This window comes from Corynebacterium capitovis DSM 44611 (assembly GCF_030440535.1).
Classification (GTDB): domain Bacteria; phylum Actinomycetota; class Actinomycetes; order Mycobacteriales; family Mycobacteriaceae; genus Corynebacterium; species Corynebacterium capitovis.
In genome coordinates this window covers 57,672-170,428 of the sequence record NZ_CP047117.1, presented here as the reverse complement: position 1 = coordinate 170,428, position 112,757 = coordinate 57,672, and the positions used below count along the sequence as shown (strand labels likewise).

Here is a 112,757-nt window from a genome sequence, read left to right as displayed (position 1 = left end):
TCGACGTCACCCTTGATGCCGAAGGTCTTCGCTTCGTGGTTAAACAGGTGCGCGACCTCGGCGTTTTTCAAAAGTGACTTAGAGGGAATGCAGCCCACGTTCAGGCACACGCCACCCCAGTACTTTTTCTCAACAACCGCGACCTTCTTCCCAAGCTGCGCGGCACGGATCGCGGCGACGTAGCCACCGGGGCCCGCACCGAGGACAACAACGTCATAGTGTTCGTTACTCACGCCCACTAGGATACGTGGGTACGCGGCATCGGGGGCGGCGAGTACCTGGCTAGAACAGATGCAGCGCCAGAGAGAGTTTGGACAAGCCCGAGGAGCCGAGGTGGATCAAGGGGCCGAGCGCGTTGTTGATCTGCAGCTGGATGTACTCGATGGGGTTCACAGGTATCCCTTTCGTCGCGGTAATTGTCTTGAGGCCCGATTATTGTCGCACAATCTCGCACGTTGTGGCATACGCTACCTGTACGCTCGGTAGTGCTCTCGCGAGCCGTCGGCTACATTGACACGCAGCTGAATTTCTCCATTGAAAAGGATGTACTCCGCCCATGAAGATCGCACGTACGGTGATGGCCGTCGCTGCCTCCCTGTCCCTGGCTCTGGGTCTCGCCCCCGCCGCTTCCGCGGAAACCACGGTGAAGGCGTGGGACGTCACCACGGACGTTCCGCTGACCGTCTCGGGGGGCAAGGCGCAGGCGTGGACGAAGCAGGTCGACCACGTGTCCCTGCACGCCTACAAGGTCCACTCCCCGTCGATGGGTCGCGACATCCCGGTGGCCGTCATCCCCGCCACCAGCGCGGCGGGCGAGCGCGTCACCGAGGCGCCGACGTTCTACCTGCTCAACGGCGCGGGCAGTGCCGAGCAGGACGCCGACTGGATCTCGCGCTTTGACGCGGTTAATTACTTCAAGGGCAAGGGCGTAAACGTCGTCATCCCGCAGGAGGGCGCGTTTTCCTACTACACGAACTGGGTAGACACGACCGTGCAGGCGCCCTACTTCAAGGGCCCCCAGTTGTGGGAAAACTTCCTTCTCGACGAGCTCCCCACCGCCATCGAGCCCTACCTGGAAGCAAACGACAAACGCGCGATCGCCGGCTTCTCGATGTCCGCTACGTCCTCGCTCGTGCTGCCCACCTTGAAGCCCGGTTTCTACGCCGCGGCCGGATCCTTCTCCGGCTGCGCCGCGACGTCCTCGCCGCACGGTTACAACTTTGGGCGGATCACGATTAACCGCGCCTCGGAATCGGGAGACTACACATCCGTCACACCGGAGATGATGTGGGGCCCGATGGGCAGCGAGAACAACGTCAAGCACGACGCGCTCCTCAACGCCGCCAATCTGCGCGACACCGCGCTCTACATCTCCGCTGGCACGGGCCTCGCGTCGAAGGATGATTTGACGTCGACCCTCGCAGCTCAGGGCCTAGCCGCTCCCGTTGCCTCTATCGGAGCGGCCCAGTTGCAGGTCGAAGGCGGCGTCATCGAGGCAGCCGTGAACAAGTGCACCCACGACCTCCAAGCTAAGCTCGACAGCCTGGGCATCAACGCCAAATACGAGTTCCGCAACACCGGCACACACTCCTGGCCCGTCTGGCGCCAGGATATCGACGAGGCCTGGACCTCCACTATCGCTCCGGCGCTCGGCGTCGCTTAGTCAACGCCCACTTCTCGACGTCGTACCGGCTCCCCCGGTGCGACGTTTTTTGCTGTCTACGGGTTCGAAAATACTTTCGCTGTGGCGTTGACAAGCGAGCATATGTTCGATAATGTGGGGGCTGGACCTGAATAAGAGACATTCTCGGGGGAGATTCTCGTGACGCAACCTGGCCCTACTTACTTCACCATCGAACGCAACGACACACCCGCATCGAGAGGTGCCTACCAGCGCCGCGCAGGGGAATGCGCAATGTTTATCGGCTACGCCACCGGCGACGGGGACGTCGAGGATTTCGACCTGGAAGTCGCCGCCCTCGCCCAGGAAACCGACTTGGCCAAAACAGAAATCGAACACGCGATCTGTGCCTATATGCGCCTCGCACAGCTGCCTGCCCTCCGGGAATTGCAGGAACGGACCTGCCTTATCAACATCAAACGGCTCTCGATCATCGATCACATTTTGTGCACGCTGCATCCGGAGACCCCCAAGGAAACGTGGCAGGCCATCGACTCGTTTCTGGTGGGCATGTTCACCCCTCGCAAAGCCGACCAACCCTTCCCCTCATCGAGGTCCGTCGCGCTGCGCTTGCGCAAGCTCGTGGGGAAGATCGATGAGACCATTAATTTCGATCCGAAGCGACGGAAGGAGCGTGCCGAGCAGGCACGCGAAACGTCGATAAGCTTCGTGCCCGGCTATACCAACGATGTGAAAAACGCCGCAATCATCATTTCAGGCGCTACAAGCACGATCGCTGGCTACGAAGCGACCCTGCGCGCGGTGGCACGGGAAGGGCATCTGACACTGGCCGAGGCTTTGGACGCGGTGTTCCACGGGGGAGCCCAGCCCGCGTCACGCCCCGTCACCTACGCCTTTACACCGAAGGGGCGGGACACGGCGTACTACCCCGGTCACGGCTGGGATGCCAACGGCGAGGTACCGGAGCCGACCGTCGACCTCGACGACATTGCCGCGGAGGTCGTCGAGGGTTACGCACCCACCGAGCACATGCGCAACTACGTGCGTGCGCGCGACGGCGTCTGCATTTTCCCCGGCTGCGACCGCGCTGCCGAGGAGTGCCAGCTCGACCACCGGGTTCCCTACGACGCGGGCGGACCCACGACCCCCGGCAACCTGTTCTGTCTTTGCGCCCACCACCACAACGTCAAGACGGACCGGCGAGCCTTCTACATCCCTGACCCGTCTAGCGGCGAAATCGTCTGGCTGTTCGAGGACGGCACGTGGGCCACCACCGAACCGGAAGGCATCCTCGTCGAGGAAACTACGCCCACGGTTCCCAGGTGGAAAGCAAGCGCGGCAGATATCCAACGTCGCCGTGGCTCGGCGGCCCGCTTCTACGCGCGGTGCCACGCTCTGCTCGATGAGCACGACAATGGCGCGTCCCTCCGCCACACGCTGCAGCAAATCCAGACCCTCGAGCAGGAGTACGGAATGACGTTTCCCTTTAAACCCGACGCGAAGGCCCCTGTAGACTCACCCCAGTGAAAACCCAGCGCCTGCGCTCCACCCCGGTACCCGGTACCCGCGACACGTACACGGGCATCGAATTCAACCTGGGGTTCCACGTGACTCACTACCACCTAGAGATGGACTACAAGGTGGGCCCCAACCGGTTGGACGGAACCGCGACGCTGACGCTGACCAACTGGCGCGACCTCGATCACATGACACTGGATGTGGATGAACGACTGACGGTCAGACGTATGTCGGCGTCGTCGGGAATTCAGGTTCGGCGTTACCGCCAGTCGGAGGGCAAGCTGCGGATCTCATTCGCAAACACGGTGCCCGTCGACACGGAATTCACGCTGTCTATCCGGTATTCGGGCAGCCCCGCACCGCGCCGGACTCAGTGGGGCGCGCTGGGTTGGGAGGAGCTGACGAACGGAGCGCTCGTGGCAAACCAGCCCAATGGCGCGCCCACGTGGTTCCCCTGCGACGACACCCCCGATGAGAAAGCCACGTACTCCTTCGACGTGCGCGCGGACCAGGGTTTTTCCGCCGTGACGAACTTCACCGCGAAGCCGATGGCAACCTACCTCGCGTGCGTCCAGGTAGGCCGGTACTCGCGGCACTCGCTGGGGCGGAACACCTATGCCTGGCTTCCGCCACGCACTCAGGTGGGCGACCTTGCCAAGCAGCAGGCAATGTTGGATTTCTTTGAGGAGCTCTTCGGCCCCTACCCGTTTGAACGCTACGAGGTCGTGGTGACGGAAGACCCTCTGGAGATCCCGCTGGAGGCTCAAGGGATGTCGATCTTTGGCGTCAATCACCTCGCCGGGTATGAGCGCCTCATTGCCCACGAGCTGGCTCACCAGTGGTTTGGTAATTCGCTCGGCGTCGCGCAGTGGAACGACATCTGGCTGAACGAGGGTTTCGCCTGCTACGCGGAGTGGCTGTGGGCCGAACACCTCGGCGCTCCCATCGACCGCAGCGCCCGACGACACTACAATGCGCTCACCCCGCAGAACTTCTGCCTCGGTAATCCCGGCCCGCGCAACATGTTTGACGACCGCGTGTACAAGCGGGGCGCGCTCACGCTTCATGCTTTACGACGTCACATCGGTGACCAGGGGTTCTTCAGGGGCGTTCGGGAGTACGTCGCCAAGAATGCGCATGGCGTCGTGGAACCCTTCGATTTGGCTAACGCGCTGCGCCCCTACGGTGCCGACGTCGACGGCGTGATGGACGCCTGGCTAAACCACTCGGACCTTCCGGAGTTCCCGTGAAAGCGCTGTCACTCTCAACCGTCTTCGCTGCTCTATCTGGCTTCGTCGTCCTCTGGGTCGCGCAGTGGGCACTGGGTGCGGAGACCGATTACCGCTACTTCGCCGCTTTCTGGGGTTTGTTCTTCGCCGCCACGGGTCTTATCGACGGCATGACGCACGAAACCACCCGCGCCGTTTCGGGAGCGGTGAAGACGGGTGTCAGGGGATCCGGCAACCCGTGGGGGCTGGCCGCGGGGGCAGCGGTCGCCGCGCTCGTAGCGGGTGGCGTGCTTGCCGCGGCTGTCGTCCCGCGGCTCGTGCCCACGGCCCCCGTTACGGCCGGTGCTCTATGTGCCGTAGGCCTGGTGAGCTACGTTTTCCAGGCCATCCTCTCGGGTGTTTTGAGTGGCACCCAGCGGTGGAACCGCTACGCCGCGCTCCTCGCCCTCGATGCGGGGCTGCGCCTGGCCCTTGCCCTCGTCGCGTGGTGGCGCGGGTGGGGCCTGCCGGCATTCCTCGTCATCACGGTGATCGGCGCCCTCAGCTGGCTCGTGGTGGTGCGCCGCGAATACGTGCGCACCGCACTCGACGTGGACACGGGCGAGCTGCTGCGGCGCGTCCTTTCCGCAATGGTTGCCTCGGGGGGCTCGGCAATCTTGATCATGGGCTTTCCTACCGCCGCGAGCGCCGCGTTTCCCGCAGACGAGGGCGTGGCCGTCTCGGCCATCATTAACGCCGTCATCTTGACGCGCGCCCCCGTCCTCGTGCCCCTGCAGAGGTTCCAGTCGGCGCTGGTGGTCCGCTTCGTGGAAAACCGGCACAGGATCTACTCCGCTCTGCGCGGCCCGATAGCGCTTGTAATGGTGCTCGGCACGGTGGGATTCGTGGCAGCGTGGGCACTCGGCCCCTGGATCCTCCGCCTCGCGTTCAAGCCGGAGATGTTCGTCCCGGGCCTCACTTTGGGCGTACTGACGTTCGCGTCCGCGTTCATGGGCTCGCTGATGATTACGGGTGTGGCCCTCCTCGCGCTGAAGCGCCACGGTTGGTACGTCGCTGGGTGGGTCGCGGCGACCCTGGTCACCCTTGTTTTGTTGTTTGTCGTGCCGCTCCCCGTGTCGTCAACTGCGTGTGTGGCGCTCATCGTCGGGCCCCTAACCGGCTCCGTGGTCCACGTCCTCGGTCTGAGGCGAGCCGTATAGTTGCGTGATATGCGCACCATGCTGGTCACCGGCGGAGCCGGGTTCATCGGATCCAATTTCGTCCGCCTCGCCGCCCAGCGCGGCACCGCAAGGATTGTGGTGTTAGATGCCCTCACCTATGCCGGGAACCGGGCGAACTTGGAAGGTGTTGAGCACGAGTTCGTCCAAGGCAGCGTCACGGACGCCCCGCTTGTCGACGACCTCGTCCGCCACTGCGACGTCGTCGTCCACTTCGCCGCCGAATCCCACAACGACAATTCCCTGGCCGACCCCTCCCCGTTCGTAAACACCAATGTGGTGGGAACGTTCACCCTGCTCGAGGCCGTACGGCGGCACGGGAAGCGACTTCACCACATTTCCACGGACGAAGTGTTTGGGGACTTGCCCCTCGGCGGCGACGAGGCCTTCACCGAGCAGTCGCCGTATCGGCCGTCTAGCCCCTACTCCGCCACTAAGGCGGGGTCGGACCACCTGGTGCGGGCGTGGGTCCGCAGCTTCGGGGTGAAGGCGACGGTGTCACATTGCTCCAATAATTTCGGCCCTTACCAGCACGTGGAGAAGTTCATTCCGCGGCAGATCACGAACATTTTGAGCGGGGCGCCGGCCAAGCTCTACGGTTCGGGTGCGCAGGTGCGCGACTGGATCCACGTCGATGACCACAACGATGCCGTCCTGGCAATTCTGGAGCGGGGGCGGCTCGGGGAAACCTATAACATCGGCGCTGGCCACGGCCATATCACGAACAAGGAGGTCGTCGAGATGATCTGCGAGCTTCTGGGAGGCACTTACGAACACGTCGCCGATCGGCCGGGCCACGACCAGCGGTACACGATGGATGCGACGAAGATTCGCGGGGAGTTGGGGTGGCGCCCGCAGTACACCGACATGTGGGTTGGGCTCGAGAAGACGATTACATGGTACGCCGAGCACGAGGATTGGTGGAGGGGCGCGAAGGTGGGCGTCGAGAAGCGGTATGCGGAAAGTGGGCAGTAGATGAACACGCCGATCGAAGGCCTCGAGGTACACACGCTCGCCGTGCACGCGGACAACCGCGGGTGGTTCAAGGAGAACTGGGCGGGCCAGGGTCTGCGGCCGGTGCAGAACAACGTGTCGTTTAACGCGCGGCGCGGAGCGACCCGCGGGATGCACGCCGAGCCCTGGGACAAATGGGTCTCCGTCGCTGCCGGGCGCGTTTACGGAGCGTGGGTGGACATGCGCGAGGGCTCTGAAACATACGGTGCGAAGTACGGCATCGAGATCGGGGAGGACACCGCCGTGTTCGTGCCCCGCGGGGTGGCCAACGGCTTCCAGGCCTTAGAGGACGCGACGGCCTACATCTATCTGGTCAACGAGCGGTACAGCCCCGGCGCGCGCTACGCGTACTGCTCCTACCGCGAAATCGACTGGCCGCTGGAGGTGGCGGAGCTCTCGGACGCGGATAAAAAGCACCCCGCGCTTGTCGACGCTACCCCCGTCCCGCCCCGCCGCATCCTCGTCACCGGGGCGAACGGCCAACTGGGTCGAGCGCTGCGCCCGCTGCTGCCGGATGCGGAGTTTTGCACGCGGGAAGAGTTCGACATTACGTCCCCCGGCGAGCGGGACTGGTCGCGCTACTGGGCAATCATCAACTGCGCCGCCTACAACGACGTCAACGGCGCCGAGGCGGACCGCGCGGGTGCCTGGGCGGTCAACGCGTCCGCGGTGGCGAAGCTTGCCCGCATCGCCGAGGAGCACGACCTGACCCTGGTGCATGTCTCCAGTGACTACATTTTCGACGGCTCGGTTGACGTTCATACCGAGGAAGAGACCTACTCGCCACTGTCGGCCTATGGTGCGTCCAAGGCCGCGGGGGACGCGGCGGCCCAGACGGCTAGCAGGCACTACGTCATCCGCACCTCGTGGGTCTTTGGCGAGGGCCGCAACTTCATGGAGACCATGGCGCGTCTGCACGGGCGCGGATTAAAACCGGCTGTGGTCATGGACCAGCGAGGCCGGCCCACCGCCGCCACTGACCTCGCCAAGGGCATCGCCCACCTGCTGACAACGCGCGCCGCGTACGGGGTGTACAACATCACCTCCGACGGTGACACCGCCGGGCGGGATGAGATCGCGATGGCCGTGTTCGCCGGCCTGAGCGGCAACCCCGCTGACGTGCGCCCGGTGACCACGGCTCAGTACGCCGAGCTCGTGAGCCCCGAAGCGCCGCGCCCGCCCGAGTCGACGCTGAGCCTGGACAAGATCAAGGCGGCGGGCTTCCAGCCGTCGCACTGGCGCACGGCGCTGGCGCTCTACCTGGCGGTGCGGGAGGGCTAAGAGGTGAAGGGAATCATTCTGGCGGGTGGGTCGGGTACACGGCTCTACCCCATCACTAAGGGCATCTCGAAGCAGCTCATGCCCATCTACGACAAGCCGATGATCTATTACCCGCTAAGCACCCTCATCAGCGCTGGAATTAGAGAAATCCTGATTATCACCACGCCCGAGGACGCCGCCGCTTTCCGACGCCTCCTCGGCGACGGCTCCCAGTTTGGAATCATGCTGGACTACGCGGTACAGCCCTCGCCGGACGGGCTGGCGCAGGCGTTCATTATCGGTGAGGAGTTTATCGGCAGAGACTCGGTAGCTCTCGCCCTGGGCGATAACATCTTCGACGGCTCTCAGCTCACCCGGATCCTGGGTGAGACGCGGGACGTGGACGGAGGCGCAATCTTCGCCTACGAGGTGTCCGACCCGCAGCGCTACGGCGTCGTCACCTTCGACGCGGACGGAACTGCCACCTCCATTGAGGAAAAGCCCGCGCACCCGAAGTCTACGTTCGCCGTGGTGGGATTGTACTTTTACGACGGCGCGGTCGTTGACGTCGCCAAGCGGATTGCCCCTAGCGAGCGCGGGGAATTGGAGATTACGGCCGTAAACGACGCATACCTCGCCGCGGGGAAGCTGAAGGTGCACCGGCTCTACCGCGGGGACGTGTGGCTGGATACGGGCACGATCGACTCCATGAGCGAGGCGAGCGCGTACGTGGAGGTCATGCAAAAACGCACCGGGACGATCATCGGCTCACCCGAAGTGGCGGCGTACAACCAGGGTTTCCTCTCGCGCGAGGATCTCCTAGCCCAGGGGCGCGCCCTGCTCAAGTCGGGGTATGGTCGCTACCTCATCGACGCGGCCGGAGAGTAGCCTAATGTCTACCATGAATACCACCCAGGAGTATCAGGACACCTGGCTTGTCATTCCCTGTTACAACGAAGGGCCCGTCATCCAGGAAGTCATCGCCAACGCCAGAAAGACCTTCCCCAACATCGTTGCCGTCAACGACGGCTCGAAAGACGATTCCGCCGAGGCTATCCGCGCAGGGGGAGCCCACCTTGTCAATCACCCTGTCAACCTGGGCCAGGGGGCCGCGATCCAGACGGGTGTGGAGTACGCGCGGGCTCAGCCGGGGGCGCGCTACTTTGTCACCTTCGACGCGGACGGGCAGCACCAGGTCAAAGACGTCGTTGCGATGCTGAAGCGGCTGCGCGAGGAGGCGCTGGACATCGTCGTCGGCACGCGGTTCCAGGGGCAGGAGAACTCTCAGGTCCCCTGGATCAAGCGGGTCGTGCTGAAGACCGTCGTATTTCTTTCGCCGCGCACGAGGCGCCTGGGGTTGAGTGATGCCCACAACGGCCTGCGCGTGTTCAATAAAAAGGTGGCCGACGAGATGAACATCCGCATGAACGGGATGTCCCATGCCTCCGAGATCGTCACGATGATCGACCAGAATGGCTGGCGCGTCGCCGAGGAACCGGTGGACATCCTCTACACCGAGTACTCGATGAGTAAGGGCCAGTCCCTTATCAACGGCGTGAACATTCTTGCCGACGGCATCGTGGCCAGGAGGCTCCCGTGATCCAGATACTCCTGCTCCTGGCGGCCTTCATGCTGGCCTGCTACTTCTTCGTCAACCGGCGGAAGGCTAACGCAAAAGCCTGGGTGAAGGTGGGCTTTGTTGTCCTCACGCTCGCCGCCGTGTGGGCGATCCTGCGCCCCGACGACGTGACGATCCTGGCCAACTGGCTCGGCGTAGACCGCGGCACCGACCTCATGCTCTACGTCCTCATCGTGGCCTTCTTGTTCACCACCCTGTCCACGTGGACGCGGTTTCGTGAGCAGGAGCTGCGTTACGCCCGGCTCGCGCGTGCCGTCGCCCTGCAGAACGCGGTGCCGCCCGAGGGGACTAATAACCCCGCTTGATCCACTCCTCGAGGTGAGGGGCTTCCGCGCCCACGGTCGTGTGCTCGCCGTGCCCGGTGCGCACGATCGTTTCCGCCGGCAGGTCGAGGACCCGCTTCTGCAGCGATTCGATGATCGTGTCGAAAGAAGAGTAGGAGCGACCCGTCGCACCCGGGCCGCCCTGGAACAGGGTGTCGCCCGAGAACAGCTCGCCCGCCTCTTCGGCGTAGAGGACTATCGACCCGGGGGAGTGGCCCGGTGTGTTGAGAACTTTAAGGTCGGCGCCGGCGACGTTGAAGATGTCGCCGTCTGAGATGGGCTCGAAGTCGAAGTCGGGGTTCTCGGCCCTCCACAGCATGTCGTCGCCGGGGTGGAGATAGACGGGGGCGTCGACAAGCGAGCTCAGCTTCGGCGCGGCGTCGACGTGGTCGCTGTGGCCGTGGGTGGCGATGATCCCTTTGACCGTGCGATTGCCCACCGCCTTCGCGATGGCCTCGGCGTCGTGGGCTGCGTCGATGATGAACACCTCGGAGTCATCGCCGACGATCCACACATTGTTGTCCACGTTCCACTCGCCGCCGTCGAGCTTGAACAACCCCGAGGTGACGACATTGTCGATCTGCAGCGCCATTATGCGAACTCCACCACGCTGCGCAGGACCTCGCCTCGCTTCATCTTGTCAAAGGCGGCCTCCACGTCACCGACGCCGATGCGTTCGGAGACGAATTCGCCGAGGGGGAAACGGCCCTGCAGGTGGAGGTCGACGTACGTCGGAAAGTCGCGCTCCGGCAGGCAGTCACCATACCAGGCGGGCTTGATGGAACCGCCCCGCCCGTAAACGTCAATCGCGGGAATGTCGACGTGGTCGGTCATGTTGGGCACCCCGACCATGACGAGGCGCCCCGCCAGGTCGCGGGAGTAGAAAGCCTGGCGCCAGGTGGGCTGAATACCAACCGCGTCGATGGAGACGTCGGTGCCGAATCCCCCGGTCAACCCTCGGACGGCCTCAACGACCTCATCTTCGCTCATCCCCCGGGTGCAGATCGAATGAGTGGCGCCGAAGGTTTCCTCGGCGGCGGCGCACTTCCGCTCGTCTAAGTCCAGCGCAATGATCGTGGTGGCCCCGGCGAGCCGCGCGCCCGCGACGGACGCCAAGCCCACGCCGCCGAGCCCGAAAACGGCGACGGACTCCCCCCGCGTAATGCCCGCAGTGTTTACTGCGGCGCCGAGGCCCGCCATGATTCCACAGCCCAGCAAACCGGCCACCGCCGGGTCCTCCTCCGGGTCCACCTTCGTGCACTGCTTCTCGTGCACGAGCGTCTTCTCAGCAAACGAACCGATCCCGAGCGCAGCGGTCAGCGCGGTGCCGTCCTCCAACGTCATGGGCTGCGAGGCGTTGTGGGTGTTGAAGCAGTTCTTCACGTCGCCCTTGCGACACGCACGGCACTCCCCGCATACGGCGCGCCAGTTCAGGACAACGAAGTCACCCGGCTGGACGTGCGTGACGGCGTCCCCGACACGCTCCACAGTGCCGGCGGTCTCGTGGCCGAGGAGGAAAGGGAACTCGTCTGCAATATCTCCGTCGCGGTACGCGAGATCCGTGTGGCACACCCCCGTCGCCTGGACGCGAACGATGACGTCGTTCGGTCCGGGCTCCGGAATCCTGATATCGACCAGTTCGACCGGGGAACCCTTAGCTCGCGCAATTACACCCTTAACGATGTCGCTCATGGACGCGAGTATATCGCTTAGGACGAGGCGATCACGTTGGCCACGTGCTCATGGCCACGCTGGTTGACGTGAATGGGCAGGTTGCCGGCGCCCGCGTAGAAGTCAACCAGGCCGGCCCACATGCGCTGATCGTCGGTCGCGCACATTCCGTTGTTGGCGGTCGACGGCTTGAGGTCTAGGAACTCGGTGCCGGTGGCCTGCGCCGCGTCAACCTGCATCCACTGCGCCTGGTTCTCCCACTTCTGCACCCGAGGGAAAATCGTCCAATCGGAGGTGTTCGGCGCGATGTGGAAGAGGCACACGCGGTCCCCTGACGTGATCGTGGGGTAACCGACGAACTGAATGCGGGCGCCGGGAGCCGCGCCGCGAATCTTCGCAACCTCGTTCTTCATGTAATTGACGAAGTCCCGGCGCACGTCGGAATCGGGGCGCGCGTCGTTGTTGTAGGTGTCGTTGAAGCCGGTTGAGATGATGACGCGCCTCGTCGATCCGTTCAAGGCGCCGTCCCGAATCGCACGATCAACCTGTGTGGCTAACTGGGGACCCTGGGAAATAGTGGTGGTCCCCGTGCACGAGTAGTCTTGCGGGATCAATCCCAGTTTCGCGGCCGCCTGCTTGCCCCAGTTGGTGGGGCTCTGGGGGCACCACGTCGTGACACCCGAGGAACCGCGGGGGTCCAGCCCGAGTTTTCCGGCGAGCCACTGGGGCGCGTTCGGGTCTGCGATCACGGAGTCACCGAAGATGACCGCGTTCTGTTCCTGCGCTTCCGCATGGGGCACGACGCAGAAAGCGGTGGCCATGGCGGCGAGGGCCACGGCTGCGCGACGAAGACGGGGCAATGTCATGGAAAGATCCTTAAAAAAGAGTGTCGGTCTGTTGCAGGAGATATCCCGTTGGGGCATCTATCCGTTACGAGACGCCCCATCTTTCACTTGAGTCACTTTAACACCATCTATACCATGACGTGCAGCAACGGAACCCTTTGTTCCAACGAATCAACAAAGTGCCCCCGCGCAACCCCCGCCAGGAAGGAACCCTATGCCCACCGCGTCCCCGCTTCAGCGCGTTGCCTTTACCGCTACCTCCACGGTCAAGTTCGTCAGCGCTGCCCTCCGCGCCGGCATCCTCACCCCCGAAGGTGGACATAAGTCGATGACGGGCCTGCTCCCCGTCCTGGCACGCTACCGGTTTACCACGGCCCGCGAGGTCGAACAGGCCAACAACACGGTCCCCGAGCGAAACGCCCTTATTGACGACGACGGCGTTCTCACCTACGGCCAGCTCGCCGACCGAAGCAAGGCCGTCGCTAGGTGGTTGCTCCAGCTCAAAGCCGACCGGGGACTCGACGAGCTGCGCATCGGCATCATGGCGCGCAACGGGCGCGGAATCATCGTACCCATGACCGCCAAGGGGTATTCGGGTGGACAACTCTTCCTGCTCAACGTCGGGTCCTCCCCCGAGCAGCTGGAGGGTTGCTTCGAGGAAAACAACATCAACGTTCTCTTCATCGACGACGAGTTCGCCGAGCGCCTACCCGCCTCCTCCGACATCACCGTCGTGTGGGCGCACACCGCCGCAGACCATGGGGAGGAGCTGACGCTCGAAACGATCTCGCGCCAACCCGTCGATCACCTCCCCCGCCTACCGCTGTTCCCGAAACACGGCAACATCGTGCTCATGTCGTCGGGCACGTCCGGGGTACCCAAGGGCATCCTCCGTCCCGAGCCGATTTTCCCCTTCGTCGTCGCGGGTTACCTGGACACGGTCAAGTGGCGTATCGGGATGACGATCCAGCTCACCGCGTCGATGTTTCACACCTGGGGCTGGTCGGCCGTCAACGTCGCATTTGCCGCCCGCAACACCATCATCACCCACCGCGTCTTTGACCCGGAGAAGGTCTTCCGCGAGATCCAGGACTTCCGCTGCGACGGGTTGGTCTCCTCCCCCATCTTCTTCAAGCGCATGCTCGAGGTGCCCGACAACCGCGCGTACGACACCTCGAGCCTGACATTCATTGCCTCGGCCGGCAACGCGCTGACCCCGCTCATGGTGGAGCGCATGACCGAACGCTTCGGCCCGATCCTGGCCAACTACTACGGCTCCACCGAGCTCGCCCTCGCGGCCTGCGCGGACGCCGAGCTGCTGGTGACCAACCCCACCATCGCCGGCCGAATCCCGCCCGGAACGACGCTTAAGCTTTTCGACGACAACGGCAACGAGGTTCCACAAGGCCACGTAGGTCGCATCTTCCTCCGCAACGAGACGGCGCTTAAGGGCTACTCCAACCCAAACACGAAGATCGTTGAGATCGACGGCCTGATTGAGATGGGCGACCTCGGATTCTTCGACGAGCGTGGCTTCCTGCACGTGCTCAGCCGCAACGACGACATGATCATCGTAGGCGGGGAAAACGTCCACCCCCAGTCCGTCACCGAGGTCCTCGAGCGCATGCCCGGCATCAACGAGCTCCACTCCGGCGGCGTCGACGACGACGTGTGGTTCAAGCGCATCGCCGTATGGGTGGTGCGCGAGAACAACGAGGCCGGCCGCGCCCTCACTGCCGACGCGATCCGAGACTGGGTGCGCGAGAAATTAGCGGACCACTCGGTACCCCGAGACGTAAACTTCGTCGATAAGCTACCGCGCAACGCGACTGGAAAGGTCATCGCGCGGGATCTGCCACCGTCGACACGCAAAGATTAAGGACACCGGATGCACTTCACTCCTTCCCAACTCCGCCGCTTCATCTTCCTGTGGCCACCGTTTCTCGGCGCGGGGGTGAAGGTCAAAGAATTCGCCGACGACGGCTCGAGGGTGGTCGTTCAACACAAGCTGACCAAGCTGAACCAAAACGCCGTGGGCACGGCGTTCGGGGGGACGATCATGGCGATGACGGACCCGTTCTTCATGCTCGCGTCGATGGCCCGCCTAGGTAAAGAGTACCTGGTGTGGGACGCCGCCGGAGAGGTACAGTTCCTCAAACCCGGCAAAGGCCGCATCACCGCGACCATGGAAATTCCCGACGACGTCTACGAAACCATCAAAGAAAAGACCGCTGGTGGCTCCAAGTACCTTCACTGGTTCGACACCGATGTAGTGGACGAGTCGGGCGAGGTCGTTGCGCACGTGCGCCGGCAGGTGTACTACCGGCGCAAGGCAAAAAAGTGAGCCACCTGCGAGAATCGAACTCGCGACCTTCTCATTACGAGTGAGATGCTCTACCGACTGAGCTAAGGTGGCCGGACGCGTCGACGCGTACCGGATAGAAAGCATAACGGACGCCACCCAAAACCATAAAACCCGCTGGTTACACGACGTTGCACGCCTTTCGGATGCGGCCGATCATCCCGTTGAACGCGACTAGGGGCGCGACGTTGAAATCCAGGCTTTCACGGCAGGTCGCGATGGCGTCCTGACAAGCCACGAGGCCCTCTAGACTCACGCGCTCGGCGATCTCGGCGCTCAGCGGCGCGAAGTCAGGGTGGGTCAGCGGGATCTCCGCCCCCGAGGCCTGCACCATCGCGTCCCTGTACACCCCGGCGAGGTCCACGAGGGTCAGATCCAACACGTCGCGTTTGCGCCGGGTTCCGCGCGCCTTCTGCTCGCTCTCGAGGCTTTTTAGCGACGCCTCCCCGCCCCGCAGTGCGCGCGCCGCCCCCTTTCCCCGCGCGCCGACGCCCACGGCCTGCGACAGTTTGTCCCTCTCGCGCTGGTCGGCCTCCGCGTGGGCCTCCACCGCTTCCTTCTCCGCCGCCTTGATGAGGGAACCCACCGCCTGGAATGCCTGGTCCCCGTGGAAAATCAACTCGGCGACATTAATGGCCTGTGCCCGACGTTGCTGCACGGCGGTGTTTTTGACGAGGAGTCGGGCGCGTCCGATGTGGCGGAGGGAGGTGGCTGCGGCCAGTTCGGCGTCGTCAAGCGAGGCTCCCTCCTCCTCCGTGAGGATGCGCACGATCTCGCGCTGGGAGGGCGCGGGGATGTAGAGATGGCGGCAGCGCGATCGCAGCGTCTGGGAGAATTCTTTTGGGTCGGTGGACGGAGCGGACATGATGATGATGGTGCGCGCCGGCGGTTCCTCGACAGTTTTGAGGAAGGAGTCCGCGGCGGCAACTGTCAGGCGGTCGGCGTCGTCGACGATGATGACGCGCCAGGGCCCGACAGTGGGCATCCGGGCGGCCTGGTGCACGACCGCGCGCACAACCTCGGCCGAGATCCTCAACCCGCGGGGCACGATGTGCTCAATGTCGGTGTGGGTGTCGGCGAAGGCATCGAGGCAGCCCTTGCACCGCCCGCACCCCGGCTCGCTCGGATCTGTACACACGAGGGCCGCGGCGAACGCCAGTGCGGTCGTCGACCGGCCCGCCCCGGGGGGACCCGTAAACAGCCACGAATGGGTCATCTGCCGCGCGTCCCCCTCACCGCGCGCGGCGCGCGCCGCCTGCATGATGGTGTCGCGCACCCGGGGGATGTCGGCGAGCCTTTCGCTCACGCTCCGGTAGGTCACTTCACCTACCCTACTAGTTCTCCCGGGGAGGCAAACGTCCCGTTAAAGTGGGTGGACATGGACAGACTCTGGCGCAGCTTGAAGTGGCTGTGGGGCACATCGTGGCCTCTGTACGCCGCAACGGTCCTGGGTACCAACGTCTTTGGCGCGTTGGCCATCATGCTGTTTATCCGCTACTTCATTCCGCTGCCCGAGGTCGAGTCGCTGTCCCTGTCGGGCAACGGAACGGGCACCGGCATCATCGGGGTGGCGTACTTCGTCTTTGCCGTCGTCATCGGGATGGCGGTGACGTTCCTCCTCTTCCGCCCCGTGCTGGAGTGGCAGCGGGCCCCCGACGACCACGACCCGAACATGGTCCGCAACCTGGTCATGCGCCTGCCCGTGCTGCAGACGGCCATTGTCATCGGCGTGTGGCTCATCGGCATCGCGATGGCGGGGGTGGTGGCCTCACGGGTAAGCGGGCGGCTCACCGTGGTTGTCCTCGTGTCCACCGTGATGGCGTGCATGGTCGTGGCCATTTTGACCTACGTGCAGGCGGCGCGCCTCGTGCGCCCCATCGCGGCCAGCGCTCTCGCGCGCCGTTTTGAGGACTCGACCCTTGAGCCGCCCATCGCGACCCGGTTGCTGCTCACGTGGTTCACCACGACCGGGGTGCCGCTGGCCGGGATCCTCATCCTCGTGTGGGCACGGCGCCACGGGTACTTCTCGGATTCCCCCGACGCCGGGGATATCGTCCCCGCCGTTGCCGCCCTCTCCGTGACAGCTTTCATCACCGGCATCATGGGCACGACCTTCGCGATCATGGCGGTGGTCGACCCCATCAAGGAGTTACAGGAGGCGATCAACCGCGTGCGACGCGGAGAGTCCGACACGCAGGTCGACATTTACGACGGCTCCGAGATGGGCGTCCTCCAAGCTGGGTTCAACGAGATGATGCGGGGGCTCAATGAGCGCCAGCGAGTGCGCGACATCTTCGGCCGCTACGTCGGCATCGAGGTGGCCCAGAAGGCCCTGGAGGAAAAACCCGTTCTCGGCGGAGAAGACCGCAAGGTCGCCGTCGTGTTCGTCGACATCATCGGGTCGACGGCCTTTGCCGTCGACCACACCCCCGAGGAGGTCGTCGCCGCGCTCAACGAGTTCTTCAACATCGTCGTGGACGTGGTGCACCGGAACAAGGGCGTGATCAACAAGTTCGAGGGCGACGCCGCGCTGGCCGTCTTCGGCGCGCCGATCGCGATCCACGACGCCACGTCGCACGCACTCCAGGCGGCCCGGGAACTACGCCAAGAACTGCGTGGGCTCGAGCTTCAGGCGGGTATTGGCGTCGCATCCGGGCACGTCGTCGCCGGCCACATCGGCGGCTCCGATCGCTTCGAGTACACCGTCATCGGCGACGCCGTGAACGCCGCGGCACGCCTCACCGACCTGGCCAAGGACACCCCCGGCCAGGTACTGACCAACGCCGCTACGCTGCGCGCCGCGAACGAGGCCGAGCAGCAGCGCTGGACGCTTATGAAGTCTATCGAGCTGCGCGGGCGCAACCGGATGACGCAGCTCGCGCGCCCGGTACGCTCCACCCTGGCAGACCGCTACTAGCTCCGCCGCTTGACGGTCCGTTTCTTCGTCGCCTTCTTCTTGACGGGCGCCGTGCCCTCCTCCGCCTCGCGGGCGCGCCGCGCGGAGAGCAGCTCGTTGGCGCGCTGATCCGTCATCGTTTCGGGAGTATCACCCCGCTGGAGGGAGGCGTTTGTCACCCCGTCGGTCACGTACGGGCCGAAGCGGCCGTCCTTCACGCTCATCGGCTTGCCCGAGACGTCGTTGTCGCCGAGCGCCTTGAGCGGCGGCTTTGCTGCCGCCCGGCCGCGGCGTTTCGGCTCCGCGTAGATCCGGCGCGCCTCGTCGAGGGTGATGGAGAAGATCTGATCCTCACTGGCGAGGGACCGCGAGTCCTTCCCCTTCAGCAGGTACGGGCCGTAGCGCCCGTTCTGGGCGGTGATCACCTCGCCGTCGGACGGGTCCACTCCCACCTCGCGGGGCAGGGAGAGGAGCGCGAGCGCTTGGTCAAGAGTGACGTCGGCGGGCTCCATCGAGGAAAACAGCGACGCAGTGGCGGGTTTAAGCTGCTCCTCCACGAGCTCGGCGATACGCTTTTCCTTCTGCGCGGCGGCGGTCTTCGTCTCCCAGTTCTTGGCCCGCTTGCCTTCCGCGGCGCGCTGCTCGTCTTCCGCGGCACGCTCCTTGGCGACGACATCCTCCGCGTCGGCCTCAGCCCGCTCCCGTTCGTCGTCGCGCACCAACTCGGTGACGTAGGGGCCGTAGCGCCCCTCTCGCGCCACAATGGTGCGCCCCGTGGCCGGGTTGACTCCCAGCTCCCTGCCGGTTTGCGGCGTGGCAAAGAGCTTCTCCGCCATTTCCAGCGTGATCTCGTCCGGGGTGGCGGATTCCGGAAGGTTGGCGCGCTGGTACTCGGGTTCACCGGCGGCGTCGGTGCCGACTTGGCGCTCGATGTAGGGCCCGTAGCGCCCGACGCGGACGAGGACGGGGCGGCCCTCGTCATCGTTGAAAAGCGTGAGCGAATTGACCTGGCGGGCGTCGATGTTCTCGAGGTTGTTCTCAATGAGGTGCTTGAGCCCACCGCGGCGTGCGACGGCCTCCGCCATGCTGTCATCCGCGTCCGCGTCACCGAAGTAGAAACTGGTGAGCCACTGCGTCCGATCCTCGTTGCCGTGCGCGATCTCGTCGAGCTCGTCTTCCATGGAGGAGGTGAAGTCGTAGTCCACGAGCGCATCGAAGTTATTCTCCATCAGCCCGACGACCGAAAACGCAACCCACGTGGGCACGAGCGCGTTGCCACGCGCGGCCACGTAACCGCGGTCCTGGATCGTTTTGATGATGGACGCGTAGGTGGACGGCCGCCCAATGCCGAGGTCCTCCATCTTCTTCACCAGGCTTGCCTCGGTGTAGCGCGCCGGCGGGTTGGTCGAGTGGCCATCCGCCGTGACCTTGTCGGTGCGCAGTTCATCGCCCGTAGCCAGGCGAGGCAGGAGTGTTTCGCTTTCGCTGGCGTCGGAATAGGCCCGCAGCCAGCCCGGGAAGGTGATCGAGCGGCCGGTCGCGGCGAACTCGGCGTCTTCCCCGCTCGTGGCATGGGTGGCAAGGGTGACGCGCATCGACGTGCCGCGCGCGTCCTCCATCTGGCTGGCCACGGTGCGCTGCCAAATGAGCTCGTAGAGCTTGAACTCTTCCGCGTCGAGGGAGCTCGCGAGCTGGCCGGGCGTGGCGAAGCGCTCGCCAGCGGGGCGGATCGCCTCGTGCGCCTCCTGGGAGTTTTTCACCTTGCGGTCATAGACGCGCGGGGATGCGGTGACGAAGTTGGCCCCGTAGAGCTCGGTGGCGGCGGCGCGGGCGGCGTCGAGACCCTGTTTGGACAGCGACGTCGAGTCCGTACGCATGTAGGTGATGTGGCCGTTTTCGTACAACCGCTGGGCGATGCGCATAGTGCGCGCCGAGGTGAAGTGGAGCTTACGGCCCGCTTCCTGCTGCAACGTCGAGGTCATGAACGGCGGGTGGGGGCGTCGAGAATAGGGCTTTTCCTCTACCCCGGTCACGCGCATCGGGGTTGCTTTCAGCCCGTCGGCAAGGGCCTCGGCGGTGGCTTGGTCCACGACGTAGGTGTTCGTGGACTTCACCCGGCCACGGTCGTCGAAGTCGCGCCCCTGGGCCACGCGCCGGCCGTCGACGGCGACGAGCCGGGCATCGAAAGAGTCGTCCTTGGACGCTTTGAACACGGTCGCGGTGAGGTCCCAGTACGCGGCGGGGATGAAGGCCATGCGCTCGCGTTCGCGCTCGACGATCACGCGGGTGGCCACCGATTGCACGCGGCCCGCAGACAGGCGCGGCATGACTTTCTTCCACAGCACGGGGGAAACCTCGTAACCGTAGAGGCGATCGAGGATGCGCCGGGTCTCTTGGGCATCCACGAGATCCATATCCAGCTCGCGGGTGTTGTGGGCCGCTTCGCGGATGGCGGACTCGGTGATTTCGTTGAACACCATGCGCTCAACCGGCACCGTGGGCTTGAGCGTTTCTAGCAGGTGCCAGGCGATGGCTTCGCCCTCGCGGTCCGGGTCTGTGGCCAACAGGAGACGGTCGGATTGCTTCAGCTTCGACTTGAGGTCCGCGACCTTCTTCTTCTTATCGGGGCTGACAACGTAAATCGGCTCGAACCCGTCCTCAGGGTTGACGCCTAGCTTGGCCCACTGCTCTTTCTTGTACTTCGCGGGGATATCGGCGGCGCGGCCCGGCAGGTCCCTGATGTGGCCTACCGACGCCTCGACAAGATAGTCATTGCCCAGAAACTTCTGGATCTTCTTCGCCTTCGTCGCCGACTCGACGATGACGAGGGTCTTGCCGTTGTCCGCCACGCTGGGTGACACCTCTCTCCTCAGGACGCGCTACCAATAGTTCCACCTCGGATACCAAAAACTCCCCTATTTGTACCATGCCCCCTTTCCCCTTCCCCCGTCGTTACACTTTGTGTGGTCGCCCGCACCCCGCGGGGCCGTGCGGAAGGAGACCTTCGACGTGATCAATTCGCTGATCCACTTCTTCGAACAGCTTATGCAGATGCCGCTGTTCTATCCGCTGGTCGGCGTGATTATCGTGTGCGACGCTCTCGCACCCATCGTTCCTTCGGAATCGGTGCTGAACCTGGCGGGGGCCTTCTCGGCCGCCAAGGGCGTGCCCGACCCGTGGGGGGTGATTGCCGCCGCGGTGATCGGGGCGATCATCGGCGACAACCTCTGTTTCCACTTCGGGCACCGCCTGATTAAGGTCGTCGACCGCCTCGATCCCGATTCCCGCGCAGGTGCATCCATCTCCTGGGTGCGCCGCAACATGAGCCGAGGCGCCGGCGCGACGATCATCGTCGCGCGCTTCCTCCCCTGGGCGCGCTGGGTAGCCACGATCGTGCTGGCCTCGGCTGGGTACAGCTGGGCCGCCTTTTTTATCTACGACACCATCGGCGTCGTGGTATGGGCGTGCCTCTCCGTGGGGGTGGGCTACCTCGGCGGGACGCTCTTTGCTAATTACCCCTTGCTGGCGATGGTGGTGGGCGTCGTGCTCGGTTCGCTCGTCGGGCTGCTCATCCAGCGGCTGCAGGCGAAACTCTTCGACTGGAACGATGTTAGGCGCGGGGTCTCATCCCTCTAGACAGAAAAAATCCCCCTCCGGGGAGGGGGATTGATGCTGAAGGGCAGCTTAGAGAGCGCGCACCTTCTGAGCCTGCGGGCCCTTGGCACCCTCGCCGATCTCGAACTCGACCTGCTGGTTCTCCTCGAGGGTGCGGAAACCGCTGCCCTGGATCTCGGAGTAGTGAACGAAGACGTCAGCGGAGCCGTCGTCCGGGGCGATGAAGCCGAAGCCCTTTTCGGCGTTGAACCACTTGATTGTTCCGGTTGCCATGTGAAGTACCTTTCGATTGAAACTGGCAATGAACGGTCTGTCGATCACCAGGACCCGAAAGGACCTGGTGCCCGCGTAACAAAAACCCACGAGCACCCTCAAAGGCGCGCACAAATTCTGCGACCGAAGGCTATTGTGCCATGGAATACCCAGCCGCGCCAGTGGGTGGCATAATTTCCCGAATCTATTGGCCATTCCGGGGGTGATTCTTGTGTCCAGCTCGTATGGCGGTGAGCTCCTTTCCGAGCTGCGCGCGCGCTTTCCTGCCGCGTCGCTCACGCACGTCGAGGAAATACCGGCCCGGCCCGCGCGCTACGCCGAGTGGCCTGAGTGGGTCGACGAGGGGCTCAAAGCCTCGCTTGTCGACGCCAACCTCACCCGCCCCTACATCCACCAAGCGCTGACCGCGGACCTCGCCTGGGCGGGGCGCGATGTCGTCGTCGCCACCGGCACTGCCTCCGGCAAATCGCTCGGTTACCAGTTGCCCGTGCTCACGCGCTTGGCCCGCGACCCCCAAGCGTGCGCGATATACCTCACCCCCACCAAGGCGCTTGGATCGGACCAGCTCCACGCGGTCACGCGCCTCGCCCCTGCCGGGGTCCACGCCGCTCCCTACGACGGTGACACTCCCCCTGAGGCGCGCGGCCCGATCCGCGAGGCCAGTAGATTCATCTTCACCAATCCGGACATGCTCCACGCCGGCATCCTGCGCAATCACCAGAGGTGGGTTCGACTCCTGCGCCACCTGTGCTACATCGTGGTTGATGAGTGCCACGCCTATCGGGGTGTCTTCGGAGCCAACGTGGCGTTGGTACTGCGCCGTCTCCTCCGCCTCGCGCACGCGTACGGCGCCCACCCCGTCCTTATATTCGCCTCCGCAACGGCGGCCCACCCGGCCGCACAGGCCTCACGGTTGTGCGGGCGGCCCGTCACCCCCGTCACCGAGGATGGCTCTCCCGCCGGTTCGCGCACCATCGCGCTGTGGGAACCAGGGTTCATCGAGGGAGCCGAGGGCGACAACGGCGCTCCAGTGCGCCGCGCCGCCACGACCGAATCCGCCGACCTGATGTCCGCTCTGCTCACTCAGGGCGCTCGCACGCTTACCTTCGTGCGCTCGCGTCGTTCCGCCGAGGTCGTCGCCATGCGCGCCCACGAGGACCTGGCCGCGCAGGGTCGCGCAGACCTTGCGAGCCGAGTTGCCTCGTACCGCGCCGGGTACCTCGCCGAGGACCGCCGTGCGCTCGAGCGAGCACTTGACGACGGCACCCTCCTCGGCCTGGCCACCACCAACGCGTTAGAGCTGGGAATCGACGTGGGCGGGCTCGATGCCGTCGTGATGGCGGGGTTCCCCGGCACGGTAGCGTCGTTCCGGCAGCAAGCGGGGCGGGCGGGGCGCCGCGGCCAGGGGTCGCTTGCCGTCCTCGTGGCACGCGATGAACCGATGGACACCTATCTAGTCCACCACCCCGAGGCGCTGCTCGGCCGACCTGTGGAAAACAGCGTGTTTGACCCGCACAACCCCTACGTCCTGCGCGGCCACATCTACTGCGCCGCGGTGGAACAGCCCCTCTCCGAAGTCGACGTCGACGCCTTCGGCGCCCGCGCGGTCGTCGACGAGCTGGCGAGCGAGGGACTATTGCGGCGGCGCCCGCGTGGTTGGTTCGCTGTGCCGCAGCTCTCCGGTGACATCAGCCCCGAAAACGCGCATGCGAGCGTCAGCTTGCGAGGCGGTTCCGGCAGCGAAGTCATGATCGTAGACCAAACCGACGGGCGCTTGCTGGGCACCGTCGACACCGCTCGAGCCATGAGCCAGGTGCACGGCGGCGCGGTCTACATTCACCAGGGCAACCACTTCGTGATCGATACCCTTGACCTTCATAATTACGTCGCCTTAGCCGTCCCAGCGCAGCCGGATTACACCACGCAGGCGCGATCGACCACAGAAATCAGCATTCTCGGAGAGCCGTCCCGGTTAGACAACCCCTCCCCCGGTCTCTGGGTAGCCAACGTCGACGTCGAAGTCGTTGACCACGTCACTGGGTACGTTGTCAGACTCGCCGATGGCACGGTGTCAGAGCACATTCCGCTCGACCTGCCCCAGCAGCGCCTTGTCACCCGCGCGGTTGCCTACAGCCTCGACCCGCTCGTCCTCGATGCCGCCGGGGTGTCACCCGCCGAGGTGCCGGGCGCGCTGCACGCGGCCGAGCACGCAGCCATCGGCCTCCTCCCCCTGCTGGCCACCTGCGATCGGTGGGACATTGGCGGGGTGTCGACGGCGCTCCACCACGACACCATGCTGCCCACGGTGTTCGTCTATGACGGCCATCCGGGCGGTGCGGGTTTCGCCGACGAGGGTTTCGCCCGCTTCGCCGAATGGATCGCGGCGACCTTCGACGCAGTGCGCTCCTGCCCCTGCCAGTCGGGGTGCCCCTCCTGCGTCCAGTCGCCGAAGTGTGGAAACGGCAACCAGCCACTGGATAAGCAAGCCGCGTTGACGTTGCTGGGCGCGCTGGTCACCATGACCGGCTAGAGCGGACCCGCCCGCGACGTCGACGCCGACGCGCGCACCGTAGCCGTGACCTCGACATCCGTGCCCACCATGCGGCAATCGCGAACGGTCGCGCCATTGGCTTCTGCCGTGCGGCGGGCCGCGGAGCACGCGTCTGCGCCAACGTAGTGCGCTGTTGCAGCGGCCACAGCGGCGAGATCCGTGGCGACACGCGCCCGGTGCGAATCGGCCACCTTCGCCCCAAGACCCGCCACGACAAGGAGCAGGCCGAAGACCGCCGCAATGATCCCCGCCGACGTGACGGTCGCGTAACCGTCGTCGCGTTCAAGCCGTTTCAATCCCGTCATCGGAACTCCACGGGGAACACTGCCGAGGCCTGCATGGACATCAGCGGACCCGGAACCTCGGCTGAAACAGTTACCATTCCAGCAGCCTCAGTAACGGTAACGCTCCCACGAGGAGGGGTGTAGTCCACGCCGATAGCGTGCGCGCGAGCCGCCGCGCCCGCCACGTCGACCGCCGCAATGTAGGCGGCCATCGTCGCGATACCGGCAACGATCGCGGCCGCCACCGTCACGAGCACGGCCAGCGACAGCGCTGCTTCGACGGTGACGGAACCCGTGTCGTCGCGAAGCATTAACCCGGCTTGTTGCTTAGGGCGTCGGTGATGACTCCCTCGATGGCCGAGACAACCCCGTTGCCGTTGACGACCATATAGAGCACCCCGGCCAAAGCCGCCGCAGCCAGGGACCCGAAGGCGTATTCGATCGTGGACATTCCCCGGTCATTGCCGAGGGTGCGAAGGCGCGCCCCAAGGAAAGTAGTCGCGCGGAGGTAGAGGTGGAACATAGTGGGGATTCCTTTCTTAACGCGGTGAACTAGTGGGTGGTGAGACTTCCTGCGAGACCCAGGACGACAGGTGCCAGACCAAGGACGAAGAACGCAGGGAGGAAGAAGGCGGTCAAGGGGATGGCGATGAGGACGCCGGCGCGCTCGGCTTTCGCCGTGGCTTCGTCACCGGCAGCGCAGCGGAGGCGGTTCGCGATGCGTTCACAACCAGCTGCGATCGCGGTGCCCGAGGAGCCCGAAAGGACGACCAGGTTAGCGAGATCCGGCCCGCCCGGAAGGTGACGCATCTCTTCCCAGGCCCGGTCCGGTTCTGCGCCCAAGGCAGCCAGCGCGGCCACGGTGCGCCACGCCTCCGTTGTGGGGCGCGGGGTCGAGTGGGACTCGGCAACCGCCGCGGCGGCGGAAGCCGCCGGCATGCCCGCGCGGAAGCAGGCTGCGAAGAGCTCGATGTCCCCGGCCATGCGGATCTGGTCCGCATGGCACCGGGCGGGGCCGTCCCGCGGTGTCTTCGTGGTGGATATGCGCTCGAACGCCGGCGCCGGGGAGACGGCGAATGCCGCGGCGAACAGCACGAACGAGAACGCCACCATCATGACGCCGCCCCCTCGATGATGTAGGCGCACGCGAGGTAACCGGCGCAAACCAAAATCGTGCCCACGAGCAGGAGGATTCCGCCCACACCCCCGCCGAAGAGAATGCGCAGGGGGTGAGCACCCATCGCGGTGCCCATCGCGATGCCTGCCAGGGGCAGGGCGGAGAGCACCACGGCCGTTGTTTTCGGTCCCGCCAACGCGGCCTCCGTCGCCGCGTGGTGGCGCAACTCGTGGTCGATCCTGTCGCGGGACCCGCGGAGCAGTTCCGCGATGGGCAGCCCGCGGGACGTTGCGAGCGCCCACAGCGCACCCACCTCCCGCAGCTCCGGGGTGTCCGCAGACGTTAGGGCGTGCTCGGGGGCGCCCCCCGATTGCGCGGCCGCAACCGCGCGACGGATCTCGCGGATGAGGCCGGGCGGGGTGTCTGTGGGGAGTCGCTCGGCGGAGGCCGCGGTGGCGTCGAAAAGCGATGAGCCGGCCTGCAGATGGGAGACGAGATGACCGAGGAAACCCGCGATGAACTCGCGGGATCGGGTTCGCTGCTTCACCTGCCGGCGGCGAGAGAGAGTGCGGATGACCGTGGCCGCCACGATGCATCCGGAGATGACCACGGTGGCGCGGTCGGCCACGATGGACGCCAGCGCGACGGCGGCCACCGCGCCACCGAGCGTGGGGATGAGTGCCCGGCGCGACCGGGGATACCGGCCCCCGAGGCGCCTGCTCGGAGGTATGGGGCTGATCAACGCGGCCCCCGCGAGCCACAGCAGCGTCATGGCGCCGCCTCCCAGGTCACGCGGATCGTGACGGGGTTGCCCTCGACGGCGCCAATCTGATGTACGACACGACGCCCGTCGGGGTGGCGCTTGACCACGATCACGAAATCCACCGCCGCCGAAAGCTGAGAATGCAGGCCAGGCCGGTCCAACCCGCCCAGGGCGGCGAGAGCTTCGAGCCGCGCCGAGACCTCTCCGATGGAGTTGGCGTGGAGCGTGCCAGCGCCCCCGTCGTGGCCTGTGTTGAGAGCTGCCAGGAGGTCCACGACCTCTGCTCCCCGGATCTCACCGACGACGATTCGGTCGGGCCGCATGCGCAATGCCTGGCGCACCAGCTCCGCGATGGATATGCGTCCCACCCCCTCCGCGTTGTTACCGCGGGTAGTCAAGTTCACGACGTGTGGATGGACGGGTGCGAGCTCAAGGGTGTCCTCGATGGCGACGATGCGCTCGTGGTGCGGGACTTCGGCCAGCATCGCCGACAGAAGCGTCGTCTTTCCCGCGCCCGTCCCTCCGACGACGAGAAACGCCTTCCGCTTCTCGACTATCTCGCGCAGCGCGCCGGCCGCCTCCGCACTCAGGGACCCGCCGGCCTCGAGCTCCGCCAGTGTCGTCGTGGTTTGACGCAGTACCCGAAGCGAGATACATGTCCCGGCCGGCGAGGTGGGAGGCAAGACGGCGTGGAACCTGAGGAGCGTGCCGTCCGCCCTGGTGAGGTGCCCGTCGCAGTACGGCTGCGCGTCGTCGAGGCGGCGCCCGCAGCCCGCCGCAAAGCGCGTGGCGAGGCGGCGGACCTCTGCCTCGGAGTTAAACGTCACGGGTGATAATTCCAAGCCCGACCCCCGGTCCACGTAGACGCGGTCGGGGCCGTTGACGCACACGTCGGTGACATCCGGCCCGCCGAGGAGGGGCTCCAGGCAGCCTGCGCCCGTGGAGTCGTCGCGCAGTCTGCGCATCACGTCGAGGAGGTCAACGTCGCTGATCACCACCGCTTCTTCTCGGACCAGCGCCGCCAGCCGCGCGGGATCGGGCGCGCCGGGCTCATCGGCAAGTCGGCGTTGCACCCGCTCGATCACCGCGTCCGTCGCGGCCGGGCTGAAATCGGTGCTCATAAGCCCACCTCGCGCAGGACTGCGTCCGCGCCGCGGGCGAGGGCTCGGGGCAGTCGCTGCGGCAGACCCGAGGTTTCCACGACCCGCGAAAGGCGCGGAATATTCCCCACTTCCGCCACCACGTGCGTGTGGGCGACGCGTTCGACCTCCTGTGCGCTCAGCGAGGACCAACCGCGGTGCCGCACCACCATTGCGCAGGTAGCGCCGGCCGCGGCGCATTCCGCCACTAGTCGGGCCGCCGCGGCGGCCCCGCGTACTTCGGCTGGGGTCAGGACCACCACTACGTCCACCCGCGGGAGAAGGTCGACGGGCGCGTCCACGACGGTAAGCCCGGCCCCGCCGACGGCGGTGATCAACCTCTCGAGCGTTGCTCCGTCCAATGCGTACGGGTCATTGACCGTGGTCCGAGCGTGGGTCAACACGGCAATCCCATCCTTCGTCGCAGGCAGGGCGCGACGCACGTCGTCCCGGTTCACGGCTCCCTCGCCGACGACGATTTCACCCCACCTCGCGCCGATCTCACCCTCTATGCCGAGGAGGAGATCCAACCCGCCGGAGTAACGGTCCGCGTCGATAAGCGTGGGCGTGTGTGCCGCTCCCGCTTGTCGGGCGAGCGCCGCCCCGAATGTCGATGTCCCAACACCGCCCGCCGCCCCGACGACCGCGATGGTGCGGCCTCTGTTTTTAACCAGCGGGCGGGTGCTGGCCAGCGCGCTGAGGGCGCGAAGCACGTCACCGGCCTGCGCGGGCAACACGAACGACCCAGAGACGTGCGGGTAGATCGCGGCGGTGGCTTCGACGTCGGCAAGATCGGCCCCGACGAGGAAAACGCCCGGCCGGGGTGGCAGGTGTGCTGTCTGGGCGGCAAAAGTGACGTCGAGAAGCACGGCGTAGGCGCGTGGGTAATCTGGCAGGAGGGAATCAGCCGGGCCCACGTCGACAATGGGGCGCCCCGTGGCGGCCGCGATATGAATGGCCTCGGGGTGAACCGACGCGTCGTCGACTGCGACGAGGAGCGGCTCTGTCAGAGTGATGGCTGAGGTCATGCCTCAACAATCCTTGGGGGCGCGGTCAGGAACAATGCAGTGGCGCACCAGGCTGGGGATAACCCGCTTCTTCGGTGACACGTCACCGCAATTGCTGTGGATAACTGGCCTCGGGCATAAGGGACGGCCCGCGCCTCGGGGGGGTGTGCGCGGGCCGTCGATAACCCGGCCTCGGGGGGGTTGGGCCGGGGCAGGCCACACTGTATATCGGGGCCATGCGAGGCTCATTATGGCACACCAGCCCCACGGGAGGCAAGACGTCACGCCGAAATGCGAACAATTTTGCTAAAACCGCAGCTCACTCCCCGTGTCGCGCCACGGGTTACACTTACACCTATGTCTTCCTCCGCCGTCGCTTTGCGCCGTACCGCGGCTTTCTTTGACCTGGACAAGACGATCATCGCCACCTCGTCCGCCTTCGCCTTCGGCCGCGAGTTCCTCAGCAACGGTTTGATCACCCGTCAGGAAGCCCTAGAGCTGTACCTGTCCAAAGCCACATACATGTTTTCTGGACACAGCGACGAGCAGATGGACTCCACCCGGGACCAGCTGACTCGAATGGTGGCCGGGTGGTCGGTCGAAGACATCGACCGGATCACCACCGAAACGATGCACAACGTCGTCACCCCCGCCATATATGCTGAGGCCAGGGAACTTATCGACGAGCACCGGTCCACCGGGCGCGACGTCATCATCATCTCCGCCTCGGCCTCCATCCTCGTGGAGCCTATCGCCCGGGAACTGGGGGTGCACACCGTCGTCGCAACGGAGCTGGAAGTCAAGGATGGAAAGCTCACGGGCGAGATCACCCGCTACCTCAAGGGCGGGGCCAAGGCCGATGCCGTCGCAGAATTCGCTCGCAGGCACGGTTACGACCTGTCTCGCAGTTACGCCTACTCCGACTCGGCCACGGACATCCCCATGCTCGAAGCAGTGGGGCACCCCGTCGCCGTCAACCCTGATCGTGCCTTGCGCAAGCACGCGATGAAGCAGGGGTGGGACGTCCGCATCTTCCGCAACCCCGAGCCGCTCATTCAAATGCCCAACGCCAAGGAAGTCGGGATCGGCGCTGGAGTAGTGGCTGGCGCAACGGCGCTCGCGGCCCTGGGTCTATGGCTGGCGCAACGACTGGGGACGAGCCAACGCGCGGCGGGCCGCACGCCCGACTAAAGCGTCAGCACAGGATTTAGTGATAAAGTCGCATTCATCGTGCCAGCGCAGCTAGGAAGGTAGTTATAGTGAGCGACAAGGGTCTATATACCGACGGGTCCACCGCAATCTCCGCCAAAGTGGATTCGATCCCGTTGCGTGACACCGACGTTACCCAACCGGGGCAGGATTCCATCGGCACCCTCATTTCCAACGCGACCGAGCAGATGTCCACCCTCGTGCGCAGCGAAATCGAGCTGGCCAAGTCCGAGGTTGTGGGTGAGGTGAAGAAGGGTGCCGTGGGAGGCGGCCTCCTCGCCGGCGCAGGCGTCGTCGCCCTGTACTCGACGTTTTTCCTGTTCCTCTTCGTCGCCGCTCTCCTCGCGCAGTGGCTGCCGTGGTGGGCCGCCTTCCTCATCGTCTTCCTCGTCATGCTGGCGGTTGCGGGAATCCTCGCTTTTATCGGCCTGAAAAAGTTCAAGAACATCCAGGCCCCGAAAAAGACGATTTCCTCCGTTAACGAACTGAAGAACCTCGTTCCGGGCCAGGCACAGAAGAACCTGGCCAAGGATGACAGCGGGCTGTACACCTCTGCCGGCGAGCTCGCCTCGACCACCCGGAAGTAAGGTCCCATCCCCCGTTTCCCGTGGCGCGGCAGGAGAGACGTCTTTCGCCCAAGGTGGCGGAGGTCCACGGAGAGTTCACCCACCGGATGCTGCACACCCGCGGGGTGCGCCTCCACGTTGCCACTGCCGGGGATCAGTCCCACCCACTGCTGCTCCTCCTCCATGGCGCGTACGGAGCCTGGTTCGATTTCAAGGACGTCCTCGGCCCCTTGGGCGCCGCAGGGTTTCACGCCGTTGCTCTGGATATGCGCGGTTACGGGCTGTCTGACAAGCCCGCGCAACGCCGGGGAGATTCCGCCCGCGTCGCGATCGGTGACCTGCGCGACGTGATCACGACGCTAGGCCACCGCCGGGTGACGCTCGTCGGCCAAGGGGTCGGCGGGGCTCTCGCCTGGCAGTTCGCGGCCGCGCACCCAGATCACATCGAGGCGCTTGTCTCGCTGTCTGCCGCCCACCCCGCCGACATGGGCTACGCCTTAGCAACGCGACCCTGGCGCCACGGCCGGAGTATCACGCGGCAGGTGGTCGCCCGTTCGCCCCTGCGCCTTCTGCAACGTTCGGACGAGGCGGTACGTCGCGACCTCCTCGCGGCCACCGAGCCCGCATTCCACGCCTCGTCCCAATTCGCCCAGACGCTGCAACTGCGCCAGCGCGCCGCGCGCATCGACCACGCCTGGCCCAACCTGAGCGCCGCGCCGCGCCTGCTGACGCAGCGGGCCGCGAACTCCGCGCACCCAGTCACCGCGCCCGTCCTCTTGCTGCAGCCCCCCGGATTCGGCGGCGCGGTGCTCGCGCGCCGCCAGTCACAGAGGGCCACCGGGGAATGCGCCGTCGCTCACATTTCTGGGACCAAGCACCTGCCGCATATGGAACGCCCCGAGCGGTTTGTGCGCGCCGTCGAGAAGTTTAACCCGGCCTCCTAGCGCGCGACGCAGCTCTGCGTATCAACGCTGCTGGTCAGCGACGCGAAATCCCCCACGCTGGCGAGCACCTGACGAGTAGTCAGCGCGTAGCCGGTGTCAGAGGAGTCAATGGATGCGCCGAAAACGACGCCAGCAACGCTTCCATCCGGGGTGAGCAAAGGGCCGCCCGAATTGCCCTGCCGTATCGTGCCGCGCACGGTGTACGCTTCCCGCTCCACCCGTCCGGAGGCGTAAATATTGGGGCCGGCAATCGTGGTCACGCCGCGAATGCGCGCGGCGGCGGCTTCAAACGGGCCCGATTGGGGGAACCCCATCACCACGGCGTCATTCCCCGTACCCAGGGTGGCGTCGGCGAAGGGAAGCGGATCCAGGCCAAGGCCTGGCGACCACAGAACGGCGATGTCGATGCCCGGGTCGTAGAACACCACGGTGGCGCGCTGGACACCCAGCACGGTATCGAGATTCACCGCGTCCGTCCCCGCGACGACGTGGGCGTTGGTAATGACGTAGTCCTGCGCGGCGACGAAGCCAGAGCCCATGAGGCGGCGATCGCACGACCCGGCATCCGCCATGACGTGAACTACGCTCGGCCGGGTCTGCTTAACTACGTCGGCGTCGATCGCGCCGGCGTCCGGAGCCGCGACCGAGGACGCGGGGGAAAACGGCGTGACCAAGGGGGGCAGCCCCGAGTCGTCGAGAAGGGCGGCGAACCGAGCGGGTAGAGCGTGCGCGCTGGCGGGGGCCGCGGCGTCTAGAGCCGCGAGGATGCGCGAGCTGCGCAACCCCTCCCCCACGGGCCCAGGAACAACCGTGGCCAGCGGGATCGAGACAAACCAAATGGCTACCGCGACCGCTGTGACCTGGAACAGGGCGCCGCACACGGAGTCAAGGACCTGCGTCGAGCGGAGCCTGGCGCGATCTCTAAGACGGATCCCGATCATCGTCCCCACGACGTTTCCCAGTCCCACGAAAACGACGACGAGGGCAAGGACGGTAAACACCCTGACCAGGTGACTCGAGCTCCACTGCTGGACGGGGATGGATGTTGACAAACCCACGACAAGGCCGGCGAGGATGCCCACGGCGGCAAGCACCGCCGTCAGCGCCCCTCGGCGCCAGCCGCTCATGAGGGCCACAAACATCGTCACGCCAAGGGCCGCATCTACGACGAGGTGTGCGTTCAACCTACATCCGCTCCTTACAACCCGCGCTGCTGGGCTGCAATGTTACCCCGCCCCCCTCATGAGAAGTGGCGTTCCCCATTACGGGACCGCTTGAGTGCCGAGCGGAGGGGCACGATGCGCCCGCTCTCCCACGGTTTCGCCCAGCTCCCGGCGCGCAGTAGGGCGTCGAGAAGGGCGCCCGTGAAACCCCACACCAGGTAGTCATTGACCCAGAAGGCGGGACCGTGCCACGCCAGCATGCCCACCTGCACGCGGTTGGCCGGCTCGATGAGGTCGGCCAGGGAGGCGAAGAAAACATCATCGGTTTCCTGCACGCTAGCCACGCGGGTTTCTCCCGGGTCCGCGGAGTAAGCGAGAACGGGGGCGACAGCTCGGCCGCTGCCCCCGGTAGTCACCGTATCGAGAGTAGCTAGAGGCGCAACCCGCGCGCGCTCCAATCCCGTTTCCTCCCAGGCCTCGCGAAGCGCCGCGTCGACGGGGCCCGCGTCGCCCGGATCGATGCGGCCACCGGGAAAGGCCATCTGGCCCGAGTGGCTGCGCATCGTCGGCGTCCGGTGGGTGAGGAGCACGCGGGCGTCACCCGGGAGGTCTTTCGCACCGGGGTCGCCGCTGAGCAGCATGAGCACGGCCGCCTCCGCAGCGGTGTCCTTCTGCGGTACCCGCCGCCCCAGCAGCCGCCGCAGCTGGTCGCTCGACGCGTCCAGCCCGCGGACCAGCGGGCTCATCCACTCGGGTGCCGAGGCCGGCAGAGCGGGCACGTCACTCATCTAAACCACCTGGCCCACGGCATCGTTCACAGCGTCTACCGAATCGAAGGTGCGCGCGAACACGGCGATCTGTTTGCCATCGCGCAGCACCACGGTCACGGGCACAACAGCCGGCAATCCGAGCGTGCCTGCAAAGGCGTTGGAATCGTCCTGGTAGCTGGGGATGTGCACCCCGAGTTGGGTCAGCAGGTCTGCGCCCCGGGACGCCGACGGATCGGCGTGGACTCCCACGACCGTGTACTCGGGATGGCGCGCGGCGAATTCGTCAACAACCGGTAGCTCGGCTCGGCACGGTTCGCACCACCACGCCCAGAGGTTCACCACCGTAATTCCCGCTTCCGCGGCGGCGTTCTCCTGCCCGCCGAGGCACGGCAATTCGACTCCCGCGACGCTACCTGCGGGGCAGTCGGGGCGCGGGGCGACGGGCACCTCGCTTGTCGACGCCCCCTCGCCCGGGTTTCCCACGCCTTTCCCGCCCTTCGCGACCAGTGCGTACAGACCGGCAGCAATGACGGCGGTGGCGAGAACCACCGCCACGATTCCCACAACGACGGACCTGTTGAGCGTGCGCATCAGCGCTCCCTTCCGAACGCAAGGATGTGGCCCCGCTCCGGGCCCGTCACGCGCTCGGCGGCAGTCGTCGGGACAATCGGCCCATCGACGCCGAAACTCGGGCAATCGAAGGCGATGGGGCACACCCCGCATGCAGGCCGGCGCGCGTGACACACCCGCCGCCCGTGAAAGATGATGCGGTGGGAAAACATGGTCCACTCTTGACGCTCGATGAGCTCCCCCACCGCGTGTTCAATCTTGACGGGGTCGGTCTCCTCAGTCAGCAGCAGGCGGCGCGCCAGCCGCTGAAAGTGGGTATCGACGGTCAACCCCGGCAGACCGAACGCGTTGCCGCGGACCACGTGGGCGGTTTTCCGCCCCACTCCGGGCAGGGTGACCAGATCCTCCAGCGCGACGGGGACCTCCCCGCCGAAGTCGGCCACGAGTTTGCGCCCCAGCCCGATGAGGTTCGCCGCTTTGGCTCGGTAGAAGCCAGTAGGGCGGATAATCGCCTCGACCTCTGCGGGCGTGGCGGAGGCGTAAGCGGAGGCCGTCGGGAAGCGGGCGAAGAGCTCGGGAGTAACCTGATTGACGCGCACGTCCGTCGTTTGGGCGGAGAGGACGGTGGCGACAAGCAGCTCTAAGGGGGTGGAAAAGTCCAGCTCCGCGTGCGCGTCGGGGAAGACGGCCGCAAGCGTTCGGTTGATGCGGCGCGCCCGCCGGATACGGCCGCGCGGCGTCTCCGTACCTCGGGCAGCCGGGTGCGCGCCCGGGCGGCGGTGCCGCTGGGGTGTGAGGCTCGCGCCCCGGTTGTCACTCATGCCTCAGAAGTCTAATCCAGCGCCGCCGGGATCCGAAAGCGCCACAAAAAGCGCGTTCTGTGACGAACCTCCTACTTTTTGCTAGACTTCCGGGTTGATTGTGGCGAGGCGCGTTTCGCGCGCTCGCCCCACCGATTTCACCCATCCGAGGAGGACCTATGGAAGGCGTACACGATACCCTTGCCCGCGCAGGCATCTTTCAGGGCGTGGACCCCGACGCGGTCTCCGCCCTTATTAATGACATGGAGACCGTTCACTTCGGGCGGGGCACAACGATTTTCGACGAGGGCGAGCCCGGCGACCGCCTGTACATCATCACCGAGGGCAAGGTGAAGCTTGCCCGCCACGCCCCGGACGGCCGCGAGAACCTCCTGTCCGTGATGGGGCCCTCCGACATGTTCGGCGAGCTGTCGATCTTCGATCCGGGCCCCCGCACCTCCTCGGCCGTGTGCGTGACCGAGGTATCGGCAGCGACGATGAACTCCGAGATGCTGAAAGAGTGGATCAGCAACCACCCGGAGATCTCCCAGCAGCTGCTGCGTGTGCTCGCTCGTCGTCTGCGCCGCACCAACGCCTCGCTCGCTGACCTCATCTTCACCGACGTGCCCGGGCGCGTCGCCAAGACGCTGCTGCAGCTGGCAAACCGCTTCGGTATCCAAGAGGGTGGCGCGCTGCGCGTCAACCACGACCTCACCCAGGAAGAGATCGCGCAGCTCGTAGGCGCCTCGCGGGAGACGGTGAACAAGGCGCTGGCCACGTTCGCCCACCGGGGATGGATCCGCCTGGAAGGCAAGTCCGTGCTGATCGTCGATACGGAGCACCTCGCACGGCGCGCCCGCTAGCGGTTCTACTACGCCTTGAGGTAGCGCAGCGCCACGCGGGTCGACTGCTCCGCCGCGCCACGCAGGACGGGATCCACGTCGTCGTAGATCTCATCGACTAAGGCGCTGACGCTGACGTCCGGGCCGAGCTTCTCCAGCGCCGCGCGGATCTGCTCCAGGCGCTGGTTGCGGCGGTCGATGTATTTGCGGGCGTAGGCCGACAGGTCGGCTCCTTCCGGGCCGTGGCCCGGCAGCAGCGGGATGTTCTTGCCCACCTCCTCCAGCATGGACAAGGTGTCCAGGTAGGCGCCGAGGTCGCCGTCCGTTTCCGAGATCATGGTGGTGTGTCGGCCAGCGATCGTATCGCCGGTGATGATGCCCTCTAGCGGGCTTTCCTCGGCCGTGCCGGTGTAGACGAAGTAAGAGACTGAGTCGCTCGTGTGACCCGGGGTGGCTACGACCTTAATCTGGGGTGTCACGCCGTCGAGGGCGATGACTTCCCCATCGCTCAGCGCCGGGGCGCCCGTGCAGTAATTGGGGTCCAAAGCCCGAATCGGCGCGCCGGTGAGCTGCCGGAAGCGACCCGCCCCATCGGCGTGGTCGTGGTGCCGGTGGGTCAGCAGGATCAGCGCCACCTTGTCCGCTTTCGTCTGCAGGACATTGAGATGCCCCTCGTCTTCCGGGCCCGGATCGACGACGATGGAGAATTCGTCATCCGGATCCCGGATCACCCAGGAGTTCGTCCCCTCCAGCGCCGCGTAGCTCGGGTTCGGCGCGAGGACGACCGCGGCGGATTGCGTCACAGGGCGCAGTTGGCTGTAAGCAGGATGCTGCATACGTGCAAGCTTAGCGCTTTACCCCGTCTTTGAGCTCCACGACAAGTTCAACCTCAACCGGGGAATCGAGCGGCAGAACCGGCACTCCGACTGCGGAACGCGCGTGGGCGCCGGCCTCGCCGAACACCTCGTCCAGCAGGTCGCTTACCCCATTAACGACGCCCGGCTGCCCCGTAAAGGACGGATCAGAAGAGACGAAACCGACGACCTTGAGCACCCGCTCTACGTTGTCGATGCCGACCAGGGAATCCACGGCAGCCAGCGCGTTTAACCCGCACTGGCGAGCGTAGGCGTAGGCGACCTCCGCCGATACGGCGGCGCCAACTTTTCCTGTGGCGGGCAAAGAACCGTCGATAAGCGGGAGCTGCCCCGATGTCCACACCTGGCGCCCGACCTGGATCGCGGGGACGTACGACGCGAGAGGGGCGACGACGGGAGGCAGCTCGATGCCGAGGTCGCGGAGTCGCTCGGACCACGTTGCCCGCATTGCTTACTCCGCCTCGCGCTTCATGTACGCCACGAGGTTGTCAGCCGTGGGCCCGGGAACGACGCTGACAAGCTCCCACCCGTCCTCCCCCCACGTGTCCAGGATCTGCTTGGTGGCGTGAGTGAGCAGCGGCACTGTGGCGTATTCCCATTTAGTCATGGACTCATCCTACCGGGGCCGGACGGGGTTAGAGGCCGTCGATGTCTGCGCCAGAGGCAAGGTGGGCGGCCCAATCCGTGACGTGGGGATTCTTCCTTAACACCGCGCGGCGCTGGCGCTCGGTCAACCCACCCCACACACCGAACTCAACCCGATTATCTAAGGCATCGGCCCGGCACTCCATCATGACCGGGCAGAGGCGGCAGATGGCAGCCGCCTTGCGCTGCTCGGCGCCACGAACGAAGAGCGCGTCGGGGTCCCCCGAGCGGCACGTCGCCATGGTGACCCATTCTCCACGGTCGCGGACACTGGTGCGGGGCCAAAGCGTTGTCGTCATCGACGGTCTCCTTAACAAGGCTGCGAAGTGAGCCGAATACCGGATCCTCAGAGAAACTCCGTCTCGTTGGGGCCAGGTCCAGCGCAAACGCGGAATCTCTCATCTGGAATGAATTGATTTGTAAGTGTATTCACAGCGCACCCCGGATGTCGAATGGGTCACACAAAAAGGGGGGAACGGGCATTCCCCCGCGCCAGTGCCGTCACATAAGGTAAGGGAGTGTCTGACGCTAGGTCCCCCTTCACCTCTGTCCTCAAGCTCGTGCTTGCTATCCCTGCAGCAGCGCTTGCGGTCGCCCTGTGCCTCGCGCCCGTCGTCGGGCTCGGGGGGGTCGCCCTCGCCCGCACGGACGAGACGATGAAGTCGAACCTGCTCGATCTCACCAGCGGAAGCGTTCCCGGCGTCACCACGATTACCGACGTCAACGGCACGCCCATGGCCTGGCTCTACTCCCAACGCCGCTACGAGGTGGCCAGCGAGGACATCTCGCAGTACGCCAAAGACGCGCTCGTGGCCACAGAGGACCGCCGCTTCTATGCCCACGACGGCGTGGACATGCAGGGTTTCGCGCGCGCCATTGTGACCAACGTGCTCGCCGGCTCGGTGGAGCAGGGTGCGTCGACGATCAACCAGCAGTACGTAAAGAACTACCTCTGGCTGATCAACGCGGAGACGGAGGACGAAGCCCGCGCAGCGACGGAGCAATCCATCCCCCGCAAGCTGCGGGAAATGCGCATGGCCTCGGACCTGAACAAGACGCTAAGCAAGGACGAGATTCTCACCCGGTACCTCAACCTCGTCTCCTTTGGCAACCACTCCTATGGCATCGAGGCAGCCGCGCTCACATACTTCGGCATCCCCGCCCGCAACCTCGGCCCGGCCCAGGCGGCCCTGCTCATCGGCCTGCTCCAGTCCGTGGAATACCTCAACCCCTACACCAACGTCGAGGACGCCACCGAGCGACGCAACACCGTCCTGACGAACATGGCCAACGAGGGCTACCTCAGCCAAGCCGAGGCCGACGCGGCCATCGCCTCCCCGCTCGGCATTTTGCCGGAGCCGCAGGGTCTTGCCGACGGCTGCATCGCCGCCGGAGACAACGGCTTCCTCTGCGACTACGCCCTGAACTACCTAGCGGAGAAGGGCTTGCCCATCGAGGAGCTGGAAAAGGGGTCCTACACCATCACCACCACTCTGGACCCCGCCATTCAGGCCAGCACGGTCCAGGCGGTGCGCTCCAACGTCAGCCCCACGACCGACGGGGTCGCCGAGGTCCTCAACGTCATCACGCCGGGAAGCGATTCCCATGACATCGCCGCCATGGCCTCTTCGCGCTACTACGGTTTGGACCTCGACAGCTCACAGACCCTGATGCCCCAGGGCTCGTCGATGGTAGGCAACGGCGCCGGTTCCGTATTCAAGATTTTCACGGCGGGTGTCGCCTTGGAGCAGGGCCTTGGCCTCGACACCATGCTGGACACCCCGACACGCGCGGTGGTTTACGGGATGGGCGCCGGCGGGGCCGCGAACTGCCCCGCGGGCGCGTACTGCGTGGAAAACGCGGGGACCTACGCGCCCCAGCTCAGCCTTCGCGACGCCCTGGCGCAATCCCCCAACACGACGTTCATCCAGCTCATTCAGAAAGTCGGCGTGACGCCGACCGTCGATATGGCGATCCGCCTCGGACTACGCTCCTACGACGACGAGGGCAGCTACGACGGCACCCGCTCCGTGCGTCAGGCCGTCGAGGAGGAGAACATGGGCTCGTTCACCCTCGGCCCGACCGCGGTCAACGCGCTAGAGCTCTCCAACGTGGCGGCGACGATCGCCTCCGGCGGCCGGTGGTGTGAGCCCAACCCGATCGTCAGCGTGAAGGACAAACTGGGGCAGGAGGTCTACATCGACCGCCCGGCGTGTGAACAGGCGGTCAGCCCAGACATCGCGGGCGCGCTGGCTCAGGGCATGTCCGAAGACGCCAAGAGTGGTACTGCCAAGGCTGCCGCGACCGCAGCCGGATGGACGACACCGGTTGCATCCAAAACAGGAACGACGGAATCCCACCAGTCCTCCGCCTTCCTCGGATTCACCCAGGGCGTGGCGGGAGCGGCCTATATCTTCAACGATGGAACGCAAACCACAGCACTGTGCACGAGCCCCGTGCGCCAATGCAGCTCCGGCACGCTCTACGGCGGCGATGAGGCAGCACGCTCCTGGTTCCAGATGGCTAACGGTGCACCGGGCGCCCGTGAGGCGGGTCTGCCCAGCTCCAACCAAGTATATAACCGCGGAACGCGCCGCGCGGCGATCGACCAGGTGGTCGGCCTGAGCAAGAGCGCGGCGCGCACGCAGCTGGAGCAGGCCGGTTTCACCGTGACCACGCGCACGGTCTCCGGCAACGGCACCCCCGCAGACACCGTCATCTCGGCAGAAGCGGCGGATTCCGGAGTCGGCCGCGGATCCCTGGTCACGCTCAACGTCTCCGACGGCTCCCCGGCGCGCACGCGGAGCACGACACCAACGACACCCTCCCCCACCCCGACACAGGCGCCGGGCCCGGACCTCGAAGAGCTTTCACGCACGCTTAACGACGCCCGGAACGCCTTCAATTCCCTCCTGAACCAGTAGCGCCCTACTGAGAGAGGTGGGCCTTAACCGCCTCGGAGAGCCGCTTGCCGTCGACTCGCCCCGCGGCCTTTGCCGTGGCCGCCTTCATCACCTGGCCCATCTGCGCCATGGAATGGGCGCCCGTCTCCGCGACCGCTTCGTCAACGAGGGCGGCCAGAGCACCGTCGTCAAGCTGCTGCGGCTGGTACGCCTCGAGGACCTCAGCTTCGGCGAGCTCGTTGTCGGCGAGGTCGTCGCGCCCGTTGATGCGGTAAATGTCCGCCGACTCGCGGCGCTTCTTAATCTCGCGGGCGACGATGCTGATGATGTCGTTGTCGTCAACCTCGTGCTTCGACCCCTCGGTCTCCGCGGCCTGAATGGCGGCGAGCAGCATACGGATCGTGCCCGTGCGCACCTTTTCCTTGGCCTTCATCGATTCCTTCAGGTCAGCGCGGATTCTCTCTTTGAGCTCACTCATGCCCCCGAGAGTACGCGACGGCACAGACACGAAAGGCGCCCAGCGGGGCTCTCCACATCGGCCCAGTAACGTGGAACGGGTGAAAACTTCGCGAGTGATCCTGTCCCTTGCCGGCTCGACCGCGGCCGTCGGCGCCCTCGCGCTCGCCGCGGGCAACCGTGAACTGCGACAGTTCCGTTTGAAGACGTACGAGCTGCCCATCTTGGAGCCCGGTACCCTGCGCGGGTCGAAGGACTTCACCATTCTCCACGTGTCGGATTTGCACATGATCCCCGGCCAGGAGACTAAAGTCGCGTGGGTCTCGGCTCTCGACGCGCTAAACCCCGACCTGGTGATCAACACCGGTGACAACCTCTCCGACCCGGCGGGGGTGCCTTGGGTGCTCGACGCGCTGGGCCCGCTGTTGGACAGACCGGGCGCCTTCGTCTTTGGTACGAACGATTACTGGGCCCCCCGGCCCGTCAACCCCGTGAAGTACCTGCTGGACCAGAAGCGGGAGCCGTCGTACATAGACCTGCCGTGGAAGGGGATGCGAGCAGCCTTTATCGAACGCGGCTGGCAGGATGCGACGCATCGCCGGCTGGAGTTTAAGGCGGGTGGGCTGAAGCTGGCGCTGGCGGGGGTGGATGACCCGCACCACGACTTAGACGACTACTCGCAGGTCGCGGGCGCTCCCAACCCTGACGCCGACCTTTCCATCGCGTTGCTCCACGCCCCCTACCGCAAGGTGCTCTCCGCCTTCGAGGCTGACGGTTACGACCTTGCCCTAGCCGGCCACACCCACGGCGGCCAGATTTGCCTGCCCGGTGAGCGTGCGATCGTGACCAACGCGGACATCGACGCTGCGCGCGCATCGGGGCTGCATCGCTTTGGGCGGATGTGGATGGAGGTCTCCAACGGGCTGGGCACCTCGAAGTACGCGCCAGTGCGCATCTTCTGCCGTCCCTCCGCCGCACTGCTGCGCATGAGTGAGCGAAAGCACTGAGACCTGCAGTTTTGGCCTCAGGGAGGGGCTGCACTAAAGTATCCCCAGTACCGGGATATGGCGCAGCTTGGTAGCGCGCTTCGTTCGGGACGAAGAGGTCGCAGGTTCAAATCCTGTTATCCCGACCACGGTCAACCGGCGTTCTTCACTCTTTCACAGAGGGGGGAGCGCCGGTTTTTCGCGCCACCCCCACAAGGACATGATTTCCAATGGAGCGCCGCTTTCTCTCCGGGCAACTGCCCGGCGGACTCGTCCGCAAAACTGCCCAGGTGTGCACGAAGCGTCGTCACCATGGGCTGTCAGGACGGGATTGTGGTTACCAAGACGGTGAGTTCCGCACACTCCCGTCGCGGGGTGTCCGGTTCGTTTTAAACGCGGGCACGAGCCCCACAGCAGCCAAGGCGGCGCTTAGCGCGATTCCCAGCCACATGGCGTGCGGCGCCCCACCGTTGCCGGCCGCCGACAACGCGGCCGTGACCCAGTGCATCGGCATCGCGCTCGACACCGCCTCGGCGATGTCGCCTGCCGCGCCCGTCGTCGCGGACTTCCATACCCAACCGACCACACCGATTTGGATGGTGACGAGCGCGGCCGCCACCCCCAAGCCAACCCGGGGCCCACACGTCGAAAATATGGCGCGCGACAGGCCCGCGGAAGCAAGGGCGCCGGCGACAAGCGCCACCGCTCCCACCGCCTGGGCGGTAGCACTCAGACCGGAGCCCACGATGACGGCGAGCACGTAACCCACCAGCGCGAAAAAGACCGCACCGCCCCCAATGACCCACCGGTTGCGCTGGGAGCCGAGGAGGAAACCGCCGCAAACGACGAGGGCGGCGAGCAGCATGGCGGCGAGCGGGGCAAGGGTCGATGTCGGGGAGGCTTCCGTTGTCGCCTCCGCCTCACCGGCCTGGGCGGCCGGCAACGCGCGCTGCACCGCGTCGATCTTCTCAGAGGTCAGGCCCGCCATCGTGTCGATCTGCGCCGCACCATCACGCAGCTGTCCGATTCCCTCGCCCGCGGCGTCGGCACCCGTATCCAGCCGGGACAACCCGCTGGCCAGGTCGGCGGCTCCCTTCGTCGCTGAGTAGATCCCGTCGTGGTAGCCGTAACCGGGAACGGCGAGCTGGTTGGCTACCTCCCGTGATCCCGACTTCAGCTGGTTCATCTGCGCCACCACGTCGGCAGGAATCTCCGCCGTGCGGGCCTGCTCACGCAAGTTGGTCAGGGTCTCGCGCGCTTGCACAATATCCGGCTCTCGGGAGTTGCCCATCTTGGCCAGCGCCGAGTCGATGCTGGCCACCACCTGGCCGCGCACCGCCTCGAACCCGACGACCTGGTCCACCACTCCCCCCACCGCGTCGGCGACCTGCGTCGCCCCGTCGGCCAGCTGGCCGGTGCCCGCCTGGATTTCCACCATCCCGTCCGCGAGTTGCTGCGCGCCGTCGTGGGCGGACCCGATGCCGTCGAGAAGTTGCTGCGACTGGTCGTCGAGTTGTGCAGAGCCGTCTTTGAGCTTGACTGTCCCCTGGGTGAGGAAGCCCGCCTGGCTGTCGGCCTCCCCCGCAGCTCGGCGGGCGGCGACGAGCTCGTCCGAGGTGGCGGTTACCGTTGGTGCCCCCTCCGCCCCGTCACTGTGCGTCCACGTGCTCGCGGGTGTCAGGGGGAGGAACGCGCCAGCAGTGCAAAGCACCACGGCTGCCGGTAAACGCCACTTCATGCCACGAAATATAACGCCGGCGACCGGCTAAGCAGACAAGGCGCACCGACGTCTGCGCTGGCGCCACTATGAGGCTGTCGGGCTGGGTTGCTACCCTTAGCCTAGCTTTTCCCAACCCAGAGAACCTGACGTCAAGCCCCGGAGCTCACATGACTCTCCCCCTCGTGCTCGTGTTGGTCGGTGCTGCAGTGGTCCTCGCGCCGCCGCTCGTGCGCGTGTTGGACAGGCGTGCCGGCTGGCCGCTCGCGCTTCTCCTCTTCGCCGCCGCGGGCGTTCTCGCCCGCCGATACCCGGAGGTCGCGGCGGGCGCGCCTTTGACGTGGAGTGTGCCCTGGGCACGGGGTATTCTCGGCCCGTCCACGAGCGTTGACCTCGCGTTGCGCGCCGACGGGCTAGGCATGTTCTTTGCGCTTCTCGCCCTCGTCATCGGTGGCGTTGTGTTCATCTACTCGGCGGCCTACCTGCCGCGGCGCGAGGGCAACACGAGCTTCTACACGCTCATGACGGCGTTTACCTTCTCCGTCCTGCTGCTCGTGCTGAGCAACGATGTCGTCGTCCTCTTCGTGTCCTGGGAGCTGGTGTCCATTGCCTCGTTCCTCCTCATCGCCCGCTCCGGGTCGGGCGGTCAGGCCGGTTCGTATCGCACTCTCATCCTCACCTTCTTCGGCGGGTTGACGCTGCTTGCGGCCCTGGCGGTCGCGGCTGTGGCCACCGGCACGACCCGTCTAGATGGGATCCTCGACTCACCGGTGTGGTCCGCCCGTCCGGGCCTGACCACCGTGGTCGCCCTCCTTGTTGCGGTCTCCGCCTTCACTAAGGCCGCGCAGTTCCCCTTCCACTTCTGGCTGCCGGAGGCGATGGCTGCGGCCACCCCAGTCTCCGCCTTCCTCCACGCGGCGGCAGTGGTCAAGGCCGGTATCTACGTGCTGCTTCGCTTCTCGACGATCTTCGCCGACGCACCCGTGTGGCACTGGCTCCTGGTCACAGTCGGGTTGTTTACGGCGGCGATGTCCGCGGTCTTCGCGATCACGAAGACGGACCTTAAACACCTCACCGCCTACTCCACGGTCTCCCACCTGGGGTGGATTGTCGCCGCGATCGGCATTGGCTCCCCTCTGGCACTCGCGGCTGCGGTGACGCACACACTGGCCCACGCGCTGTTCAAGTCCAGTCTTTTCATGCTCATCGGCGTGGTTGACCACGAGGCGGGAACGCGTGATATCCGCCGGCTAGGCAGGCTGTACGACAAAATGCCGTGGACGTTCGTGTCCGTGGTTATCTCCGCGGCGTCGATGGCGGCCGTTCCCCCGCTGTTCGGGTTCGTGTCCAAAGAGTCGATCCTCGCCGCGTTTGCAGAAACCCCGGGAACCGGTACGTTCTTGCTGGTCGTTGCGGGGTGCGCAGCATTCCTCACCTTCGTCTACTCCGCGAAGATCGTCTTCGGCGCCTTCGTGGACGGGCCACGGGACATGACAGGTGTCCACGAGGCGCCTGTCTCCCTCTGGCTCCCCGCAGCCCTGCCCGGCCTCATGTCGGCGGTGCTTCCCCTGATGCTGTCCCGCGTCGACGGGCCCATCAACGCCGCGGTCGCCTCCATCACCCAGGGGGAGGAAGCGCACCTCGCCCTCTGGCACGGCGTCACCGCACCGTTCGTCGTGTCAATGGCGGTGCTGGTGGGTGGCATCATCTTCGTGTTCAAACGCGCCGGCATCTACGAGGCGCTGAACAATCGAGCCCTGCTGCCCACCGACGGCAACGCTGCGCTTCACGGCCTAGTGGGAGCGCTGAGTTCCGCTGGACGTGGGCTCGGGGCGATGGCAAACGGCTTCAACCCCTCCCGCCACCTGCTCTGGCTCATCGCGGCCGTTGTCGCCCTAGGCGCTAGCGCGATCGCGCTGCCCGGCATCGACGGTGCCACGCCCGCCCCGCGTGTCGACGGGTTGACCAACTGGTGGGACCTCATCCCGTTTGCCATCATCTCGATGTCGGTCCTAGCGCTGGTGACCACGCGCAGCCGGTTGGCCGCGGCGGTCCTGCTCGGCACCGTGGGCGTTGGTATGACGCTCCAGATGTTCCTACTCAGCGCGCCGGACGTGGCTCTCACCCAGTTCGCCGTGGAGGCGCTCACGGTCGTGGTGATCATGATGGTGGTGCGCTACCAGCCCCGCTCTTTCCCCGAAACCCCACGCGCGCGGAAATGGGCCGCGGCCGCCCTGGCCCTCCTCGCCGGAGTCGTCGCCTTCGCCGGGGTCTACGGCCTCACCGGGCGCCGGGAGCGCTCGGATCTGGCGCTGTGGTACCTCACCGAAGGCGGTCGGCTCACGGGGGCGGACAATATCGTCGCGGTCATCATCGTTGAGTTCCGCGGTTTCGATACGCTCGGTGAGCTCTCCGTGCTTGGCATGGCCGCCGTGGTCATCCTCGCCGTCACCCGCTCGATGCCGCGCCACATGTTCGAGGCCGGTACCCGCCCCCGCCCCTTCGGCCAGTCCCAGCTGAACTCGGTGCCACTGCGCAAGGCGAGCGCGCTAGTCGTCCCGGTTCTGCTCGTTTTGTCCGTGCTGATCTTCTTCCGCGGGCACACCGCCCCCGGGGGCGGGTTTGTCGCCGCGCTGGTCATGGCCACAGCGTTTGCGTTGAACTACCTCTCGCGCGGCGCGGACAACTACGTGGTCCGGGAGCTATCCCCCTCGCGTTTGGCCGGCTGGGGGATCATCATCGCCATCAGCTCCGGGTTCCTCGGCTTCCTGGAGGGCGGGTTCATGTACGCCATCCACGGCGAAATCGCCGGCGAGCACCTAACCACCTCACTTATCTTTGACTTCGGTATTTACCTCGCGGTGCTGGGCATGATCACCCAGGCCATCAACCAGCTGGGTGGCTATCTTCGCCCGGGCACGGAGGTGGAAAACCTCACCTACCGCCGCGGGGGACCCAACCCCCTGCCCGATGTGCCCCAGCCGGAGCAGCCGGACAACACGGCCCCCGCTCACCCAGAGCCCATCAACCCTGCCGACGACCCGCAGCCCGTCGGGCGGAAAGAGTTCTAGCATGATCATGGCTTTGACCATTGCCGTCCTCGTGGCAGGCGCCGTCTACCTAGTGCTGCAACGAGGTATGGTCCGCATCATCTTCGGCATGTCCCTGTTCGGGCACGCCACGAACCTGACGCTACTGGCCACGGGCGTGGGGGCCTGGCGCGGCGAGGATTTCCCCTCGCGCACCCCCCTCTCCGACATGGCTGATCCCCTCCCCCAGGCGTTCGTTCTCACCGCCATCGTCATCGCGATGGCGACCACGACGATCCTCCTCATGCTCTCCTCCCTCGGCTGGGACGACGACACGGTGTCGCGCCCGCCCGAAACGGAACCCGACGTGCTCCGCCCCTCGGCCCTCTCCACCGCGGGTCGTTCGGCCCGCCTGAATCCCAAGAAGCTCAACGAGTTGGAGGAAACCCCGTGACCGTGGACGCGCTCCTTCCCGTCTTCGTGGCGCTGCCGCTCATCGTGTCGGCCGTGACAGCGCTCAACCCGCTCAAGCGACTTAACGACGCGTTGGGGCTGCTGATCCCGGCCATCAACCTCGCCGGCGGCGTGTGGCTCTACCTCTATACCTCCCGCCACGGCACGATCGCCCACGTCATTGGCCTCTACCAGGGCGGGGTGGGCATCTCCTTCGCCGGGGATCGCTTCTCCGCGCTCATGATCATCGCCGCAATGACGGTCGCGATCGCCGCCAACTGGTTCGCCATCGCTGCCGGAGAAACCACGGCGCGCTACTACACGCCGCTGACCCTGGTGCTCGTCACGGGTGTGAGCGGTGCGCTGCTTACGGCGGACCTATTCAACTTCTTCGTCATGATCGAGGTCATGCTGCTGCCGTCGTACGGGCTGATCGCGATGACCGGGACCCGCCATCGCCTCCTCTCGGCGCGCATGTTCGTGCTGTTTAACCTGGCGGCGTCGACCCTCCTCGTCATGGGTGTCGGGTATATCTACGCCGTCACGGGGGCGGTGAACCTCGGAGCGCTGCGGGGTGCCGCGGCCGGCAACGGCCCGGTCACCGTGGCGGCGGGGATCGTCGTCATCGCCATCGCGTCCAAAGCGGCCGTCTTCCCCGTCCATACCTGGCTGCCGCGCACGTACCCGTCAACGTCAGCCTCGGTCATGGGGTTGTTCTCGGGCCTGCACACCAAGGTCGCGGTGTACATGCTCTACCGACTTTGGGTGACCCTGTTCGACATGGATGGGCGCTGGAGCACCTTCATCATCGTCGTGATGGTGATCTCCATGATGGTGGGTGGCTTCGCGGGGCTGGCGGAGACGTCGATACGCCGCGTGCTCGCCTACCAAATGGTGGGGGGCATGCCGTTCATCCTGGTCATGCTCGCGTTTACCGACGCCTCCCCGCGCCAGGCCCTGGCGGCCGGCCTGCTCTACACGGTGCACCACATGGTCACCGTCGCCGCGTTGGTGTTGAACTCCGGGGCGGTGGAGGAAACGTACGGCACCGGTTCGCTATCCAAGTTGGCGGGCCTGGCGCGGCGCGATCCCTTAACCTCCGCGGTGTTCGCCGCGGGCGCGTTCTCCATCGTCGGCTTCCCCCCGTTTTCCGGTTTGTTCGGCAAGGTCACGCTCATGATGGCCGCTGTCGCGCCCGGTGACTGGCGGTCGTGGGTCGTGGTCACCGCCATCATCATCGCCTCCTTCGGTGCGCTCCTGTCCATGATGCGCGTGTGGAAGGACGTGTTCTGGGGTCGTCCGATGCAGAATTACCCGGCGGCGTTGAATGTGGCGCCCCGACTCCTGGCCCCTTCCGCGGTCCTCATGGCACTGTCGGTGGTGATGTTCCTGGCTGCGGGTCCGTTGTGGTCGGCCTCGTTGGCGGCCACCGATAGCTTGTTGGATGTCGACGGCTACGCGGCCGCCGTGCTCGGGGACAACCCGATTGGCGTCCCCGATGTAGCAACGTTGCAGGAAGGAGTGAAGTGATGGCGGGCAAAGGTCCGGGCACTGTTCTAGGGCGCATCGGCCACGCGGTCGGGTACGCGGGTTGGCTGGTCAAGGAGATTTTTGCTGCGGGCGTCGGCGCTACCGTCGCGGCGTTTAGCCCTGACGCGGGAATGAAGCCCATCATTATCTTCTACCCTCTGCGCATTCGCTCGGACTGGGAGCGGTTTTGGTTTTCCACGTCCATTACCGCGACCCCGGGGACGCTCTCCATCGGGTTTCGCCACGACCCAGACCACGCGGAGCGGAAAATCCTCCTCGTTCAAGCCGTCTTCGGCGCCGACCCGATCGAACAGATCGAGGGCCTACGTCAGATGGAAGAGCACCTCGCCCCCTGGGTCGCCTCGCTTCCTTTCGACGCCACAGCGGTACCGTGGCGCGCATACCGCGATCTTGGCCCCGATACCCCGCCCGAGGATCTCCCTTCCGCAGAAAGGTTGGACTAGACGTGTTCGCACTGATTATGAACACCTGCATCGTCGTGATCACTCTGAGCTTGCTCATCGGGTTGGCCGCGTTGATCCTGACCAAGGACGAGCTCTCCCGCGCGGTGATGGCCGACTTGGTGTTTTACGGCATGGTTTCCATCTACTTCATCTGGACGCTCACCCACGATTCCTCCATTGGTTACGAGGTCGCGGTGCTCGCCGGCCTCGTCTGCGGGGCGATCCCCACGATGTCGATGGCCCGCATTATTTCCCGGGGGCGGCGCTGATGACGGTCATGACACTGAGCGAGATTATCGTCGCCCTCCTCGTCGTGGCGGCCACGATCTTCACGGTAGCCACGGCCGTGCTTCAGCTTCGAGCGCCGGACGCGCTGACGCGCGCGAATCTCCTCGGGCCTCTCGTGTGTCTCGCGTTCCCCCTGCTCATCGTGGCAAAGCTCATCCGCTCTTGGGCGACCGCCGGGTTTGATGTCTCCGACTTCCTGCGCGCCCTGTTGTCCCTGGCAGGCGTGTGGATCATCGCCTCCGTAGCCAGTTTCGTTATTGGGCGCTCGATTTACGGTTTCACCGTCGTCGATAAGGTGCCGCCCGAGATGGGTGCTGAGTCATAGGGTCATAGGAAAACCCGCCGGAGCGCGTTCACGCTCTGGCGGGTCTAGGGGGGCTGGGGGGCTAGGGGGCTAGCGCACGACTAGAAGACGGAAGACTGCTCTTCCTTCTCGTCGAGGCCCGCCTCCTCGCGCTTGCGAGCGAGCTCCGCGCGCAAACGCAGCTCGAGGTCCTTATCGACGTTGCCCCAGTAGGCGAACGTGCGCTCCTCAACGTCCTTGTCCTCGATGGGCAGCATCTTGTTCGTCACGTTGTGGACGAAGCGAGCACGTGCCGCGTCGTCGAAGACCTCACGGTAGAGGGTGCCGGCCTGGCCGAAGTCGTCGTCTTCCGCGTGCTTGACGTAGGCGGCGCGGACGAGATCGGTGCCGTGCGGGTCCGGGTTGACGTAGAGGTTCTCCGCCTGCCCGTAATCCGTGTGGTTGGAGGAGGAGTCCTCCCCGTTGTCCAGGTAGCCAGCGCCCTTGGAGGTGCGGTTCGGGCTGTAGTTCGGCTCACCCTCGTTGGAGAAGAAGTAAGCCATCGGGCCGCGCTCCGCGTAGGTGTTCACCTCGTTGATCGGGCGGTTGACCGGCAGGTCCTTGTAGTTCGGCCCGATGCGGTAGCGGTGCTGGTCCGCGTAGGCGAAGGCGCGTCCCTGCAGCATACGGTCCGGGGAAAGGCCCACACCCGGAACGAGGTTGCTGGGGTCTAGGGCGAGCTGCTCGATCTGTGCGTGGTAGTTCTTCGGGTTGCGGTTGAGCACGAAGTAACCCACATCAACCAGCGGGTAGTCCTTCTGGGACCAGACCTTGGTCAGGTCGAAGGGGTTGAAGCGGTAGTTCTCCGCGTCCTCGAACGGCATGATCTGCACCTTGACGTCCCAGGCGGGGAAGTCGCCACGCTCAATCGCGTCGAAGAGGTCTTGGCGGTGGTAGTCGGCGTTCTTGCCGGCCATCTCCGTGGCTTCTTCCTCGGTGAAGGTCTCCCAGCCCTGGCGCGTCTTGAAGTGGTACTTGATCCACACCGCATCGCCCTCTTCGTTGACCCACTGGAAGGTGTGGGAACCGAAGCCGTCCTGGTGGCGCGAGGTCTTCGGGGTACCACGGTCGCCCAGCAGGTAGGTCACCTGGTGCGCGGACTCCGGGGTGCGGGACCAGAAGTCCCACTGCATCTCGTCGTTACGCAGGCCGGAGTGGGGCTGACGTTTCTGCGAGTGGATGAAGTCCGGGAACTTCATCGGGTCGCGCAGGAAGAAGGTCGGCGTGTTGTTGCCGACGATGTCGTAGTTGCCGTCCTCGGTGTAGAAGCGCAGGGCGAAACCGTGCACGTCGCGCCAGGTGTCGGGAGACCCGACCTCACCAGCCACGGTGGAGAAACGGATCGCCAGCGGGGTGACGGCACCCGGCTGGAAGAGCTTGGCCTTGGTGTAGCGGGAAACATCGGAGGTGATGTGCAGCTCACCGAAGGCGCCGTGGCCCTTCGCGTGCGGGATGCGCTCCGGTACGTTCTCGCGGTTGAAGTGGGCGAGCTTCTCAATCAGGTGAATGTCGTTGAGGACATTCGGGCCCTGGCGACCCGCGGTAACGGAGATGTTCTCCGAGGCGACCGGCTGGCCGCCCAGCTGGGTCGTCCTGCCATTGCCAGCAGGGCGTTCACCGCGTTCGACGATGTCCTCCGCCTTCGATGTGTCTGCCATAATGTCGGCCTCCTCTTGCCTTCAAAAAGCGTTGGTTATGAAAAACGTGCAATTTATATCTTACGTGTAGGCAATTGGCCCGGCAACGAGTTTCACCCCCTATTTACCGCCCACAGTGGGCCCACCCCCGGCTGGTAATCTCTCCACCTGTGAGCAGCCGGAACGACGAGTACGTGACCGAACTCGCCCTCCGGGCGGGACGCGGTGACAAGGCCGCTCTTTCCCAGTTCATCCGCGCCACCCAGGACGATGTGTGGCGCCTCCTCGCCCACCTCGCCGGGCGCGAGCAGGCGGATGACCTGACTCAGGAGACGTACCTGCGGGTCCTCGGGGCCCTTCCCCGTTTCGCCGCGCGATCGTCGGCACGCACCTGGCTCCTTTCCCTCGCCCGGCGCGCGTGGATCGATTCGGTCCGCCACGACATGGCCCGGCCACGCAAATCCGTCGCGGAGTACGACACCGTAGCGGCCACACAACCGAGCCCGGATAACCCCAACACCTGGTCGGAGATGATGGACGCGCGCTCGCTTCTCGACGCCCTCCCGGCGGAACGGAGAGAGGCGCTCATCCTCACCCAGGTGCTCGGTTACACGTACGAAGAAGCCGCGCGAATTTCCGGGGTGCGGGTGGGAACCATTCGTTCTCGGGTCGCCAGGGCGCGCCGAGACATGGTTGCTGAGGTGGACGGGGCCTAGGAGGGGCGGCCTATCCTAGCTGGAAAAGAGCCCGGACACGAGGCCGCGGAGCTGGTCGATCCAGTTCTTCGAGTTATTATCGCTGGCGGGCTGCGGCTGCTGCGCCACAACGATGTTGAAAGAGCCCTTGCTGCCATCGGAGCGCTCCACCGTAATGGTGGCAACACTTCCGGACTCCGCGGTGGACGGGACGGTCAAGCGGAGACTGCCGTCTTTGCTTAACACGCTCCAACCCGCCGGCAGTGGCGGCTCGGAGGCGACCGTGTAGCTCACGCCGTCCTCGGCCGCCAGGGTAAGGGTGCTCCCAGGCTCGACGGCGACGTCATCGAGGTCGTCGAGGTTCGCAGCAGGCGAGACGCTCGTTGTGGCCGCGGCGCTTTCCGCTCCCGCGGGCGCTGCCGGAGTGGCTAGGCAAAGAGCCACTGCCGCTGCGCACGTCGCGGCCCGCACGCGGTGGGAAAAAGTCATGCGTTCCATTGTCATCTCCGCCTCAGCCTGCGCAAGCAGGTTTATCGGACTGAGACCAAAATGTGAGGCAATCCGTGGCCCACGGCGCGGCCACGCTACACCAGCAACTCGGCAATTTGGATCGTGTTCAGCGCCGCGCCTTTGCGCAAATTGTCGCCTGAGACGACGAAGACGAGGCCGCGGTTGCCGTCGACAACCTGGTCCTGGCGAATGCGGCCGACGACGGACTCGTCCTTCCCGGTTGCTTCGAGCGGGGTGGGAACCTCGACCACGCGCACACCCGGTGCCGACTCGAGAGCGGCGTGCGCCTCCTGCGGGGTGATAGCTCGGTCGAACTCGGCGTGGACGACCATGGTGTGGCCGGTGAAGACGGGAACGCGAACGCACGTCCCGGACACTTTAAGGTCCGGCAGGCCCATGATTTTGCGCGATTCGTTGCGCAACTTCTGCTCCTCGTCGGTCTCTAGAGAGCCGTCGTCGACGAGAGTGCCGGCCAGCGGAACCACGTTGTACGCGATGGGCGCAACGTAGGGAGCGGTGTCGGCGGTGGCCGCTGCGGAACCGTCGCGGGACAGCTCGCGGTTGCGCTCCCCCACCTGAGCGACCTGGTTCGCCAACACCTCCACACCCGCCAGGCCCGAACCGGAAACGGCCTGGTAGGAGGCAACGCGCATGGTGTTCAGGCCAGCGACGTCGTGAAGAGCCTTTGCTACCGGCATGATGGCCATCGTGGTGCAGTTCGGGTTGGCGATGATCCCTTTGGGCAGGTCGCGCGCCTTGTCCGGGTTGACCTCGGTCACGATGAGGGGCACCTCCGGGTCACCCCTCCACGCGGAGGAGTTGTCCACTACTTTCGCGCCCGCCTCAGCGAACACGGGGGCCCACTGGCGCGAGGTGCCTCCGCCCGCGGAAAACAGTGCGATGTCCACGTCAGCAACGGACTCCGGGATGATCTGCGTGAGATCCTCCACCACAATTTCCTCGCCCCGGAATTCCAGCGTGCTGCCCGCCGAGCGGGGGGAGGCGAAAAACCTCACCTTATCTGCCGGGAAGTTGCGTTCCTGCAGGATCGCGCGCATGACGCGCCCGACCTGCCCGGTAGCTCCGACGACTGCGATGGTGGTCAAGGCGAACCTTTCTTCTGGGGTGGGTGGTGAGGGGCGTCGATTAGCGGCCCGTGCCCGCGTACACGACGGCAGGCTCGTCACCGCCGAGGTCGAACCTCTCGTGGATGGCGCGTGCGGCGGTGGCCAGGTCCTGCTGACGGACCACGGCGGTGATGCGGATTTCAGAGGTGGTGATCATCTCGATGTTGATGCCGGCGTCACGCAGCGCTTCGGTGAAGTCGGCCGTCACCCCCGGGTGGGATTTCATGCCCGCCCCGACGAGGGACACCTTGCCAATCCCGTCGTTGTAGGTCAGATCGTCCCACCCCTCGGCCTGGCGCAGCTCTTCCAGCAGGTCGATAACGCGGGCGCGGTCCGCCGTGGGCAGCGTAAAGGTGATGTCCGTTTTGTGGTCCTCGCTCGAAGAGATGTTCTGCAGGACCATGTCGATGTTGATTTCCGCGTCCGCGAGCGCGCGGAAGATCTTCGCCGCCTCGCCCGGCGTGTCGGGGATGCCCAGCAGGGTGATCTTGGCTTCGGAGTCGTCGGTGGCAACTCCGGACAGGACGGCTTCTTCCACGGGAATATCCTCCAATGCTCCGGCGACGAGCGTGCCGGGGTCGTTACTGTATGACGAGCGAACGCGCAGGGCGACGTTGAATGCGCGGGCGTATTCCACGCTGCGCAGGACGAGGATCTTCGACCCCGAGGCTGCCAACTCAAGCATCTCCTCGAAGCAGAGCTGGTCCAGCTTCTGCGCGCTGGGGACGATCCGTGGATCGGCGGTGTACACGCCGTCGACGTCCGAGTAGATCTCGCACACGTCGGCCCCCATCGCCGCGGCCAGCGCGACCGCAGTGGTATCGGACCCGCCACGGCCCAAAGTGGTCACGTCGCGGGTGTCGCGGTTAACACCCTGGAACCCGGCCACGATGGCAACTTTGCCCTGGTCGACGGCCTCCTGCACTCGCCCCGGGGTGACCTCAATAATCCGCGCGTTGCCGTGGCGCTCCGTCGTGATCACTCCGGCCTGGGAGCCGGTGAAGGACTGCACCTCCGCGCCGTGGGAGGCGACCGCCATGGCCACAAGCGAGTTGGAAATGCGTTCCCCGGCGGTCAGCAACATGTCCATTTCCCGCGCGGGCGGGGTGGGGTTGACCTGAGCCGCGAGGTCGAGCAGCTCGTCGGTGGTGTCACCCATCGCGGAGCACACGACCACGACGTCGTTGCCGGCGTCGCGGGTGGCCACGATGCGCTGCGCAACGGCACGGATACGCTCGGCGCTTTCGAGGGAGGAGCCTCCGTACTTCTGGACGATCAATGCCATCCTGCCACGCCACCTTCCGAGTCGTCGTCGCTGCGCTAGTCCACTACCGTTACCGCCCTGATACTACAAGGCGCGTCCTGCCTTATGGTTGTCTGTCGTGCACAACAACTTCCTGGCAGTCACCTTCGCGCTGACGTCGGCGCTGCTGATCGCGGTGGGCACAGTGTGGCGCCACCGCATCCTGCGGACGGGGCTGGCGCAGACGGAAGCAAACCCCTCCCCCCTCGAGTCGCTGGGCCGGCCCTCCTGGTGGATGTCGCTGGCGCTCGCCTTTGCCGCCTACGGCATGCAGGCAGTCGCCCTCGCATTCGGGTCGCTTCTAGTTGTCCAACCGGTTCTCGTGCTCTCGCTGATGCTCACGCTCGTCCTCTCCGCGCGCGTGGAGCGCCGGAGAATGGAGGCCGACGAGACGTTCTGGGCGCTTCTTCTCACCGCGTGCGTCGGCATCCTTGTCGTGTTGGGCCGCCCGATTCCTGGCGAGCGGTCCGCGTCCAGCTGGGAGTGGGTCTCCCTCGTCGGGGGTGGCATCCTCGTCGGCGCCCTCGTTTTCGCATTCGCTTCTCGACGCCCCCCGGCCGCCCAAGCCCTCCTCTACGGCATCGTCTGCGGCGGGATCTTCGGTTACCTCGCCGTCTTCTCTAAGGTCACGGTGGATGCCTTCGCTAGCGGCGGGGTGCACCAAGTGCTGCACACCTGGCAATTTTGGGCGCTGCTCGCCTCCTCCGCACTGGGCACACTGGTGCAGCAGTTCGCTTTCGGCGCGGGCATGCTCTCCCGCTCGTTGCCCGCGATGAAGATCGTCGAACCCCTCGTCGCCCTGCTCCTCGGCTTCACCGTCTTGGGTGAGCGCCTGGCCGTCTCCAGCGCGCTGGGCTGGCTGGTCATCGGCGCGGCGATTATCGGCATGGTGGGTGCGACGGGCATGCTGTCGCGCCGTCCATCGGCCTGAATGGGGGGAAGTGTTGCGCAGGACAAGGGCACCGCTACACTGTGTCCCATGTCATCGGCAGCACCAGCTGCCCGGGTTCTGCCGGGTCAGCTACTCCTTCTACGCCGCGGCGGGAATCAGGCCAACCACTAGCACGGCCGGCACCCCGTCGCGGAGTTAGTGTTGCCGGCCGTGAGCCCCCCCCACTACAGCGAGAAGGATGACGACGCCATGACCCCCAACTCCGTGCACACCGGCTTTGCAGCTCCGAACGAGATCAGCACCCCCTCCGGGCCCCGCAACGAGGGCCAGCCGTCCTGGAATAAGCAGCGCGGCTCCCAGATGCCGGTTTCGCGCTACCTCAGCTTCGCCGAAGAGGTAGAAGACATCGTGCTGCCCGACCGGACGTGGCCGGACAAGAAGATCACGGTGGCTCCCCAGTGGTGCGCCGTGGATCTGCGCGACGGCAACCAAGCCCTCGTCGACCCGATGAGCCCAGAGCGCAAGCGCCGCATGTTCACGTTGCTGGTCCAGATGGGGTACAAGGAAATCGAGGTTGGTTTCCCCTCCGCTTCGCAGACGGATTTCGACTTCGTCCGCGAGATCATCGAGCAGCACATGATCCCTGAGGATGTCACCATCCAGGTCCTCGTCCAGGCCCGTGAGCACCTGATCCGCCGCACCTTCGAAGCGTGCGCGGGTGCGAAGAACGTCATCGTCCACTTCTACAACTCCACCTCCAAGCTGCAGCGTGAGGTGGTCTTCCGCAAGGGCCGCGCGGAGATCAAGAAGTTGGCCACGGACGCCGCCGAGCTGATCAAGACCATCGCGCGGGACTACCCGGACACCAACTGGCGCTGGGAGTACTCCCCGGAGTCCTACACCGGCACCGAGTTGGACTTCGCCCTTGAGGTGTGCGACGCCGTCGTGGACATCATGGAGGCAACGCCGGAGAACCCCATGATCATCAACCTGCCCTCCACGGTGGAGATGATCAGCCCCAACGTCTACGCCGACTCCATCGAGTGGATGCACCGAAACTTCGCGCGGCGGGACAGCATCATCCTGTCGCTCCACCCCCATAACGACCGCGGCGAGGGTGTTGCCGCCGCCGAGCTGGGTTACCTCGCCGGCGCCGACCGCATCGAGGGCTGTCTCTTCGGCAACGGCGAGCGCACCGGCAACGTCGACCTGGTCACCCTCGGGTTGAACATGCTCACTCAGGGCGTGGACCCGCAGATCGACTTCTCCGACATAAACCGCATCCGCGAGGTCGTGGAATACTGCAACCAGCTGCGCGTTCCGGAGCGCCATCCCTACGGCGGCGAGCTCGTCTTCACCGCGTTTTCCGGCTCCCACCAGGACGCGATCAACAAGGGCCTCGACGCCCTGGCGCAGAAGATCCGCCCGGGTGCCACCTCCACCGACGTCGCCTGGGAGGAGCTGCGCGACACGGTATGGGAGGTGCCCTACCTGCCGATCGACCCGAAGGATGTGGGCCGCACCTACGAGGCCGTGATCCGCGTCAACTCCCAGTCCGGCAAGGGCGGGGTCGCCTACATCATGAAGACCGACCACGGCATCAACATGCCCAAGGCCATGCAGCCCGAGTTCTCCGCAATCGTCCAATCCATTACGGATGAGGAGGGCGGCGAGGTCAACTCCAAGAACATGTGGGACATCTTCGCGGGCACCTACCTGGACCTCGACTCCCCGCTGGAGCTGGTCAGCTACGAAGTCACCGGTGCCGCTGAGGAGGACGCTGAAGAGGACAAGGACTCCTCCGTGACCGCCCGCGTGGTCTACGACGGCGAGGAGAGAGACATTCAGGGAACCGGCAACGGCCCGATCGCCGCCTTCGCCCACGCCCTAGAAAGCCTCGGCATCGAGTTCGAGGTCCAGGACTACTCGCAGCGCTCCCGCTCCGCGGGTGACGACGCCGACGCTGCCTGCTACATCAACGCGGACATCAACGGCGCCACCGCGTGGGGCGTGGGCGTGGCCGGCTCCACCACCCGCGCGTCTCTGAAAGCGATCGTTTCGGCCACCAACCGCGGCTTGACCCGCGGGCAGACAGGTGGCGTGTAGGCGCGCGCCGTTGCCACGCCACTACACTGTGCGACATGAGTGATCCGACCGCCGCCGAGGCCGCCACATTCCCCTTCGTGGCGGTGACCGTGCAGGCAACGGGAATTCACCCGGCATCGGACCGACTGCTCACCCTCGACGCCGTGGCGTTCGACGAGGAGGGCCGGGTCGGGGACGACACCCATCTTGTCTTCAACCCCGGCCGTGACCCGGGCCCACGCCACATGCACGGGCACGAACAGGGCGAGTTCTCGCAGGCCCCGCGGTTCGCGCGCCATCTGCGAGCGCTGGACAAGCTTCTCGACGGCCGCGTCCTCGTGCTCCACGACGCCCCCACTGCCTGGGGTTTCATCGTCGCGGAGGCGCGTCGCGCGATGACCGCGGCGGCGCGCGCAAACCGCAACCGCAATCGGAGGCGCCGCCAGCGCGTGGGTCACGTGCCCCGCCCAGAGGCGATCGTGGACACGCTCGCGAGTGCGCGTCGTCAAGGCGACATCCCGCTCGACACTCGCCCGGCCGCAGTGGCCCGCCTCATCGGAGTCGACGCCGAGGACCCGACCGCCTCGGTCGAGCGCGCGCGGCTGCCTGAGGAAGACACCTCGCGCGAGCAGACGCAGCTGATCAAGGAGCTCTTCTTCGCGCTGCGGGAGCGCGGGGCGCTGGCGCAGGTGCAGCCGGAAAACCTCGCCGCTGATCGCTTTGGCCTGCAGCGCTCGGTAGTGCGCGTCGACGCCGAAAACGACGCCCCGGCCGCGGACAACCCCGGCCCGTACACCGCCTCTGGCGGTCTGAAGAAGGGTATGGAGATCGCCGTCGCGGACGATGTGGCAACAGACCCGGACGACATCATCTCCGCGGCCCTTGACCACGGGCTGAGTTATGTCGAAAAACTCTCGCGCCAGACCTCCCTGGTGGTCTCGGACGCCAAGGCCGTGGGCGTTGAGCTGCTCGGCAAAGCCATGCACGCGGACCGCAAGCGGATCCCCGTGCTTTCCGTCGCGGAGTTTGAGCGCGCCGTGGCTCGGCTGGATGTGGCTGATAGTTAAGGAGCCGAGCCCACGAATAGTCTGCCGCCTTCTCCGCGTAGGGTAGAGCGCATGACAAGAGGTCCACTTTCCCGGTTGCGTTCGCGCGCTGCGGTAGCGGCGGCGCGGCTCGCCACGACCACCTCAAGGGCCACCGGGCGCGGCGCGGGCGGGATGATTGGCGGGCTCGTGGCGGGTGCTATCGACCCGGGCATCATGGCCTCGCTGGCCAACGGCCGGCCTGCGGTGCTGGTGACGGGCACGAACGGGAAGTCGACGACGACGCGGATGCTGGCGGGGGCGCTGCGGACGTCGACAAGCGTGGCGACGAATAGCGGCGGTGACAACATGGACGCGGGGATCATTTCCGCGCTCATGGAGGGCAAAGACGCCTCCCACATCGTGCTGGAGACCGATGAGCTGCATGTGCCGAAGGTGGCCGAGCGCCTCGATCCGAAGGCGCTGGTCCTGCTCAACCTGTCGCGAGACCAGCTGGACCGCGTGGGGGAAATCAACAAGATTGAACGCGCCCTGCGCGCCGCGGTGACGGCGCACCCGGACATGGTGGTCGTGGCTAACTGCGACGACGTGCTAGTCACCTCGGTCGCCTTCGACCACCCGAACGTCGTGTGGGTCTCCGCCGGCGCCGGCTGGGTGGGAGACTCGGTGACCAACCCGCGCTCCGGAGGCCACGTCGTGCGCGACGGGGAGGATTGGTACGGCACGCAGCCACTTGACGACGGCCGAGAATTCCGCCGCCCCACACCCTCTTACTCCGTGGACGGTGACACCCTGCGCACGCCCACGGGCGACGTCCCGCTCACGCTGAAACTGCCGGGTCGCGCGAACCGGGGCAACGCCGCCCAGGCGATCGCTGCGGCCGTCGAGGCCTTTGGCATTCCGCTCGCGGACGCGGTGCGGGCTGCGGAGGACGTGGACAACGTCGCCGGCCGCTACTCCACCGTCCACCTCGGCGAGCGCGAGGTGCACCTGCTGCTGGCTAAGAACCCGGCGGGCTGGCAGGAGGCGCTGTCCATGGTCGACCGCGAGGCGGACGGCCTCGTCATCGCCGTCAACGGCCAGGTTGCCGACGGCGAGGACCTCTCCTGGCTATGGGACGTCACCTTCGAGGATTTTGAGGGCCTGGCCGTGAAGGCGTCCGGCGAGCGGGGCACCGACCTCGCGGTGCGCCTGTTGTACGCCTCGATCGAACATGACCTTGTCCACGATCCCGTGGCCGCGATCCGCGGCTGTCCCCCCGGGCGCATCGAGGTCCTGGCCAACTACACCGCTTTCCGAGACCTCAAGAAGGCCCTGACCAAGGAGGCTGACTACCGTGCCTAAGGGCATCCGCATTGGCCTGATCCTGCCCGACGTGCTGGGCACCTACGGCGACGACGGCAACGCGCTCGTCCTGCGCCAGCGCGCCCGGATGCGCGGTGTCGCTGCGGAGATCGAGCGGATCACCCTCAACGACGACGTCCCCGCCGACTGCGACGTCTACACCCTCGGTGGCGGGGAGGATTCCGCTCAGGTCATCGCCGCAGCCCGTCTCGCCGCTTCCCCTGGCCTCCAGGCCGCCGTCGCCGATGGCCGACCCGTCTTCGCCGTGTGCGCCGGCATGCAGGTACTCGGCCACACCTTCACCGCCCACGGTGAGACCGTCGAGGGCATCGGGCTTATCGACGCCACCACCACCCCCATGTCCGCCCGCGCCATCGGCGAAGTGGCCTCCACGCCTTCCCATGCGGGAGTGACCGCGGAGCTGACCGAACCCTTGACCGGGTTTGAAAACCACATGGGCGGAACTCTGCTCGGCCCAGACGCCTCCCCGCTGGCCAAGATCACCCGCGGCGTGGGTAACGTCGCTGGTAGCGCTGTCGAAGGAGTTGTGCAGGGCAGCGTCGTGGCGACGTACATGCACGGCCCCGCGCTGGCCCGCAACCCCCAGCTCGCGGACCTTCTCCTCGCGCGGGCCCTGGGCATGAGGCTCAGCGAGCTGGAGCCGCTGGAACTGCCGGTCATCGACAGGCTGCGGATGGAGCGGCTCGCCGGCTAGAGCGTCAGCCGCCCGCTCAGCGCGCGGGACAACGTCAGTTCATCCACGAACTCGAGGTCCCCGCCAAGCGGCATCCCCGATGCCAACCTTGATACCGTCAGGTCCGGGAAGTCCTTCAACAGCCGAGCCAGATAGGACGCCGTCGCCTCCCCCTCGGTGTTCGGGTCCGTGGCGAGGATGACCTCGGTGATGCGGGGGGCGTCCCGACCGTCGGCGTCGTCAAGCACCCCGCCAATGCGCTGCAGCAGTGAGGAAATGGCCAAATTCTTCGGGCCCACGTTGGCGAGCGGATCGAGCGCGCCGCCGAGCACGTGGTAGCGCCCCCGGTACTCCCCCGTGCGCTCGATGACCTGAATGTCCTTGGCGTCCTCCACGACGCACACGAGCGAGGCGTCGCGTCCCGAGTCCCCACAGATGCGGCACACCGCGTCGCGCGAGACGTTGTTGCAAATCCGGCAGAACTGCACCCCGTCCCGCACCGCGAGGAGGGCCGCACTTAGCCTCTCGACGTCATCCGGATCCGCCCTCATCACATAAAACGCGATGCGCTGCGCACTCTTCGGGCCTACACCGGGCAGGCGCGAGAGCTCGTCGATAAGATCTTGCAGCGGTCCTTCAAACACGGAGGCGAATCTTAGATGACGCCGCCGAAGGGGATCTCGCCGGGGGCCGGCTGCTGCGCACCCGGGTTGGCCAGGGGCCCGATCTTCTCCTGCGCGAGCTGGCCCGCCTTGTCGTGGGCGTCGCGGTAGGCGGCGAGGATGAGGTCCTGCAGCGTTTCGACGTCCTCCGGGTCCACGGCCTCCGGCTTGATGATCAGGTCGCGGATCTCAGCACCACCGGTCATGGTGACGGAGACGAGACCGCCGCCGGAGGTTCCCTCCACGGTGGTGTTGAGCAGCTCTTCCTGAGCCTTCTGCAGCTGCGCCTGGACTTCGGCGGCCTGGCGGATGAGTTCCTGCATGTCGTTCGGCATGCTCGGCTGGTTTGGTTGGGTCACGGCAGGATGCACCTTCTTACGAAGTCGGGTCACAGTTAATTGGTATGTCAGTAAGTCTACTTCTCGCCCACCTATGGCGCCATCGTGAAACCACTGGGAAACCGCAACGACAATGGGCCGTGACTAACCCGGTCCGTTGTCTCGCTAGTCTTATGCGGATTTTGAGAGCGCCGTGGTGAGCGACGCCCGCTCAACGCCTTTTGCCGCGTGAGCCGGTAAGAATGGGGAGCGTCACGCGCGTTTCTGGAGGATAGCTTCCTGCAGACGTGTATCCGCAAGTTCTTCCACGAGCCAGGGGCTGAACGCGAACGGCGTGGCGTTCACCGCCGCGATCAGGGCTTCCGGATCAATCCACACATGAGAGACAACTTCGTGTGGGTGAGGGTCCAGCACCGCGCCTAATTTCAAGTGGGCCACGAAGACGGGGCAGATTTCATTCTCAACGATTCCGCTTGAATCAACGGCCCGGTAGCTAAAATCCGGGAGGATGGCCGATATCCCGTGAAGTGACCCTGGCTCGCATCCCAGCTCTTGGCAGTTTCGGCGTTCGACCGCCTCAAAAGTGGTTTCTCCCGGCGCAGGATGGCCACAAAAGCTGTTGGTCCACACGCCCGGCCACGTCTTCTTGCTCAGGGCGCGGCGAGTCACGAGCAGTTTCCCGCGCTCGTCGAGAAGAAAACAGGAGAAAGCGAAATGAAGCGGCGTGTTGGACGTGTGAATCGACGCTTTCGGCGCTGAGCCAGCAGGTCTTCCATTTCTGTCTGCTAGAACTACCATCTCAACGTCGTTAACCATGTTCACGTTCCATTCTTTTGCCCCGCAGGCGCTCGGGGTTTGTAACACCGTCGGGCCGCGGTATGGCCGAGCTTGAGAAAGGGGGCTGTCGCCAAACATGCGAGAGCCCCCTTTTTGCCTAACCAGGCGGATCTACTTTCCCACCCGTTTGGCTTCTACATCGGGCTTAGGACACCGTCGATGACGTGGATGACACCGTTATCCGCCTCGACGTCCGTGGTGACGACGTTGACGCGGTTTCCAGCGGCGTCGACCAGTGCAACCTTGTCACCGTCAACTTCCACGGTGAGAGTGCCACCCTGAACTGTTTCGATGGTCTGTCCGTCCATCTTCGCAATGTCGGCTGCGGGAACCTCGCCGGAGACGACGTGGTACTTCAAGATTACCGCGAGGTCACCCTCCGGATCGGCAAGAAGCTCATCGAGGGTGCCCTCCGGCAATGCGTCGAACGCTTCATCGGTCGGCGCGAAAACCGTGAACGGACCCTCGCCCCTCAAGGTATCTTCCAGGCCCGCCGCTTGGACGGCGGACACTAAGGTGTTGAACGATCCTGCACCTACTGCGGTGTCAACGATGTCGCCGTTTGCAGCGGCCTCAGCGGACGTGGCCTCCGCGGTCGTCTCTTCCATTGACGTGTTGGCCATTGAGGTGTTGGCTTCAGACGATGCCATGGACGACGAGGTTGCCTCGGTAGTGGTGTCACCCTCGGCACACGCCGCGGTGAGGAGGGCGAGGCTGATAACCCCGGATACTGCGAGAATGCGCTTCATTTTTAAGCCTTTTCCTATTAGGAGGTCAATGTTCACTAGTAATCTTAATGGCGCTTATGGCCTTGTCAACAAAAAGATCGGCGTTATATCAAACTGCCAGTAAACTGATACTCAATTTACTGTTTAGGAATATTTTACCGCTAGTTAACTTCCAGTAAGTCGCATGACTACCGACCGTGACCCGCGGTCTCAAGGTGCCCACGGGCGCCGTCATAAGCCACTGTCCGACGCTTAACTCGGGCATAAGCGGCCTTCAAGCTCAGAAAAACTGTCCGGGCGGCAGATCTACCCGCCCTACAGCGGGCGCGCTCCGAGCTCGGTGGCGAGAAGATCCATCGCTACCGCCGTTGCGTCGCGACGATCCCGCGTCCCCTCCTCCTTGCGCGCCTGCTCCGCCATGTCGCGCTCCTCATCCTCACGGCTGTAGGCAGGCCGCGGCGCGGGTTCCTCGTAGGGCGGTTCCTCGTCGTCCGGCTCCGGCGGCAGCGGAACCTCGGAGCGCTCGCGCTGGGCCCGCATCGCTACCTCGGCCGCGGCGCGCCAATCTTGCTTATCGACGCCCGCCGGCGCAGGCTCCTCAGGCTCCGGCTCGCGCGGGGCCTTTTTCGCGTTCGGGTTCCACACCTGCGCGGCTGGGGCGTCCGACGGTGTAAACCCCGCCTTGCTGGGGTCGGTGCCCACGACGCAGCGCACCTTAATCGGCGTGCCCAGGTGCTCGGAGAACACAGCGGCAATGTCGGTGTTGTTGGACTCTGCGTTGATACGCTCGGCGAGCGCGCCGGTGTTGTGGCCGACAACGAGGGTGTCGTCCTCCATGCCGAGGGGTTTGGCCTCGGTGAGCATGATCTCGGCGACCTTGTTGCGCGCGCCCACGGCCTGGCGCATGCGCGTGAAATCGGCGCGGACCTTGTCAAAGAGGTCGCCCTCGTCAGCAACGGCAGCAACAGCGGGCTCGGGTTTGTCCGGCTTCTCCGTTTTCTGCGGCGGGGGCGGCTTCTGCGGCCCCGGGGTAGACGTGGTGCGCGGGGCGCGCTTCGCGCCGGCGGCGGCTGCCGCTGCCGCAGCCGCGGCCGCTCCCGAAGCTTGCTTGGTCACCGGCGCCGGCTGCGCGGGCTGGGTCGGCAGGTCCGGACCCGGCAGCTGCGAGGGCGCGGATACCTCGGGCGTGGTGATGAGGTGCGCCATCATCACCTCGAGCAACAGGCGCGGGCTTGTGGCGCCGCGCAGAGACACCATTCGCTCGTTAACCTCCGAGGCCAGGCTGGCCAGCTCGTTTCCGGAGAAGCGCTCCGCCTGCCCGCGCAGCACCGCCTCCCGCTCCGTCGGCGCGTTGACTAGGCCCTGGCCAAAGGCGTCGGGCACGGTGCGGATGATCATCAGGTCGCGCAGGCGATCGAGCAAGTCGGAAGCGAAGCGGCGCGGCTCGTGGCCGGCCTCAATGACGTCGTCGATTGTCGCGAACATTGCGCTTGCGTCGCGGGTGGCCAGGGCGTCGACTGTGGCGTCGATAAGCGAAAGCTCAGTCACCCCGAGCAGCGGGATAGCCAGGTCGTACGTCAGCCCGTCCGGGCCGGAACCGGCGAGGAGCTGATCCAGGATGGAGAGCGTGTCGCGGGGCGAACCGCCGCCGGCCTGAATGACCAGCGGATACACGGCATCCTCGACCGCCACACCTTCCTCGCGCACCACGTTTTCCAGCAGCTGGCGCATTGCCTGCGGAGTGAGCAGGCGGAACGGGTAGTTGTGGGTGCGCGAGCGGATCGTGCCCAGCATCTTCTCCGGCTCGGTGGTGGCGAAAACGAAGATGAGGTGCTCCGGCGGCTCCTCCACGATCTTGAGCAGGGCGTTGTTGCCCTCGCGGGAGATCATGTGGGCCTCGTCGATGATAAAGACGCGGTAGCGCGACTCCGCCGGCGCGAACAGGGCACGCTCGCGCAACTCACGCATGTCGTCGACGCTGCCGTTGGAGGCCGCGTCCAGCTCCATCACGTCGAGGTTGCCGGCCCCGCCCGGCGCCAACGAGACGCAGGAGTCGCACACCCCACAGGGTGTCGACGTCGGCCCCTCCACGCAGTTCAACGAGCGTGCCAGAATGCGCGCCGAGGACGTCTTGCCGCAGCCGCGCGGCCCGGAGAAGAGGTAGGCATGGTTGATTCGGCCGTTATCCAGGGCGGTCGACAGCGGGCGGGTCACCTGATCCTGGCCGATGACCTCACCGAACGTCGCGGGGCGATACTTCCTGTACAAAGCCACGGGGTAGAGCTTAGGCGTTCCAGCGCGGTAGGGAACACGCTGCCCCTCAACCCGGACGGGTCACTCTGCGCCGATGCGGCCCGAATTCGGGCCGGTTGCCGCTTCCAACTTGAGGGGGAAGGTGTTATGCGTCCCTCCCCCAGTCCGCGACCCGCACGCCTCGGCGCCGCAGGCGCGTGGCCAGCGCCGGGCAACCGCGGTCGGAGGCAATCGCGAACTCGTCGTCGGTGAGCGCGACCAGTTCGAGCAGCAGCGTCAACCGGCCGGGCTCGGTGTACAGCGGGGTGCCACGCTCGAAAAGCTCCGGCTCGCGCAGGAGACCGTGGCGCACGGTAGCGCCATCCGGCAGCGCGACACGTTCCAGCAAGCCGTCCAGCAGCACTCCCGGCTGGGCCGGCACTCGCAGGGTCTCGACCATGTGGGCGGCTTCAACCACGGCCGCTCCCAGAACCTGCACCGGCACGTTCGCGCGGCAGACGATCTCACAGCGCACCTCGGTGGCGCGGTCGTCCTCAACGACTAGGCCCGTGTCCACGGACGAGAACCCAGCCGTCACAACCACGGGCATTCCGTCCAGCGCGGACACCACCGTGGGCCGGCTGCTGTCTACTGAAAGGTGCGCACCCGGGAAAACCGAGGCCAGCCAGGTGACAACGTCGTCGCCCGTCATGCACCAAGCTTTTCGACGGCAGCCAGCAACACACAGGTCGCAACGCCGTCCATCGCCTCGGTCACCTCCTCGAGCGGGGGCAGCGAGGGCGCGAGGCGGAGGTTGCGGCCGCGGGGATCCTCGCCGCGCGGGAACGACGCTCCCGCCTTGGTCAAGGTGATGCCGGCTTGCTTGGCCAGCTCCCAGACGCGCTCAGCGGTGCCGTCGATGACGTCGAGAGAGATGAAGTAACCGCCCTCCGGCTTAGTCCAGGTGGCGACGCCATACGCGCCCAACCGGTCCTCCAGGATTTCCTGGATCGCAGCGAACTTCGGCGCGAGAATGCCGGCGTGCTTACGCATCAGGGTGCGCACACCCTCGGCGTCGCCAAAGAACTTCGCGTGGGCCAGTTGGTTGACCTTGTTCGGCCCGATGCCCCGCACACCAGCGATGTGTGAGTACCAGTTCAGGTTCTCCTTCGAGGAGGCGAGGAAGGACACCCCGGCGCCGGCGAAGGTGATCTTCGAGGTGGAGCTTAAGTACCAGAAACGATTGGCGTGGCCCGCCTGCTCCCCGATGGCGATGACGTTCGGGTTGTCGGGGAACTCGTCGCTAAGCGTGTGCACGGCGTAGGCGTTATCCCATACGATGCGGAAGTCGGGGGCGGCGGTCTCCATCGCGGCGAGGCGGTCGATGACCCTGCGGGAATAGGAGATACCGGTGGGGTTTCCGAAGATGGGGACAGACCACATTCCCTTCACTGAAGGGTCCTTCACGAGCTGTTCGATGGCGTCGACGTCGGGGCCGTCGTCGAGCATCGGCACGGTGACCATCTCGAAGCCGAAATGCTCCGTGATGGCAAAGTGGCGGTCGTACCCCGGCACCGGGCAGATCCACTTCACGGTCTCTTCGTCCTTCCACGGACGTTCCGAGTCGTTGTTGCCGAACGCGTACGACCAGGAGATGAGGTCGAACATGATGTTCAGCGACGACGAGTCCCCCGCCAGGAGCGTCGCCGGGTCGATGCCCAGCACCTCAGCCCACAGCTCGCGGATGTCCGCGATGCCTCCAAGGTTGCCGTAATTGCGGACATCGGCACCAAACTTGTCGACGTCCTCTCCCGCCCCCGGCAGGCCAAGCAACGCGTCGGAAAGATCCAGCTGCTCACTCGACGGCTTCCCCCGGGTCAGGTCGAGGCTGAGGTTTTTCGCCTTGAGCTCGTCGTAGCGGGCGCGTACATCGGCGGCGAGCTGCTCCAGCTCAGCGGCGTCAAGGTCAAGCAGGGACATGGGCGATTCACTCCGTCTCTCGAGGGGTCATCTGACTGGCCCTATGCTACCTTTCGCCCCGGACATGAAAAGGGGACCCCACGCACCTGCCAGAGCTCGCTGACCCTTGCTGCGTTCCCGCCCTGGGGGAGTTCACAAGTTAAACACCGCGTGAGATCCTGGCCATGATTCTAGCTGGTAGTTGGGAGAGGCACAAAAAGGCCGGGGAGCTGCCGTTTTGGCCGGGGGTGCGTTGTAGATTAACATATCTTCCCGATGCTTCGGCGTCGCTATTTGGAGGATTCGACTAGCGGCCTATGTCACACGCCTGGAACGCGTGCGGGTAGCAATACCCTCGTGGGTTCAAATCCCACATCCTCCGCCAAACTTTTTTAAAGCCCCGCTTCGGCGGGGTTTAGTTTTTTCGGCGTTGTTTGGGGCCGGGTCGGGGTTGTGTCAGGGTTGAGTGACAAATGATGACAGGGCCTTTTCCCGACCTGGGCTGAGTGACAAAAGATGAGATGTCCGGGCCACACTTGTCACTGGCCCGCTAAGGCCCCAGCGCCAGCAAGGGAAAGGTGCGAATTCCTTCCGCCGACGTGTAGCTCATCCCCATGCCAGTGACGACAGCTGCAAACGCCGGTTCGGCGTCAATCTGCTGTAGCCTTCGAAGCCCAGCTTCACGGACAAAGCCGTGGCAGCAAAAGATGCGTCGGCCAAGTGATACTTCCGGCTTGTCCATTAGCGTGCTTTAGAGCGCAGCCGCGGAGTGCACGCGGCCTCAAGCGAAATGCGTTCATTTCTTTGCCGCGTCATTTGCCTTCACCGCGCAGTAGATGAAGCCTCCTATTGAAACTGCATAAGCGCTCGCAAGAAGCGTTAGACAAGAAGCGTTAGAGCAGAGGCGGGGCTGAGGTCAAAAAACACAAAACCTATTGCCATGAGCGACAGAGCTAGACCGATGTCGACATATCCAAAAGCACGCAAACTCGGAGCTGCTGCTTGGTGCCCGGCATTCCAAGCGGCATCGTTCTTCATGGTGGAGGCGGTTCGAATACCGAAGCTTCCGTTGCGCTGGTTAGTGCCATTAATCGTGGATCGCCAAAGCGCCAGGGAAATACACCCTAAGAAGGCTAGAGCGACCGATGAAACAATGAGGGAGATACCCAATGGAATCGCCTTTCGATGGTCGGTGTGGATGATCTTTTCTTTCCGAGAACCGAAATTTCGAGTCCTACGAGAAAGTATGAAACGAGCGGATCCGCCCTTCGCCACTGCAGGAGGCAACAAGGGAACGGAAGGACACACCCGATCTCTCCCCCGTGGGAAGACTGAGTTGGCCGGCCAGCGAATACTTTCCATGCAGCTTGTGAAAATGGTTCGTTTGTAACCGCACCGCATCTTGCACCCAACCCGGATCTTGCCGGACGTGGCGACCGCGCTGCACTGCCTAAACCGTATTTTGCAGACTTTCTAGGCCGTCGTTTGCAGGATTCCTAATCGGCACTTTGCAGATCGCCTCGCCTAACAAAACGGCATACTGACACCATGACCTCTCTCATCGCCTACACCGCGCTCATCGTCATCCTCGTCGCCGCCGCGGTCATCCCCCGCCGCCCGTGCACCGACGCCACCACCTTCCCCTGGTTCTGGGTCGTCTTTCCCATCACCGCGCTCGCGCTGGCCATGGCACTCGCCAGCCAAGCCCCCATCGCCCCGCTCGGCGTGCAATTCGGCTGGACCATGTACGAATCCGAGCTCCCCGAGGACATCTTCCCCTGGAACACCCTCTTCTGGATCATCACCAGCATCATCGGCCTCGTGCTTTCCATCTGGACGTGGCGTCGCGGGCGGTTCTAGGACTTTCCTCCAGACCGTACCTTCACCAGAACCGTCCCCACGATCGCGGACGCGATGACAGCCGTCGCCAATCCGATGAGGATGAAAGTAACCCATCCCCGGAAGCTGTCGGGCCCACCATCACCCAACAGGCCAACGAAGACATAGACGACGATGTCGATAAGCGCCACCGTCGCATAGATACCGGACGACTTTCGATCCACGGTAAACCTCCTCCCCTTTCCCTCCCGGCCATATGAAAGCGACGACGCGCGCGCCCCGAGTTCCTCCTCTTTGGCACTTTCGTCTATACCCATCGCCTTCGCTTCTCGACGCGCCCCCGCCCCAACCGAGAGACGAGTACTTTCGGCGGAATCCAACAACCACCTATGCGAAGGACTGCCATGTCACCGACCCCAACATCCCAAAACGTCGCCCGCCTGGTACTGGGAGCTTTTATGAGCTTCGCCGGTACCAGCCATCTGACATTCAATCGCAAGGAGTTCCAGGCGCAGGTGCCGAACTGGTTCCCCGCGAACAAGGATCTCGTCGTTCTCGGCTCCGGAATTGCCGAGATCGCCCTCGGCGCCTCCCTCCTCGCCCTACCGAAGCAGCGCAAGTTGACGGGCACCACGCTTGCGGCGTTCTACGCAGCGATTTTCCCGGGCAACATTGCCCAGTACGCGGAGCGCAAGGACGGATTTGGTCTCGACACCGACGGCAAGCGCCTGGCCCGCTTGTTCGGCCAGCCAGCGCTTATCGCTGCAGCACTGTGGGCGGCGGGGATTCCGAAGCAGTAGACGCTCCTGAGGTTTCCCCCAGCGGGAAATCAGCTGCGCGATCTGCGGGTGGAACCGACTCTAGAATTTCGATGAGCTTTTCACATTGCTTGGTGGGACACGGCAATCAGTTCCTCTTTAGTTTAAGGTCTGGCCATGACAGCAACTGTGCACCGAGGTGACGCTGGAAGGCCTACACCCGCACACCAACCCCACCTCTAAGTAATCTATTCGGCGTGACTAAAGAACCGATCAACGTCGTCGGGGCTGTCTTCCACAAAGACGGTCTCGTCTTCGCCACCCGGCGCGGACCAGGCAAAACCATGGACGGCAAATGGGAATTCCCCGGCGGCAAGATCGAAGACGGTGAGACCCCGAAAGAAGCTCTCGTCAGAGAACTCAAGGAGGAGCTTCTTATCGACGCCCACGTGGCCGATCACATCGTCACCGTTGACCACGAGTACGACTTCGGTGTCGTGAGACTTTCCACGTACTTCTGCGAGATAGCGTCCGGCGAACCGACGCTTACCGAGCATTCTGAGGCACGCTGGATCCCGCTCGCGCAGTTGCATGAGTACGACTGGGCACCCGCGGACCTCCCTACGATTAGCGCTCTTACCCAGAACCAATGAAACGAAGCTCGGCGTCGCTGCAACATGACCTTATCTACGGGCACCTCGACAAGAACCACGCCCCCGCAGGTCTTGAAAACCCCCGTCTCATCCACAATGACGACTCCAGCATGCTCGCAGCGCTGCGAACAGAGCTAGAAACGGCGGATAGGTTTCTCTTTTCGGTCGCGTTTGTCAGTGAAGACGGATTGGGGATGTTGCGCCAGCAACTGGTTAATTTCCGGGGTACGGGCACGATCGTGACCTCCACCTACCTCGACTTCAACACCCCCGATGCGCTTAGAGACCTCATCGCGCTTCGCAACATTCGGGTACGGGTGATTGAGGACCATGCCCACCACGCAAAAGGGTACGTATTCGACCACGGCGACCACGTCACGGCGATCATCGGCAGTTCCAATCTCACACGCCACGCCCTCATTTCGAATGAAGAATGGAACCTGCAATTCTCCACGCACCGCGACGGGGACATCGCTGACCAGCTCAACCGAGCCATTCATCGACAGATCTCCCACTCTGTTCGGCTCACGCACGAGTGGGTCGATGAGTATGAGAAGTCTCGCCAGCAGCGAGTCATCCTCACCCGCGAGGATGACTCCCTCATTGAGGTTTCGCCCGCGGGAGAGAAGATCCTGCCGAATGCCATGCAAACCGAGGCATTGGAAAACCTTCAGTCAGTCATTGATTCTGGTCATAAGCGCGCGATCGTCATTTCCGCAACGGGTACCGGTAAAACGATTCTTTCAGCATTTGCTGCGCAGAAGTTAAACCCCGGGAAAATGCTTTTTGTTGCTCACCGGGAGCAGATCCTCCGGAAAGCAGCGGAAGAGTTCCAACGGGTGTTCCGTTGTGAAAGCTCCGAGATTGGTATTTTCGCCGGTAGTAGGCGTCAAACGGACCGTCGCTTTGTGTTTGCCACGGTCCAATTGCTGAGTAAGAAGGATTACCTCACGGTTCTTTCGCCGCGCCTTTTCGACCTCGTCATCGTCGATGAAGCTCACCGCGCCGGCTCGGAATCATATCGCGCCATCATCGACCACTTCCGGCCGGGTTTCCTGCTGGGTCTTACCGCCACGCCAGAACGAACTGATGGTTTCAACGTCTTTGAACTGTTCGACTACAACGTTGCCTACGAGATTCGCTTAGAACGCGCCATGGAAGAACGGATGCTTGTTCCGTTCGATTATTATGGCGTCGCTGACTGCACCTCACCGGGTGGCGGATCCCTAGGAGGCTTTTCGGGCTTGAGCGATCTCGTTGCACCGGAACGAGTCCATCACATTGTTAATACTTTGGGGGATTATTCCTTCGCCCGCGGTACCAAAGGTTTGATCTTCTGCACGAGTAACACGGAGGCCACGGCGCTTGCAGAGCAACTCAATCTTCACCGCGTTCACGGCAGAAGGCTTCGTACACTGGCGCTTTCGGGTTCGACGTCCGTCGAAAAGCGAGAAGCCGCGGTACGTCAGCTGGAGGATGGGAAGCTCGATTACCTGCTCACCGTCGATATCTTCAACGAGGGTATTGATATTCCCGCAGTCAACGTTGTTGTCTTGCTACGAAGCACGGAATCCGCAATTGTTTTCACCCAGCAGCTTGGTCGCGGGTTACGCAAAGCCAAAAAGAAAACGTCGTTGCGGGTGATCGACTTCATTGGAAATTACGCCAACAACTACCTCATCCCCATTGCTTTGACGGGAGACCGATCCGGCAGCAAAGACTCGGTACGGGATCGCCTCGCAGCAACCCGCCACAATGCTGTCGCTGGGGGATCGACAATCAGCTTTGACCGCATTTCGACGCAGCGGGTGATCGAAGCCTTGGGGAAGGCTCGCCTGGATGGTCGCCGTGAGAAGCGGGACGCGATCGCACAACTGCAATTCCGCTTGGGAACGATCCCGCGGTTGCTGGATTTTGAAACCCACAATTCGCTCGACCCGGTCGTGCTCGCTGCGACTGACGGGAAGGCACGCAACTACTGGTCATTACTGCACGCCTTGAAAATTGTTGATGAGGCTCCTTCAGCATCTGAAGCGGAGTTCTTAAACCTGGTCACGCAAGAGTTCCTCAACGGTAAGCGTCCGCAGGAATTGCTCCTCTTGCGGGAGTTGCTGGCTCGGAGGACAGTGACACGGTCCGAATGCGACGCGCTGTTCGGCAAGCACGGGGTCAGCGCGAACGAGTTCGTTTGCGACACGATTGCGCGGATCTTTGATCTGTCTTGGTTCCCAGAGACCGGAAGGAAACCATTCGGAAATGAAGGGATCGCTTCGTATGACGGGAAGGCGTTTACAATCAATCCGCATCTTCACCAGCTCTACCTTTCATACTCGCAGGGGCACCCGGAGCCGTCGATAAGCTTCCGAGCGCATCTCGACGACCTCATCGAAACGGGCCTGCATCTGAACCGCGCCCGTTACCAGGCAGGAGACCAGCTAATTCCGGGCTGTATGTACACCCGCAAGGATGTGTGCAGGTTGTTGAACTGGGATAAGAACAACGAGTCGACGATCTACGGGTATATGACAGACAAGAAGACGATGACCTGCCCTATCTTTGTCACGTACCACAAGGACTCCGACCTTCCCGCGAACCTGCGCTATGAGGACAAACTGATCGACACCTCGACGATGCATTGGTTCAGCCGCAGCAAGAGGAAGCTGACTAGCGGTGAAATCCGGCCGATAGTCTCCGGGGAAGCGGACCTTTTCCTCTTCGTCAAACGCGAAGATTCCGACGGGACGAATTTCCATTTTCTGGGTAAAGTGCATGCTAGCGACGCGAAACAAACTACTAAGGTGAGCGGGGACCTCGGACAGGTGGATATTGTCTCGGCCAACCTCATCCTCGAGGCGCCCATCTCACAAGAGTTGTTTGACCGCATCACCACCCCCACGACGGACGCCGCCCCAACGTCTCGTAGCTAACCGGAGATACCACTATGCCAATTCGCACGCTGAGCTTCTTCAACAACAAAGGCGGGGTGGGCAAGACCACGCTTTCGGCAAACGTGGCGTATAACTTCGCGAGCACCGGCAAGCGGGTGCTCTACGTAGATTGCGACCCGCAGTGCAACGCCACGCAGCTCATGCTTAACGACGATCTGACGCAGGAGATCTACGCGTCGAACGATGACGCAGACGCCTCGTTGCGAGACTCTCTGACTAAAACCGTCTATAACCTTTTCATCCCGCTACGGGAGGGTGAACCCGAGATCGATTCTGACGTGCCCGTCTACCGCTCCGAGCGCTTCGGTGTGGACGTGCTCGCGGGCCACCCGAACCTCTCCCAGATTGAGGACGTCATGTCGGCGGCGTGGCAGACCGCGCTTGGTCGGGAGACTGCATCTTTCCGACGCGTGCACTGGGCTGGCCAGCTCGTCTCTGCGATGGAGCGCGCCGACCGCTACGACATGGTGATGTTCGACGTCGGACCCAGCCTCGGCCCCTTCAACCGCACGGTCCTGCTTGGTTGCGACGCCTTCGTCACCCCCACAGCCACCGACCTTTTCAGCTACCACGCCTTCGGTAACCTTGCGCGGTGGTTCGACACCTGGGTGAGGGAGTACCGGAAGATGTCCGATGCGAACATCGAGACGTGGAAGTCGTTCTCTAGCAGCTTCGAGAAAAAGTCCGCTAACCTGCGACTTCCTGGTCACGGCGGTCGCGTGCTCCATTACCTTGGCTACACCACGCAGGAATACATCAAGAAGAAGTCCAACGGCCAGGAACAACTCGTCGGCGCTTTCGAGCGCTTCCGGGGCAAGTTTGCCGACGAAGCCAAACGCATCGCCTCGAGCCTGGGGCAGCCAGAGGAGGATTTCCTTCTCGGCCACGTCCCCCACATGCACTCGATGCCCGCCACTGCGCAAGACGTCCACGCCCCCATCGCCGAACTCACCACCGCTGACGGCGTCCGGGGTAACCAAATTGCCCAGCGAAATGGGTACGCAGAGAGGATTCGGGTGGTCGCGGAGGCGGTGGGTGCGCGGTTGTTGGTCTAAGGGGTTCGCGGAGACAGACTTCGGAGTCTGCTGCCCGGCTAACGCGCCTGGCTGGCCGGCGTTGAGTTCTTCCTTGTTTTAACCTCGCCATCGGCCCTATAACCGGTGCTCTTCACCGCTGCGACAGAGCCGTTCCTCGATCCCCGCATCAAGCAATAGCACCCCGCTTATCGACGCCCCGCCGTCTCCTTCCCAAACGCCACCCAGAATGCTAACGCCACCAGCGAGATCGCACCGCAGGAGGCGAACGCGGCGGCGAAACCAAAGTGCTCCGCCAGCATTCCCACCACGATCGGGGCGAAGATCTGCCCGGCGTCCTGGGTCATCTGGAAGGTGGACAGCACCTTGCCGCCTGAGCGGTCGTTGCCGATGATGTCCGCCAGGCTGGCCTGCGACGCTGGGTTCATCAGTCCGCCGCCCACCCCGGCGAAGGCGGAGAGGATGATGAGCGGCCAGAAGGACGTCGCTAAGCCGAGCGAGCCCGTGAAAATGGTTGTGGCGGCAAGGCCAGCGATGATCATGGGCTTGCGCCCCACCCGGTCGGCGAGCCTTCCCGAAAACTGCAGCGTGATCGCCGTGCCCAGTGCGAACGCCGTGAGCGCCAAACCGGCCGCGGCTCCGCTGTTGGCGAAAACGGCCGCAGCGAACAACGGCAACACTGCGACCCGCGCGCCTAAGTTTGCCCAGCCGTTGGCGAATGCGGAGGTCAGCAGGGCTTTATAGGTGGGCGTGTGCCATGCCGTCGATAAGAGCATGGGCGGGTGGGGCTTGACGCTTTGATGCGGCCTCCCCCGATGAACCGAGGTAACAATGCCAACAATGAGCGCGGCACACCCCACACCTGCACCGTAAACCGCGAAAGGAACGCGGAACCCGAGGAATAACAGTGCCGCGCCGACGATCGGGCCGAAGATATTGCCCAGTAGAAACGCCGAAGCGTAAACCGCGCTTGCATGGCCGCGAATGCTCGGATGCGTCACCCGGATGATCAACGCCTGCGCCGAGAGCGTGAACATCGTCGACCCGAACCCCGCGATGAACCGCAGAACGAAAACCTGCCAATAGGCTTGGGCAAACGCCACGAAGAACGTCGCAGCGGCCACCACGGACAGCCCGGTGAGGTACACGGTGCGGGAACCGAGCTTGTCCACAAGAATCCCCGCACCCGGCGCGCCGGTCAACCGCGCGGCCGCAAACACGGAGACCACCGCGCCCGCCGCGGCCAGCGGCACCCCGAAACTCGCGGTGAACTGCGGCAGGATCGGCGCGATAAAGCCGTACCCCAATGCGATAATGAATGCCGCCGCAGCGAGCACCCACATTATCTGGGGCAGCTTCGGCGCTTGCTGGGTTTCAGTCATTTGGTGATGAGGTTACTCCGGCGGCGCCGGCAAGCGAGCTCACTGTCCCCGGCCTAGTAGTGATACCGGGCCTGGAGAATGACGATCTCATCATCAACAGCCACATAAACCAGGCGATGTTCAGCCGTGATGCGTCGAGACCACGCGCCGGCTAAGGCGTGTTTGAGCGGTTCAGGTTTGCCCATCCCGCTCAAAGGATCGCGCAGCGTCGCCTGTATCAGGGAGTTTATGCGGCGCAGGGTCTTGCGATCCGCCGACTGCCAATGGAGGTAGTCATCCCACGCTGACTTATCCCACGACAGGCGCATACTCAGTCGAGGTCAAGCTCGTGGCTTTCGCGAATACCTGCCGTGGCGCGCTCGTAGGACGCCATCAGGCGGTGGGCGTTGGCCGGAGAGCTCAGAAGATGCGCTGTTTCCTGCAAAGACGCATATTCCTCGGCTGCCATTAAGACTGCGTTCCCGTTACGCGATTCGATTTCAACGACCTCGCGGTCTTGATTCACCCGCGCGATTAACAGGTAGAGCGAGCGCCGCGCCTCGCTTGCACTCATGGACAGGCCAGAACCCCCCTATGTACCACAATACGGTACCACTACCGCTGCGTCGGGATTCTAGCCGACCTCACCCCTCCCACACCCACGCCTCCGGCGGCAACCCAGCCGGGTCAAAAGTCTCGAGCAGCTCGCTTGTCGAGGCCGCCCCCGCGCACCCCACCGACCGCACGAGCTCAGGCCACGCCGCCTCCAGCCCCATGTCACGCAGCGTCACCGCACCGTCGCGCTTGGCCAGACGAACACCCGCGGCGTTCACCACCAGTGGGACGTGCACGTACTGCGGCTCCGCGTATCCCAGCAGCCGGGCGAGGTACCCCTGTGTCGGCGCTGAGCTCAGCAGGTCGTCGCCGCGCACGACCTGGTCGACCCCCTGCTCGCCGTCGTCGACGACCACGGCGAGGTTGTAGGCCCAGTCCCCCGCCTGCGCCTGATTCACGTTCCCGCCGCGCTTGAGCACCACGTTGTCGACGGCGCCCACTACCTCGCCGTGGTAGTAGTCCTGCACAACGTATGCATCGGCGGTGGCTCGCAACCGGATGGACGGGAGGCGGCCCTCGGCGGCGAGCTGGGAGCGTCGAGAAGCTCGCTGCTCCTCCGTGAGATTTCGGCAGGTGCCGGGGTACATGCCCGGCTGGGCGTGGGGTGCGGCGGCGGCTTCGCGGATGTCACGGCGGGTGCAGTAGCACTCGTAGACCGGCAGGCGATCGAGCGCGGCCTGGTAGAGGTCTCCGCGCTGCGACTGGTAGACAACCGGCGGGTCGAAGTCCAAGCCCAGCGCGGACAGGTCCTCGATCTGGCGCGCCGCGGACTCGGGGGAAGAGCGCTCGGAATCGATGTCCTCGACCCGCAGCACGAACTCACGGCCCGACTGGCGCGCGAAGAGCCACGCGAGCAACGCCGTGCGCAAGTTACCAAAGTGCAGGTCCCCGCTTGGGGAGGGCGCATAACGTCCAGCGGTCATACCCATAGAATATGCACCCGTGACAACCGTGAATCCCCGCTCCCCGTTCCCCACCCTCGTCGCCGTGTTCTGCGCGGTGTTCCTTATCTCGAACATCTCCGCCCAAAAAGGCGTCGAATTGGGGCCGCTCATTACCGACGGGGCGTTCTTCCTCTTCCCCATCTCCTACGTGCTCGGCGACGTCCTCGCCGAGGTGTACGGGTTCAACGCCGCCCGGCGCGCCATCATCACCGGCTTCGGCATCGCCGTTCTCGCGGTCGCGTCGTTCTACATCGCGATCTGGCTGCCGCCGGCCTCGTTTTACGACATGCAGGACACCTTCGCCGCCGTCCTCGGCCTCGTGCCCCGCGTTGTCGTGGCGTCGCTGACCGGCTACATCGTGGGCCAACTCCTCAACGCCTGGGTGTTGCAAAAGATGAAGGACCGCTTTGGCACCAAGAACCTCTGGGTCCGCCTGATCGGCTCGACCATCGTCGGCGAGTTCGCCGACACGCTCTTGTTCTGCTCCATCGCCGCGGCCGTAATCGGAGTGGAGACGCCTGGACAGTTCATCAACTACGTCGTCGTCGGCTTCCTGTGGAAGACACTGCTCGAGGTCCTGCTGCTGCCCATCACCTACCCAACGATCGCAGCGGTGCGGCGCCGGGAAGCAACGATCGCTCAGGCGTAGTACCGCCCCAAGAATTCATCCCGGTATTCCTCGTAACACCCCTCGTCGATCGCGGCGCGGATGTTGTCCACCAGCCGGATCATGAACTCCAGGTTGTGGATCGTGCACAACGTCCCAGCGAGGAACTCCTTCGCCTTGAGCAGGTGGTGGATGTAGGCGCGTGAGTAGTTGCGCGACACGTAGCCGCCGAACTCCTCGTCGACGCCCTGCCAGTCCCGTTTAAAGCGCGCACCCGTCAGGTTCAACCGGCCATCGAGGGTGTACACGCCACCGCGGCGGCCGAGGCGGGTCGGGGCGACGCAGTCGAAGGTGTCGGCGCCCGCCTCCACGGCGGTGAAGATGTCGTCCGGCTCGGAAATACCCAACAGATGGCGGGGCTTGTCATCGGGCAACTCGTCAGTGACCCAGCCGACGATCGTGCCCAGGTTCTCTTTCTCCAGCGCACCCCCGATACCAAAGCCGCCGAAACCGCGTTTGCCCGCGTCCCGGGCACGCGCGTCGAGCCCAAGGAGGCCCCGCGTCGCCTGCCTGCGCAGGTCCTCGTACTGCGCGCCCTGCACCACACCCCACAGCGATTGCTTGGGCTTGCCTTCGCGGGCGGTGGTCAGCCGGTCGTGCTCGTCCAGGCAGCGCTGCGCCCAGCGGTGGGTACGGGCAACCGATTGCTCCTGGTAGGCGCGGGTGTCCACCAGGGTGGTCAACTCATCGAACGCGAAGATGATGTCCGCGCCCAGCTGGTGCTGAATTTGCATGGACACCTCCGGGGTGAAGCGGTGGGAGGAGCCGTCGATGATGCTCTTGAAGGTCACTCCGTCCTCGTCCACACGCGCCATGCGGTCCTTCGCGGCCGCGCGGATGTCACCCTCTGCCAGCCCTGCCGTGTCCATGGCCAGCACCTTCTTGAACCCGACGCCCAAGCTCATCACCTGGAAGCCCCCGGAGTCGGTGTATGTCGGCCCGTGCCAGTTCTCGAAGGCCGCGACTCCCCCGGCCTCGTCGACAATGTCAGGGCCCGGCTGGAGGTAGAGGTGGTACGCGTTGGACAAAATGGCCTGCGCGCCGGTTGCCTTCACCTGCTCGGGAGTCAGAGTCTTCACCGTCGCCTTGGTGGCCACCGGGATGAACGCGGGCGTGGCGATGTCACCATGTGGGGTGTGAATGACGCCGGTGCGGCTCTTGTTGCGGCGCGAGTGGATGTCGAAAGTTACATCGCTCACCTCTTTTGAAACTCCTTTTCCAGGCTGGTGCCCTCGATGTCGAGGTCGGGCAGCAACCGATCCAGCCATGTCGGCATCCACCATGCGGAGCGGCCCAGCAGGAACATCGTGGCGGGGACGAGGGCCATGCGCACGAAGAAGGCGTCGAAAAGCACGGCTATCCCAAGCGCAAAGCCGAAGATTTTGATAAACGGCAGCGGCTGGTCAATGAAGGCCACAAACACTGCGATCATGATCACCGCCGCGGCCGTAACCACGCGCGCACCTTGGCTAAAGCCTTCCACCGTGGACCACCCGACGTCACCCGATTCGAGGTAGCGTTCGCGCATGCGGGTAACCAAGAAGACTTGGTAGTCCATGGCGAGGCCGAAGGTGACACCGATGAGGAAGATCGGCATGAAGGACAGGATCGGGCCCGGGGTGTTCACCAGGCCAGTGAAGCCGTACTGGAACACAGCCACGGTGGCGCCGAAGGCCGCACCGACGGAGAGGAGGAAGCCCAGCCCAGCCACCACGGGCACCGCGATGGAGCGGAACACGACGATGAGCAAAACGACGGCCAAGCCCACGACGATGGAGAGGTAGAGAGGCATGGCCTCCCCGAGCTCCTCGGTGATATCCATCTGTACGGCGGTCAGGCCCGTCAGGCCGATCTCGGAGCCGGTCGCGCCCTCCACCTGCGCCCCGATTTCCCGCAGGCTGTGGGCGACCTCGAGGGTGTACTCGTCCTCGGGGCCCGTCTCCGGGGTGGCGACGATCCGCGCCGCCGTTAAGTCATCGTTGACGCCGATGAGCTGCGCATGCGTGATGCCTGTGACGCTCTGGGCTTCCCCGACGGTGTAGAGGAACGAGGCCAGCGCCGCCTTCGCGCTTGTGCCGCCCTCCCCGACAGATTCGTCTGGGATAGCGCTCATGTAGGGCTGCAGAATCTCCGCATCCGCGTTCACCCCGTGCGCGTCGACCACCAGCATGAACTGGCCGTTGACCCCGGGCCCAAAGCCCTCGGATATGAGGTCCGCCGCTTTGCGCTGCGTGGTGTCCTTATCTGCCGTGGAGTCCGACGGCAGCGCCATCTCTAAGCCCAGGACGGGAATGGACGCGGCGCCCAGCCCGAGCACGACCACGGCCATGACCAGTGCCGGGAAACGCTGAACAAAGCGAATCCAGCGTCGGCCCAGCGACTTTCGGTTAAGGTCTTTGGCCGGTCGCTTCCCCGGCCCGGGGTTGCCCGCCACGCCAGGGACCCGCACGCGGAAAGAGCGGTCCCCCCACGCGCCGAGCAGGGCCGGGATGAGGGTCAGGGCGATGAGCACGGAGATGAGGACGGTGATCGCCGCCGCCAAGCCCATCCAGGTGAGAAACTCGATTCCGGCCAGAGAAAGCGCGACGAGCGCTGTGAACACCGTCGCGCCCGCGAACACCACGGAGGAACCCGCGGTGCCCGTGGCCAGCCCCGCAGCATCGGCACCCCCGGCGCGCTGCCTTTCCTGGCGGAAGCGCGACAGGATGAACAGCGCGTAGTCGATGCCCACCGCCAGCCCGATCATGACGGCGAGCACCGGGGTGACCTCGTTGAGCTCAACCCAGTGCGTGGCAAGGAGGATGAGCAGGGCGCCAATCCCCACCCCGATCACGGCGGTGATGACCGGCATCGACGCCGCGATCAGGGAGCCGAACGTGATTAGCAGGACCACCAAGGCGACGGCTAAGCCGACGATCTCGCTGGTGGTTTTGATCTCAATGGGGTCGCCGAACCCGGCCCCGCCGGCCTCGACCTCGAGCCCAGCGGCGCGGCCGCGCTCCATCGCGTGCGTCACCGTCTCGCGCTCCTCCTCCGAAACGGTCATGGAGGATTCCGCGCCGAAGTCGAAGGAGGTGTAACCGATCCGTTTGTCATCGGAAAGAGTGCGCAGGTTGTACGCGTCCGCCCCGGCCGTTTCCTGCGGCAGGCCCATCTGCGTCATCTGGCTGACAACGCTGTCCTGCAGATCGCTGCTGACCGTCACCGGGTTGCCAAAGCGTTCGGTGCCGGTGATATCTGGGAGGTTATCGCGGATGTACCCCACCGTGTCATCCATCGCCTGCATGAACGCGGCTTCGTCCAAGGTGTGGCCCTCGGGGGCTGCGAACACGAGGTTGACCGTCGGGGCGGTCGCGATGTCCCCGGTGCCGGGGAAGTTCTCGTCAAGGGTGGCGAGCGCATCGATCGACGGGGTCCCCGAGATAGTGAATTCGGACGTAAAGGGCTTGGTCAGCGCAGCGGCGCCGCCGGCGGTGGCGGCGAGCAGCAAGATCCACGCCGCGATCACCCGCCACTTGTGCAGGTAGGACCAGCGCCCGAGCCGAAAGAGAAACGTTGCCATCGAATTCCAAATCTCGTGTTGGGGGACGTGTGCGAAGCACATCCGCGTTGTGCGTCCGGTCCATCCTAACGTGTGCGCACGACAAAGCCCCTGACCTGCTGGTCAGGGGCTTTAGCTGGCGGTAGCGGCGGGATTTGAACCCGCGGTGGTTTTACCCACACTCGCTTTCGAGGCGAGCACCTTCGGCCGCTCGGACACGCTACCGCCACTTAGGGTAACGGGTGCGCGCCCGTCGAACCAAATTAGTTCTCGTCGCGCTTGTCTTGGATCTTACCGGCGACCTCGTTCGCCTTGTCCTTGATAGCGTCGCGCGCGCCGGCGACCTTTTCCTTGATGTCACCACCAAGCTGGTCTGCCTTGCCCTCGTTCTCGAGGTTCCTGTTGTCAGTAACGTCGCCGAGAGCTTCCTTGGCGCCACCCTTGATCTGGTCTGCCTTGCCTTCAAAAGCCATGATGCACTCCTTCGCGCTTCGTTTTTAGCTAACGGCCCCCACGATAACCGCCGAGCGTGGGTCCGTGGATAACAATTAGGTCTCGAGTATGGTGCACGTCACCTTAATTGGTCGAAGAACCCCCGCAGCAGCGTCGCGGCCTCGGCCGTCCTCACACCCCCGCGCACCTCGACCCTGTGCAGGTGGTGCGGGTCCCGCAGCACGTCCACAATCGACCCGACCGCGCCCGTCTTCGGCTCCCACGCCCCGAACACGAGGCTGCCCACCCGCGCACCCACCATGGCCCCCGCGCACATTGTGCACGGTTCCACGGTGACCACCAGCTCGCACCCGTCCAGGCGCCACGTCCCCAGCGCCCGCGCCGCCGCACGGATCGCCTCTACCTCGGCGTGGGCTGTAGGGTCGCCTTTCGCTTCTCGACGGTTCACTCCCCACGCCACTTCCCTCCCCTGCCGGTCGTAGACAACCGCGCCCACGGGGACGTCGCCAAGCGGAGTGCTCCGTGCGACCTCAAGAGCGCGACCCATGCGCTCGTGGGCGCGGCGTTCGGGCTCACTCAAGGCAGTCGGCGAGCGCGTCGGCGAAACCCAGCTCGTCCGCGATGCGCTCGATGATGTCCGAGGGGTCATCCCCGCTGTCGATGAGGACTTCCGCCAGCTGCTCCGACAGACCGAGGTCCGCGAGGATCCCGAAATCGCCATCGGCCCAGCCATCGACGTCGTCGAGGTCGCCAGGGTCGATGTCGGGGACGTCGATGCCGGCGGTGTCGAGCACCTCGGCAGCGAAGTCGTCATCAACGGCCATAGTGGCGTCGGAGATGAGGACGCGCACCCCGCTCGGGCCGGGCCGGACGATGACCGCGTACTCCTCCTCGACGTCCAACATGGCGAACGCGGCGCCCTCATTGCGCAGGCCACGCACCGCGGAGATGGCCGTGTCCAGGGTGTCAAAGGGGTCGTCGAACGGGCGCACCACCCAGGTTCCGTTCTGGGCGGCGACGGTGACGGCGAACCCATCAGCGAAATCCTGGCTCATGTCTAGAGAGGATAATGGCGTTGTGTAAGACTTGTCAGCGTGATCGACAATTCCCCGCGCGCGCCCCGGCCCTACTGCCTCATCGGTCTCGGCCTCATCGGCGGCTCCATCATGCGCGATGTCTCCGCGCGGGGCCAGGCGGTGTTCGGGTACAACCACTCCCGGTCCGGTGCGCGGCGCGCCCAGCGGGAAGGCTTCGACGTCTCCGACAACTTGAGCGAGACCTTGCAGCGGGCGGCTGACGAGGGTGCGCTGATCATCGTCGCAACCCCGATGCACGCCGTCGCGTCCGTGCTCGACGCCGTGGCGGAGCACGCGCCGGAGTGTGGCCTGACGGATGTTGTCAGCGTGAAGCGTCCCGTATACTCCCTGGTCAAAGAGCGCGGCTTGGAGTCGCGCTACGTCGGCGGGCACCCCATGGCCGGGACGGAGAACTCGGGGTGGGGGGCCTCCCAGGAAGGCTTGTTTGCCAACGCGGCGTGGGCGGTGACCTACGACTACGCCGCCGAGCTCGACGAGGCGGGGCGTTTCGTGTCCGCGGAGTGGGCCGATCTGTTCAACCAGGTGTGCAGCCTGGCCGCGCTGACCGGCGCTGAAGCCGTCCCCGTCTCGGTGGGACGCCACGACGAGGCCGTCGCGCGGGTGTCCCACCTGCCCCACGTGATCGCGGAAGCGCTGTCCATCGTCGGCGACAAGGGCGGCACCTTGGCCCAGTCCCTGTCCGCCGGTTCCTTCAAGGGTGCCACCCGCGTTGCAGGCACCGACCCCGCACTCGTGCGCAACATGGTGGAGACCAACGCCACCGCACTGGTTCCCACCCTCGACGAGCTCATCGTCTTGCTGCAGGACGCCCGCGACGGCCTCGCGCGCGAAACCCCCGTCATGAAGGATCTCGCCGAGGCCGGCAACCGCGCCTACACCCGCATGGCCGCCCGTACTGGGGCGCGTCGCGAGTCGGTGTCCCCCGTGCGCATCTCCTCGCGCCCGGTCATGCGCATCCACCCCGGCGCGCCCGGCTGGGTGAACCAACTGCGGCAAGTTGAGTCGCTCGGGGGCCGGGTTGAGGTGTTCTAGAGGGGCTGAGTCCCGGCATAAAAAAGTGCGCCCGGAGGGATTCGAACCCCCAACCTTCTGATCCGTAGTCAGATGCTCTATCCGTTGAGCTACGGGCGCATTCCGTCGCCCAGCGCTCTGGGCAACGAAGAATCAGGTTACACCGCGCTTAACATCAGGACAAAACGCCCGGTCATAAGCCTAAAACAGCCTTGGCGATGAGGAAGTAGATGATCAGCCCGCTGGCGTCGCAGAACGTCGAGATGAAGGGGTTGGAAAACACGGCGGGGTCCGCGCCGATTGTCTTGGCCACGATCGGCATGGCGCCGCCCACCGTCGCCGACAGGGAGCAGACGAGAAAAAGGGTCGCGCCGATGACCAAGCCAATGCGGGGGTCGAAGACGATGGAAGCCACGATGAACCCCAGGGTACCGAGGGTGGCGCCCATGGTCATCCCCACGCGCAGCTCTCGGAACATGACTTTGAAGAAGTCGCGCCGGTGGACGTCGTTAAGCGCTAAAGCCCTCGTAACCGTCGTGGCGGCTTGGTTGCCGGTGTTGCCTCCCGTACCTGTGAGCAGGGGAATGAAAAGCGAGAGCACAACGGCTTTTTCGAGGGTGGCCTGGAAGACGTCGAGGACTTTGACAGTGAGCACTGCCGAGATCGCGAGGACGAGCAGCCAGACGATGCGACTGCGGACAATCTGGAGGACGGACGTCGAAAGGTAGGGCTTGCCCAGCGGTTCGGACGCGCCCGTGCGGGCCGAGTCCTCAGTGTTCGCGTGCTCGACGACGTCTTGGGCCTCGTCGTGGGTGAGGATGCCGACGAGGCGGTCGTCGTCGTCGACAACGGGAACCCCAAGCAGCGGAGTGGACATGAGCCAGCGGGAGGCGTCTTCGGCGGAATCCGAGGAACGGACATACACCGGGTGCCCCATGACGTCCTCGATACGCTCCCCGCCCTCGCAGCGGAACAAGCGGCGTAGGTCCGTCACACCGACGACGCTGCGCTGGCCGTCGATGACGGGGATGGCGTAGATAGTCTCCAGCTTGTCCACGTCCCGCCGCAGCTGGTCGACCACCTCGCGCACCGTCATCTCGGCTGTCACCTCAGGGACCTTGGGCGACATCGTCCTGCCGACGGTGCCCTTGCGGTAACCCAGCACGATGTTAGTCGCGTGCTGGTCATCCTCATCGAGCTCTTTGAGCAGGCGGGCGGCGATCTCCGCGGGCAGGTTGTCTAGCAGCGCGACGCGGTCCTCCGCGCCCAGCGCGCCGAAGTAACCGACGACATCATCGTCACCGAGCGCGACGATGACGTCCGCCTGGTGGCGCGGCTTGAGCTGGTCAAACACGATGCGCGAGCGTTCCGGAGGGAGCATGCGCAGGATCTTCGCACCGCGGACGGCGCTGAGGCGCGCCACAAGGGCGGTGATTTCACGGAGGCTGGAGCTCTCTAAGTGGCTTTGCAGTTGCTCAATCTCATCGGGCGTGGCCTTGCGGCGTCGCACCAGGCGAGGCGCGACGTGGCTCAGGGAGCTGGGCTCTGCGGTTCTCATGTCGCTTGAGTGTAAAGCGCTGAGAACCCAAACGTGCGCCCGGAGGGATTCGAACCCCCAACCTTCTGATCCGTAGTCAGATGCTCTATCCGTTGAGCTACGGGCGCGGTGGCGGAGACGACAGGATTTGAACCTGCGGCCCTCCGCAAAGAGGGCAACTCCTTAGCAGGGAGCCCCATTCGGCCACTCTGGCACGTCTCCAGGCCGTATTGGATACTACCCAACCGCCCCCGCCCGACCAAACCGCACCCGGCCCAACAAGCTCACACAGGACACGCTCAGCCAGCACCCTGGATCGATGTGTCCACGTCTTCCATGAGCTGCAGGTGAACGCGCGGTCGCCCAAACCTTGAGGAACGTACCTGGTCAACGGCACCTCGATCACCACCAACACCGCTACCACCGGTGATATAGACCGCGCTAAACCGGCTGCCGGCCGGGGTGATTCGGGCTACCCTCAACAACTATGACGCATCTGCCCCGCCCCGAGATCGACCCCGACGGCCTGCTGGAGTACTCGGTCGTCTTCACGGACCGTTCCCTGAACCACATGTCGCAGCGGTTCATATCAGTTGCGCAGGAGACGCTCCAGATCCTTACCAGCACGTATCGCGCGGATTCAGTCGCCCTCATCCCGGGCGGCGGCACCGCTGCGATGGAAGCCGTCGCGCGCCAACTTTTCACCGGCAAGAAGGTGCTCATCCTGCGCTCCGGGTTGTTCACTTTCCGCTGGTCCCAGATCATCGAGACCGGTTCCATCACCGACCAGGTCACCGTCCTCAACGCCCAGCCCACGTCGAGCGGGCAGACGCCGTCGTTCGCGCCGCCTTCGCTTGACGACGTCTCCGCCGTCGCCGAATCCTTCGCGCCCGACATCATCGTCACCGCTCACACCGAGACAGCGGCCGGGCTGACCCTGCCCCCGGAATACCTCTCCGGTCTCGGTGACATCGCCCGCCGCACCGGCGCGCTGTTCGTCCTCGACTGCATCGCCGCCGGCGCCGACTTCCCCGACATGGCCGAAACCGGCATCGACGTGCTCGTCTCCGCCCCGCAGAAATCCTGGTCCGGCTCCCCCGCCACGGGGTACGTCCTGCTCGGCGAGCGCGGGCGCGACGCCGTCACCTCCTCCAGTTCGACGTCTTTCACCCTCGATCTGAAGAAGTGGCTCGAAATTTTCGACGGCTACCGCACCGGCACCGTCGGCTACCACGTCACCCTCCCCACCGACACCATCGCGCACAACCTGGAGATCATGCGCGAGTCCACCGAGTACGGCCTAGACACGCTTGCCCAGCGACAGCGCGAGCTCGGCCGTCGCGTGCGCGAGGCCGCCTCCGAGCGCGGGTTCGTCTCCGTCGCCGCGGAGGGCTTCGAGTCCAACGGCGTCGTGGTGCTCTACGCCAAAACCCCAGAGCAGCAGAGCGGCGCGGCATTCAAACCGTGCGGGGTGCAGATCGCGGCCGGCGTTCCCCTGAAAATCGGCGAGGGCGACACGTACTCCTCGTTCCGCATCGGCCTGTTCGGCTTGGACAAGTGGGACGACCCAAAGGCCGCGGCGCAACGAGTGATCGACGCGTTGGACCGCACCTAAATTAAGAAATGGAGCGGAGGCGGCGGGATTTGAACCCGCGGAGGTATAACCCTCGCTGGTTTTCAAGACCAGTGCATTCGGCCGCTCTGCCACGCCTCCAGCGGTGTTTGAGTCTAACCTACGGCCGCCGCGTTTCACTAACGTGGTGGGGCATGAAGGCAATCACGATCACCGACCCCCAGAACCCCCGCTCCCTGGAGCTGACGGACGTGCCTGACCCGCAGCTGCGGGCGGGCGAAGTCCTTGTCCACGTGCAGGCCGCCGGGGTGAACCGCGCTGACCTCATGCAGGCGCAAGGCAACTACCCACCTCCCGAGGGCGAGCCAGAGACTCTCGGCCTGGAATGCTCAGGCGTGATCGTGGACCCGGGTGACACCGGACGAAAGACCGGGGAAGCCGTGGGCTGTTTGCTCGCCGGCGGCGGGTACGCAGAACTCGTCGCCGTGCCCGTGGGCCAGCTCACCCCGGTGCCGAAGGGCTTCAGCATGGTCGAGACCGCGGGCATCGTCGAGGTGGCCACAACCGTGTGGTCGAACCTCGCGCTCACCGCCGGCGTCAAGCAGGGCGACCGGGTGCTCATCCACGGCGGCTCGGGCGGCATCGGTTCCTTCGCCATCCAGTTGGGCAAAGCCCTCGGCTGCGAGGTCGCTACCACCGCCGGTAGCGCCGAGAAACTGGAGTATTGCCGCGAGCTCGGCGCGGACATCTGCATCAATTACCACGAGCAGGACTTCGCCGAGGAGCTCAAGGGCTCGTGCGACGTCATCCTCGACGTCATCGGAGGCGACTACCTCGAGCGCAACGTCAAGGCCCTCGCAATCGAGGGCCGGCTCGTGGTCATCGCGCTGCAGGGCGGGCCGAAGGGCACGTTGAACCTGGGCCGGATGATGCCGCGCCGCCAATCGGTGCACGCCACGACGCTGCGCGCCCGCCCCCGCACGTCCAAGGCGCACATCGTTGCGGACACCGTCGCGCATGTCTGGCCCCTGCTCGAGGACGGCTCAATCCGCCCCACGATTTCCGAAACGTTCCCCCTGCGGGAGGCGGCCCGCGCCCACGACCTGCTCGATTCCGGCTCGTCTACCGGCAAGGTCGTGCTAACCGTGGAGAAACCGGCCTAAGCCACCTAAGCCCACCTAAGCCAGAGACGCAACGGCGCGAATCAGCTGGTCCACGTCGTTGGCGGTGTTGAAGGGGCCGAGCGAGACCGTCACCGCGCCGCCGAGGTCGGGGACGCCCATGTCGTCGAGAAGCGGCGTGCTCGGAGCTTCGGTGACGACGATGCCGTTGTCGAACAGGCGCTGGTGCACCGTCGACGACGGCACCCCCTTGACCCCGAACGTCAAGCGCGCCACCCGGTCGACGCTGGCGCCGTCCGCGGCCTCGCCGGACACTCCGACGATGTGGACACTGGGCAGCGTGCCCAGGAACGTGTAGAGGTCGTCGCGCAGCGCGTTGAGATAAGTCGCAGTCTCGCTCATCGACGCCACCAGGCGCGCCCGGCGCGTACTCCTGCCCGCCTGAGCCGATCCCGCCAGTGAGGCATAGTGCTCGACAACGGGAGACACCCCGCCCGCCAGGCCGGTCGAGATAACTGAGGCCACCGACGCGGCACCGCCCGGGGCCAGCCGGGCGAACATAGCCTCGTTGCGGAACACCAACGCCGCCACCTGAGGGCCACCCAGCGCGGCCACATCGACGGCGACGATGTCCGCGCCCCAGGCATCAGCGTCGACGGGGCGGTAGGGGGCGTAGGCGGTGGCGTCGACAAGCACCCATGCCCGAGAGCGGGCGCGCACCGTCTCAACGATCTCCGCCACCGGCGCGACCGTGCCGAGCAACCCGTGCGCGGCGGGGACGGACACGAGACGGGTGGAGCCATCCACCAAGTCCATGTACTGCCAGCCCGGCAGCTCCCCGGTGGCCAGGTCCGCCTGCGCCCACCGAACGTCGGCGGGGCACCGCCGCAACGCCGCGGTGAGGGAGGGGCGGTCGACGTTGTTCAGCACAACCGAGGACGCGGAGCGCAGCAGCGGGGACATCGCGGCGGCGAGGTTGGCGTAGAGCACCTCCAGGCTCGGCCCGAGCACCACGCGGTCCTGGGTCGCGCCGACGAGATCGGCGACGGCCGCTTGGGCGTCGCCAAGAAAGGCCACACCCTCGGTCTGGCCCGCGACCTGGCGGGAATGCGAGCCCCCGCCCGCCTCGGGGCGAACCACGGCGGTGGACATGCGGAAAGAGCGGGCGACGGCCGCCGAAACGCGCTCGGGGATCTGCGGACAATCGTGCGCGTTGAGGTACGTCCAACCGTCCGCGAGAGAGGTATAGAGGCCGCGGACGCTGGCTACGTCATACGCCACAGGCACTACCTCCCTCGCTGACAAACCGGCCACTGTGCAACGCCCCAATTATGCACACCGGCCCGGCCGGGTGCACACTCCCCGGCTATCGGTGTTTTAGGGTGTTAAGAGTGCACAACCAAGAACAGTTGCGGGCTGACGTCGGCCGGATGACGTCGGCGACCGGCGGCAGTACCCCCGCGTCGCGGTCCAAGACTCTCTCGATGGCGTGGCGCGACCTCACCCAAGGATGGGCCCAGCGCGAACTCTGGCTCCAGCTGGGGTGGCAAGACATCAAGCAGCGCTACCGGCGCTCGACGCTCGGCCCGCTGTGGATCACCATCGCCACCGGTGTCATGGCGCTGGCTCTCGGCCTGCTGTACTCCATGCTGTTCCAGATTTCCGTCCGCGACTTCCTCCCCCACGTCACGGTGGGCTTCATCGTGTGGGGTTTCATCGCGGGCTGCGTGAAGGACGGAGCCAACGTCTTCATTGAAAACGAGGGCCTGATCAAACAGCTCCCCTCGGCGCTGTCGGTCCACGTCTATCGACTCGTGTGGCGACAACTACTGTTCCTGGCCCACAACATGGTGATCTGGGTGGTGCTCATCGCTGTCTTCCGGATACCGCTGACCTGGGGAACGCTCCTGGCCATCCCCGGCCTCGCGCTAATCGTGCTCAACGGCGTGTGGGTGACCATGCTCTTCGGCATCATCGCCACCCGCTTCCGCGACGTCGCGCCGCTGCTGGATTCGCTCGTGCAGCTCCTGTTCTACATCACCCCGATCGTGTGGACCACGCAGACCCTGCGCGAACAGGGCGGTGACGTCGCGCAGCGCGCCCGCATCGCCGAGCTCAACCCGCTCTACCACTACCTCGAGATCGTGCGCGCCCCGCTGATCGGCGAGCCCGTCGCCGCCTACCACTGGCTCATCGTGGGGGCCTGCACTGTGGCGGGCATCCTCCTTTCCCTCCTCGCAATGAAACAGTGGCGTTTCCGCGTCCCCTACTGGGTATAGAAAGGGGCAACCATGGTCTCCATTGACACCTACAACGCCTGCGTCGATTTCCCCATTTTCGACGCGAAAACCCGCTCCCTGAAAAACTCCGTCGTCGCCACCGCGGGCGGGGCGATCGGGAAAAACAGCTCCAACACGGTCGTTGTCGAGGCGCTGCGCGATGTCAACCTGCACCTGCGCGAAGGCGACCGCGTCGGCCTCGTGGGCCACAACGGTGCCGGCAAGTCCACGCTGCTGCGGCTGCTTTCCGGAATCTACGAGCCGACCCGCGGCGTGGCTGACGTGCGCGGGCGCGTCGCCCCGGTCTTCGACCTTGGAGTGGGGATGGACCCGGAGATCTCCGGTTACGAAAACATCATCATCCGGGGCCTCTTCCTCGGCCAGACCCGCAAGCAGATGAAGGCGAAGATCGACGACATCGCCGAATTCTCCGAGCTCGGCGACTACCTCAACATGCCCCTGCGCACCTATTCCACGGGCATGAGGATCCGCCTCGCGCTCGGTGTCGTCACCTCCATCGAGCCCGAAATTTTGCTTCTCGACGAAGGAATCGGAGCCGTCGACGCCGCCTTCATGGCCAAGGCACGCGTCCGCCTCGCCGAGATGGTGGAGCGCTCCGGCATCTTGGTCTTCGCCTCCCACTCCAACGACTTCCTCGCCCAGCTGTGCACCACCGCGTTGTGGGTGGACAAGGGCGAGATCAAAAAGACGGGCCTAGTGGCAGACGTGGTGGAGTCCTATGAAGGCCCGGGCGCCGGCCGGTACGTGCGGGACCTGGTGGAGCGGTTCCACGGGATGTGACAAATGCGGTGTGAAGTTTGCCGCTATGGGGAGTTGCTCCTGTATGCTTGGTAGAGACCGATCCAGCCCGGCAGGTTTCCTCGTGCACAATAGGTGGCATGCCTTTAGACCCGCGCGGGAGGACCGCGGCCGTCATCGTCACCCACAACAGGGCTAAGCTGCTGCGTAACTCCCTGAACCAGGTCGCCCACCAATCCCACCCGGTTGAATGGGTCATCGTGGTGGACAACGGGGCGCAAGACGAGGTGCGCGACCTGGTCGAGGGCTTAGGCAACGGCGTCTACCTGCCCTCGCGCACAAATCTCGGCGGCGCCGGCGGGTTCGCCTACGGTTTTCTTCACGCGCTCGCGCTTGGTGCCGACGCGATCTGGTGCGCCGATGACGACGGCCGCCCCGCCGACGAGGGTGTGCTGGCAGAGCTGTACCGCGTTGCGGAAACACACGGTTTAGACGAGGTCAGCCCGGTCGTAGCCAACCTCGACGACCCGTCCAAGCTGGCGTTTCCCATGCGGCAAGGCCTGAGGTGGAAGCGCGAGACGAGCGAGCTCGAGGGTAACTTCCTGCCTTCCTACGCCTCTTTGTTCAACGGCGCGCTCATCTCGGCACAAGCGATGGAGATCATCGGCGTGCCGGACTACCGGCTGTTCATCCGTGGTGACGAGGTGGAGTATCACCGCCGGCTCTCCCGCTCCGGCCTGAAGTACGGCACCGCGCTCACCGCGTTCTACCTCCACCCCGACGGATCCGGCGAGTTCCACCCCATCATGGGCGGGCGAGCCCACGCCCAATGGCCGGACAATGACACGAAGCGCTACTTCACGTACCGCAACCGTGGCTACATCATCAACCAGCAGGGTATGCGCGCGATGAAGCTGCAGGAAGTGGTGCGCTTTGGGTGGTTCTTCCTCCTTGACCGAAAGAGCCCGCGCGAGTTCTTTAACTGGCTGAAACTGCTGCGCATGGGGGCACGCGAGGACTTCCGCAGACCCTAAGCTGGATCGGACTGCTGGATAATCTTCGTTTCCTCCCGGAAGATCACGCGGCGCTGGAGGACGAAGTTCGTGATCGTCGCCACGCCTTGCGCGATGACGAAGGAAGTGAGGTCCTTCCATAGGCCGTGCAGGCCGAGCGCGATGAGTGGCGCATTGGTCAAGCGGTAGAGGAGAACCTGCACAATAAGGGTGCAGGCGTAGAGGAGAAAGACCGCCCCTGCCTTTTTCGCGTTGACCTCTGAGCGGAACGCGAAGCGGGAGTTGAGCACGTATGCCACGGCAGTGCCGACGATCCAGCCGAACACCTTGGACATGTCTCGGGATAACACCCCGGTCTGCGTGAGCGTGTAGGTAACGCCGAAGTCGAGCACCGCGCAACCCACGCCGATCATGACGAAAGGAATGAGCTGCTTTAGGACGCTGGCAGGTAGCTTGGGCACAGGGAGCAAGTCTACCCAGCGACGGGTTTAGGGTTGTCCCCATGAGGAAGCATTACAAGGGCGACGACCCCAACGCCATCCACGAGGCAGCGCAGCGCATCGAGGCGCCGCTGTCCGATTTCATGGCCCGCATGTTCGCCGAAGAGCTCCCCTTCGTCGACTCGACCTCCCGGACGAGGGTGTACGAACTGCTCCGTGAGCACAAGGATGCTGGCAAACCCATCATCACATCCCAGGAAGAACTCCCCGCAGAGGTGAGAGAGATCATGGACTTGTAGACAGTCCACTGCGTCGAACTAGGCTGGGTCCGGAACCTCACAAAGGAGTACTACCGCAGATGGAACTACACACCACAGTTGAATCCCTTCACGGGTGGGGCCGCACCGCCAAGTCGACGGCGCACGTCTTGTCCACCCCGGATGTGTCCGTCATCCAGCAGGCGGTGGCGCAGGTCGCCGCCGACAACGAGTCCCTGCCCGAGCACCGCCGCCGCGGCGTCATCGCGCGCGGCATGGGCCGCTCCTACGGTGACCCCGCCCAAAATGGCGGCGGCCTCGTCGTGGACATGCGCGCCCTGAACCAGATCCACTCCATCGACCCGCAGAGCGCGATTGTCGACGTCGACGCGGGCGTGACCCTCGACCAGCTGATGAAGGCCGCCCTCCCCTACGGGCTGTGGGTACCCGTCCTGCCTGGCACCCGCCAGGTGACGATCGGCGGCGCCATCGGCCCCGACATTCACGGCAAGAATCACCACACCGCCGGCTCCTTCGGCGACCACGTGGTGTCGCTGGAGCTGCTCGTTGCTGACGGCCGCGTCCTCCACCTCACCCCGGAGGGTGGCGCGGACGACCCCGACGGCACCCTGTTCTGGGCCACCGTCGGCGGCATGGGCCTGACCGGCATCATCCTGCGCGCCCGGATCCGGATGACCAAGACCGAGACGGCCTACTTCATCGCGGACACCGACCGCACCAATACTCTTGACGAGACCATCGCCGCCCACTCCGACGGCTCCGAAGTCAACTACGAGTACTCCTCCGCCTGGTTCGACGCGATCTCCGCTCCGCCGAAGACCGGCCGCTCCACCATTTCCCGCGGCTCGCTAGCCACGCTGGCCCAGCTCGAAGAGTTCGCTCCGAAGCTGGCCAAAGAACCCCTGAGGTTCAACGCCCCCCAGCTGATGACGGTGCCAGACATCTTCCCGTCCTGGACCATGAACAAGTTCTCTCTCATGGCGATCGGCGAGGCCTACTACCTGATGGGCGCCCCGGCGCGTAACCAGATAAAGAATCTGACGCAGTTCTATCAGCCCCTCGACCTGATTGGTGAGTGGAACCGCGGTTACGGCTCGGCAGGCTTCCTGCAGTACCAGTTCGTTGTCCCGACCGACGCGGTCGAGCCGTTCAAGGACATCATCTACCAAATCCAGGCGTCGGGGCACTACACCGCTCTGAACGTGTTCAAGCTGTTCGGTGAGGGCAACAAGGCCCCCCTCTCCTACCCGATGAAGGGCTGGAACGTCTGCGTAGACTTCCCCATCCGACCGGGCCTCAACGAGTTCCTCGATCGCCTGGACGACCAGGTGATGGAGTTTGGCGGCCGCCTCTACCTGGCCAAGGAGTCCCGCACGTCGGCTGAGAAGTTCCACGCCATGTACCCGGGCCTGGCCGGCTGGCTCGAGACGCGCCGCAGCATCGACCCGACCGGTGTGTTCGCCTCCGACATGTCCCGCCGACTCGAACTCAACTAAGCCCAAGGAGCCCCATTTCATGCTCAATGCAGTAGGACAAGCCCAGCACATTCTGCTTCTCGGCGGCACCTCCGAGATCGGCCTCGCCATTGTCGACGAGCTCGCCCGCCGCGGCGGCAAGCCCACCGTCACCCTCGCAGCCCGCCAGGACTCGCCGCGTCTCGACGCCGCCGTCGACGCCGTCACCCGCGCGGGGGCGGGTGAGGTGCGCACCATTGACTTCCAGGCCACCGACTTCGCCTCCCACCCCGAAACCATCAGGCAGGCCTTCGAGGGTGGCGACGTCGACGTCGCCATCGTGGCCTTCGGCACCCTGGGTGACCAGGAGCAGCTGTGGCAGGACCAGGCCGCCGCCGTCAGCTCCGTCCAGGTCAACTACACCGCGTTCGTGTCTGTGGGCGTGCTGCTTGGCCAGGCGATGAAGGCGCAGGGCCACGGCAGCATCATCGCGCTGAGCTCCGTTGCGGGCCAGAAGGTGCGCCGCTCGAACTTCGTGTACGGCTCGGCGAAAGCTGGTGTGGACGGTTTTTACCTCCAGCTCGGTGAGGCGCTGCGCGACTCCGGTGTCCGGGTGACCGTTGTGCGCCCGGGCCAGGTGCGGACCAAGATGACGGAGGGTCTCGACGAGGCGCCGTTGACCGTCGATAAGGAAGAAGTGGCACGCGCCGCCGTCGATGCCTCGCTGGGCGGGGAACGCTCGGTGTTCGTGCACAAGCTGTTTGGGCCGATCTCCTTCGTGCTCCAGCACATCCCCGCGTCGATTATGCGCAAGCTCAACTTCTAGTCGACACTGGTAGCCATGCGATTTCTCAGCCGTGTGGCTACCGCTCCCCTCGCGGGTGGCCTCCTGACTCTTCTTTGTTGGCGGGTCCTGCACGCACTGACGCTGCCTGCGGCCAACACGTCGACGGTCCTGTGGGCGTTATCCACGGCCTGCACGCTGCTCGTCCTCGGTGCTGCGGCCGGTGCCCTATGGTGGCGGCGCGGCTGGGTTTCGGAGGCCGTTCTCACCCTCGCCCCAGCCGGGCTGATCGTCACAACCCTGGGTATTCCGCTCGCGGTGACGAAGCTCTACCTCGACGGCGTCCAGGTAGACCAGAGCTTCCGCACCCAGTTCCTCTCGCGGATGACGCAGTCCCTGGGCAACCACGACATGAACTTCGCCGACCTCCCCAGCTTCTACCCGGTCGGGTGGTTCTGGCTGGGGGGCCGGCTGGCCAACCTGCTGGGGCTCGCCGGGTGGGAGGCCTTCCAGCCGTGGGCGCTGGTTTCGCTGGCCGCGGCCGCCTCGGCGCTGGTCCCGGTGTGGCAGAGGATCACGGGGTCGCTGCCGACTGCGGCCGTCATCGCCTTCGCCACGACCGCGGTCATCCTTGCCGAGGCACCCTACGAGCCCTACGCCGCCATCGTGGCTATGTTCGCCCCCGCCGCCGCAGCGGTCGCGTTCCGCGCCGCGTCTGGGTCGTGGCCCGCGACGGCCGCGCTGGCGGTTTACCTCGGCGTTTCCGCCACCTTCTACACGCTCTTTACGGCGCTGTCCGCCCTGACGGTCATCGTCGCGTCGCTCATCGTGTTCTTCAGCGCGGGGCGGAAACTCACCCCCCTCGTGCACCTCGTTGCAGCCGGTGCCGGCGCGGCCCTCATCGCCCTGTTGTCCTGGGGCCCGTACCTCCTCGAGCGCGCCTTCGGCGGGTACGACGCGCGCAGCACCGCAAACCACTACCTGCCCGACGACGGCACCGTCTTCCCCCTCCCCTTCCACTCCGTGCCCATCGCGTTGCTGGCGCTCGTCGGGGTGGCCTACCTCATCCGGCGTTCCCACACTGCGGCCGCGCGCGGACTCACCGTGGCCCTCGCTGTGTGCTTTGTGTGGTGCTTCGCGTCGATGGTGACGCCGCTACTGGGCACCTCCTTGCTCGGCTTCCGCGTCGCCATCGTCGTTGATCTGCTCTTTGTCACCGCTGGGGTGCTCGGCCTGCGCGAGGTGGGCTCGTGGCGCGGGTGGCTGGCCAGCACCGCGGCCATCGCCGCAGCTGTCGGGGTGTTCGCCTACGCGCAGGACATTCCCCGGGCCAGCGAAGACCCCATTAAGCAGGCATACTCCGCCACCGACGGAAACGGCGAACGCGCCGACAGGCAGGACCCGGACGACGAGCAGTACTACCCCGCAATCGTCGACTACCTCCAAAGACGCGGGTACGAACCGGGGCAGGCCGTCGTCAGCACGGACGAGGTGCACTTCCTCTCGTACAACCCCTACTACGGGTTCAACGGCATGACCAGCCACTACTCCAACCCGCTCGCCGAGTTTTCCCAGCGCTCCGACCTGATCAGCGCGTGGGGTGAGACGTCCTACGACGACCCCGGTGCGCTGACGGACGAGGTCGACAGCGCGCCGTGGCGTGCGCCGGACGCCTTCATCTTCCGCGCCGAGGAGGACGACGAGGGTGCCGAGACGTGGCAGACCCACGTGTCCTACGACATCTTCCCCAACCTGCCCAACGTGAAATACGTGGCGGTCGATTTCAACCCGGCTGCTTTTGACACGAGCGAATGGGACCATGACAAGATCGGTCCGTTCGTTGTCGTGGCCAGAAAGTAAGGTGACTTTCCGTGACCGAATCTAAGCTCGAATCCCGCCTGATCGCGATTGTGTCGGGACTGGTGGCCTTTGTCTGCTTCGTCCTCACCCCGTTCCTGCCGGTGAACCAGGTGCAGTCGTCGCTGAGCTGGCCTCAGAACGGCTCGTTGGCGTCGGTCAACGCCCCGCTGATCTCGCTCGCGCCGGACAGCCTCGAGGTCACCGTTCCCGTCTCCGCGATCGGACAGTTGCGGGAGGGGCAGTCGCTGATTCTAGGGACGCTTCCCGAGTCCTCGCAGGAGGCCGCCGACCGCGGTCTCTTTGTAACGTCGCCAAGCGGTGGCATCGTGGTCAACTCGATCAACAAGGTCATTCTCGAGCTCGAGCCCGAAGAGGTCTCGGCGCTACCCGCCGACGCCCGCGTCGTGGTCACGGAGGACGCCGATGGCACGAGCGTGTCCGTCCCCGGCACGAGCTACAGCGAGGAGACGAGCGAGGACCTCCGTCCCCAGGTCACGGGCATCTACACGGAGCTAGCGGGGGGTGAGCAATCGCTTATCGACGCCGGGCTGAGCGCCCAGGTGCAGATCAACTCCCGCTTCACCTCGAGCCCCTCCGCGATCAAGCTCGCCGTGATGATCCTCGGCGCGCTGTCGGCCCTCGTGGCGCTCTACAGCCTGTACCGGCTGGACGGCCCGGCCGAGCGCCGCCGCCTGCACTTCCGCGGTTTCAAACCCCTCGACGGCGTTGTGCTGGGCGTGCTCGGGTTCTGGCACGTCTTCGGCGCCAACACCTCCGATGACGGTTTCTTGCTCACCATGGCGCGGGTGGCCAACAACTCGGACTACATGGCCAACTACTACCGGTGGTACGGGGTGCCCGAGTCACCGTTCGGCTCCCCGTTCTACGACCTGTTGTCGCTGCTGGCGCGCGTCTCCACCGCCTCGATGTGGATGCGCCTACCCACGCTGCTCGCGGGCGTGGCCATCTGGTGGATCCTCTCCCGCCAGATCCTCCCGCGCCTCGGCGAGGCGATCGCTCAACGCCGCGTCGCGTACTGGACCGCCGCCTTCGTGTTTCTTGCCTTCTGGCTGCCCTATAACAACGGCACCCGGCCCGAGCCCATCATCGCGCTCGGACTGATCGGCACCTGGGCCTGTTTCGAGCGCGCCATCGCCTCTCAGCGTCTCTTCCCCGCCGCGGCCGGCACCCTCCTCGCCGCGTTCACCCTTGCGTGCGGCCCTACGGGTCTGACGGCCGTGGGCGTGTTCCTGATCAGCCTGCCCGCGCTTTTCACCATCATGCGGTCGCGGCCCGAGGGCCCCCTGACCTACATCGCGCCCTTCCTCGGTGTGGGCACTGCCGTAATGATCCCGGTCTTCCACGACCAGACGCTGGCCGCCGTTTTGGAGGCTACGTCCGTGCGCGCCGAGGTCGGCCCCGCGCTGAAGTGGTTTGAGGAGTGGACCCGCTACTCCACCCTCTTCGAGCAGACGGTGGACGGGTCGATGGCTCGCCGCTTCCCGATGTTCGTCTTCATCTTCAGCGTCGCCCTCATTCTCTGGGCGCTGACCCGCTACGGCAAGGTGCCCGGCACCTCCTCCGCCCCGGTCCGGCGCCTTGTGGCCATCGTCGCGCTGTCAGCTTTCTTCTTCATGTTCACTCCGACAAAGTGGACCCACCACTTCGGCGTGTTCGCGGGCATCGGCGGCGCGGCCGCGGCGGTGGCCGCGGTTGTGCTCAGCAGGATCGCCATGCGCTCGGCGCGCAACCGCTGGCTGGCCATCGCCTCCGTCATGTTCATCCTCACCTTGACCCTGGCGGGATGGAACGGGTGGTGGTACGTCTCCAGCTTCGGCGTGCCCTGGTGGGATATCACCGTCCAGTATCACGGCCACGAAGCGAACACCCTCATGCTCGCGCTGACGCTACTGGCCCTGCTGTTCGCGCTTCTCCAAGGCACCCGCCCGAGCGACGGCCGGTGGTCGGGAGTGATGGCCGCGCCCCTCGCGATCGTGGCGGTGCTCATGGTCGCCTTCTCGTGCCTCACCTTCCTGAAGGCGTTTATCTCGCAGGCACCCGCCTACTCGGTGTCCATGGGTAACGTCCGCACGTTCGCCGGTAACTCCTGCGCGCTGGGTGCCGACGTCTTGCTGGAGACGAACACAAACGACTCCTTCCTCACTCCGATCGGCGTCGCCTTGGGCGATTCGCTCGACTCCGGTTCCAACCGCGGTTTCGACCCGCAGGGAGTCCCCGGGACCATCATCGCGGAAAAGGGCAACACCACCACTACCGACGCCCGCTCGTCCACCGACAGCACTAGCAGCACCGGCAGCACCGGCAGCACCGATAGCAACAACAGCAGCAATAACACCGTGAAGGACGACTCGACCAACCCGCAGACCGAGCAGGAGCAGTCGACCACCCGCACCGAGACGCAGGGCAACCGCTCGCCCGAGCTGGTCGGGCCCAACGGCTCCATCGTGAGGCTTCCTTTCAACCTCGATTACGCCCGCGTGCCGGTGCTGGGCACCTACGCGGAGAACCCCGCGAACGGCTCCGAGCTCGAGACATCCTGGTACGAGCTGCCGCAACGCAGCGAGGACGCCCCGCTGCTGGTCGCCTCCGTCGCCGGCCGCATCGCGCACCATGACATCGATGGCGTCGAAAAGGGCGGGACGACCCTCAAGCTCGAGTACGGCACGCGTGCCGACGACGGCAGCGTCACCGTCCTCGGCGAGGCGGAAATGCTCGACCAGGGCCCGACCCCGTCGTGGCGCAATGTGCGCCTGCCGCTGGAGGACCTGCCCGCCGAGGCCAATGTGGTGCGCCTCGTCGGCGAGGACTCGTCGCTCGATGTCGACGACTGGCTGGCCGTCACGCCGCCGCGCGTGCCCACTCTCGCCCCGCTGAACAGCGTGATCAGCTCGGACACGCCGGGTTTGCTGGACTGGACGGTGGCTTTCCAGTACCCCTGCCAGCGCACGTTCAACCACTACGCTGGCGTGGCCGAAATCCCGCAGTTCCGCATCATGCCGGACGCCCCCGGCAAGAAGCAGCTGTCGGGCTTCATGGACTTCCTGGGCGGCGGCGCTCTTTCTACCGCCGAGGCGGTGAACTACTCCTACGAGATCCCGGGGTACCTCAAGAACGACTGGCAGCGCGACTGGGGCTCGATTGCGAAGTACGAGCTGCGCACCAACTCCGTCGGCGAAGCCCCCGCCCTAGCCACCGTCGATCACGAAACGGTTTCTCGCTCCGGCCTGTGGAGTCCCGGGCACATGAAAGTCCGCCCCGTCGGGGAAGACATAGATAACTAGAGGATAACTAGAGGATAACTAGAGTGGTGCGCATGAACGACCTGTTTGAAGAAGTCAACGGCCGCTGGGTTGCGGAACACGTCATTCCGGCTGACCGTGGAATCGACGGGGCCTTCTACGCCCTGCGGGACAAGGCGGAGGCCGACGTGCGCGCCCTCCTGAGCTCCGGTGCGGGGCGTGGCGGTGACCTCTACACGTCATTCATGGACACAGACGCGATCAACGCCGCTGGTACTCGGCCCCTCGACCAGGACCTAGACAAGCTGAACGTGAGCACTATCAGCGAGCTGGCCCACAACTTCGGTGTCCTCGAGCGCGAGGGCGTCCACGGCCCCCTGTCGTACTGGGTGGAGAAGGACTCGCAGGGCGAGACGGTGGTGCCCTACGCGTTTCAAAGCGGGCTCGGGCTTCCCGACGAAGCCTATTACCGCTCCCCCGAGCACGCGCAAACGCTGGCCGACTACAGGGTCCACGTCGAAAAGATGCTGGGTTTCATCGAGCCCGCGTACCTGCTGGGGCTGACCCCGAGCGTGGCGGCGCAGCGGATCGTCAACCTAGAGACGCAGGTGGCGGCCAGCCACTGGGACGTGGTGACATCGCGCGACGCCGTGGCCACCTACAACCCCACGGAGGTGTCCTCCCTCCCCCCGATTATCCAGGCGCTGCTTGCGGGGTCCGGAGTTACGGGCGGGCGCGTCATCGACATGATGCCGTCCTTTACCCAGGATCTTGCTGGCATGCTGCGCGCCGAGACCTTCGCGGACTGGCAGCTGTGGGGGGTGTGGGCCGTTCTGCGGTCCCGGGCCGGTGTGTTGACCGAGCAGATCAGCGCCACGAACTTCGAGTTCTTCGGCACGAAGCTGTCCGGTGCAACCGAGCAGCGCGACCGCTGGAAGCGCGCGGTCGGGCTGGCGGAGTCGATGGTGGGCGAGGAAATCGGCCGCCTGTACGTCGAGAAGCACTTCCCGGTGTCGGCGAAAAAGCAGATCGACGACGTGGTGGACGTCCTCATCCGGGCGTACCACCAGCGGATCCAGGAGCTCGAGTGGATGGGCGCGGAAACCCGTGGCCGGGCGCTCGGGAAACTCGCGCGGTTCCGCGCGAAGGTCGGCTACCCAGACCGCTGGCGCGACTTCACAGGTCTCGAGTTCTCTCCGTCTGGGGCGAACCTGCTGGACAACGTGCGCCGCGGCGCCGCCTTCGACCACGACTACCAGCTGTCCAAGGTCGGTGCGCCCGCCGACCGCGACGAGTGGGTCACCACCCCGCAGACGGTCAACGCTTTCTACAACCCGGTGGTCAACGACATCACTTTCCCCGCCGCCATCCTTCAGCCGCCCTTCTTCGACCCGGACGCAGATGCCGCCGAGAACTTCGGCGCGATCGGTGCCGTCATTGGCCATGAAATTGGCCACGGTTTCGACGACCAGGGCTCGCGCTACGACGGCGACGGCAACCTTAACTCGTGGTGGACCGACGAGGACCGCGAGCGCTTCGAAGCGCTAACCTCCAAGCTGGTCGAGCAGTTCGACGGGCTCGTTCCGGCGGGCGCGGAGGGCAGCGTCAACGGCGCGTTCACGCTCGGTGAGAACATCGGCGACCTCGGTGGCCTCGGCATCGCCGTGGAGGCCTACAAGCTCCACCTGCGCGAACACAACCTCAACGACGGCCCGGCGCTCCCCTTCGACGACCTCGACGGGGAGTACACGGGCTTCCAGCGCCTCTTCCTCGCCTGGGCGCGGGTCTGGCGCTCCAAGGCCCGGCCTGAGATGGCGAACCAGCTGCTCGCCATCGACCCCCACTCCCCCAGCGAATTCCGCTGCAACGTCATCGCCGCGAACGTGCCGGAGTTCTACGAGGCGTTTGACGTCGAGAAGGGGTCCAAGGTGTGGCTCGACCCTGCTGACCGGGTGACCATCTGGTGAGGCCTCCCCTCCAGCCCGGCCCCAGCGACGGGGCCTACCCGGAAAACGTGCAGGGTGACCCGGATTTCAACGTCGGCGGGGTCGCTCGCACGCTGCCGGAGGAGCTGCAACTCGAGCAGATCGACTCCTACATCCGCGCGACCTACCCCGAGACGGACCCGGACACCTTCGGCGCGCTGCTTCCCGACCGCCTCACGCACGCGGCGCTGCTCATGCTCGGCACGGCGGTGGACCACACCATGCCCGGCGTCGCCTTCACCGCGGGCGTGACCGTCGAGGCCACCGAGCTGGGCACGCTGTTCGTCCCCTCCCGCCCGACCGGAAAGTTCGCCGTCGCCCTCGCCCCCGGGCTCGGACCCAAGACGCGCGAGTACGCCTGGTACCCGGAGGTCGCCGCGGTGGCGGAGCTTTCGGGCACCACTCTTCTCGACGCCCCCACCGCCCAGGCCGCCCGCCAAACCGGGTACACGACCGCCTGGTTCTACCGCTGCGCTCCCGCGTTCCCGGCCGAGACCTGCGTGCTGACGTTCCCGCCCACCGGCACGTATCCCAGAGATATCTTCGTACAAACCGAGGAGGACTACTTCACCCGCGGCGGGGTCTCCACGCCCGCGCAGGCGCGGCGCCGCGTCACAGACGTCGCAGAATTTCTTTGGTCGAGAGGCTGACGGCGAGCCGGTCGCCCGGTTTCCACGGGTTGAACTCGGCGGCCTCGTCGATGCCCCGCAGTGCGTCCGCGGTATTCGCGGCGGCGTCGCCGTTGGTCAGGGCCGCCGCGACCCACGTCTCCATGCCGCTCGACCCGAAGGACACGCTCCCGGTCTCGGACTCTTCGTCATTGGACCAGCCCGTTTTGGTCCCCTCTGCGTTTTTCAGCAGGGCCGTGCCAAAGACTTGGTGGAACCCGTCGCTGGCCGTCTCGGACTGGTTGCGCATCCCGTCGATAAGTGGCCGGGCAGAGGAATCGCTCAGGATGCTCGCGACGAACTTGGCCACGTCATACGCCGAGGTCACACTCCGCCCCCAGGACTCGTTACGGTACGTATCCTCCAGGTCAAAGTCGGCGGCGACGCTGTCGATTGCCTCGGGGTACGTTTCGTCGAGGATCTCAGCATATCCGTCGTCGGAGTACGTGATCATGTACTCCACCAGGTTCTTTTCCTCGTCGGTCCCGTGGTTCAACACGTAGTAGCCGAGATAAAGCTTGGCCAGGGACAGGGCGGCTCGCTCCTCCTTGGCGGCGCTGGAGCCCGTCCAGGTTCCGTCCGGATGGTACACCGCGAGCGCGGTCCGCTCGGAGTCATAAGCTCCGTCGTATTCACGACCCACCTGATACGCGTGGGCCGTGGGGGCGCTGGCCAGCACGGTGGCCACAACACCCCACACAAGATTTTTCACCCCCCTATTATGCGCTAGAGGTCAAACAGCGATTCCGCCTCGTCCCCTTCTTCCACTGGCGCATCGATCTCGCACAGGGTAACGGTCGCCCCGTTTGCGTCGGCCACCACGGCGAGGGGGCCGAAGGGCGACAGTTCCGGCCCCAGCAGGACCTCGCCGCCCAGCTCGGGCGCCCGGCGCGCGGCGTCCTGCACGTCGGCGACGCCAAAATATGTCTCCCAGAACCCGGTCATCTCCATGTCCTCCTCGACGCGCATGCCCAGGAAGGGCGCGCCGTCGTGAAGAGCGAGGTAATAGCCGTCTTCTTCCCGCACCTCCCAGTCGAACAGCTCGGCATAGAAGTCGATGCACTCGCGGCCCTTGTACCCGGCGACGTACTCGCGCCACACCGGGGTGCCGGGCTCGCCAGCGGCGACGAACCGCTCCTCACCCGCCGGGTCGATGAGGCCGAACATCGCCCCCGCGGGGTCCGCGCACAGCGTCATCCGGCCGAGCGCGACGTCAGTTTCAGCAAGCACTTTTCCGCCCAGCTTCTCGATGTCCCCCGCGCCCCTGAGCAGGAAGTACGTCACCCACACGTCGTCGTCCTGTGGCACGAAACCGGCCACGGGCAACCCGTCCTTGCGAGCAAACAGATCCTCTACCTTCCAGCCCAGCAGCGTGGCGTAGAAGTAGGCGGACTTCGCGGTGTCGGTCGTGGCCAGGTCCTGCCAGTAGGGCATGCCTTCCACGGCTTCGAATGCTGGCATTTACGTTCCCCTCACGGTTGCGGTGGTGCCCAGGGCGGCGACCACGTCGCCGTCGGCAAGCGATTGGCCCCGCGACTCCGCCGCGCGACCGTTGACTGTGACCTCGCCCTCGGCGATGAGCTCTTTGGCTTGGCCACCGGACTCGGCTAGGCCGGACAGTTTAAGGAACTGCCCGAGTCTGATCGACTCGCCTGTGATCTCGACATCCATGGGCGCCAAGCTTAGCGCTCGGCTTGGTCGGTGGGCATGATGCTCAGGGTATCGACGTTGACGTGCGGCGGCAGGCTGGCCACCCAGCGGATGGCCTCGGCGATGTCGGCGGCGCTCAGGTTCAGTTTACCCTCGTAAACGGCCGCCGCTTTCTCCTTGTCACCCAAGCGGTTCAGCGAGAAGTCGGTCTGCACGCGCCCGGGGTCGATCTCGGTGACGCGGATCGAGTTCTCCGCCTCTTCGCGACGCAGTGCCCGCGTCAGCCCCCGCAGCCCGAACTTCGCGGCGTTGTACCCGGACCCACCCTTGTAGGCATCTGTCCCTGCCACCGAGCCAATGTTTACCACCAGCCCTTGCGCCGCTTTGAGCTGCGGGTACAGGGCCTTGGTCACGCGCACGGTGCCGTAGACGTTCGTCTCGTACATCCAGCGCCAGTCATCCTCCTTGGCGTCGCGCAGGTAATCGAGGCCCCTCGCCCCTCCCGCGTTGTTGACCAGCAAGTCAACGCGCTCGAGGCGCTGAGCTAGATCGTCGACGCTTCCCTGGTCCGTCACATCCAACTCAACCGCAACACCTCCGATCTCGCGCGCAACCGCTTCACAACGCTCGACGCGCCGGGCCGCCACGTAGACAGTCCAGCCATCACCCGCTAGCGCCCGGGCCGCGGCCTCCCCGATTCCCGCTGAGCCGCCTGTCACAACCGCAATCTTCTCCATATCACCCGAGTGTAGGGTCTAAGCTATGAGCCGAAACATTCTGACCATCGCGCTCGTGGTCGCCGTAGCGTTCGTCCTTTCCGAGGGTCGCTGGCTGGGGCCCGTCGTGGCGCTGGCCGCTTCGCTTCTGGCCCTGTTCTCGGTCGAAAGGTGAGCCTGCAGCCGTGCCACCCGGGAGTTCAGCAACCTGTCGAACACCGTTCCCGGTCGCTATTCCCGGGCGGTCATGCCCCCGAAATCTGCACCTCGAGTTCGGCGTCATCGCCTCCGGCACCGTAGTCACCCGCGACGTTCCCCCCGATTTGCTCGTCGCCGGGCCCCCGGCCTCGACAAGCACTCGCCTATCGCCGCTCCCTAGAAATAATTTTCGAATTGTCCTTGACGGACGCTCGTGTGTTCGATTAGTATGGGTGATGTCAGGAGGGGTCACGACATTCTTGGGGGAGATCCATGGATCCGTACTTCGCTACACAGCGCCAGGGAGACGGCCGTTGTGCAGCAACTCTACTAATCAGACGGGGAGAATACGCGCTTTACTCACGCTTCGCGCAGGATGACTACGACCTCACCGATTTCGAGGTAGCCGTCACCCACCTCTGCCAGGCGACGGGGTCAACCAAACACTATATCGAACGCGCAATCCTGGGTTACGCCCGGTTGCGGGACCTGCCCCGCCTGAGGCACATGCAGGCGCGAACTCACTTGCTGTGCGTCGATCGCCTTGCCGCAATCGACGCAGCGCTGGCCATCATTCCCCCCGACTCGGCCGAGGACATCCTCGCGGGTGCCGACGACCTACTTGCCGCACTCTTCACACCCTCCCGGCCCGCCCAGGAGCTGCCCTCCGCCAGGCAGATTACCCGCCGGCTCCGCCAGCACGTCGCGGCGAGAGATCCCGGCGTTGCCTACGACCCTAAGAAACGATCAAAGCGGAATTCAACAGACCCGTCGCAGGATTCGGCGACCTTCTTCGACGTCAACGACGGCGGCGTCGACCGCAAGGGCGTCGAGCTCGTGACCGACGCCGCCTCGATGGCGGCCATCCGAGACACCGTCGCCGCGACCGCCCGCCAGTGCCAGGTATCCGAGGCCGAGGCGGCGGTGCGCCTCCTCTCCGGAACCGCCCAGCGCCCGGGCCGGACAGTCATCACGGTCTACGCCCCGTACGGCCGCCGCCCAGGCGACCCCGTTTTTATCCCCGGCTCGGGCTGGACGAACGCGCCCGCCACCGACACGGTCGACGCAGGGGAAACCACGCAACGCCCCCTCGACCCAGACCAGCACACCCCCTCCTACACGCCGACGCGCGAAATGCGCGACGTCGCCTGCGCACGCGACGGCACATGCGTCTTTCCCGGCTGCGGGCGCCTCGCGGAGGACTGCCAGCTGGATCATCGCATTCCGTTCGAGGAGGGCGGCGAAACCACCCCGGCAAACTTGTATTCGCTATGCCAGCGCCATCACAACGTCAAGACGGACCGCCGCGCTTTCTACATCCCGGACCCCGTCACAGGCGACATCGTCTGGCTATTCCCGGACGGCACATACTTACTGTCCCGCCCAGACGGGCCCCTACATGGCCAGGTCACCCCAGTCGGTCCGCACTGGCAGTCCAGTCTCGCTCAGGTCCGCGCGAACCGCGACAACGCGGCGCGCTTTTACGCCGCCTGCCATGCGGCCTGCGACAAATACGAAACGACCGACCCCGCTACCCTCTCGGCGGCACTTGCCAGCCTCGAGCAGGAATATGGTCTGGCTTTCGATTACACCAGCCGGGAACCACAGACACCTCCAACCTCGCCGGAAAACCCGTTGCGCAGCAGAGCGAAGCCCTCGTCCAGGTTTTGATGCGACTCCACGGCGATGCTCGCCGCGGTAAGAGCGGAAAACAGGAGCAATGTCGCGCCCTCGCGCGAGAGGTTATCGGACTGCAGCGCCTCGATGAGTGGTTCATGTAGGTGGCGAACGCGGCTGCGGTCTCGGGGGCTGAGCACGCAGCTCAAGTGATCGCAGATGGTCATCAGGTTCACCATGAACTCGGGATTCTGGATGAAATCGGCCATCAAGCGGTGCAAGGTATCCACGGGTTGTTCTTCAGGCGGAGCCTGGCGCACCTTGGCGGTGAATTCGGCGACGTAGCGCTCGAGAAGATAGAGCAGCGAGTCTTCGCGGCGCGGAAAGTAGTTGTGAAACGTTCGGGGGGACACGCCTGCGCGCTTTGCGATCGCAGCGACGGTCATCCCCTCCTGGCCCTCGGCCAAAAGCAGCTCAGCCGCGGCCTGCGCAAGAGCTCGCCTGGTGTTTTCCTTCTTCCGCTCGCGACCCATCAAAGAGACTCGCCCTCAACGTCCACGCGAGGCAGGATTTTGTCAAGCCACCGGGGCAGCGTCCAAGCCCGGTCGCCGAGGAGGAAGAGGGTGGCGGGGACGATGGTCATGCGCACGAGGAAGGCGTCGAAAAGAACTGCCATGGCAAGCGCCGAGCCCATGACCTTGATGAATGGCTCGTCCATGAGCATGAACGCGGCGAAGACAGAGATCATAATGAGTGCCGCAGCGGTGACGACGCGTGCGCCGTGCTTGAAGCCGTTGGAGACGGCGTTGCCGGCCGTCTTGCCGTGAACGTAGCCCTCGCGCATGCGCGTGACGAGGAAGACCTGGTAGTCCATCGCGAGGCCAAACACAATGCCGATAAGCATGATCGGCAGGAAGGACAACAGCGGCTGCGGGTCATTGTTAATGCCCAGCCAGCCCTCCTGCCAGATTCCGACGGTCACGCCGAACGTCGCGGCAACCGAGAGCGCGAAACCCAGGGCGGCAATCAGCGGCACCCAGATCGAACGGAACACAACCATGAGCAGGACGAACGCCAGCAGGACGACGATCGCGATGTAGGGGATCAACACGTCGGAGAGTCGGTTGGAGATGTCGTCGTAAATCGGGGTGACACCGGTGACTTCGTAACCGCCGTCGCGAAGGGACTGCAGGGTGCCGCTGGTGCGTTCGTCGGTGGCGGCGTACTCGGGCGTGATGAGCAGCTGGGCGTACTTGCCGTCCTCGGTCGCGGCGATGAGCTGTGCGTGCTTGACGCCTTCGACGCTTTGAACATCGGCCAGCGCATCAATAAAGGAGCCGTCCGCGGAGTCTAGGAGGGCCGTCATCGGCGCGTTGCGGCCTGGGCCGAAGTCCTCGTCGATCCACTCGGCGGCGGTGCGCGTCGGGGTACCCAGCGCGGAGGTGCTGTCGGTGGGCATCGCCAAACGCATCTGGAGGGCTGGCAGCGCCAGAAGCCCCAGAACAAGGACGGCACCGACGAGGAACGCAGCCGGGCGTTTACGCACCTGGCGCACCCACTTCAGGCCCATCGTCGGTTGTTCGTTTTCGGGGTCAGGAGCTTTGACGACGGGCACGCGGCCCGCAAACACCTTCGTTCCAAAGGCCCCAAGGACTGCCGGCAGGAGAGTCAGAGCGACGAGCACCGCGATAGCCACCGTGAGCGCCGCGGCTAGGGCCATCGCCGTGAGGAACGGGATGTTGATGATCGATAGCGCGGCGAGCGCGATCAGCACGGTGAGGCCGGCAAAGGACACGGCGGTGCCCGCTTTGCCCACGGCCAACCCGGCAAGGTGAGCCCGCTCGTCACGGCTGAGGCGCTTCAGCTCCTGGGCCAGTTCTTTCGGTTCCATTTCGGGGCGCCCGATATAGGCCACCAGCTCGTTACGGAAGCGCGAGACGATGAACAGGGCGTAGTCAATGCCAACCGCGAGGCCGACCATGCTGGCCAGGGTGGGGGTCAGTGAGTTGATGGAGTCGGTAAACGAGGTTCCGGCAAAGATGAGCCCCATTCCGGTCCCGACTCCCACGACGGCCGAAAGCAGGGGCAGGCCCGCGGCGAGGAGAGAGCCAAAGGTAATAATGAGCACGAGCGCCGCCACAAGTAGGCCGATGACCTCGGAGGCGCCGCTGATTTCCTGGGCCTGGAAGACGTTTCCGCTGTAGGCGATCTCCACGTTACCAGTGGAGTGGCGCTCGAGGGTGGCGGTCAGGTCGTCGCGGTCCGCGGTGGACACATCCTGCGAGCTGGGGGCATCGAACGTGATCTGGAACGTTCCGGTTCGACCGTTTTCGCTCAGCGGCGAGACAGCGGCGAGGTCGTCGCCGGAAAGCTGCTGTTGCATCCCTGCTGCAGCCGTGACCGGGTCCACAATGGACTGGGTGTCTTTCAGATAGGGTTTCGACTGCACATCTTGGATGAGCGACGCGAGGTCATCCTGGGATTCCGCGAGCGTACCGTCCGTGGCTCGTACGACGACGGTGCCGGACGGCGTCTGCATCGGGTTGTCGCCGCCGAAGATCTCTTGGATTCGGTTGCTCGTTTCCAGGGATTCGAGCCCCGGGATTGTCATATTTGTTGTGGTCGGTTTCATCAGCGTGGCGGCAGCGGTGCCGGCGCCGATGAGGATCAGTAGCCAGACGGCGATAAACCGCCAGCGATGCGTGTACGCAGACCGGCCGAGCCGGTAGAGCAGGTGTGCCATGGCGCATATTTTTGCACAGGCAGTGCAACTTTGCACATCGGCTGCAAATTAGGAAAAGGAGCCCCCCCAAGTATCTTTACCGTCATGACAACCGCGCAGCAGACGCACACCGTGTCCATGTGGACGCTGGTCTCCCTGATCATCGGCTCCACAGTTGGCTCGGGGATCTTCGCGCTGCCCCAGAATGTGGCGTCCGTGGCCAGCCCCGGTGTCATGCTAGTCGGATGGGCCATTGCGGGCGTGGGCATGCTTTCGATCGCCTTCGTTTTCCAGATCCTCGCGCGCCGCAAGCCTCTTCTCGACGCCGGCGTCTACTCCTACGTCCGCGCCGGCCTCGGAGACTTCATCGGCTTCATATCCGGTTTCGGGTACTGGCTGGGTTCGGTCATGGCGCAGGTCGGCTACGCAACCCTGTTCTTTCGCACAATCGGTTACTACGTTCCCGTGCTGCGCAATCGCTGGGTCCTGGCGGTAGCCGTCTCCGCGCTGACGTGGGTGATCTTTATTGGGCTGTCGCGCGGGATCAAGCAGGCGGCGGTGATGAACCGAGTCACGACGATTGCCAAACTCGTGCCCATCCTCTGCTTCATCGTGCTTGTCGCGTTCCTAGGTTTCTCCTGGGATACGTTCACGCTGGACTTCTGGGGCACGGGTGTTAGCCAGCAGCTCAAGGGCATCATGCTCTTCACCGTGTGGGTATTCATCGGCGTCGAGGGGGCATCCGTGTACTCGAAGCAGTCGAAGACGCGTGGCGACGTCGGCCGCGCGACCGTCGTCGGGTTCCTCTCCGTGCTCGCCCTACTCGTCGCGGTGTCCACCCTGTCCTACGGTGTGTTTTCCCGCGAGGAGCTCGCCGCCCTTCCCGACAACTCGATGGGCGCCGTGCTCGAGGCCGTCGTCGGGCCGTGGGGTGGGGTGTTCGTGTCGCTTGGGTTGTGCCTGTCTGTGCTCGGCGCCTACGTATCGTGGCAGATGCTCTGCGCGGAGCCGCTGGTGATGATGGCCAGCGACGGGCTGCTCCCGCGCAAGCTGGCGGCGACGAACCACCTCGGGGCGCCCTGGCTGGCGCAGCTGGTCTCCACGCTGGTCATCCAGGTCTTTGTCATCATCTTCTTCGCCAACGAGACCTCCTACAACGCGATGGTCCAGTTGGCCACGATCATGTACCTGCTGCCCTACATCTTCTCCGCCCTCTACCTGGTGCTGCTCACCGCGCGCGAGGGAGGCGCCCATCTCGCGGTGGGGGCCATCGCCTTCATCTACTCGCTGTGGCTCATCTACGCGGCGGACCCGGTCTACGTGTTGTTCGGGGCGCTAGCTGTCGTGCCCGGGATGGTCATGTACGTCTGGGTGCGCGTCGCGCAGGGCACACGCTGGTTCAACCCGTTCGAGTGGTGCGTGGTGGCGCTCGTGGTCGCCGGGGCTGTGGCCGCGGTTGTGGGCTTAGTGAACGGGACGCTCTCCCTCTAACACGGGCCACAGGAGCTCGGCGATCTGCCGCGCGTGGAGTTTCGGGTCGCCGTACTGGAACGCGGAGCGCACGAAGATGCTGCCCACCACCATCGACACGAGGATGCGCGGGTGGACGCGGGGGGCGAACACCCCGTTCTCGATGCCCTTCTTCACGTAGTACTCGAGACCCTGCAGCACCTCCTTGGACAGGCGCTCCCGCCACTCGTCGACGTAGTCGTCGCGGCTGGAGAGCAGGGAGCCGATCAGCCGGATTCCGATCTCCTTTTCCAAGTGGTCCTGGAGCTCAATCAGGAACGCCTCAAACTCGTCGAAGGTGGCGGGGTACTGGAGCGGGATGGCGATGACCACGTTGGAGAGGGCGTCGGAAAGCATGTCCTTGCGGTTGCTGTAACGACGGTAAATGGTGGTTTTGGCCACTCCCGAGTGAGCCACGACCGCGTCGATAGTGACAGCGTTGAACCCCTCTTCCCGGGCGATCTCCAGCACCGAACGGTAAATTTTCTCCTCTGTCGCCCGCTTCCGGCGCTCTCCGCGTGACGTCATTTATCTACTATGACACGAGGCGCGCGCACAGCACCACAACGAGGACCAGCAGGGCGCCACGCACCAGGCGCGAACCGCCCCGCAGCACCGTGCGGGCACCGATCTGGGCCCCAACGAGGTTGGCCACCGCGAGCGACAGGGCGAGGCCCCACGCAACGTGGCCACCGATGATGAACACGACGAGCGCCCCGAGGTTTGTCGCGGTGTTGATTACCTTCGCCATCGCCGCGGAGTTCAGGAAGGACTGCGCAAACAGGGCGGTGAACCCCATGGTGAGGAACATGCCGGTGCCGGGCCCGAAGATGCCGTCGTAAAAGCCGACACCCGCCGCGAGCGCGACCCCCGCGAGGATGCGGCCGCGGGTCAGCGTGGGGGTGGCCTCCGAGGTGCCGAAGGAGGGTTTAAGTGCCACGAACGTCCCCACCGCGAGCAACAGCACGATAATGGCGGGACGAATGACTGAGTCGTCTATCAGGGAGACGGCCAGCGCACCGCAGGCCGAAAGTGAGCCTGCGGCGACGGCGTAGGCCCAGGTGGCGCGGGGCACGCCGACGCGCCGCACCATCGTCAGCCCGGCGGAGGCGGTTCCCGTCACCGCCGCGACCTTGTTGGTGGCCAGAACGGCCGCCGCGGGCATCCCGGTCACCGACATCAACACCGGGATGAGGATCAGCCCGCCACCGCCAATGACAGCGTCAACCCACCCCGCCACGAGGGAGGCGCCCAGGAGGAGAGCTAGTGCGCCCACGAATCTCCGAGCAGGTCCATCGGCATCGACCCCAGCCTCAGCGCGCGATCCAGGGAGGCGCGGCCGCGCAGCTCGCGCCAGGCCCGGTAGCCCACGGCGCCCGCGGCGGCCTGACCTGGCCAGCCCATCG

At 65.1% G+C, this 112,757-nt stretch carries 112 protein-coding genes, 8 tRNA genes and 1 other RNA gene (2 of these 121 cut by a window edge); 56 read left to right on the top strand and 65 right to left on the bottom strand.

Translation table 11 applies throughout. The features are described from left to right. Window positions 1–233, bottom strand: partial view of a dihydrolipoyl dehydrogenase gene (lpdA, locus tag CAPI_RS00865; RefSeq protein WP_026157109.1) — the 5' end (the start) only. It extends 1,180 nt beyond the left edge of the window; only the first 233 of its 1,413 coding nucleotides appear in the window; its start codon is at window positions 231–233; its stop codon lies beyond the left edge, outside the window. 323 nt (window positions 234–556) lie between these two features. Here lpdA and CAPI_RS00860 point away from each other — a divergent pair, with 323 nt between their 5' ends. From CAPI_RS00860 to CAPI_RS00820, 9 genes are all read left to right on the top strand, one after another. Then, a complete protein-coding gene (locus CAPI_RS00860) occupies window positions 557–1,663 on the top strand; it encodes an alpha/beta hydrolase (RefSeq protein WP_018017380.1) in 1,107 nt (368 codons plus the stop codon). Window positions 1,664–1,822: 159 nt separating this feature from the next. Further along, entirely contained in the window at window positions 1,823–3,169 is a 1,347-nt protein-coding gene (locus CAPI_RS00855) for an HNH endonuclease signature motif containing protein (RefSeq protein ID WP_156806827.1), read from the top strand. Continuing rightward, window positions 3,166–4,410, top strand: a complete 1,245-nt coding sequence (locus CAPI_RS00850) for a M1 family metallopeptidase (protein ID WP_018017378.1) — start codon at window positions 3,166–3,168, stop codon at window positions 4,408–4,410. The genes CAPI_RS00855 and CAPI_RS00850 overlap by 4 nt, the downstream gene beginning before the upstream one ends. Further along, window positions 4,407–5,588, top strand: coding sequence for a hypothetical protein (locus CAPI_RS00845; RefSeq protein WP_018017377.1), 1,182 nt, complete (start codon window positions 4,407–4,409; stop codon window positions 5,586–5,588). Before CAPI_RS00850 ends, CAPI_RS00845 begins: the two co-directional genes overlap by 4 nt. Before the next feature lie 9 nt (window positions 5,589–5,597). Next, window positions 5,598–6,581 (top strand): dTDP-glucose 4,6-dehydratase, encoded by a 984-nt coding sequence (gene rfbB, locus CAPI_RS00840; RefSeq protein ID WP_018017376.1) that lies wholly within the window; start codon window positions 5,598–5,600, stop codon window positions 6,579–6,581. Continuing rightward, entirely contained in the window at window positions 6,582–7,901 is a 1,320-nt protein-coding gene (locus CAPI_RS00835; RefSeq protein WP_018017375.1) for a sugar nucleotide-binding protein, read from the top strand. A 3-nt stretch (window positions 7,902–7,904) separates the two neighbouring features. Continuing rightward, window positions 7,905–8,768 carry a glucose-1-phosphate thymidylyltransferase RfbA gene (gene rfbA, locus CAPI_RS00830; protein ID WP_018017374.1) on the top strand — a complete coding sequence of 288 codons (864 nt, stop codon included), beginning with the start codon at window positions 7,905–7,907 and terminating at the stop codon, window positions 8,766–8,768. Window positions 8,769–8,781: 13 nt separating this feature from the next. After that, window positions 8,782–9,480 carry a polyprenyl-phospho-N-acetylgalactosaminyl synthase PpgS gene (gene ppgS / locus CAPI_RS00825; RefSeq protein ID WP_040356728.1) on the top strand — a complete coding sequence of 233 codons (699 nt, stop codon included), beginning with the start codon at window positions 8,782–8,784 and terminating at the stop codon, window positions 9,478–9,480. 29 nt (window positions 9,481–9,509) lie between these two features. After that, a complete protein-coding gene (locus tag CAPI_RS00820) occupies window positions 9,510–9,824 on the top strand; it encodes a DUF2304 domain-containing protein (protein ID WP_245531639.1) in 315 nt (104 codons plus the stop codon). Here CAPI_RS00820 and CAPI_RS00815 read toward each other — a convergent pair. Genes CAPI_RS00815 through CAPI_RS00805 form a run of 3 tightly spaced genes read right to left on the bottom strand, consistent with a single transcriptional unit; the run spans window position 9,808 to window position 12,379 of the window. Beyond that, a complete protein-coding gene (locus CAPI_RS00815; RefSeq protein ID WP_018017371.1) occupies window positions 9,808–10,434 on the bottom strand; it encodes an MBL fold metallo-hydrolase in 627 nt (208 codons plus the stop codon). The two genes, CAPI_RS00820 and CAPI_RS00815, sit on opposite strands and share 17 nt — an antisense overlap. Continuing rightward, window positions 10,434–11,534, bottom strand: a complete 1,101-nt coding sequence (locus CAPI_RS00810; protein ID WP_018017370.1) for an S-(hydroxymethyl)mycothiol dehydrogenase — start codon at window positions 11,532–11,534, stop codon at window positions 10,434–10,436. The genes CAPI_RS00815 and CAPI_RS00810 overlap by 1 nt, the downstream gene beginning before the upstream one ends. A gap of 17 nt (window positions 11,535–11,551) precedes the next feature. After that, the gene (locus tag CAPI_RS00805) at window positions 11,552–12,379 is read right to left on the bottom strand and encodes a GDSL-type esterase/lipase family protein (RefSeq protein ID WP_018017369.1); all 828 of its coding nucleotides are present in this window, start codon (window positions 12,377–12,379) and stop codon (window positions 11,552–11,554) included. Between the two features lie 193 nt (window positions 12,380–12,572). On the opposite strand from CAPI_RS00805, the gene CAPI_RS00800 reads away from it, so the two are divergent. Then, a complete protein-coding gene (locus tag CAPI_RS00800; protein WP_018017368.1) occupies window positions 12,573–14,237 on the top strand; it encodes an AMP-binding protein in 1,665 nt (554 codons plus the stop codon). A 9-nt stretch (window positions 14,238–14,246) separates the two neighbouring features. Then, window positions 14,247–14,702 carry a DUF4442 domain-containing protein gene (locus tag CAPI_RS00795; protein WP_026157108.1) on the top strand — a complete coding sequence of 152 codons (456 nt, stop codon included), beginning with the start codon at window positions 14,247–14,249 and terminating at the stop codon, window positions 14,700–14,702. On the opposite strand, the gene CAPI_RS00790 is transcribed toward CAPI_RS00795, so the two are convergent. Next, window positions 14,702–14,774: transfer RNA gene (locus tag CAPI_RS00790), tRNA-Thr, on the bottom strand. The genes CAPI_RS00795 and CAPI_RS00790 overlap by 1 nt on opposite strands. A gap of 67 nt (window positions 14,775–14,841) precedes the next feature. Further along, complete coding sequence (locus tag CAPI_RS00785) at window positions 14,842–16,041, bottom strand: DNA polymerase III subunit delta' (RefSeq protein ID WP_018017367.1); 1,200 nt, start codon at window positions 16,039–16,041, stop codon at window positions 14,842–14,844. A gap of 57 nt (window positions 16,042–16,098) precedes the next feature. On the opposite strand from CAPI_RS00785, the gene CAPI_RS00780 reads away from it, so the two are divergent. After that, window positions 16,099–17,637 carry an adenylate/guanylate cyclase domain-containing protein gene (locus tag CAPI_RS00780; RefSeq protein WP_018017366.1) on the top strand — a complete coding sequence of 513 codons (1,539 nt, stop codon included), beginning with the start codon at window positions 16,099–16,101 and terminating at the stop codon, window positions 17,635–17,637. On the opposite strand, the gene topA is transcribed toward CAPI_RS00780, so the two are convergent. Continuing rightward, window positions 17,634–20,477 (bottom strand): type I DNA topoisomerase, encoded by a 2,844-nt coding sequence (gene topA / locus CAPI_RS00775; protein ID WP_245531626.1) that lies wholly within the window; start codon window positions 20,475–20,477, stop codon window positions 17,634–17,636. The genes CAPI_RS00780 and topA overlap by 4 nt on opposite strands. Window positions 20,478–20,625: 148 nt before the next feature. On the opposite strand from topA, the gene CAPI_RS00770 reads away from it, so the two are divergent. Further along, on the top strand, window positions 20,626–21,252 hold the full coding sequence (locus tag CAPI_RS00770) for a DedA family protein (protein WP_018017364.1): 627 nt from the start codon (window positions 20,626–20,628) through the stop codon (window positions 21,250–21,252). 48 nt (window positions 21,253–21,300) lie between these two features. On the opposite strand, the gene CAPI_RS00765 is transcribed toward CAPI_RS00770, so the two are convergent. Next, window positions 21,301–21,504 carry a cold-shock protein gene (locus tag CAPI_RS00765; RefSeq protein WP_018017363.1) on the bottom strand — a complete coding sequence of 68 codons (204 nt, stop codon included), beginning with the start codon at window positions 21,502–21,504 and terminating at the stop codon, window positions 21,301–21,303. A gap of 211 nt (window positions 21,505–21,715) precedes the next feature. Here CAPI_RS00765 and CAPI_RS00760 point away from each other — a divergent pair, with 211 nt between their 5' ends. Next, window positions 21,716–24,034, top strand: coding sequence for a DEAD/DEAH box helicase (locus CAPI_RS00760; protein WP_018017362.1), 2,319 nt, complete (start codon window positions 21,716–21,718; stop codon window positions 24,032–24,034). Here the strand turns inward: CAPI_RS00760 and CAPI_RS00755 are convergent. From CAPI_RS00755 to ssd, 7 genes are read right to left on the bottom strand one after another with little or no spacing between them, the layout of a single operon-like run. Next, on the bottom strand, window positions 24,031–24,360 hold the full coding sequence (locus tag CAPI_RS00755) for an Rv3654c family TadE-like protein (RefSeq protein ID WP_018017361.1): 330 nt from the start codon (window positions 24,358–24,360) through the stop codon (window positions 24,031–24,033). The two genes, CAPI_RS00760 and CAPI_RS00755, sit on opposite strands and share 4 nt — an antisense overlap. Continuing rightward, window positions 24,357–24,650 carry a hypothetical protein gene (locus tag CAPI_RS00750; RefSeq protein WP_018017360.1) on the bottom strand — a complete coding sequence of 98 codons (294 nt, stop codon included), beginning with the start codon at window positions 24,648–24,650 and terminating at the stop codon, window positions 24,357–24,359. Before CAPI_RS00750 ends, CAPI_RS00755 begins: the two co-directional genes overlap by 4 nt. After that, a complete protein-coding gene (locus tag CAPI_RS00745) occupies window positions 24,650–24,862 on the bottom strand; it encodes a DUF4244 domain-containing protein (RefSeq protein ID WP_018017359.1) in 213 nt (70 codons plus the stop codon). Before CAPI_RS00745 ends, CAPI_RS00750 begins: the two co-directional genes overlap by 1 nt. A 29-nt stretch (window positions 24,863–24,891) precedes the next feature. Next, a complete protein-coding gene (locus tag CAPI_RS00740; protein WP_018017358.1) occupies window positions 24,892–25,455 on the bottom strand; it encodes a type II secretion system F family protein in 564 nt (187 codons plus the stop codon). After that, window positions 25,452–26,228: a type II secretion system F family protein gene (locus CAPI_RS00735; protein WP_018017357.1), complete on the bottom strand. Its 777-nt coding sequence runs from the start codon at window positions 26,226–26,228 to the stop codon at window positions 25,452–25,454. The genes CAPI_RS00740 and CAPI_RS00735 overlap by 4 nt, the downstream gene beginning before the upstream one ends. Beyond that, window positions 26,225–27,340, bottom strand: coding sequence for a TadA family conjugal transfer-associated ATPase (locus CAPI_RS00730; protein ID WP_018017356.1), 1,116 nt, complete (start codon window positions 27,338–27,340; stop codon window positions 26,225–26,227). Before CAPI_RS00730 ends, CAPI_RS00735 begins: the two co-directional genes overlap by 4 nt. Further along, a complete protein-coding gene (ssd, locus tag CAPI_RS00725; RefSeq protein WP_018017355.1) occupies window positions 27,337–28,386 on the bottom strand; it encodes a septum site-determining protein Ssd in 1,050 nt (349 codons plus the stop codon). Before ssd ends, CAPI_RS00730 begins: the two co-directional genes overlap by 4 nt. A gap of 336 nt (window positions 28,387–28,722) precedes the next feature. On the opposite strand from ssd, the gene CAPI_RS00720 reads away from it, so the two are divergent. The 3 genes from CAPI_RS00720 to CAPI_RS00710 all read left to right on the top strand — a co-directional run bounded on the left by CAPI_RS00720 (window position 28,723) and on the right by CAPI_RS00710 (window position 31,084). Then, window positions 28,723–29,556, top strand: coding sequence for an HAD family hydrolase (locus tag CAPI_RS00720; protein WP_018017354.1), 834 nt, complete (start codon window positions 28,723–28,725; stop codon window positions 29,554–29,556). 68 nt (window positions 29,557–29,624) lie between these two features. After that, on the top strand, window positions 29,625–30,161 hold the full coding sequence (locus tag CAPI_RS00715) for a phage holin family protein (RefSeq protein ID WP_018017353.1): 537 nt from the start codon (window positions 29,625–29,627) through the stop codon (window positions 30,159–30,161). Between the two features lie 20 nt (window positions 30,162–30,181). Next, entirely contained in the window at window positions 30,182–31,084 is a 903-nt protein-coding gene (locus CAPI_RS00710) for an alpha/beta fold hydrolase (RefSeq protein ID WP_026157106.1), read from the top strand. Here the strand turns inward: CAPI_RS00710 and CAPI_RS00705 are convergent. The 4 genes from CAPI_RS00705 to nth are packed head-to-tail and all read right to left on the bottom strand — an operon-like array spanning window position 31,081 to window position 34,408. After that, entirely contained in the window at window positions 31,081–32,268 is a 1,188-nt protein-coding gene (locus CAPI_RS00705; protein WP_018017351.1) for a MarP family serine protease, read from the bottom strand. The genes CAPI_RS00710 and CAPI_RS00705 overlap by 4 nt on opposite strands. Before the next feature lie 56 nt (window positions 32,269–32,324). Continuing rightward, on the bottom strand, window positions 32,325–33,035 hold the full coding sequence (locus tag CAPI_RS00700; RefSeq protein ID WP_018017350.1) for an NUDIX hydrolase: 711 nt from the start codon (window positions 33,033–33,035) through the stop codon (window positions 32,325–32,327). After that, the gene (locus CAPI_RS00695; RefSeq protein ID WP_018017349.1) at window positions 33,036–33,608 is read right to left on the bottom strand and encodes a TlpA family protein disulfide reductase; all 573 of its coding nucleotides are present in this window, start codon (window positions 33,606–33,608) and stop codon (window positions 33,036–33,038) included. Beyond that, on the bottom strand, window positions 33,608–34,408 hold the full coding sequence (gene nth / locus CAPI_RS00690) for an endonuclease III (protein ID WP_018017348.1): 801 nt from the start codon (window positions 34,406–34,408) through the stop codon (window positions 33,608–33,610). The genes CAPI_RS00695 and nth overlap by 1 nt, the downstream gene beginning before the upstream one ends. A gap of 158 nt (window positions 34,409–34,566) precedes the next feature. Here nth and glxR point away from each other — a divergent pair, with 158 nt between their 5' ends. Next, window positions 34,567–35,250, top strand: coding sequence for a CRP-like cAMP-activated global transcriptional regulator GlxR (glxR, locus tag CAPI_RS00685; protein WP_018017347.1), 684 nt, complete (start codon window positions 34,567–34,569; stop codon window positions 35,248–35,250). A gap of 8 nt (window positions 35,251–35,258) precedes the next feature. Here glxR and CAPI_RS00680 read toward each other — a convergent pair whose 3' ends face one another. Genes CAPI_RS00680 through CAPI_RS00665 form a run of 4 tightly spaced genes read right to left on the bottom strand, consistent with a single transcriptional unit; the run spans window position 35,259 to window position 37,048 of the window. After that, a complete protein-coding gene (locus CAPI_RS00680) occupies window positions 35,259–36,065 on the bottom strand; it encodes an MBL fold metallo-hydrolase (RefSeq protein WP_026157105.1) in 807 nt (268 codons plus the stop codon). A 10-nt stretch (window positions 36,066–36,075) separates the two neighbouring features. Beyond that, entirely contained in the window at window positions 36,076–36,552 is a 477-nt protein-coding gene (locus CAPI_RS00675; RefSeq protein ID WP_018017345.1) for a RidA family protein, read from the bottom strand. Window positions 36,553–36,555: 3 nt separating this feature from the next. After that, entirely contained in the window at window positions 36,556–36,711 is a 156-nt protein-coding gene (gene sp36 / locus CAPI_RS00670) for a Sp36 family protein (RefSeq protein WP_018017344.1), read from the bottom strand. Between the two features lie 28 nt (window positions 36,712–36,739). Next, the gene (locus CAPI_RS00665; protein WP_018017343.1) at window positions 36,740–37,048 is read right to left on the bottom strand and encodes a WhiB family transcriptional regulator; all 309 of its coding nucleotides are present in this window, start codon (window positions 37,046–37,048) and stop codon (window positions 36,740–36,742) included. A 219-nt stretch (window positions 37,049–37,267) separates the two neighbouring features. Between CAPI_RS00665 and CAPI_RS00660 the strand changes: the two genes are divergently transcribed. Continuing rightward, window positions 37,268–39,673 carry a penicillin-binding protein gene (locus CAPI_RS00660; RefSeq protein WP_018017342.1) on the top strand — a complete coding sequence of 802 codons (2,406 nt, stop codon included), beginning with the start codon at window positions 37,268–37,270 and terminating at the stop codon, window positions 39,671–39,673. Window positions 39,674–39,677: 4 nt separating this feature from the next. On the opposite strand, the gene CAPI_RS00655 is transcribed toward CAPI_RS00660, so the two are convergent. Further along, complete coding sequence (locus tag CAPI_RS00655; protein WP_026157104.1) at window positions 39,678–40,130, bottom strand: GatB/YqeY domain-containing protein; 453 nt, start codon at window positions 40,128–40,130, stop codon at window positions 39,678–39,680. Window positions 40,131–40,209: 79 nt separating this feature from the next. Here CAPI_RS00655 and CAPI_RS00650 point away from each other — a divergent pair, with 79 nt between their 5' ends. Together CAPI_RS00650 and CAPI_RS00645 are read left to right on the top strand one after the other, a co-directional pair. Further along, window positions 40,210–41,115, top strand: coding sequence for a metallophosphoesterase (locus tag CAPI_RS00650; RefSeq protein ID WP_018017340.1), 906 nt, complete (start codon window positions 40,210–40,212; stop codon window positions 41,113–41,115). A 51-nt stretch (window positions 41,116–41,166) separates the two neighbouring features. Continuing rightward, window positions 41,167–41,243 (top strand) — tRNA-Pro (locus CAPI_RS00645). A gap of 188 nt (window positions 41,244–41,431) precedes the next feature. On the opposite strand, the gene CAPI_RS00640 is transcribed toward CAPI_RS00645, so the two are convergent. Next, window positions 41,432–42,832 (bottom strand): membrane protein, encoded by a 1,401-nt coding sequence (locus tag CAPI_RS00640; RefSeq protein ID WP_040356669.1) that lies wholly within the window; start codon window positions 42,830–42,832, stop codon window positions 41,432–41,434. A 149-nt stretch (window positions 42,833–42,981) separates the two neighbouring features. Between CAPI_RS00640 and CAPI_RS00635 the strand changes: the two genes are divergently transcribed. Genes CAPI_RS00635 through CAPI_RS00610 form a run of 6 tightly spaced genes read left to right on the top strand, consistent with a single transcriptional unit; the run spans window position 42,982 to window position 48,900 of the window. Then, window positions 42,982–45,882 (top strand): DUF4040 family protein, encoded by a 2,901-nt coding sequence (locus tag CAPI_RS00635; protein WP_018017338.1) that lies wholly within the window; start codon window positions 42,982–42,984, stop codon window positions 45,880–45,882. A gap of 1 nt (window position 45,883) precedes the next feature. Next, entirely contained in the window at window positions 45,884–46,294 is a 411-nt protein-coding gene (locus tag CAPI_RS00630) for a cation:proton antiporter subunit C (RefSeq protein ID WP_018017337.1), read from the top strand. Further along, the gene (locus CAPI_RS00625) at window positions 46,291–47,823 is read left to right on the top strand and encodes a monovalent cation/H+ antiporter subunit D family protein (RefSeq protein WP_018017336.1); all 1,533 of its coding nucleotides are present in this window, start codon (window positions 46,291–46,293) and stop codon (window positions 47,821–47,823) included. The genes CAPI_RS00630 and CAPI_RS00625 overlap by 4 nt, the downstream gene beginning before the upstream one ends. After that, window positions 47,823–48,287: a monovalent cation/H+ antiporter subunit E gene (locus CAPI_RS00620; protein ID WP_018017335.1), complete on the top strand. Its 465-nt coding sequence runs from the start codon at window positions 47,823–47,825 to the stop codon at window positions 48,285–48,287. The genes CAPI_RS00625 and CAPI_RS00620 overlap by 1 nt, the downstream gene beginning before the upstream one ends. 2 nt (window positions 48,288–48,289) lie before the next feature. Further along, the gene (locus CAPI_RS00615; RefSeq protein ID WP_018017334.1) at window positions 48,290–48,556 is read left to right on the top strand and encodes a hypothetical protein; all 267 of its coding nucleotides are present in this window, start codon (window positions 48,290–48,292) and stop codon (window positions 48,554–48,556) included. Between the two features lie 8 nt (window positions 48,557–48,564). Beyond that, the gene (locus CAPI_RS00610; RefSeq protein ID WP_026157102.1) at window positions 48,565–48,900 is read left to right on the top strand and encodes a Na+/H+ antiporter subunit G; all 336 of its coding nucleotides are present in this window, start codon (window positions 48,565–48,567) and stop codon (window positions 48,898–48,900) included. A gap of 80 nt (window positions 48,901–48,980) precedes the next feature. Here the strand turns inward: CAPI_RS00610 and CAPI_RS00605 are convergent, their stop codons facing one another. Continuing rightward, a complete protein-coding gene (locus tag CAPI_RS00605; RefSeq protein ID WP_018017332.1) occupies window positions 48,981–50,576 on the bottom strand; it encodes a catalase in 1,596 nt (531 codons plus the stop codon). Window positions 50,577–50,725: 149 nt separating this feature from the next. Here CAPI_RS00605 and CAPI_RS00600 point away from each other — a divergent pair, with 149 nt between their 5' ends. After that, window positions 50,726–51,271, top strand: a complete 546-nt coding sequence (locus tag CAPI_RS00600) for an RNA polymerase sigma factor (RefSeq protein ID WP_018017331.1) — start codon at window positions 50,726–50,728, stop codon at window positions 51,269–51,271. Between the two features lie 15 nt (window positions 51,272–51,286). Here the strand turns inward: CAPI_RS00600 and CAPI_RS00595 are convergent, their stop codons facing one another. The 3 genes from CAPI_RS00595 to CAPI_RS00585 all read right to left on the bottom strand — a co-directional run bounded on the left by CAPI_RS00595 (window position 51,287) and on the right by CAPI_RS00585 (window position 54,172). Then, window positions 51,287–51,739 (bottom strand): hypothetical protein, encoded by a 453-nt coding sequence (locus CAPI_RS00595; protein ID WP_018017330.1) that lies wholly within the window; start codon window positions 51,737–51,739, stop codon window positions 51,287–51,289. 95 nt (window positions 51,740–51,834) lie between these two features. Then, window positions 51,835–52,866 (bottom strand): aspartate-semialdehyde dehydrogenase, encoded by a 1,032-nt coding sequence (locus CAPI_RS00590; protein ID WP_018017329.1) that lies wholly within the window; start codon window positions 52,864–52,866, stop codon window positions 51,835–51,837. Window positions 52,867–52,906: 40 nt separating this feature from the next. Beyond that, window positions 52,907–54,172: an aspartate kinase gene (locus tag CAPI_RS00585; protein WP_018017328.1), complete on the bottom strand. Its 1,266-nt coding sequence runs from the start codon at window positions 54,170–54,172 to the stop codon at window positions 52,907–52,909. A 97-nt stretch (window positions 54,173–54,269) separates the two neighbouring features. On the opposite strand from CAPI_RS00585, the gene CAPI_RS00580 reads away from it, so the two are divergent. The 5 genes from CAPI_RS00580 (at window position 54,270) to CAPI_RS00560 (ending at window position 60,272) form a co-directional block, all read left to right on the top strand. Then, window positions 54,270–55,121 (top strand): DMT family transporter, encoded by an 852-nt coding sequence (locus CAPI_RS00580; RefSeq protein WP_018017327.1) that lies wholly within the window; start codon window positions 54,270–54,272, stop codon window positions 55,119–55,121. A 210-nt stretch (window positions 55,122–55,331) separates the two neighbouring features. Then, entirely contained in the window at window positions 55,332–57,188 is a 1,857-nt protein-coding gene (leuA, locus tag CAPI_RS00575) for a 2-isopropylmalate synthase (protein WP_018017326.1), read from the top strand. 35 nt (window positions 57,189–57,223) lie between these two features. Continuing rightward, on the top strand, window positions 57,224–58,234 hold the full coding sequence (locus tag CAPI_RS00570) for a hypothetical protein (RefSeq protein ID WP_018017325.1): 1,011 nt from the start codon (window positions 57,224–57,226) through the stop codon (window positions 58,232–58,234). Window positions 58,235–58,285: 51 nt separating this feature from the next. Next, on the top strand, window positions 58,286–59,557 hold the full coding sequence (locus CAPI_RS00565; protein WP_040356668.1) for a Mur ligase family protein: 1,272 nt from the start codon (window positions 58,286–58,288) through the stop codon (window positions 59,555–59,557). Then, entirely contained in the window at window positions 59,550–60,272 is a 723-nt protein-coding gene (locus CAPI_RS00560; protein ID WP_018017323.1) for a type 1 glutamine amidotransferase, read from the top strand. The genes CAPI_RS00565 and CAPI_RS00560 overlap by 8 nt, the downstream gene beginning before the upstream one ends. Here the strand turns inward: CAPI_RS00560 and recR are convergent. The 8 genes from recR to ffs all read right to left on the bottom strand — a co-directional run bounded on the left by recR (window position 60,269) and on the right by ffs (window position 67,191). Next, window positions 60,269–60,895, bottom strand: coding sequence for a recombination mediator RecR (recR, locus tag CAPI_RS00555; RefSeq protein ID WP_018017322.1), 627 nt, complete (start codon window positions 60,893–60,895; stop codon window positions 60,269–60,271). The two genes, CAPI_RS00560 and recR, sit on opposite strands and share 4 nt — an antisense overlap. 11 nt (window positions 60,896–60,906) lie before the next feature. Then, window positions 60,907–61,272, bottom strand: a complete 366-nt coding sequence (locus CAPI_RS00550) for a YbaB/EbfC family nucleoid-associated protein (protein ID WP_026157100.1) — start codon at window positions 61,270–61,272, stop codon at window positions 60,907–60,909. A gap of 231 nt (window positions 61,273–61,503) precedes the next feature. Further along, window positions 61,504–62,067: an isopentenyl-diphosphate Delta-isomerase gene (idi, locus tag CAPI_RS00545; protein WP_026157099.1), complete on the bottom strand. Its 564-nt coding sequence runs from the start codon at window positions 62,065–62,067 to the stop codon at window positions 61,504–61,506. A gap of 155 nt (window positions 62,068–62,222) precedes the next feature. After that, complete coding sequence (locus CAPI_RS00540; protein ID WP_018017319.1) at window positions 62,223–62,837, bottom strand: fasciclin domain-containing protein; 615 nt, start codon at window positions 62,835–62,837, stop codon at window positions 62,223–62,225. Between the two features lie 294 nt (window positions 62,838–63,131). Next, a complete protein-coding gene (locus CAPI_RS00535) occupies window positions 63,132–65,090 on the bottom strand; it encodes a DNA polymerase III subunit gamma and tau (protein WP_018017318.1) in 1,959 nt (652 codons plus the stop codon). 124 nt (window positions 65,091–65,214) lie between these two features. Then, window positions 65,215–65,760 carry a suppressor of fused domain protein gene (locus CAPI_RS00530; protein WP_018017317.1) on the bottom strand — a complete coding sequence of 182 codons (546 nt, stop codon included), beginning with the start codon at window positions 65,758–65,760 and terminating at the stop codon, window positions 65,215–65,217. After that, window positions 65,757–67,028 carry an aspartate aminotransferase type Ic gene (locus CAPI_RS00525; protein WP_018017316.1) on the bottom strand — a complete coding sequence of 424 codons (1,272 nt, stop codon included), beginning with the start codon at window positions 67,026–67,028 and terminating at the stop codon, window positions 65,757–65,759. The genes CAPI_RS00530 and CAPI_RS00525 overlap by 4 nt, the downstream gene beginning before the upstream one ends. Window positions 67,029–67,092: 64 nt before the next feature. Further along, window positions 67,093–67,191: signal recognition particle sRNA small type (gene ffs, locus CAPI_RS00520), an RNA gene on the bottom strand. Between the two features lie 112 nt (window positions 67,192–67,303). Between ffs and CAPI_RS00515 the strand changes: the two genes are divergently transcribed. Beyond that, window positions 67,304–67,392 (top strand) — tRNA-Ser (locus CAPI_RS00515). A gap of 494 nt (window positions 67,393–67,886) precedes the next feature. Here CAPI_RS00515 and CAPI_RS00510 read toward each other — a convergent pair. Beyond that, window positions 67,887–68,177: an SdpI family protein gene (locus CAPI_RS00510; protein ID WP_245531624.1), complete on the bottom strand. Its 291-nt coding sequence runs from the start codon at window positions 68,175–68,177 to the stop codon at window positions 67,887–67,889. 378 nt (window positions 68,178–68,555) lie between these two features. Here CAPI_RS00510 and CAPI_RS00505 point away from each other — a divergent pair, with 378 nt between their 5' ends. After that, window positions 68,556–68,867, top strand: a complete 312-nt coding sequence (locus CAPI_RS00505; protein ID WP_018017315.1) for a hypothetical protein — start codon at window positions 68,556–68,558, stop codon at window positions 68,865–68,867. Here the strand turns inward: CAPI_RS00505 and CAPI_RS00500 are convergent. Continuing rightward, a complete protein-coding gene (locus tag CAPI_RS00500) occupies window positions 68,864–69,070 on the bottom strand; it encodes a hypothetical protein (protein WP_018017314.1) in 207 nt (68 codons plus the stop codon). The genes CAPI_RS00505 and CAPI_RS00500 overlap by 4 nt on opposite strands. A gap of 180 nt (window positions 69,071–69,250) precedes the next feature. Here CAPI_RS00500 and CAPI_RS00495 point away from each other — a divergent pair, with 180 nt between their 5' ends. From CAPI_RS00495 to CAPI_RS00480, 4 genes are all read left to right on the top strand, one after another. After that, complete coding sequence (locus CAPI_RS00495) at window positions 69,251–69,646, top strand: DoxX family protein (RefSeq protein WP_018017313.1); 396 nt, start codon at window positions 69,251–69,253, stop codon at window positions 69,644–69,646. A gap of 215 nt (window positions 69,647–69,861) precedes the next feature. Then, window positions 69,862–70,257 (top strand): 8-oxo-dGTP diphosphatase MutT, encoded by a 396-nt coding sequence (gene mutT, locus CAPI_RS00490; RefSeq protein WP_018017312.1) that lies wholly within the window; start codon window positions 69,862–69,864, stop codon window positions 70,255–70,257. Further along, on the top strand, window positions 70,254–73,184 hold the full coding sequence (locus CAPI_RS00485) for a DEAD/DEAH box helicase (protein WP_018017311.1): 2,931 nt from the start codon (window positions 70,254–70,256) through the stop codon (window positions 73,182–73,184). The genes mutT and CAPI_RS00485 overlap by 4 nt, the downstream gene beginning before the upstream one ends. A gap of 20 nt (window positions 73,185–73,204) precedes the next feature. Further along, window positions 73,205–74,260, top strand: coding sequence for a ParA family protein (locus CAPI_RS00480; protein WP_026157098.1), 1,056 nt, complete (start codon window positions 73,205–73,207; stop codon window positions 74,258–74,260). Between the two features lie 167 nt (window positions 74,261–74,427). Here CAPI_RS00480 and CAPI_RS00475 read toward each other — a convergent pair whose 3' ends face one another. From CAPI_RS00475 to gluQRS, 4 genes are all read right to left on the bottom strand, one after another. Continuing rightward, window positions 74,428–75,621: an MFS transporter gene (locus CAPI_RS00475; protein WP_018017309.1), complete on the bottom strand. Its 1,194-nt coding sequence runs from the start codon at window positions 75,619–75,621 to the stop codon at window positions 74,428–74,430. Between the two features lie 53 nt (window positions 75,622–75,674). Continuing rightward, window positions 75,675–75,929, bottom strand: coding sequence for a Txe/YoeB family addiction module toxin (locus CAPI_RS00470; RefSeq protein ID WP_018017308.1), 255 nt, complete (start codon window positions 75,927–75,929; stop codon window positions 75,675–75,677). A gap of 2 nt (window positions 75,930–75,931) precedes the next feature. Further along, complete coding sequence (locus tag CAPI_RS00465) at window positions 75,932–76,174, bottom strand: type II toxin-antitoxin system Phd/YefM family antitoxin (protein WP_018017307.1); 243 nt, start codon at window positions 76,172–76,174, stop codon at window positions 75,932–75,934. A 70-nt stretch (window positions 76,175–76,244) separates the two neighbouring features. Continuing rightward, entirely contained in the window at window positions 76,245–77,138 is an 894-nt protein-coding gene (gene gluQRS, locus CAPI_RS00460; RefSeq protein ID WP_026157096.1) for a tRNA glutamyl-Q(34) synthetase GluQRS, read from the bottom strand. A 19-nt stretch (window positions 77,139–77,157) separates the two neighbouring features. On the opposite strand from gluQRS, the gene CAPI_RS00455 reads away from it, so the two are divergent. After that, complete coding sequence (locus tag CAPI_RS00455) at window positions 77,158–77,808, top strand: queuosine precursor transporter (RefSeq protein WP_018017305.1); 651 nt, start codon at window positions 77,158–77,160, stop codon at window positions 77,806–77,808. Here CAPI_RS00455 and tgt read toward each other — a convergent pair. The 6 genes from tgt to CAPI_RS00425 form a co-directional block, all read right to left on the bottom strand. Then, window positions 77,799–79,025, bottom strand: coding sequence for a tRNA guanosine(34) transglycosylase Tgt (tgt, locus tag CAPI_RS00450; protein WP_018017304.1), 1,227 nt, complete (start codon window positions 79,023–79,025; stop codon window positions 77,799–77,801). The two genes, CAPI_RS00455 and tgt, sit on opposite strands and share 10 nt — an antisense overlap. Beyond that, window positions 79,022–81,388 carry an MMPL family transporter gene (locus tag CAPI_RS00445; RefSeq protein ID WP_018017303.1) on the bottom strand — a complete coding sequence of 789 codons (2,367 nt, stop codon included), beginning with the start codon at window positions 81,386–81,388 and terminating at the stop codon, window positions 79,022–79,024. The genes tgt and CAPI_RS00445 overlap by 4 nt, the downstream gene beginning before the upstream one ends. Before the next feature lie 116 nt (window positions 81,389–81,504). Continuing rightward, a tRNA-Ser gene (locus CAPI_RS00440) sits at window positions 81,505–81,592 on the bottom strand. Window positions 81,593–81,630: 38 nt separating this feature from the next. Then, complete coding sequence (locus CAPI_RS00435) at window positions 81,631–81,840, bottom strand: CsbD family protein (protein WP_018017302.1); 210 nt, start codon at window positions 81,838–81,840, stop codon at window positions 81,631–81,633. A 98-nt stretch (window positions 81,841–81,938) separates the two neighbouring features. Further along, on the bottom strand, window positions 81,939–82,367 hold the full coding sequence (locus tag CAPI_RS00430; RefSeq protein WP_018017301.1) for a nucleoside deaminase: 429 nt from the start codon (window positions 82,365–82,367) through the stop codon (window positions 81,939–81,941). Window positions 82,368–82,392: 25 nt separating this feature from the next. After that, entirely contained in the window at window positions 82,393–82,875 is a 483-nt protein-coding gene (locus CAPI_RS00425) for a tRNA adenosine deaminase-associated protein (protein WP_018017300.1), read from the bottom strand. A 39-nt stretch (window positions 82,876–82,914) separates the two neighbouring features. Between CAPI_RS00425 and CAPI_RS00420 the strand changes: the two genes are divergently transcribed. After that, complete coding sequence (locus tag CAPI_RS00420; protein ID WP_018017299.1) at window positions 82,915–83,949, top strand: prephenate dehydrogenase; 1,035 nt, start codon at window positions 82,915–82,917, stop codon at window positions 83,947–83,949. A gap of 26 nt (window positions 83,950–83,975) precedes the next feature. On the opposite strand, the gene CAPI_RS00415 is transcribed toward CAPI_RS00420, so the two are convergent. The 4 genes from CAPI_RS00415 to CAPI_RS00400 form a co-directional block, all read right to left on the bottom strand. Further along, window positions 83,976–84,048 (bottom strand) — tRNA-Arg (locus CAPI_RS00415). Window positions 84,049–84,121: 73 nt separating this feature from the next. Continuing rightward, window positions 84,122–85,486 carry a magnesium transporter gene (mgtE, locus tag CAPI_RS00410; protein WP_018017298.1) on the bottom strand — a complete coding sequence of 455 codons (1,365 nt, stop codon included), beginning with the start codon at window positions 85,484–85,486 and terminating at the stop codon, window positions 84,122–84,124. A 34-nt stretch (window positions 85,487–85,520) separates the two neighbouring features. Then, window positions 85,521–85,593, bottom strand: a tRNA-Arg gene (locus CAPI_RS00405). A gap of 2 nt (window positions 85,594–85,595) precedes the next feature. Further along, a tRNA-Ser gene (locus CAPI_RS00400) sits at window positions 85,596–85,687 on the bottom strand. Window positions 85,688–85,952: 265 nt separating this feature from the next. On the opposite strand from CAPI_RS00400, the gene CAPI_RS00395 reads away from it, so the two are divergent. Further along, complete coding sequence (locus CAPI_RS00395; RefSeq protein WP_018017297.1) at window positions 85,953–87,080, top strand: pyridoxal-phosphate-dependent aminotransferase family protein; 1,128 nt, start codon at window positions 85,953–85,955, stop codon at window positions 87,078–87,080. Window positions 87,081–87,094: 14 nt separating this feature from the next. On the opposite strand, the gene CAPI_RS00390 is transcribed toward CAPI_RS00395, so the two are convergent. Further along, window positions 87,095–87,179 (bottom strand) — tRNA-Ser (locus CAPI_RS00390). 53 nt (window positions 87,180–87,232) lie between these two features. Between CAPI_RS00390 and CAPI_RS00385 the strand changes: the two genes are divergently transcribed. Then, window positions 87,233–88,201, top strand: coding sequence for an NAD(P)H-quinone oxidoreductase (locus tag CAPI_RS00385; protein ID WP_018017296.1), 969 nt, complete (start codon window positions 87,233–87,235; stop codon window positions 88,199–88,201). A 15-nt stretch (window positions 88,202–88,216) separates the two neighbouring features. Here CAPI_RS00385 and CAPI_RS00380 read toward each other — a convergent pair whose 3' ends face one another. Continuing rightward, on the bottom strand, window positions 88,217–89,440 hold the full coding sequence (locus CAPI_RS00380; protein WP_018017295.1) for an aminotransferase class V-fold PLP-dependent enzyme: 1,224 nt from the start codon (window positions 89,438–89,440) through the stop codon (window positions 88,217–88,219). 149 nt (window positions 89,441–89,589) lie between these two features. Between CAPI_RS00380 and wzm the strand changes: the two genes are divergently transcribed. The 3 genes from wzm (at window position 89,590) to glfT1 (ending at window position 92,231) form a co-directional block, all read left to right on the top strand. Next, on the top strand, window positions 89,590–90,438 hold the full coding sequence (gene wzm, locus CAPI_RS00375) for a galactan export ABC transporter permease subunit Wzm/RfbD (protein WP_051059717.1): 849 nt from the start codon (window positions 89,590–89,592) through the stop codon (window positions 90,436–90,438). Between the two features lie 12 nt (window positions 90,439–90,450). Continuing rightward, the gene (wzt, locus tag CAPI_RS00370; protein ID WP_018017293.1) at window positions 90,451–91,239 is read left to right on the top strand and encodes a galactan export ABC transporter ATP-binding subunit Wzt/RfbE; all 789 of its coding nucleotides are present in this window, start codon (window positions 90,451–90,453) and stop codon (window positions 91,237–91,239) included. Between the two features lie 98 nt (window positions 91,240–91,337). Next, window positions 91,338–92,231, top strand: a complete 894-nt coding sequence (glfT1, locus tag CAPI_RS00365) for a galactofuranosyltransferase GlfT1 (protein ID WP_018017292.1) — start codon at window positions 91,338–91,340, stop codon at window positions 92,229–92,231. Here glfT1 and CAPI_RS00360 read toward each other — a convergent pair. Next, on the bottom strand, window positions 92,228–92,671 hold the full coding sequence (locus CAPI_RS00360) for a GtrA family protein (protein ID WP_245531623.1): 444 nt from the start codon (window positions 92,669–92,671) through the stop codon (window positions 92,228–92,230). The genes glfT1 and CAPI_RS00360 overlap by 4 nt on opposite strands. Before the next feature lie 41 nt (window positions 92,672–92,712). On the opposite strand from CAPI_RS00360, the gene CAPI_RS00355 reads away from it, so the two are divergent. The 7 genes from CAPI_RS00355 to CAPI_RS00325 are packed head-to-tail and all read left to right on the top strand — an operon-like array spanning window position 92,713 to window position 102,921. Continuing rightward, the gene (locus CAPI_RS00355; protein WP_018017290.1) at window positions 92,713–92,949 is read left to right on the top strand and encodes a hypothetical protein; all 237 of its coding nucleotides are present in this window, start codon (window positions 92,713–92,715) and stop codon (window positions 92,947–92,949) included. A gap of 59 nt (window positions 92,950–93,008) precedes the next feature. After that, entirely contained in the window at window positions 93,009–94,424 is a 1,416-nt protein-coding gene (dprE1, locus tag CAPI_RS00350; protein ID WP_018017289.1) for a decaprenylphosphoryl-beta-D-ribose oxidase, read from the top strand. A gap of 19 nt (window positions 94,425–94,443) precedes the next feature. Then, window positions 94,444–95,208 (top strand): decaprenylphospho-beta-D-erythro-pentofuranosid-2-ulose 2-reductase, encoded by a 765-nt coding sequence (dprE2, locus tag CAPI_RS00345; protein ID WP_018017288.1) that lies wholly within the window; start codon window positions 94,444–94,446, stop codon window positions 95,206–95,208. A gap of 15 nt (window positions 95,209–95,223) precedes the next feature. After that, entirely contained in the window at window positions 95,224–97,026 is a 1,803-nt protein-coding gene (locus CAPI_RS00340; protein WP_018017287.1) for an arabinofuranosyltransferase, read from the top strand. An 11-nt stretch (window positions 97,027–97,037) separates the two neighbouring features. Continuing rightward, on the top strand, window positions 97,038–100,328 hold the full coding sequence (locus CAPI_RS00335) for an arabinosyltransferase domain-containing protein (RefSeq protein WP_018017286.1): 3,291 nt from the start codon (window positions 97,038–97,040) through the stop codon (window positions 100,326–100,328). A 32-nt stretch (window positions 100,329–100,360) separates the two neighbouring features. Next, entirely contained in the window at window positions 100,361–102,253 is a 1,893-nt protein-coding gene (locus CAPI_RS00330) for a M13 family metallopeptidase (protein WP_026157093.1), read from the top strand. Beyond that, complete coding sequence (locus CAPI_RS00325; protein ID WP_018017284.1) at window positions 102,250–102,921, top strand: hypothetical protein; 672 nt, start codon at window positions 102,250–102,252, stop codon at window positions 102,919–102,921. Before CAPI_RS00330 ends, CAPI_RS00325 begins: the two co-directional genes overlap by 4 nt. On the opposite strand, the gene CAPI_RS00320 is transcribed toward CAPI_RS00325, so the two are convergent. The 4 genes from CAPI_RS00320 to CAPI_RS00305 are packed head-to-tail and all read right to left on the bottom strand — an operon-like array spanning window position 102,884 to window position 105,326. Beyond that, window positions 102,884–103,651 (bottom strand): serine hydrolase, encoded by a 768-nt coding sequence (locus CAPI_RS00320; RefSeq protein WP_156806821.1) that lies wholly within the window; start codon window positions 103,649–103,651, stop codon window positions 102,884–102,886. The genes CAPI_RS00325 and CAPI_RS00320 overlap by 38 nt on opposite strands. A gap of 14 nt (window positions 103,652–103,665) precedes the next feature. Next, the gene (locus tag CAPI_RS00315) at window positions 103,666–104,400 is read right to left on the bottom strand and encodes a VOC family protein (protein WP_018017282.1); all 735 of its coding nucleotides are present in this window, start codon (window positions 104,398–104,400) and stop codon (window positions 103,666–103,668) included. Beyond that, a complete protein-coding gene (locus CAPI_RS00310) occupies window positions 104,401–104,610 on the bottom strand; it encodes an RNA-binding S4 domain-containing protein (protein ID WP_018017281.1) in 210 nt (69 codons plus the stop codon). A gap of 11 nt (window positions 104,611–104,621) precedes the next feature. Continuing rightward, window positions 104,622–105,326: an SDR family oxidoreductase gene (locus tag CAPI_RS00305; RefSeq protein ID WP_018017280.1), complete on the bottom strand. Its 705-nt coding sequence runs from the start codon at window positions 105,324–105,326 to the stop codon at window positions 104,622–104,624. Window positions 105,327–105,351: 25 nt separating this feature from the next. Between CAPI_RS00305 and CAPI_RS00300 the strand changes: the two genes are divergently transcribed. Together CAPI_RS00300 and CAPI_RS00295 are read left to right on the top strand one after the other, a co-directional pair. Then, window positions 105,352–105,480 (top strand): hypothetical protein, encoded by a 129-nt coding sequence (locus CAPI_RS00300; RefSeq protein ID WP_018017279.1) that lies wholly within the window; start codon window positions 105,352–105,354, stop codon window positions 105,478–105,480. Window positions 105,481–105,776: 296 nt separating this feature from the next. Continuing rightward, complete coding sequence (locus CAPI_RS00295; protein WP_018017278.1) at window positions 105,777–107,174, top strand: HNH endonuclease signature motif containing protein; 1,398 nt, start codon at window positions 105,777–105,779, stop codon at window positions 107,172–107,174. Here CAPI_RS00295 and CAPI_RS00290 read toward each other — a convergent pair. Next, window positions 107,090–107,653 carry a TetR/AcrR family transcriptional regulator gene (locus CAPI_RS00290; protein ID WP_018017277.1) on the bottom strand — a complete coding sequence of 188 codons (564 nt, stop codon included), beginning with the start codon at window positions 107,651–107,653 and terminating at the stop codon, window positions 107,090–107,092. The two genes, CAPI_RS00295 and CAPI_RS00290, sit on opposite strands and share 85 nt — an antisense overlap. Continuing rightward, entirely contained in the window at window positions 107,653–109,863 is a 2,211-nt protein-coding gene (locus CAPI_RS00285) for an MMPL family transporter (RefSeq protein ID WP_018017276.1), read from the bottom strand. Before CAPI_RS00285 ends, CAPI_RS00290 begins: the two co-directional genes overlap by 1 nt. 84 nt (window positions 109,864–109,947) lie before the next feature. On the opposite strand from CAPI_RS00285, the gene CAPI_RS00280 reads away from it, so the two are divergent. Continuing rightward, on the top strand, window positions 109,948–111,333 hold the full coding sequence (locus tag CAPI_RS00280; protein WP_018017275.1) for a basic amino acid/polyamine antiporter: 1,386 nt from the start codon (window positions 109,948–109,950) through the stop codon (window positions 111,331–111,333). Here the strand turns inward: CAPI_RS00280 and CAPI_RS00275 are convergent. The 3 genes in view from CAPI_RS00275 to CAPI_RS00265 are tightly spaced (at most 7 nt apart) and all read right to left on the bottom strand, a layout consistent with a single transcriptional unit that may run on beyond the window. Beyond that, window positions 111,307–111,879, bottom strand: coding sequence for a TetR/AcrR family transcriptional regulator (locus CAPI_RS00275; RefSeq protein WP_018017274.1), 573 nt, complete (start codon window positions 111,877–111,879; stop codon window positions 111,307–111,309). The genes CAPI_RS00280 and CAPI_RS00275 overlap by 27 nt on opposite strands. Before the next feature lie 7 nt (window positions 111,880–111,886). Next, window positions 111,887–112,627 (bottom strand): TSUP family transporter, encoded by a 741-nt coding sequence (locus CAPI_RS00270; RefSeq protein WP_018017273.1) that lies wholly within the window; start codon window positions 112,625–112,627, stop codon window positions 111,887–111,889. Beyond that, window positions 112,615–112,757 carry the 3' end of a DUF885 domain-containing protein gene (locus tag CAPI_RS00265; RefSeq protein WP_040356665.1) on the bottom strand. 1,459 nt of this gene lie beyond the right edge of the window, so only the last 143 of its 1,602 coding nucleotides appear in the window; the start codon falls outside the window, past its right edge; it ends in the stop codon at window positions 112,615–112,617. The genes CAPI_RS00270 and CAPI_RS00265 overlap by 13 nt, the downstream gene beginning before the upstream one ends.

Bases quoted from the DNA above. Each gene is read 5' to 3' on its own strand.
- CAPI_RS00860 (WP_018017380.1), top strand. From the start codon at position 557: ATGAAGATCGCACGTACGGTGATGGCCGTCGCTGCCTCCCTGTCCCTG.
- rfbB (WP_018017376.1), top strand. From the start codon at position 5,598: ATGCGCACCATGCTGGTCACCGGCGGAGCCGGGTTCATCGGATCCAAT.
- CAPI_RS00835 (WP_018017375.1), top strand. From the start codon at position 6,582: ATGAACACGCCGATCGAAGGCCTCGAGGTACACACGCTCGCCGTGCAC.
- ppgS (WP_040356728.1), top strand. From the start codon at position 8,782: ATGAATACCACCCAGGAGTATCAGGACACCTGGCTTGTCATTCCCTGT.
- CAPI_RS00820 (WP_245531639.1), top strand. From the start codon at position 9,510: ATGCTGGCCTGCTACTTCTTCGTCAACCGGCGGAAGGCTAACGCAAAA.
- CAPI_RS00815 (WP_018017371.1), bottom strand. From the start codon at position 10,434: ATGGCGCTGCAGATCGACAATGTCGTCACCTCGGGGTTGTTCAAGCTC.
- CAPI_RS00810 (WP_018017370.1), bottom strand. From the start codon at position 11,534: ATGAGCGACATCGTTAAGGGTGTAATTGCGCGAGCTAAGGGTTCCCCG.
- CAPI_RS00805 (WP_018017369.1), bottom strand. From the start codon at position 12,379: ATGACATTGCCCCGTCTTCGTCGCGCAGCCGTGGCCCTCGCCGCCATG.
- CAPI_RS00800 (WP_018017368.1), top strand. From the start codon at position 12,573: ATGCCCACCGCGTCCCCGCTTCAGCGCGTTGCCTTTACCGCTACCTCC.
- CAPI_RS00795 (WP_026157108.1), top strand. From the start codon at position 14,247: ATGCACTTCACTCCTTCCCAACTCCGCCGCTTCATCTTCCTGTGGCCA.
- CAPI_RS00780 (WP_018017366.1), top strand. From the start codon at position 16,099: ATGGACAGACTCTGGCGCAGCTTGAAGTGGCTGTGGGGCACATCGTGG.
- CAPI_RS00765 (WP_018017363.1), bottom strand. From the start codon at position 21,504: ATGGCAACCGGAACAATCAAGTGGTTCAACGCCGAAAAGGGCTTCGGC.
- CAPI_RS00755 (WP_018017361.1), bottom strand. From the start codon at position 24,360: ATGACGGGATTGAAACGGCTTGAACGCGACGACGGTTACGCGACCGTC.
- CAPI_RS00750 (WP_018017360.1), bottom strand. From the start codon at position 24,650: ATGCTTCGCGACGACACGGGTTCCGTCACCGTCGAAGCAGCGCTGTCG.
- CAPI_RS00745 (WP_018017359.1), bottom strand. From the start codon at position 24,862: ATGTTCCACCTCTACCTCCGCGCGACTACTTTCCTTGGGGCGCGCCTT.
- CAPI_RS00740 (WP_018017358.1), bottom strand. From the start codon at position 25,455: ATGATGGTGGCGTTCTCGTTCGTGCTGTTCGCCGCGGCATTCGCCGTC.
- CAPI_RS00735 (WP_018017357.1), bottom strand. From the start codon at position 26,228: ATGACGCTGCTGTGGCTCGCGGGGGCCGCGTTGATCAGCCCCATACCT.
- CAPI_RS00730 (WP_018017356.1), bottom strand. From the start codon at position 27,340: ATGAGCACCGATTTCAGCCCGGCCGCGACGGACGCGGTGATCGAGCGG.
- ssd (WP_018017355.1), bottom strand. From the start codon at position 28,386: ATGACCTCAGCCATCACTCTGACAGAGCCGCTCCTCGTCGCAGTCGAC.
- CAPI_RS00720 (WP_018017354.1), top strand. From the start codon at position 28,723: ATGTCTTCCTCCGCCGTCGCTTTGCGCCGTACCGCGGCTTTCTTTGAC.
- CAPI_RS00700 (WP_018017350.1), bottom strand. From the start codon at position 33,035: ATGAGTGACGTGCCCGCTCTGCCGGCCTCGGCACCCGAGTGGATGAGC.
- CAPI_RS00695 (WP_018017349.1), bottom strand. From the start codon at position 33,608: ATGCGCACGCTCAACAGGTCCGTCGTTGTGGGAATCGTGGCGGTGGTT.
- nth (WP_018017348.1), bottom strand. From the start codon at position 34,408: ATGAGTGACAACCGGGGCGCGAGCCTCACACCCCAGCGGCACCGCCGC.
- glxR (WP_018017347.1), top strand. From the start codon at position 34,567: ATGGAAGGCGTACACGATACCCTTGCCCGCGCAGGCATCTTTCAGGGC.
- CAPI_RS00680 (WP_026157105.1), bottom strand. From the start codon at position 36,065: ATGCAGCATCCTGCTTACAGCCAACTGCGCCCTGTGACGCAATCCGCC.
- CAPI_RS00675 (WP_018017345.1), bottom strand. From the start codon at position 36,552: ATGCGGGCAACGTGGTCCGAGCGACTCCGCGACCTCGGCATCGAGCTG.
- sp36 (WP_018017344.1), bottom strand. From the start codon at position 36,711: ATGACTAAATGGGAATACGCCACAGTGCCGCTGCTCACTCACGCCACC.
- CAPI_RS00665 (WP_018017343.1), bottom strand. From the start codon at position 37,048: ATGACGACAACGCTTTGGCCCCGCACCAGTGTCCGCGACCGTGGAGAA.
- CAPI_RS00655 (WP_026157104.1), bottom strand. From the start codon at position 40,130: ATGAGTGAGCTCAAAGAGAGAATCCGCGCTGACCTGAAGGAATCGATG.
- CAPI_RS00640 (WP_040356669.1), bottom strand. From the start codon at position 42,832: ATGAAGTGGCGTTTACCGGCAGCCGTGGTGCTTTGCACTGCTGGCGCG.
- CAPI_RS00635 (WP_018017338.1), top strand. From the start codon at position 42,982: ATGACTCTCCCCCTCGTGCTCGTGTTGGTCGGTGCTGCAGTGGTCCTC.
- CAPI_RS00630 (WP_018017337.1), top strand. From the start codon at position 45,884: ATGATCATGGCTTTGACCATTGCCGTCCTCGTGGCAGGCGCCGTCTAC.
- CAPI_RS00620 (WP_018017335.1), top strand. From the start codon at position 47,823: ATGGCGGGCAAAGGTCCGGGCACTGTTCTAGGGCGCATCGGCCACGCG.
- CAPI_RS00610 (WP_026157102.1), top strand. From the start codon at position 48,565: ATGACACTGAGCGAGATTATCGTCGCCCTCCTCGTCGTGGCGGCCACG.
- CAPI_RS00605 (WP_018017332.1), bottom strand. From the start codon at position 50,576: ATGGCAGACACATCGAAGGCGGAGGACATCGTCGAACGCGGTGAACGC.
- CAPI_RS00595 (WP_018017330.1), bottom strand. From the start codon at position 51,739: ATGACTTTTTCCCACCGCGTGCGGGCCGCGACGTGCGCAGCGGCAGTG.
- CAPI_RS00585 (WP_018017328.1), bottom strand. From the start codon at position 54,172: ATGGCATTGATCGTCCAGAAGTACGGAGGCTCCTCCCTCGAAAGCGCC.
- leuA (WP_018017326.1), top strand. From the start codon at position 55,332: ATGACCCCCAACTCCGTGCACACCGGCTTTGCAGCTCCGAACGAGATC.
- CAPI_RS00570 (WP_018017325.1), top strand. From the start codon at position 57,224: ATGAGTGATCCGACCGCCGCCGAGGCCGCCACATTCCCCTTCGTGGCG.
- CAPI_RS00565 (WP_040356668.1), top strand. From the start codon at position 58,286: ATGACAAGAGGTCCACTTTCCCGGTTGCGTTCGCGCGCTGCGGTAGCG.
- idi (WP_026157099.1), bottom strand. From the start codon at position 62,067: ATGGTTAACGACGTTGAGATGGTAGTTCTAGCAGACAGAAATGGAAGA.
- CAPI_RS00540 (WP_018017319.1), bottom strand. From the start codon at position 62,837: ATGAAGCGCATTCTCGCAGTATCCGGGGTTATCAGCCTCGCCCTCCTC.
- CAPI_RS00530 (WP_018017317.1), bottom strand. From the start codon at position 65,760: ATGACGGGCGACGACGTTGTCACCTGGCTGGCCTCGGTTTTCCCGGGT.
- CAPI_RS00525 (WP_018017316.1), bottom strand. From the start codon at position 67,028: ATGTCCCTGCTTGACCTTGACGCCGCTGAGCTGGAGCAGCTCGCCGCC.
- CAPI_RS00505 (WP_018017315.1), top strand. From the start codon at position 68,556: ATGACCTCTCTCATCGCCTACACCGCGCTCATCGTCATCCTCGTCGCC.
- CAPI_RS00495 (WP_018017313.1), top strand. From the start codon at position 69,251: ATGTCACCGACCCCAACATCCCAAAACGTCGCCCGCCTGGTACTGGGA.
- CAPI_RS00485 (WP_018017311.1), top strand. From the start codon at position 70,254: ATGAAACGAAGCTCGGCGTCGCTGCAACATGACCTTATCTACGGGCAC.
- CAPI_RS00475 (WP_018017309.1), bottom strand. From the start codon at position 75,621: ATGACTGAAACCCAGCAAGCGCCGAAGCTGCCCCAGATAATGTGGGTG.
- CAPI_RS00470 (WP_018017308.1), bottom strand. From the start codon at position 75,929: ATGCGCCTGTCGTGGGATAAGTCAGCGTGGGATGACTACCTCCATTGG.
- CAPI_RS00465 (WP_018017307.1), bottom strand. From the start codon at position 76,174: ATGAGTGCAAGCGAGGCGCGGCGCTCGCTCTACCTGTTAATCGCGCGG.
- gluQRS (WP_026157096.1), bottom strand. From the start codon at position 77,138: ATGACCGCTGGACGTTATGCGCCCTCCCCAAGCGGGGACCTGCACTTT.
- CAPI_RS00445 (WP_018017303.1), bottom strand. From the start codon at position 81,388: ATGGCAACGTTTCTCTTTCGGCTCGGGCGCTGGTCCTACCTGCACAAG.
- CAPI_RS00435 (WP_018017302.1), bottom strand. From the start codon at position 81,840: ATGGCTTTTGAAGGCAAGGCAGACCAGATCAAGGGTGGCGCCAAGGAA.
- CAPI_RS00430 (WP_018017301.1), bottom strand. From the start codon at position 82,367: ATGGGTCGCGCTCTTGAGGTCGCACGGAGCACTCCGCTTGGCGACGTC.
- CAPI_RS00425 (WP_018017300.1), bottom strand. From the start codon at position 82,875: ATGAGCCAGGATTTCGCTGATGGGTTCGCCGTCACCGTCGCCGCCCAG.
- mgtE (WP_018017298.1), bottom strand. From the start codon at position 85,486: ATGAGAACCGCAGAGCCCAGCTCCCTGAGCCACGTCGCGCCTCGCCTG.
- CAPI_RS00395 (WP_018017297.1), top strand. From the start codon at position 85,953: ATGACGCATCTGCCCCGCCCCGAGATCGACCCCGACGGCCTGCTGGAG.
- CAPI_RS00385 (WP_018017296.1), top strand. From the start codon at position 87,233: ATGAAGGCAATCACGATCACCGACCCCCAGAACCCCCGCTCCCTGGAG.
- wzm (WP_051059717.1), top strand. From the start codon at position 89,590: ATGACGTCGGCGACCGGCGGCAGTACCCCCGCGTCGCGGTCCAAGACT.
- wzt (WP_018017293.1), top strand. From the start codon at position 90,451: ATGGTCTCCATTGACACCTACAACGCCTGCGTCGATTTCCCCATTTTC.
- glfT1 (WP_018017292.1), top strand. From the start codon at position 91,338: ATGCCTTTAGACCCGCGCGGGAGGACCGCGGCCGTCATCGTCACCCAC.
- CAPI_RS00355 (WP_018017290.1), top strand. From the start codon at position 92,713: ATGAGGAAGCATTACAAGGGCGACGACCCCAACGCCATCCACGAGGCA.
- dprE1 (WP_018017289.1), top strand. From the start codon at position 93,009: ATGGAACTACACACCACAGTTGAATCCCTTCACGGGTGGGGCCGCACC.
- dprE2 (WP_018017288.1), top strand. From the start codon at position 94,444: ATGCTCAATGCAGTAGGACAAGCCCAGCACATTCTGCTTCTCGGCGGC.
- CAPI_RS00340 (WP_018017287.1), top strand. From the start codon at position 95,224: ATGCGATTTCTCAGCCGTGTGGCTACCGCTCCCCTCGCGGGTGGCCTC.
- CAPI_RS00330 (WP_026157093.1), top strand. From the start codon at position 100,361: ATGAACGACCTGTTTGAAGAAGTCAACGGCCGCTGGGTTGCGGAACAC.
- CAPI_RS00315 (WP_018017282.1), bottom strand. From the start codon at position 104,400: ATGCCAGCATTCGAAGCCGTGGAAGGCATGCCCTACTGGCAGGACCTG.
- CAPI_RS00310 (WP_018017281.1), bottom strand. From the start codon at position 104,610: ATGGATGTCGAGATCACAGGCGAGTCGATCAGACTCGGGCAGTTCCTT.
- CAPI_RS00305 (WP_018017280.1), bottom strand. From the start codon at position 105,326: ATGGAGAAGATTGCGGTTGTGACAGGCGGCTCAGCGGGAATCGGGGAG.
- CAPI_RS00300 (WP_018017279.1), top strand. From the start codon at position 105,352: ATGAGCCGAAACATTCTGACCATCGCGCTCGTGGTCGCCGTAGCGTTC.
- CAPI_RS00295 (WP_018017278.1), top strand. From the start codon at position 105,777: ATGGATCCGTACTTCGCTACACAGCGCCAGGGAGACGGCCGTTGTGCA.
- CAPI_RS00290 (WP_018017277.1), bottom strand. From the start codon at position 107,653: ATGGGTCGCGAGCGGAAGAAGGAAAACACCAGGCGAGCTCTTGCGCAG.
- CAPI_RS00285 (WP_018017276.1), bottom strand. From the start codon at position 109,863: ATGGCACACCTGCTCTACCGGCTCGGCCGGTCTGCGTACACGCATCGC.
- CAPI_RS00280 (WP_018017275.1), top strand. From the start codon at position 109,948: ATGACAACCGCGCAGCAGACGCACACCGTGTCCATGTGGACGCTGGTC.
- CAPI_RS00275 (WP_018017274.1), bottom strand. From the start codon at position 111,879: ATGACGTCACGCGGAGAGCGCCGGAAGCGGGCGACAGAGGAGAAAATT.